Origin of the sequence: Rhodopila sp. (genome assembly GCF_965277165.1) — a bacterium.
Taxonomy (GTDB): Bacteria; Pseudomonadota; Alphaproteobacteria; order Acetobacterales; family Acetobacteraceae; genus Rhodopila.
Map to the genome: position 1 here is coordinate 503,645 of NZ_CBDICE010000005.1, position 112,727 is coordinate 616,371.

The 112,727-nt window shown below is 63.7% G+C and carries 106 protein-coding genes and 5 pseudogenes (2 of these 111 running past the window's edge); 39 read left to right on the plus strand and 72 right to left on the minus strand.

Going from position 1 to position 112,727, the window contains the following annotated elements; translation table 11 throughout:
* From ACQY4Y_RS02955 to ACQY4Y_RS02965, 3 genes are all read right to left on the minus strand, one after another.
* Positions 1-2,072: the 5' portion of a glycoside hydrolase family 65 protein gene (locus ACQY4Y_RS02955; RefSeq protein ID WP_428489067.1), read on the minus strand. Its footprint begins 370 nt before the window's first position; only the first 2,072 of its 2,442 coding nucleotides appear in the window; the start codon lies at positions 2,070-2,072; the stop codon falls past the left edge of the window.
* The gene (locus ACQY4Y_RS02960; RefSeq protein ID WP_428489068.1) at positions 2,072-2,341 is read right to left on the minus strand and encodes a hypothetical protein; all 270 of its coding nucleotides are present in this window, start codon (positions 2,339-2,341) and stop codon (positions 2,072-2,074) included. Before ACQY4Y_RS02960 ends, ACQY4Y_RS02955 begins: the two co-directional genes overlap by 1 nt.
* 206 nt (positions 2,342-2,547) lie before the next feature.
* The gene (locus tag ACQY4Y_RS02965) at positions 2,548-3,144 is read right to left on the minus strand and encodes a glycosyltransferase (RefSeq protein WP_428489069.1); all 597 of its coding nucleotides are present in this window, start codon (positions 3,142-3,144) and stop codon (positions 2,548-2,550) included.
* A 53-nt stretch (positions 3,145-3,197) separates the two neighbouring features.
* Between ACQY4Y_RS02965 and istA (ACQY4Y_RS02970) the strand changes: the two genes are divergently transcribed.
* On the plus strand, positions 3,198-4,235 hold the full coding sequence (istA, locus tag ACQY4Y_RS02970) for an IS21 family transposase (protein WP_428489070.1): 1,038 nt from the start codon (positions 3,198-3,200) through the stop codon (positions 4,233-4,235).
* Positions 4,232-5,017 (plus strand): IS21-like element helper ATPase IstB, encoded by a 786-nt coding sequence (gene istB, locus ACQY4Y_RS02975; protein ID WP_428489071.1) that lies wholly within the window; start codon positions 4,232-4,234, stop codon positions 5,015-5,017. Before istA (ACQY4Y_RS02970) ends, istB (ACQY4Y_RS02975) begins: the two co-directional genes overlap by 4 nt.
* A gap of 71 nt (positions 5,018-5,088) precedes the next feature.
* Here istB (ACQY4Y_RS02975) and ACQY4Y_RS02980 read toward each other — a convergent pair.
* The 8 genes and pseudogenes from ACQY4Y_RS02980 to ACQY4Y_RS03015 all read right to left on the minus strand — a co-directional run.
* Positions 5,089-5,757: pseudogene (locus ACQY4Y_RS02980) on the minus strand (glycosyltransferase); the annotation flags it as partial.
* Positions 5,758-5,905: 148 nt separating this feature from the next.
* Positions 5,906-6,667 carry an IS21-like element helper ATPase IstB gene (istB, locus tag ACQY4Y_RS02985; RefSeq protein ID WP_428489072.1) on the minus strand — a complete coding sequence of 254 codons (762 nt, stop codon included), beginning with the start codon at positions 6,665-6,667 and terminating at the stop codon, positions 5,906-5,908.
* Positions 6,667-8,190 (minus strand): IS21 family transposase, encoded by a 1,524-nt coding sequence (gene istA, locus ACQY4Y_RS02990; RefSeq protein WP_428489073.1) that lies wholly within the window; start codon positions 8,188-8,190, stop codon positions 6,667-6,669. Before istA (ACQY4Y_RS02990) ends, istB (ACQY4Y_RS02985) begins: the two co-directional genes overlap by 1 nt.
* Positions 8,191-8,510: 320 nt before the next feature.
* Positions 8,511-9,119, minus strand: coding sequence for a histidine phosphatase family protein (locus ACQY4Y_RS02995; RefSeq protein WP_428489074.1), 609 nt, complete (start codon positions 9,117-9,119; stop codon positions 8,511-8,513).
* 22 nt (positions 9,120-9,141) lie between these two features.
* Positions 9,142-10,184 (minus strand): annotated as a pseudogene (locus ACQY4Y_RS03000) (class I fructose-bisphosphate aldolase).
* On the minus strand, positions 10,181-12,604 hold the full coding sequence (locus ACQY4Y_RS03005; protein WP_428489075.1) for a phosphoketolase family protein: 2,424 nt from the start codon (positions 12,602-12,604) through the stop codon (positions 10,181-10,183). Before ACQY4Y_RS03005 ends, ACQY4Y_RS03000 begins: the two are co-directional and overlap by 4 nt.
* 327 nt (positions 12,605-12,931) lie before the next feature.
* A complete protein-coding gene (locus ACQY4Y_RS03010) occupies positions 12,932-13,753 on the minus strand; it encodes a universal stress protein (protein WP_428489076.1) in 822 nt (273 codons plus the stop codon).
* 54 nt (positions 13,754-13,807) lie between these two features.
* On the minus strand, positions 13,808-14,458 hold the full coding sequence (locus ACQY4Y_RS03015; RefSeq protein ID WP_428489077.1) for a BON domain-containing protein: 651 nt from the start codon (positions 14,456-14,458) through the stop codon (positions 13,808-13,810).
* Between the two features lie 316 nt (positions 14,459-14,774).
* Between ACQY4Y_RS03015 and ACQY4Y_RS03020 the strand changes: the two genes are divergently transcribed.
* Positions 14,775-16,073, plus strand: a complete 1,299-nt coding sequence (locus tag ACQY4Y_RS03020) for an NRAMP family divalent metal transporter (protein ID WP_428489078.1) — start codon at positions 14,775-14,777, stop codon at positions 16,071-16,073.
* Between the two features lie 50 nt (positions 16,074-16,123).
* On the opposite strand, the gene ACQY4Y_RS03025 is transcribed toward ACQY4Y_RS03020, so the two are convergent.
* Together ACQY4Y_RS03025 and ACQY4Y_RS03030 are read right to left on the minus strand one after the other, a co-directional pair.
* The gene (locus ACQY4Y_RS03025) at positions 16,124-17,320 is read right to left on the minus strand and encodes an acetate/propionate family kinase (protein WP_428489079.1); all 1,197 of its coding nucleotides are present in this window, start codon (positions 17,318-17,320) and stop codon (positions 16,124-16,126) included.
* A 19-nt stretch (positions 17,321-17,339) separates the two neighbouring features.
* Positions 17,340-17,798, minus strand: coding sequence for a response regulator (locus ACQY4Y_RS03030; protein ID WP_428490724.1), 459 nt, complete (start codon positions 17,796-17,798; stop codon positions 17,340-17,342).
* Positions 17,799-18,136: 338 nt separating this feature from the next.
* Between ACQY4Y_RS03030 and ACQY4Y_RS03035 the strand changes: the two genes are divergently transcribed.
* Positions 18,137-22,495, plus strand: coding sequence for a chemotaxis protein CheB (locus ACQY4Y_RS03035; protein WP_428489080.1), 4,359 nt, complete (start codon positions 18,137-18,139; stop codon positions 22,493-22,495).
* Between the two features lie 248 nt (positions 22,496-22,743).
* Here ACQY4Y_RS03035 and ACQY4Y_RS03040 read toward each other — a convergent pair whose 3' ends face one another.
* From ACQY4Y_RS03040 to ACQY4Y_RS03080, 9 genes are all read right to left on the minus strand, one after another.
* Positions 22,744-22,938 carry a hypothetical protein gene (locus tag ACQY4Y_RS03040; protein WP_428489081.1) on the minus strand — a complete coding sequence of 65 codons (195 nt, stop codon included), beginning with the start codon at positions 22,936-22,938 and terminating at the stop codon, positions 22,744-22,746.
* A gap of 56 nt (positions 22,939-22,994) precedes the next feature.
* Positions 22,995-23,459, minus strand: a complete 465-nt coding sequence (locus ACQY4Y_RS03045; protein ID WP_428489082.1) for a glycosyl hydrolase family 65 protein — start codon at positions 23,457-23,459, stop codon at positions 22,995-22,997.
* A gap of 75 nt (positions 23,460-23,534) precedes the next feature.
* Positions 23,535-24,320 carry an IS21-like element helper ATPase IstB gene (gene istB, locus ACQY4Y_RS03050; protein ID WP_428489071.1) on the minus strand — a complete coding sequence of 262 codons (786 nt, stop codon included), beginning with the start codon at positions 24,318-24,320 and terminating at the stop codon, positions 23,535-23,537.
* Positions 24,317-25,354, minus strand: coding sequence for an IS21 family transposase (gene istA / locus ACQY4Y_RS03055; protein ID WP_428489070.1), 1,038 nt, complete (start codon positions 25,352-25,354; stop codon positions 24,317-24,319). Before istA (ACQY4Y_RS03055) ends, istB (ACQY4Y_RS03050) begins: the two co-directional genes overlap by 4 nt.
* A 46-nt stretch (positions 25,355-25,400) precedes the next feature.
* Positions 25,401-27,344, minus strand: a complete 1,944-nt coding sequence (locus ACQY4Y_RS03060) for a hypothetical protein (RefSeq protein ID WP_428489083.1) — start codon at positions 27,342-27,344, stop codon at positions 25,401-25,403.
* Positions 27,345-27,346: 2 nt separating this feature from the next.
* Complete coding sequence (locus tag ACQY4Y_RS03065; protein WP_428489084.1) at positions 27,347-28,051, minus strand: HAD family hydrolase; 705 nt, start codon at positions 28,049-28,051, stop codon at positions 27,347-27,349.
* A 419-nt stretch (positions 28,052-28,470) separates the two neighbouring features.
* On the minus strand, positions 28,471-31,338 hold the full coding sequence (locus tag ACQY4Y_RS03070; protein WP_428489085.1) for a plasma-membrane proton-efflux P-type ATPase: 2,868 nt from the start codon (positions 31,336-31,338) through the stop codon (positions 28,471-28,473).
* Between the two features lie 16 nt (positions 31,339-31,354).
* Positions 31,355-31,594 (minus strand): triose-phosphate isomerase, encoded by a 240-nt coding sequence (locus ACQY4Y_RS03075; RefSeq protein ID WP_428489086.1) that lies wholly within the window; start codon positions 31,592-31,594, stop codon positions 31,355-31,357.
* Complete coding sequence (locus ACQY4Y_RS03080; RefSeq protein ID WP_428489087.1) at positions 31,591-32,184, minus strand: triose-phosphate isomerase family protein; 594 nt, start codon at positions 32,182-32,184, stop codon at positions 31,591-31,593. Before ACQY4Y_RS03080 ends, ACQY4Y_RS03075 begins: the two co-directional genes overlap by 4 nt.
* A gap of 460 nt (positions 32,185-32,644) precedes the next feature.
* Between ACQY4Y_RS03080 and ACQY4Y_RS03085 the strand changes: the two genes are divergently transcribed.
* Together ACQY4Y_RS03085 and ACQY4Y_RS03090 are read left to right on the plus strand one after the other, a co-directional pair.
* Positions 32,645-33,232, plus strand: coding sequence for an MFS transporter (locus ACQY4Y_RS03085; RefSeq protein ID WP_428489088.1), 588 nt, complete (start codon positions 32,645-32,647; stop codon positions 33,230-33,232).
* A gap of 220 nt (positions 33,233-33,452) precedes the next feature.
* Entirely contained in the window at positions 33,453-33,758 is a 306-nt protein-coding gene (locus ACQY4Y_RS03090) for a class I SAM-dependent methyltransferase (protein ID WP_428489089.1), read from the plus strand.
* Positions 33,759-34,585: 827 nt separating this feature from the next.
* Here the strand turns inward: ACQY4Y_RS03090 and ACQY4Y_RS03095 are convergent.
* Positions 34,586-35,113: a hypothetical protein gene (locus ACQY4Y_RS03095; protein ID WP_428489090.1), complete on the minus strand. Its 528-nt coding sequence runs from the start codon at positions 35,111-35,113 to the stop codon at positions 34,586-34,588.
* A 44-nt stretch (positions 35,114-35,157) separates the two neighbouring features.
* A pseudogene (locus ACQY4Y_RS03100) lies at positions 35,158-36,227 on the minus strand (IS630 family transposase).
* An 11-nt stretch (positions 36,228-36,238) separates the two neighbouring features.
* Here ACQY4Y_RS03100 and ACQY4Y_RS03105 point away from each other — a divergent pair.
* Complete coding sequence (locus ACQY4Y_RS03105) at positions 36,239-37,036, plus strand: phage tail fiber protein (protein WP_428489091.1); 798 nt, start codon at positions 36,239-36,241, stop codon at positions 37,034-37,036.
* Positions 37,037-37,197: 161 nt separating this feature from the next.
* Here the strand turns inward: ACQY4Y_RS03105 and istB (ACQY4Y_RS03110) are convergent.
* Positions 37,198-37,960 (minus strand): annotated as a pseudogene (gene istB / locus ACQY4Y_RS03110) (IS21-like element helper ATPase IstB).
* An 18-nt stretch (positions 37,961-37,978) separates the two neighbouring features.
* Positions 37,979-39,491, minus strand: a pseudogene (gene istA / locus ACQY4Y_RS03115) (IS21 family transposase); the annotation flags it as partial.
* A gap of 207 nt (positions 39,492-39,698) precedes the next feature.
* On the opposite strand from istA (ACQY4Y_RS03115), the gene ACQY4Y_RS03120 reads away from it, so the two are divergent.
* Both ACQY4Y_RS03120 and ACQY4Y_RS03125 read left to right on the plus strand, forming a co-directional pair.
* Positions 39,699-39,830, plus strand: coding sequence for a hypothetical protein (locus ACQY4Y_RS03120; RefSeq protein ID WP_428489092.1), 132 nt, complete (start codon positions 39,699-39,701; stop codon positions 39,828-39,830).
* On the plus strand, positions 39,830-40,009 hold the full coding sequence (locus ACQY4Y_RS03125; protein ID WP_428489093.1) for a DUF3309 family protein: 180 nt from the start codon (positions 39,830-39,832) through the stop codon (positions 40,007-40,009). The genes ACQY4Y_RS03120 and ACQY4Y_RS03125 overlap by 1 nt, the downstream gene beginning before the upstream one ends.
* A gap of 219 nt (positions 40,010-40,228) precedes the next feature.
* Here ACQY4Y_RS03125 and ACQY4Y_RS03130 read toward each other — a convergent pair whose 3' ends face one another.
* The 10 genes from ACQY4Y_RS03130 to ACQY4Y_RS03175 form a co-directional block, all read right to left on the minus strand.
* The gene (locus ACQY4Y_RS03130) at positions 40,229-41,152 is read right to left on the minus strand and encodes a ParB/RepB/Spo0J family partition protein (protein ID WP_428489094.1); all 924 of its coding nucleotides are present in this window, start codon (positions 41,150-41,152) and stop codon (positions 40,229-40,231) included.
* Positions 41,149-41,877 (minus strand): DUF7168 domain-containing protein, encoded by a 729-nt coding sequence (locus ACQY4Y_RS03135; RefSeq protein ID WP_428489095.1) that lies wholly within the window; start codon positions 41,875-41,877, stop codon positions 41,149-41,151. The genes ACQY4Y_RS03130 and ACQY4Y_RS03135 overlap by 4 nt, the downstream gene beginning before the upstream one ends.
* 33 nt (positions 41,878-41,910) lie before the next feature.
* Positions 41,911-42,255 (minus strand): hypothetical protein, encoded by a 345-nt coding sequence (locus ACQY4Y_RS03140; protein WP_428489096.1) that lies wholly within the window; start codon positions 42,253-42,255, stop codon positions 41,911-41,913.
* Positions 42,256-42,362: 107 nt separating this feature from the next.
* Positions 42,363-42,824, minus strand: coding sequence for a DUF3846 domain-containing protein (locus ACQY4Y_RS03145; protein WP_428489097.1), 462 nt, complete (start codon positions 42,822-42,824; stop codon positions 42,363-42,365).
* Complete coding sequence (locus tag ACQY4Y_RS03150) at positions 42,821-43,237, minus strand: hypothetical protein (RefSeq protein ID WP_428489098.1); 417 nt, start codon at positions 43,235-43,237, stop codon at positions 42,821-42,823. Before ACQY4Y_RS03150 ends, ACQY4Y_RS03145 begins: the two co-directional genes overlap by 4 nt.
* The gene (locus ACQY4Y_RS03155; RefSeq protein ID WP_428489099.1) at positions 43,234-43,368 is read right to left on the minus strand and encodes a hypothetical protein; all 135 of its coding nucleotides are present in this window, start codon (positions 43,366-43,368) and stop codon (positions 43,234-43,236) included. Before ACQY4Y_RS03155 ends, ACQY4Y_RS03150 begins: the two co-directional genes overlap by 4 nt.
* Entirely contained in the window at positions 43,365-43,586 is a 222-nt protein-coding gene (locus ACQY4Y_RS03160; RefSeq protein ID WP_428489100.1) for a hypothetical protein, read from the minus strand. Before ACQY4Y_RS03160 ends, ACQY4Y_RS03155 begins: the two co-directional genes overlap by 4 nt.
* On the minus strand, positions 43,586-43,822 hold the full coding sequence (locus ACQY4Y_RS03165) for a hypothetical protein (RefSeq protein WP_428489101.1): 237 nt from the start codon (positions 43,820-43,822) through the stop codon (positions 43,586-43,588). The genes ACQY4Y_RS03160 and ACQY4Y_RS03165 overlap by 1 nt, the downstream gene beginning before the upstream one ends.
* 2 nt (positions 43,823-43,824) lie before the next feature.
* Positions 43,825-44,241: a hypothetical protein gene (locus ACQY4Y_RS03170; protein ID WP_428489102.1), complete on the minus strand. Its 417-nt coding sequence runs from the start codon at positions 44,239-44,241 to the stop codon at positions 43,825-43,827.
* 186 nt (positions 44,242-44,427) lie between these two features.
* The gene (locus ACQY4Y_RS03175) at positions 44,428-45,027 is read right to left on the minus strand and encodes a hypothetical protein (protein ID WP_428489103.1); all 600 of its coding nucleotides are present in this window, start codon (positions 45,025-45,027) and stop codon (positions 44,428-44,430) included.
* A gap of 223 nt (positions 45,028-45,250) precedes the next feature.
* On the opposite strand from ACQY4Y_RS03175, the gene ACQY4Y_RS03180 reads away from it, so the two are divergent.
* Both ACQY4Y_RS03180 and ACQY4Y_RS03185 read left to right on the plus strand, forming a co-directional pair.
* A complete protein-coding gene (locus ACQY4Y_RS03180) occupies positions 45,251-46,291 on the plus strand; it encodes a hypothetical protein (protein WP_428489104.1) in 1,041 nt (346 codons plus the stop codon).
* 859 nt (positions 46,292-47,150) lie between these two features.
* Complete coding sequence (locus tag ACQY4Y_RS03185) at positions 47,151-47,744, plus strand: sce7726 family protein (RefSeq protein ID WP_428489105.1); 594 nt, start codon at positions 47,151-47,153, stop codon at positions 47,742-47,744.
* Here ACQY4Y_RS03185 and ACQY4Y_RS03190 read toward each other — a convergent pair.
* From ACQY4Y_RS03190 to ACQY4Y_RS03220, 7 genes are all read right to left on the minus strand, one after another.
* Complete coding sequence (locus tag ACQY4Y_RS03190) at positions 47,701-48,783, minus strand: beta family protein (protein WP_428489106.1); 1,083 nt, start codon at positions 48,781-48,783, stop codon at positions 47,701-47,703. The two genes, ACQY4Y_RS03185 and ACQY4Y_RS03190, sit on opposite strands and share 44 nt — an antisense overlap.
* 13 nt (positions 48,784-48,796) lie before the next feature.
* Positions 48,797-50,062 (minus strand): XRE family transcriptional regulator, encoded by a 1,266-nt coding sequence (locus ACQY4Y_RS03195; RefSeq protein WP_428489107.1) that lies wholly within the window; start codon positions 50,060-50,062, stop codon positions 48,797-48,799.
* Positions 50,059-50,628 carry a DUF6932 family protein gene (locus tag ACQY4Y_RS03200; protein WP_428489108.1) on the minus strand — a complete coding sequence of 190 codons (570 nt, stop codon included), beginning with the start codon at positions 50,626-50,628 and terminating at the stop codon, positions 50,059-50,061. The genes ACQY4Y_RS03195 and ACQY4Y_RS03200 overlap by 4 nt, the downstream gene beginning before the upstream one ends.
* A gap of 420 nt (positions 50,629-51,048) precedes the next feature.
* The gene (locus ACQY4Y_RS03205; RefSeq protein ID WP_428489109.1) at positions 51,049-51,492 is read right to left on the minus strand and encodes a hypothetical protein; all 444 of its coding nucleotides are present in this window, start codon (positions 51,490-51,492) and stop codon (positions 51,049-51,051) included.
* A gap of 161 nt (positions 51,493-51,653) precedes the next feature.
* Positions 51,654-53,771: an AAA family ATPase gene (locus ACQY4Y_RS03210; RefSeq protein WP_428489110.1), complete on the minus strand. Its 2,118-nt coding sequence runs from the start codon at positions 53,769-53,771 to the stop codon at positions 51,654-51,656.
* Positions 53,768-54,598: a hypothetical protein gene (locus ACQY4Y_RS03215; RefSeq protein ID WP_428489111.1), complete on the minus strand. Its 831-nt coding sequence runs from the start codon at positions 54,596-54,598 to the stop codon at positions 53,768-53,770. The genes ACQY4Y_RS03210 and ACQY4Y_RS03215 overlap by 4 nt, the downstream gene beginning before the upstream one ends.
* Before the next feature lie 59 nt (positions 54,599-54,657).
* The gene (locus ACQY4Y_RS03220; RefSeq protein WP_428489112.1) at positions 54,658-54,900 is read right to left on the minus strand and encodes a hypothetical protein; all 243 of its coding nucleotides are present in this window, start codon (positions 54,898-54,900) and stop codon (positions 54,658-54,660) included.
* Positions 54,901-54,966: 66 nt separating this feature from the next.
* Between ACQY4Y_RS03220 and ACQY4Y_RS03225 the strand changes: the two genes are divergently transcribed.
* Positions 54,967-55,137 (plus strand): hypothetical protein, encoded by a 171-nt coding sequence (locus tag ACQY4Y_RS03225; RefSeq protein WP_428489113.1) that lies wholly within the window; start codon positions 54,967-54,969, stop codon positions 55,135-55,137.
* A 280-nt stretch (positions 55,138-55,417) separates the two neighbouring features.
* Here the strand turns inward: ACQY4Y_RS03225 and ACQY4Y_RS03230 are convergent, their stop codons facing one another.
* From ACQY4Y_RS03230 to ACQY4Y_RS03240, 3 genes are all read right to left on the minus strand, one after another.
* Positions 55,418-56,296 (minus strand): hypothetical protein, encoded by an 879-nt coding sequence (locus tag ACQY4Y_RS03230; RefSeq protein WP_428489114.1) that lies wholly within the window; start codon positions 56,294-56,296, stop codon positions 55,418-55,420.
* Positions 56,297-56,364: 68 nt separating this feature from the next.
* Positions 56,365-57,621: a tyrosine-type recombinase/integrase gene (locus tag ACQY4Y_RS03235; protein WP_428489115.1), complete on the minus strand. Its 1,257-nt coding sequence runs from the start codon at positions 57,619-57,621 to the stop codon at positions 56,365-56,367.
* A 1,088-nt stretch (positions 57,622-58,709) separates the two neighbouring features.
* Positions 58,710-59,210, minus strand: coding sequence for a nuclear transport factor 2 family protein (locus tag ACQY4Y_RS03240; RefSeq protein ID WP_428489116.1), 501 nt, complete (start codon positions 59,208-59,210; stop codon positions 58,710-58,712).
* Between the two features lie 63 nt (positions 59,211-59,273).
* On the opposite strand from ACQY4Y_RS03240, the gene ACQY4Y_RS03245 reads away from it, so the two are divergent.
* Entirely contained in the window at positions 59,274-59,660 is a 387-nt protein-coding gene (locus ACQY4Y_RS03245) for a MerR family transcriptional regulator (RefSeq protein ID WP_428489117.1), read from the plus strand.
* A gap of 101 nt (positions 59,661-59,761) precedes the next feature.
* Here ACQY4Y_RS03245 and ACQY4Y_RS03250 read toward each other — a convergent pair whose 3' ends face one another.
* From ACQY4Y_RS03250 to ACQY4Y_RS03265, 4 genes are all read right to left on the minus strand, one after another.
* Complete coding sequence (locus ACQY4Y_RS03250) at positions 59,762-60,244, minus strand: hypothetical protein (RefSeq protein WP_428489118.1); 483 nt, start codon at positions 60,242-60,244, stop codon at positions 59,762-59,764.
* A gap of 385 nt (positions 60,245-60,629) precedes the next feature.
* Positions 60,630-60,830: a hypothetical protein gene (locus tag ACQY4Y_RS03255; protein ID WP_428489119.1), complete on the minus strand. Its 201-nt coding sequence runs from the start codon at positions 60,828-60,830 to the stop codon at positions 60,630-60,632.
* 18 nt (positions 60,831-60,848) lie between these two features.
* Positions 60,849-61,307, minus strand: a complete 459-nt coding sequence (locus ACQY4Y_RS03260; RefSeq protein ID WP_428489120.1) for a hypothetical protein — start codon at positions 61,305-61,307, stop codon at positions 60,849-60,851.
* A gap of 69 nt (positions 61,308-61,376) precedes the next feature.
* Complete coding sequence (locus tag ACQY4Y_RS03265; RefSeq protein WP_428489121.1) at positions 61,377-61,835, minus strand: DUF3429 domain-containing protein; 459 nt, start codon at positions 61,833-61,835, stop codon at positions 61,377-61,379.
* 200 nt (positions 61,836-62,035) lie between these two features.
* Between ACQY4Y_RS03265 and ACQY4Y_RS03270 the strand changes: the two genes are divergently transcribed.
* Together ACQY4Y_RS03270 and ACQY4Y_RS03275 are read left to right on the plus strand one after the other, a co-directional pair.
* Positions 62,036-63,334, plus strand: coding sequence for a hemolysin family protein (locus ACQY4Y_RS03270; RefSeq protein ID WP_428489122.1), 1,299 nt, complete (start codon positions 62,036-62,038; stop codon positions 63,332-63,334).
* Positions 63,335-64,080: 746 nt separating this feature from the next.
* Positions 64,081-65,694 carry a GmrSD restriction endonuclease domain-containing protein gene (locus ACQY4Y_RS03275; RefSeq protein WP_428489123.1) on the plus strand — a complete coding sequence of 538 codons (1,614 nt, stop codon included), beginning with the start codon at positions 64,081-64,083 and terminating at the stop codon, positions 65,692-65,694.
* 237 nt (positions 65,695-65,931) lie between these two features.
* Here the strand turns inward: ACQY4Y_RS03275 and ACQY4Y_RS03280 are convergent, their stop codons facing one another.
* A complete protein-coding gene (locus ACQY4Y_RS03280; RefSeq protein WP_428489124.1) occupies positions 65,932-66,855 on the minus strand; it encodes an IS1595 family transposase in 924 nt (307 codons plus the stop codon).
* A 242-nt stretch (positions 66,856-67,097) separates the two neighbouring features.
* On the opposite strand from ACQY4Y_RS03280, the gene ACQY4Y_RS03285 reads away from it, so the two are divergent.
* Positions 67,098-67,643 carry a YMGG-like glycine zipper-containing protein gene (locus tag ACQY4Y_RS03285; protein WP_428489125.1) on the plus strand — a complete coding sequence of 182 codons (546 nt, stop codon included), beginning with the start codon at positions 67,098-67,100 and terminating at the stop codon, positions 67,641-67,643.
* A gap of 164 nt (positions 67,644-67,807) precedes the next feature.
* Here ACQY4Y_RS03285 and ACQY4Y_RS03290 read toward each other — a convergent pair whose 3' ends face one another.
* From ACQY4Y_RS03290 to ACQY4Y_RS03300, 3 genes are all read right to left on the minus strand, one after another.
* A complete protein-coding gene (locus ACQY4Y_RS03290; protein ID WP_428489126.1) occupies positions 67,808-68,140 on the minus strand; it encodes a hypothetical protein in 333 nt (110 codons plus the stop codon).
* Positions 68,141-68,285: 145 nt separating this feature from the next.
* Complete coding sequence (locus ACQY4Y_RS03295; RefSeq protein WP_428489127.1) at positions 68,286-69,023, minus strand: glutathione S-transferase N-terminal domain-containing protein; 738 nt, start codon at positions 69,021-69,023, stop codon at positions 68,286-68,288.
* Positions 69,020-70,216, minus strand: a complete 1,197-nt coding sequence (locus ACQY4Y_RS03300; protein ID WP_428489128.1) for a CaiB/BaiF CoA transferase family protein — start codon at positions 70,214-70,216, stop codon at positions 69,020-69,022. The genes ACQY4Y_RS03295 and ACQY4Y_RS03300 overlap by 4 nt, the downstream gene beginning before the upstream one ends.
* A gap of 166 nt (positions 70,217-70,382) precedes the next feature.
* Here ACQY4Y_RS03300 and ACQY4Y_RS03305 point away from each other — a divergent pair, with 166 nt between their 5' ends.
* Positions 70,383-70,838, plus strand: coding sequence for a GNAT family N-acetyltransferase (locus ACQY4Y_RS03305; protein WP_428489129.1), 456 nt, complete (start codon positions 70,383-70,385; stop codon positions 70,836-70,838).
* A gap of 58 nt (positions 70,839-70,896) precedes the next feature.
* Here ACQY4Y_RS03305 and ACQY4Y_RS03310 read toward each other — a convergent pair whose 3' ends face one another.
* From ACQY4Y_RS03310 to ACQY4Y_RS03320, 3 genes are all read right to left on the minus strand, one after another.
* Positions 70,897-71,499, minus strand: coding sequence for an NADPH-dependent F420 reductase (locus ACQY4Y_RS03310; protein WP_428489130.1), 603 nt, complete (start codon positions 71,497-71,499; stop codon positions 70,897-70,899).
* Positions 71,500-71,647: 148 nt separating this feature from the next.
* Entirely contained in the window at positions 71,648-72,412 is a 765-nt protein-coding gene (locus ACQY4Y_RS03315) for an SDR family NAD(P)-dependent oxidoreductase (RefSeq protein ID WP_428489131.1), read from the minus strand.
* Between the two features lie 496 nt (positions 72,413-72,908).
* Positions 72,909-73,478: a TetR/AcrR family transcriptional regulator gene (locus ACQY4Y_RS03320; RefSeq protein ID WP_428489132.1), complete on the minus strand. Its 570-nt coding sequence runs from the start codon at positions 73,476-73,478 to the stop codon at positions 72,909-72,911.
* Between the two features lie 104 nt (positions 73,479-73,582).
* On the opposite strand from ACQY4Y_RS03320, the gene ACQY4Y_RS03325 reads away from it, so the two are divergent.
* Positions 73,583-74,503 (plus strand): SDR family oxidoreductase, encoded by a 921-nt coding sequence (locus tag ACQY4Y_RS03325; protein ID WP_428489133.1) that lies wholly within the window; start codon positions 73,583-73,585, stop codon positions 74,501-74,503.
* A 271-nt stretch (positions 74,504-74,774) separates the two neighbouring features.
* On the opposite strand, the gene ACQY4Y_RS03330 is transcribed toward ACQY4Y_RS03325, so the two are convergent.
* From ACQY4Y_RS03330 to ACQY4Y_RS03345, 4 genes are read right to left on the minus strand one after another with little or no spacing between them, the layout of a single operon-like run.
* On the minus strand, positions 74,775-75,494 hold the full coding sequence (locus ACQY4Y_RS03330) for an ABC transporter ATP-binding protein (RefSeq protein WP_428489134.1): 720 nt from the start codon (positions 75,492-75,494) through the stop codon (positions 74,775-74,777).
* Positions 75,481-77,331, minus strand: coding sequence for an ABC transporter permease subunit (locus ACQY4Y_RS03335; RefSeq protein WP_428489135.1), 1,851 nt, complete (start codon positions 77,329-77,331; stop codon positions 75,481-75,483). The genes ACQY4Y_RS03330 and ACQY4Y_RS03335 overlap by 14 nt, the downstream gene beginning before the upstream one ends.
* Positions 77,328-78,206, minus strand: coding sequence for a branched-chain amino acid ABC transporter permease (locus ACQY4Y_RS03340; RefSeq protein WP_428489136.1), 879 nt, complete (start codon positions 78,204-78,206; stop codon positions 77,328-77,330). The genes ACQY4Y_RS03335 and ACQY4Y_RS03340 overlap by 4 nt, the downstream gene beginning before the upstream one ends.
* A 48-nt stretch (positions 78,207-78,254) precedes the next feature.
* A complete protein-coding gene (locus ACQY4Y_RS03345) occupies positions 78,255-79,619 on the minus strand; it encodes an ABC transporter substrate-binding protein (RefSeq protein WP_428489137.1) in 1,365 nt (454 codons plus the stop codon).
* Between the two features lie 564 nt (positions 79,620-80,183).
* Between ACQY4Y_RS03345 and ACQY4Y_RS03350 the strand changes: the two genes are divergently transcribed.
* The 3 genes from ACQY4Y_RS03350 (at position 80,184) to ACQY4Y_RS03360 (ending at position 83,083) form a co-directional block, all read left to right on the plus strand.
* Positions 80,184-81,080: a LysR family transcriptional regulator gene (locus tag ACQY4Y_RS03350; RefSeq protein ID WP_428489138.1), complete on the plus strand. Its 897-nt coding sequence runs from the start codon at positions 80,184-80,186 to the stop codon at positions 81,078-81,080.
* A 214-nt stretch (positions 81,081-81,294) separates the two neighbouring features.
* Positions 81,295-82,266 (plus strand): hypothetical protein, encoded by a 972-nt coding sequence (locus ACQY4Y_RS03355; RefSeq protein ID WP_428489139.1) that lies wholly within the window; start codon positions 81,295-81,297, stop codon positions 82,264-82,266.
* 133 nt (positions 82,267-82,399) lie between these two features.
* Positions 82,400-83,083: an SOUL family heme-binding protein gene (locus tag ACQY4Y_RS03360; RefSeq protein WP_428489140.1), complete on the plus strand. Its 684-nt coding sequence runs from the start codon at positions 82,400-82,402 to the stop codon at positions 83,081-83,083.
* A 116-nt stretch (positions 83,084-83,199) separates the two neighbouring features.
* On the opposite strand, the gene ACQY4Y_RS03365 is transcribed toward ACQY4Y_RS03360, so the two are convergent.
* From ACQY4Y_RS03365 to ACQY4Y_RS03385, 5 genes are all read right to left on the minus strand, one after another.
* Positions 83,200-83,724 (minus strand): methylated-DNA--[protein]-cysteine S-methyltransferase, encoded by a 525-nt coding sequence (locus ACQY4Y_RS03365; protein WP_428489141.1) that lies wholly within the window; start codon positions 83,722-83,724, stop codon positions 83,200-83,202.
* The gene (locus tag ACQY4Y_RS03370) at positions 83,721-85,517 is read right to left on the minus strand and encodes an AlkA N-terminal domain-containing protein (RefSeq protein ID WP_428489142.1); all 1,797 of its coding nucleotides are present in this window, start codon (positions 85,515-85,517) and stop codon (positions 83,721-83,723) included. Before ACQY4Y_RS03370 ends, ACQY4Y_RS03365 begins: the two co-directional genes overlap by 4 nt.
* Before the next feature lie 101 nt (positions 85,518-85,618).
* Positions 85,619-86,590: an SDR family oxidoreductase gene (locus ACQY4Y_RS03375; RefSeq protein ID WP_428489143.1), complete on the minus strand. Its 972-nt coding sequence runs from the start codon at positions 86,588-86,590 to the stop codon at positions 85,619-85,621.
* 249 nt (positions 86,591-86,839) lie between these two features.
* Positions 86,840-87,268 carry a hypothetical protein gene (locus tag ACQY4Y_RS03380; RefSeq protein ID WP_428489144.1) on the minus strand — a complete coding sequence of 143 codons (429 nt, stop codon included), beginning with the start codon at positions 87,266-87,268 and terminating at the stop codon, positions 86,840-86,842.
* A gap of 162 nt (positions 87,269-87,430) precedes the next feature.
* Complete coding sequence (locus ACQY4Y_RS03385; protein WP_428489145.1) at positions 87,431-88,060, minus strand: lipocalin family protein; 630 nt, start codon at positions 88,058-88,060, stop codon at positions 87,431-87,433.
* A 235-nt stretch (positions 88,061-88,295) separates the two neighbouring features.
* On the opposite strand from ACQY4Y_RS03385, the gene ACQY4Y_RS03390 reads away from it, so the two are divergent.
* The 6 genes from ACQY4Y_RS03390 (at position 88,296) to ACQY4Y_RS03415 (ending at position 95,835) form a co-directional block, all read left to right on the plus strand.
* Positions 88,296-89,171, plus strand: a complete 876-nt coding sequence (locus ACQY4Y_RS03390; protein WP_428489146.1) for a glycine--tRNA ligase subunit alpha — start codon at positions 88,296-88,298, stop codon at positions 89,169-89,171.
* A gap of 90 nt (positions 89,172-89,261) precedes the next feature.
* Positions 89,262-89,525, plus strand: coding sequence for a type II toxin-antitoxin system VapB family antitoxin (locus ACQY4Y_RS03395; RefSeq protein WP_428489147.1), 264 nt, complete (start codon positions 89,262-89,264; stop codon positions 89,523-89,525).
* Entirely contained in the window at positions 89,503-89,931 is a 429-nt protein-coding gene (locus ACQY4Y_RS03400) for a type II toxin-antitoxin system VapC family toxin (RefSeq protein ID WP_428489148.1), read from the plus strand. The genes ACQY4Y_RS03395 and ACQY4Y_RS03400 overlap by 23 nt, the downstream gene beginning before the upstream one ends.
* A 2-nt stretch (positions 89,932-89,933) precedes the next feature.
* Complete coding sequence (gene glyS / locus ACQY4Y_RS03405) at positions 89,934-92,114, plus strand: glycine--tRNA ligase subunit beta (RefSeq protein ID WP_428489149.1); 2,181 nt, start codon at positions 89,934-89,936, stop codon at positions 92,112-92,114.
* Positions 92,115-92,125: 11 nt separating this feature from the next.
* Positions 92,126-94,795, plus strand: a complete 2,670-nt coding sequence (gene ppdK / locus ACQY4Y_RS03410) for a pyruvate, phosphate dikinase (RefSeq protein ID WP_428489150.1) — start codon at positions 92,126-92,128, stop codon at positions 94,793-94,795.
* Positions 94,796-94,890: 95 nt separating this feature from the next.
* The gene (locus ACQY4Y_RS03415; protein WP_428489151.1) at positions 94,891-95,835 is read left to right on the plus strand and encodes an isopenicillin N synthase family dioxygenase; all 945 of its coding nucleotides are present in this window, start codon (positions 94,891-94,893) and stop codon (positions 95,833-95,835) included.
* 65 nt (positions 95,836-95,900) lie between these two features.
* On the opposite strand, the gene ACQY4Y_RS03420 is transcribed toward ACQY4Y_RS03415, so the two are convergent.
* Complete coding sequence (locus ACQY4Y_RS03420; RefSeq protein WP_428489152.1) at positions 95,901-96,782, minus strand: dienelactone hydrolase family protein; 882 nt, start codon at positions 96,780-96,782, stop codon at positions 95,901-95,903.
* Between the two features lie 52 nt (positions 96,783-96,834).
* The gene (locus ACQY4Y_RS03425) at positions 96,835-98,052 is read right to left on the minus strand and encodes an NADP-dependent isocitrate dehydrogenase (protein WP_428489153.1); all 1,218 of its coding nucleotides are present in this window, start codon (positions 98,050-98,052) and stop codon (positions 96,835-96,837) included.
* Positions 98,053-98,341: 289 nt separating this feature from the next.
* On the opposite strand from ACQY4Y_RS03425, the gene ACQY4Y_RS03430 reads away from it, so the two are divergent.
* From ACQY4Y_RS03430 to ACQY4Y_RS03450, 5 genes are all read left to right on the plus strand, one after another.
* Positions 98,342-98,638, plus strand: a complete 297-nt coding sequence (locus tag ACQY4Y_RS03430) for a hypothetical protein (protein WP_428489154.1) — start codon at positions 98,342-98,344, stop codon at positions 98,636-98,638.
* A gap of 210 nt (positions 98,639-98,848) precedes the next feature.
* Entirely contained in the window at positions 98,849-99,427 is a 579-nt protein-coding gene (locus ACQY4Y_RS03435; protein WP_428489155.1) for an NUDIX domain-containing protein, read from the plus strand.
* Positions 99,424-99,777: a hypothetical protein gene (locus tag ACQY4Y_RS03440; RefSeq protein ID WP_428489156.1), complete on the plus strand. Its 354-nt coding sequence runs from the start codon at positions 99,424-99,426 to the stop codon at positions 99,775-99,777. Before ACQY4Y_RS03435 ends, ACQY4Y_RS03440 begins: the two co-directional genes overlap by 4 nt.
* 333 nt (positions 99,778-100,110) lie before the next feature.
* Entirely contained in the window at positions 100,111-100,425 is a 315-nt protein-coding gene (locus tag ACQY4Y_RS03445) for a hypothetical protein (RefSeq protein ID WP_428489157.1), read from the plus strand.
* A 283-nt stretch (positions 100,426-100,708) separates the two neighbouring features.
* A complete protein-coding gene (locus ACQY4Y_RS03450) occupies positions 100,709-103,138 on the plus strand; it encodes a response regulator (protein ID WP_428489158.1) in 2,430 nt (809 codons plus the stop codon).
* A 236-nt stretch (positions 103,139-103,374) separates the two neighbouring features.
* Here the strand turns inward: ACQY4Y_RS03450 and ACQY4Y_RS03455 are convergent, their stop codons facing one another.
* Together ACQY4Y_RS03455 and ACQY4Y_RS03460 are read right to left on the minus strand one after the other, a co-directional pair.
* Positions 103,375-104,241 carry a TIGR01459 family HAD-type hydrolase gene (locus ACQY4Y_RS03455; protein ID WP_428489159.1) on the minus strand — a complete coding sequence of 289 codons (867 nt, stop codon included), beginning with the start codon at positions 104,239-104,241 and terminating at the stop codon, positions 103,375-103,377.
* Positions 104,241-105,305, minus strand: a complete 1,065-nt coding sequence (locus tag ACQY4Y_RS03460; RefSeq protein WP_428489160.1) for a quinone-dependent dihydroorotate dehydrogenase — start codon at positions 105,303-105,305, stop codon at positions 104,241-104,243. Before ACQY4Y_RS03460 ends, ACQY4Y_RS03455 begins: the two co-directional genes overlap by 1 nt.
* 165 nt (positions 105,306-105,470) lie before the next feature.
* Between ACQY4Y_RS03460 and ACQY4Y_RS03465 the strand changes: the two genes are divergently transcribed.
* On the plus strand, positions 105,471-105,704 hold the full coding sequence (locus ACQY4Y_RS03465) for a hypothetical protein (protein ID WP_428489161.1): 234 nt from the start codon (positions 105,471-105,473) through the stop codon (positions 105,702-105,704).
* A 70-nt stretch (positions 105,705-105,774) separates the two neighbouring features.
* Here the strand turns inward: ACQY4Y_RS03465 and ACQY4Y_RS03470 are convergent, their stop codons facing one another.
* The gene (locus ACQY4Y_RS03470; protein ID WP_428489162.1) at positions 105,775-106,011 is read right to left on the minus strand and encodes a hypothetical protein; all 237 of its coding nucleotides are present in this window, start codon (positions 106,009-106,011) and stop codon (positions 105,775-105,777) included.
* A gap of 157 nt (positions 106,012-106,168) precedes the next feature.
* Complete coding sequence (locus tag ACQY4Y_RS03475) at positions 106,169-106,558, minus strand: hypothetical protein (RefSeq protein WP_428489163.1); 390 nt, start codon at positions 106,556-106,558, stop codon at positions 106,169-106,171.
* A gap of 190 nt (positions 106,559-106,748) precedes the next feature.
* On the opposite strand from ACQY4Y_RS03475, the gene ACQY4Y_RS03480 reads away from it, so the two are divergent.
* The 6 genes from ACQY4Y_RS03480 to pgsA form a co-directional block, all read left to right on the plus strand.
* Positions 106,749-107,399 (plus strand): S24 family peptidase, encoded by a 651-nt coding sequence (locus ACQY4Y_RS03480; RefSeq protein WP_428489164.1) that lies wholly within the window; start codon positions 106,749-106,751, stop codon positions 107,397-107,399.
* A 139-nt stretch (positions 107,400-107,538) separates the two neighbouring features.
* On the plus strand, positions 107,539-108,285 hold the full coding sequence (locus tag ACQY4Y_RS03485) for a DUF1194 domain-containing protein (RefSeq protein WP_428489165.1): 747 nt from the start codon (positions 107,539-107,541) through the stop codon (positions 108,283-108,285).
* Between the two features lie 117 nt (positions 108,286-108,402).
* A complete protein-coding gene (locus ACQY4Y_RS03490) occupies positions 108,403-109,398 on the plus strand; it encodes a glutathione S-transferase family protein (RefSeq protein ID WP_428489166.1) in 996 nt (331 codons plus the stop codon).
* A 91-nt stretch (positions 109,399-109,489) separates the two neighbouring features.
* A complete protein-coding gene (locus ACQY4Y_RS03495) occupies positions 109,490-110,434 on the plus strand; it encodes an aldo/keto reductase (RefSeq protein WP_428489167.1) in 945 nt (314 codons plus the stop codon).
* 192 nt (positions 110,435-110,626) lie between these two features.
* Complete coding sequence (uvrC, locus tag ACQY4Y_RS03500; protein WP_428489168.1) at positions 110,627-112,498, plus strand: excinuclease ABC subunit UvrC; 1,872 nt, start codon at positions 110,627-110,629, stop codon at positions 112,496-112,498.
* 65 nt (positions 112,499-112,563) lie between these two features.
* Positions 112,564-112,727, plus strand: partial view of a CDP-diacylglycerol--glycerol-3-phosphate 3-phosphatidyltransferase gene (gene pgsA / locus ACQY4Y_RS03505; RefSeq protein ID WP_428489169.1) — the 5' end (the start) only. Its footprint extends 508 nt past the window's final position; only the first 164 of its 672 coding nucleotides appear in the window; it begins with the start codon at positions 112,564-112,566; its stop codon lies off the right edge, out of view.

Sequence of the window (112,727 nt, forward strand, 5' to 3'; positions counted from 1 at the left end):
TCCGAACGCGCCAGAACCCAGGCAAATACGACACGGCACAATGTAGAGCCCTGGGATGTCCGTGCGGCATAATATGTGACGCTTTTCGGGATGCTGTCATAGCTGAACGGGTAGTCCAACCGCGTGAGCAGCTCCGCGAGTTCCTCGGCGGAAAACAGGTAGAACAACATCAATACGTCGGCCTGCTTCGACAGCTTATAGCGATTGGGACTGTCATTCTCCGATTCGAGAATCAGGTCGAGACGCTGTATATTGCTGTAGCGGGTCCGATAGTCGTCCCAGTCGAGTTCGCGCAGAGTATTATAGCCGTCGAACTGGCTGATGACCCCGTCATCGTGAAACGGCACATACATCCGGCGGCTGATGTCGTCCCATCGGGCGACCTCTTCCGGTGATATGCAGAGGCGCTCTGTCAGTTCACCGCAACGCACGGCGGAGAGCAGATCAAGCACCTCTTTTGCCCGGCACAGCACCCAAACCGCCATCACGTTGGTATAGGCATTGTTGTTGATGCCAGGCATCGCCGCATCAGCGTAGCCATCGTGGAATTCGTCAGGACCCATTACGCCGCGGATCTCGTAGCGCCCGCGGTGCTCATTGAAGCTTGCCATGCTCGACCAGAAGCGGGCGATCTCAAGGATCAGCTCGGCGCCGTAGAATTGGAGGAATTCAATATCTTCCGTGACCTGGAAATACTGCCACACGTTGTATGCGATGGCGCTTCCAACGTGGCGCTGGAGATGGGAATTATCTGGCACCCAGCGTTGCGAACGAGGGTTCATGTTGAGCGGCTCGGTTTCCTCTGTTCCATCGCTGCCGCTCTGCCAGGGAAACATGGCACCGTTGTAGCCGGCGCTTTTGGCCGCGGCGCGCGCTTCGCCGAGCCGCCGGAAACGGTATGTCAGCAGTGCCCGGGTGATTTCGGGAACGCGATGGTTGAAAAATGGAAAAATGAAGAGCTTATCCCAGAAAATATGGCCCTGGTAAGCCTCGCCGGTCCAACCGCGCGCCGGGATGCCGATATCGAGACCGATGGAATGCACCGATACAGTCTGGAGCAAATGAAACATGTTCAAGTGAAGCAACATCGGGACGTTCAGCGTGAACCCGGGGTCAGCAGGTTGGATGCCCACGTCGAAGCGCTGCCATAAATTTGCCCAGCTTGCCACGTGGTTTGCCTTCGTCGCTTCAAAGCGCTCGGCAAGCGCCATGGCTCGGTGCGCCGCAAACCCACATTCAGAGATCCCATAGTCGCGTGATGTATAAAGATAGGCCAGCTTCTCCAACGACAATTCCTGTCCCTGGATAAGGTCGACTTCCAGCTCTTGGCCGACATAGCTGGTTTCTTTCGTGACGGCGCGCCGGCTTTCGAGAAGCTTGCCGTCGAGGAAGGCTTGCATTCGCACCACCTGCGCAATCCGAATATCGGACTGGCAGGTGCGCACCAGCATGTAAATGGCATCGTTGCCGACGACCTCGCCGGCCATTGGCTCCAGGTGCTTGCCATTGAATTCCCGGTAGAGCTTCGCCCCCGCATTGACCACCCGCCCATCGATGGCGGACCGGACGGTAACCCGGCCGGACCAATTCTCGGCCGTCAACGTCATCTCCAGAGCACCCAGGTGCATGTCGGCCATTGAGACGAGCCGTTGCTCCTTTAACAGCGTCCGCCGGCCTTGCGTATCTCCGAAACGGACGGTCCGCAGCAACAGACCGCGCCGCAAATCCAGTTCCTGGCGATAGGACAGCAGCGTCGCTGTCTTCTCGTCAAACCAGTCCTGATCGGCGATCCGAAAGCTTAGTGCGAGCCAGTTGGGGAGGTTGACGAGTTCCTCGTTTTCGACAGTCCGTCCCGCGATATCGGTCCGTAGCCGGTTATAACCGCCGGCAAGATAGGTGCCGGGATAGTGGGTGCCGTCGGCCGTGGCCCAAACCGCGGCCGCGCGGGTTGCAAAATATCCGTTGCCCAGGGTGCAGAGCGCTTCGCGAATACCCTCGCGCGACGGGTCGTAGCCATCGAAGACGAGCGACCAAGGCCCCTCTGTCACCCCCAACTGTGCAAGTTGTTTCATCACAACTCCGGCGCCGGTTTGATGAAGCGCATTTGCGTCAGACTCGGCGCGCACGGGTCGCCGCCTCGCCAGCCGCGAGTTCGATGATTTTGGCCGTGATCTCCTCCTTCGATCTGATTCCGCGCTGCCGCCATCGCTTCCATGCGGGCCTCATTTTCCGCCGCAAAGCTGCTGAGGGCCGCTTCGCAAAGCAATGCGTGCAGGTAATCCGCCGTGAGCGTGCGCAGGAGTGCGGCAGGCCTCAGGTTTAGCAGTAGCTCATCCAGCACGATCTAGCCGTCGGCGATGGAGATGAGGTTGGTCGGAATGTAGGCGCTTAGGTTACCCGCCTCGGTCTCGGCGATAGGCAGGGCCGTCACGGGCCGCCACCCGTGTCTTTCGAAAGCTTCGCCGCGTGTTCCAGCAGCCGATAGCGTTAGTGCCCGATACCTCTTTCGTGCGGCCGTGCGCCCGCGAGTAATTACGTCAGATGCGTTCATCGTGCATTGCTCGTCACGCTGATTGCCATCGCTATTAAGTCGCCCGACATACTCTCCGAGATGCTCTGCCTCGCGCTCACCCCGACGCTCGGCGCGGGTTGCGCAGTTGTCTGCTTCCGAGGGGCGCGCGTCGGTTGCCCCGAGCCGTATTCGTGCGTGATCTGCGACCGCAGCGGCCGACGGGCCGGGGGCGCAATGGCACGTTCGGCGGTGAGTTCGCGGTAGATCCCGACATAATCGCTGGCCATTCGGCGCGCCGAGAAGCGCTGTTTGAATCGGGTTCGGACGAGCGCCCGAGAGAGCTGCCCCAGTTGGCCGACGGCTGCGATGGCCTCGCTCTCGTTGTCAACGATGAATCCTGTCAGACCTTCGTCGACGAGCTCGGGTGCGGAACCGCGATTGAAGGCGATCACCGGAGTGCCACATGCCATGGCTTCGATCATCGCCAGACCAAACGGCTCTGGCCAGTCGATCGGCATGAGAAGGCCGATCGCAGCTGACAGGAAAGCGGGCTTCTCCGCGTCCGAGATCTCGCCGACCATCTCGACACCGCCCTGCGCTGTCGCCACCGCTGCAAAACTGAGCCATTCCACCGGTTGAAAACTGAGCCACCTGTTTAGTGTAGCTCGCTTTGCCGGAGGGGACCGTGGTTCTGGCGGAGGGCGCGATGGAGATAAGGATATTGCATCGACAGGGCTTAAGTGTGCGGGCGATATCGCGGCGCACCGGCCATGCGCGCAACACGGTCGAACGTCACCTCAGGTGTGAAGGCGTTCCGGCCTATGGGGTCCGTCCGGGGGTGCCAAGCAAGCTAGATGCTTACAAGGGATTTGTTGTGGAGCGAGTGACGGCGGCCCAGCCTCAACGGCTGCCTGGGACAGTTCTGCTGGGTGAGTTACGTTCCCGAGGCTACACCGGCGGTATCACCATTTTACGCGAGCATCTGGCGACCCTGCGCCCGGCGGTCGCGGCCGAGCCAATTGTGCGGTTCGAGACCAAGCCGGGCCGACAGATGCAGGTGGATTGGGCGGTGATCCGGCGCGGTGCGGATTCACTTTCGGTGTTTGTCGCCGTGCTGGGCCACAGCCGGATGGCCTACGCCCAGTTCGCCACCGACGAGCGGCTGGAGACGTTGATGTCCTGTCACGAGGCAGCGTTCGCGTTCTTCGGCGGCACACCACTGGAGGTGCTCTACGACAACATGCGCACCGTGGTGATTGGTCGGGACGCCTACGGACCGGGCCAGCATCGGCTTCAACCCGGGTTCCGCGACTTCGCCCACCATCATGGTTTCATCCCGCGACTGTGCCGCCCCTACAGGGCCCAGACCAAAGGCAAGGTCGAACGCTTCATTCATTATCTGCGTCATAGTTTCTGGGTGCCGTTGGACAGCCGATTGCGCCCGCTTGGTCTCCAGGTGGATGTGGCGACGGCGAATGTGGAAGTGCGCAAATGGCTGCGCGATACGGCCAATACGCGGCTGCATGGCACAACGGAGCGTGTTCCGGCAGAATTGCTTGTTGAGGACCAGCGCGGATTTTTGCCGTTGGCGGGTATTTGGCAAGGCGAGGTGCAGCGTGTTGCGTCTGGCGTCAACACACTCAAGCCGCATCCGGCTGTGCCGACCATCCAACACCCGTTGAGCGTCTACGAAAGCTTGCTGGTGCCGCAGGCGGTGCAATGAACCTGCAACATGAGCGACTATCGCATCTCTGCCTGGAGCTTCGACTGAGCGGTGTCGCAGCGGACTATCCGGCTGCTGCGGAGAAAGCTGCCAAGAGCGAGGCGACTTTCACGGACTTCCTGGAGACGGTGCTGCGCAGTGAATGGGACACGCGGCGTGCGCGGGCTCGTACCATGCTGTCGCGTGTGGCAGGCTTCCCGGCGATCAAGACGCTCGACCAGTTCGACTTCGAATTTGCCGTTGGTGCACCGAAACAGCAGATCCAGCAGCTCGCCGGGCTGAGCTTCATCGAGCGTGCGGAGAACGTGATCCTGCTGGGGCCGTCGGGTGTGGGAAAGACCCATATCGCCATCAGCCTGGGGTATCTTGCAACACAGGCTGGAATCAAGACGCGGTTCGTGACGGCGGCTGACCTGGTGTTGGTGCTGGAAACCGCGCAGCGCCAAGGCCGGTTGAAAGAGGCGCTGCACCGGGCAGTCTCGATGTATCGGCTGCTCGTCATCGATGAGATCGGCTACCTGCCGTTGTCGCGGGATCAGGCAAATCTGCTGTTCCAGGTGGTTGCCAAACGCTATGAGCGCGGATCAATTGTGCTGACCTCGAACCTGACGTTTGGCAGTTGGGATCAGGCGCTGGCCGGTGATGCCGTGCTGACCGCGGCGATGCTCGACAGATTGATGCACCATGCCACCGTCGTGCAGATCGGTGGCGACAGCTACCGGCTGCGAGACAAGAGAAAGGGCGGCGTGATGCCGAAAGCGAACCCCGCCCCTTCAGCGTAACACACTGGCTCAGTTTCCCCTCGGTGCTTCACGCCAAAGGTGGCTCAGTTTTCGACCGGCGTTGACAGCGCAATCATTGGGAGAATGACTGTGTCGAAGTAGAGCTGGTCAGCCTTGCTAACCTTTGCCGCGATCTTGAGTGGGATACCAGCCGCACGGGCGATGCGGATTGCGCGATCGGGACCCTTATCGGGAGCGATCCGACCTAGGAAGGCCAGGTAAGCGGGCTTGATGTGCAGCTGGGGGGTCAGCAGGTCGGTCGGCAGTCCATGATGCACAGTCCGCGTGTAGTGCGCCCGGGGCAGTCCGCGGCGTTGGCTATCGGAGATGCTCACGACGGGCACATCCGGGAAGCGATCAAAGATTATCTGGATTTCCGGAAGATCGAGCCGGCCGTGCAGGGTTGTCAGAAACGGCGTGCTCTGTCGGGTGAAGACGCTGAATGGCCAATAGTCCATATGGAAGTGAATGACATCGAACTCGATGGCACGTTGCCGGACCCGCTCCATCAACAGCATAGGAGGCGCGGTTGTATCGCGGATAGTCGGGTCAAGTCGCAAGCCGCGCGGCCATACCGGAACAAGGTCCGCGGTGGTCTCGGAATCACCACTGGCGAACAGCGTCACCTGATGCCCAAGTGCCACCAGTTCTTCGGTTAGGAAGGATACGACCCGCTCGGTGCCGCCATAGAGCTTCGGTGGAACAGCCTCGTAAAGCGGCGCAACTTGGGTAATAAGCATTAAGCCGCCTTCCGTGTCGTGGGTGGCCGTGACAATGAATATTGGCCCACTTGTGCTGACGAATTTTGGCCCACCCCCGGTGTCTTCGACCTGCTGAGCCGGGCCGAGGCCCGGCTATCAGGTCGGCGTCATTTCTCGCTCCTTCCCATCATGATTTGGCGGCCTTGCGTTGTGCCGAGGTGCGGCGGAACCGGTAGGAGTCGGCGCCAGTGGGGATGATGTGCGCCTGGTCCGTCAGCCGATCGATCAACGCCTTGCACAGCCGCGGATTGGGAATGACCTGCGACCACTCGGAGAACGGCAGGTTGGTGGTCACGATCACCGCCGCCTTTTCTGCTCGGTCGGCGATCACCTGGAACATCAGCTCGCACGCGGTCTCGGCCAGTGGCACGTAACCCAGTTCGTCGATGCAGATCAGGTCGAGCCGTTCCCACCGACCCAGCGCGCGGCTGAGTTGGCTGGCGTGCGCCGCCTCGGCCAGTTCGTTGATCAGCGCCGTCGCGGTGGTGAACCGCACGCGTCGCCGCTGGCGGCACGCCGCCACGCACAACCCGGTCGCCAGATGGGTTTTTCCGGTACCGGCCTCGCCGACCAGCAAGATCGGCTCCGCCTTGGTCACGTAATCGCCCTCAGCCAGCGTGCGCAGTTGCGCGGCCGAGACGCCGGAGCGGTCGAACTCGAACCCATCCAGCGTCTTCATCCGCGGCAGCTTCGCCTCATGCAACAGCCGGGCGATAGAGCGGCTCTCGCGCTCCTCCATCTCGGCCGCCAGCAACGCCTCAAGGTAGCCCAGATGGGATTGTCCCTCGCGGATGGCGGCATCTGCCAGGCGAGAGAACTGTGTGCCGATTGTCGGCATCCGCAGCGCCTTGCAGTGCTGCCGGATGGCCTGTTCCTGAAGCTCGGCCATCATGCGGTCCCCGCGCACCGAGCCGACAGCAGCGTGTCGTAGTCAGCGAGATTAGGCAGCGGCCGGTCGTAACGGGCCAACGCACCGACATCGATCGGCTCGGGCTTGGCCTTGTGCAGCCCTGCTTCGGTCAGCAGATACCGCACCGCCGCCACGTCACAGGCCCCCAGTGACACCGTGACGGCGACTGCCGTGCGCAGCCGGTCGTGGCCAAACTCTTGGCCCAGCGCCAGCACAGCCACCATGGCGCGGGTGCCGTTTTGCTTGCCGTGCCGCCCTTGCAGACGGGTCCAGAGCTCGTCATAGCAGCCAGGCCAGCGACCCGCCTCGCGCCATTGCGCCAACGGTTTCGATCCCGCCAACGCGCCCGGCTTGTGGCTCAGCACGTCGAGGTAATGCTCAAGGTCAAGGACATGCTGGCGGCGGCTGTGACAGCGTTCATGACGGGCAATCAGGCGCCCAGCGTGCCAAATCTCGACATGCAGCGGACGGATGCGTGCTTCCACACGGGTCCCTGCGCGGACCGGCACCGAGTAGAAGTTGGTCTTCACCGTCACGCAGCCTTGCTTGTCGGTAAGCGGGAACACGATCTCGGCGAGGTCGAGGCCTTCGGTTGCGCACAACAGCAGATGGCCACGCTCGACCGCCATTGCCGCACCGATCGTCTCGCTGCGCCCGGTGAGAACCCGAGCCTCGTCGGCACGACAGGCCGCCACCAGCATGGTGTTGAGCGCATCGAGATCGGCGACATGCGGCACCGGCACCAGATGGTTACGCCGGAAATAACCACCTTCCCCTTCAATGCCGCCCTTTTCGTGGCCTTCACCAGGCGTGCAGAATTCGGCAGCGAACCGCCAATGCGAGCGGAATGCCATGAACCGCACCGTCTCCTCTCGCCGGTAGCCGCGCAGGATCTTGCGCACCGCGCTGGCTAGGTTGTCGTAGCGCAGCAAAGGAAAAACGCCGCCGAAATAAGCGAAGGCGTGCTCATGTGCTTCCAGGAACGCCTGCTGGGTCGCATGCAGGTAGGCCCGGTGAAACGCCGCCCCGCTGGCCATCGAGCGCATGGCAAACACCTGGACCTTGGTCCGCTGATCGCCGAGATCGACCCAGGCTTCATACCAGTCGACCTGAGCTTCCTGAGCCCAACTGTAATTTTGCGGCACGAACGTCTCCCACCGCAGCAATCCGATCTGGTGTTTGCGCTCGCGGACATGGTTGCGCACCGTCGACTCAGCGACCGTGGCGTCCGGGAATTCCGTCAGGATCCGGCGATAAAGCCGCCGCGCCGTGTGACGCTGCTTGCGCGGCGCGTGGCGATCCTCGTCCAGCACCTTGTCGATGAAGGCCGCCACCGCACCAAGCTTCGGCTTGGTCCTGGATGGGTAGTGATGCTTCGGCGGCAGCGCGCTGCCGATCGCCTGGCGCACAACGCGCCGATGCACACCGAACTTCGCGGCAACACCCGCGATCGTGCCGATCCCAAACTCATGCTCGCGACGAAGCTGTTCGAACAAATCCACTTTGGCTCTCCGGTCCACTCCAGGTCCCCCGATCCAATCGGGGCGACCCTAGGTTGAGGGGCCGGGGGTGGGCCAAAATTCGCCAGCACTGCTGGGCCAGAATTCGATAGCAGAGCCAGGCTGGCGGCGGCGTTGGACGCGCCCTGTGACGCCTGCATGGCGAGTCAGCCTTCAGGGAAGCCAAGATCGACCACTGCTCTCCACTTGCACGAAATGACCGCGATACAGCAGGTTCGGAAACTACTTAGCTTGTTTTGGATGCTGTCTCGCGTTGCCCAAATAAGCGAGCAGCGGAACGTGGCACCGCTGTAATCGCCAGATTACGGCGACGAGTTCCAGTGAGCGATGACCGGCACCCCGGGGTGGCTCGGATTGAACGCAAGAACGCTGAATGACGCCGTACCGAGCTGAAAGTGTTGACCGTTGACCACCGGAAGTCCGATCCAGCGGACCGCTAGGCTGCAGCAAAACTGCCCGTGAGAGAACACCACGATGTTGCCGCTGAGCGAGCGAAGCCGCGTGATGAGGCGATCGGCACGGCTCGAAACATCGTCGGCGGTCTCGCCGCCGGGGCAACCATCGCGATACACCGTCCAGCCGGGCCGTTCCTTGCGGATATCCACGGAGAGCCGGCCCTCATAGTCGCCGTAGTCCCATTCGGCTAGGTCAGGTTCGATCTCGGCCGCCTGTCCTAGCCCGGCCAGCGTGCAGGTCTGCCGGGCACGCTGTGCCGGGCTGGTAAGTACGTGATCTAATCGAATGGCCCGTAGCGCCGGCTCGAGCGACCGCGCCTCATCCTCGCCGCGGGCGGTCAAGGCAACGTCAGTGCGCCCGGTGTGCTGCCCGGACAGAGACCATTCTGTCTCGCCATGTCGAACAAGATAGATCTTGGCGTGACTGGGGTTGGCCGGTTGCTGAACGTGCGTCATCTGCGCTCCGGCATTTTTTGGTCTACGAGGCCTTTTGGAAGGCCAAATCTTCTTCCATTGAATCGCAATATTCACCGCGAAGCGCCGCACAGTTGCAACAGGCGCGGTACTGCAGGGCATGCTGCGCCGCAGTGAAGTTGGCTTCCTGCCCGCGCCAGACGTCCAAAGCCGGCTGCTGGAGGGCCCGGGCGAAGGAGAACACCAGCGGCCAAGGAACGCGCTCAGGCGTAGCCCCGACGTTGATGGCGTTCAGCCGCGCCGATGCCAGTCTGGCCGACTGACCACCTGACAGGAAAGCGATGCCCGCGACAGCGGCGGCAACGCTCCGCTTGAGGCACTCCACGGTCGCCTCGGCTACCTCCTGCACGGTCTCCTGCTTGGAACACTCGAAACCGGGGAGTATCATGTTCGGCTTCAGAACCACTGCTTCCAGCGCGACGTTCTGATGGTGCAGCGCGTCGAACACGATCCGGAGCACGTCATCGGTGACCACCGTTGTATCGTGTGGTCGCCCTCCATCACCACCTCCGGCTCGACAAGTGGCACCAATCCGGCTTCCTGGCACAATGCTGCGTACCGGGCCAGCGCATCCGCGTTCGCCGCGATGCATCCCCGGCTGGGTTGGCCGCCGCTCAGACCGATCACGGCGCGCCACTTCGCGAAGCGCGCACCCATGCTGGAATACTCCTGCAGACGGCCGCGCAATCCGTCTAGACCCTCGGTTACTTTTTCGCCCGGATGCAGCGCCAGGTGCTTCGCCCCGAGGTCAACCTTGATCCCGGGGATGATGCCAGCGTCTACGAGCCGCTTGACGAAAAGCGTTCCCCGGCGATCACACTGGCGGATCGTTTCGTCGTACAGGATGACGCCGCTTACGCAATTGCCGAGTCCAAAAGTCGTGACGAGCAACTCGCGGTAGGTGTGTGCCGTGCCTCGACGGTTTGGGGAATTCCTACCTCGGCAAACCGCCTGTCGCAGGTCGGTATGCTTTCGTCCATCGCGAGCAGGCCCTTGCACGGTGGCGACGAGCGCCTGCGCGGTCGCGATGAGATCGTCTGAGTTCATGGCGACTCCCCCCACATCCAATTACGGATTTCGGGCAGATCCTCGCCGTGCTTATCGATGTAGTGCTTGTGCTCGATGAGCTTGTCCTGCATCAGTTGCTTCAGGTAGGCCGCCTTGGTACCAAGGCCGGGCAGGCAGTCAACGACATCCTGAACTAGATGAAACCGGTCGAGATCGTTCTGCACCCGCATGTCGAACGCGGTCGTAATCGTTCCCTCTTCCTTGTAGCCGTGGACGTGCAGGTTGCGGTTCGTCCGCTGGTAGGTCAGGCGGTGGACCAGCCCAGGATAGCCGTGGAAGCCGAAGATGATGTGCTTGTCCGTCGTGAACAGCGCGTCGTAATCGGTCTCACTCAGGCCGTGCGGGTGCTCGCATTCCGGCTGCAGCCGCATGAGATCGACGACATTGATCACCCGGATCTTGAGCGCCGGGAGATGTTTCCTAAGGATCGAAACGGCCGCCAGGACCTCCAGCGTCGGCGTGTCGCCGCAGCAGGCCATGACAACATCCGGTTCCTCGTTCTGGTCGTTGCTCGCCCACTGCCAGATCCCAAGCCCTTCGGTGCAGTGGATGACGGCTGCTTCCATCGTTAGCCATTGCGGCAGCGCGTGTTTGCCGGCAACCACCACATTGACGTAGTGCCGGCTTCGCAAGCAATGGTCGAATACCGATAGCAGGCAGTTGGCATCCGGCGGCAGATAGACGCGGACGACGTCGGCCTTCTTGTTGACTACATGGTCGAGGAAACCAGGGTCCTGGTGCGTGAACCCGTTATGATCCTGCTGCCAGACGTGAGAGGCGAGCAGGTAGTTCAGCGACGCGATGTTCCGCCGCCAGGGCAGCTCCGACGTCACCTTCAGCCACTTGGCGTGCTGGCTGAACATCGAATCGACGATACGGATGAAGGCCTCGTAGCTGTTGAACAGCCCGTGCCGGCCGGTCAGAAGATAACCTTCCAGAAAGCCTTCGCACTGGTGCTCGCTTAGCATCGAGTCGACGACCCGACCGTCGGCGGCGAGGAATTCGTCGTCGCTGGCCTCGCGTGCGTCCCACTGCCGATTGGTGACTTCGAATACCGCGCCGATCAGGTTGGATAGCGTTTCGTCAGGCCCGAAGATGCGAAAGTTTCGTTGCTCCTGGTTTTCCGTGACGACGTCGCGAAGGAACTTGCCCAGTACCGTCGTATCTCCCGCGAACACGGCGCCCGGAGAGGTTACGTCGACGGCATGGACACGGAAGTCTGGCATCCGCAGGTCACGCAGCAACAGGCCGCCATTGGCGTGCGGGTTGGCTCCCATCCGCCGGTCGCCCTTGGGCGCCAGCTCGGCTAACTCGGGGATGAGGCGACCCTGGCTGTCGAACAGTTCCTCCGCCTTGTAGCTTCTCATCCAGCTTTCGAGCTCGGCGACATGACTGGGGTGGGCGGCATCGACAAGGATTGGCACCTGGTGCGCGCGGAACGTGCCCTCCACTTTCAATCCGTCGACCACCTTCGGACCGGTCCATCCCTTGGGCGACCGCAGCACGATCATCGGCCAGTGGGGCCGGACCCGGTTCTCTCCTGACCGGGCGGTTTGCTGGATCGCCTTAATGTCCCGAATGACCCGCTCCAGTGTGTCGGCCATCGAGCGGTGCATCACCTCCGGATCATCACCTTCCACGAAATAGGGCGTCCAGCCGCATCCGCGGAAGAACTGATCCAACTCCTCGGGCTCGATGCGGGAAAGTACGGTCGGGTTGCTAATCTTGAACCCATTGAGGTGCAGGATCGGGAGCACAGCGCCATCGGTGGCAGGGTTGAGCAGCTTGTTGGACTGCCAGGCCGTCGCAAGCGGACCAGCCTCCGCCTCGCCGTCCCCGACAATGCAGGCGACGATAAGCCCGGGATTGTCGAATGCGGCGCCAAAGGCGTGACTGAGCGAATATCCGAGCTCGCCGCCCTCATGAATCGAGCCAGGTGTCGTCGGGGCGACATGGCTGGAAATGCCGCCAGGGAACGAGAATTGGGTGAAAAGCTTCTTCAGCCCGGCTTCATCCTGACTGACGTTCGGATAGATTTCGCTGTAACTACCCTCGAGATAGGTGTTCGCCACCAATGCCGGACCACCGTGGCCAGGGCCGGCGATGTAAAACATGTCGAGGTCGTATTTCTTTATCACCCGGTTCAAGTGGACATAGATGAAGTTCTGGCCCGGCGTCGTGCCCCAGTGCCCAACCACCAGCGGCTTCACGTGGGCAAGCGTCAGAGGCTCCCGCAAAAAGGGATTGTCATACAAATAGATTTGGCCAACCGACAAATAGTTGGCGGCTCGCCAGTAGCTGTCCATCAGGCGTAATTCTTCGGAAGAGATTACTATCTTCCCGCCGGTATCTGAACTCTTCTGCTCCAAAATCTCTACCGTTGGCGTGGCTGTGTCCATTTTGTGACCCCCTGGTCAATGTTGAACTTTACGCGTTGCCGCATGCCGTTGATGCCAAGTCGAGACGGCATGGGTCCTCGGTGAGAACCTCAAAGCGGAACGCAACGAGGTCGCTACGCAATAAGCCGATGGTAGACGATGGGCGGGGGTCCGCGGCAGGGTCGGAAATTACTCATTCCGCCGGGGAGTCAGGCACCCGGGCTATCAGGCTACCCAGGCAGTCTGGCGATTTCTGGCCAATGGGTAATTGTCGCGATCTCGCTGTTAGGCCGCCTGGCCTTGCTCAGCCGCGCCCTTGGGGAACGGCACTTGCCAACCGTGGCCGATTCAGTGTGACAGCAGTGTGCAACAGTCCGCCCGAAGCAAAAGGTCTCGCGTGACACCGCCTAGCGCCCATTCGCGCAGGCGGCTGTGGCCGTACGCGCCAGCGACAATGAGATCGGCACCCTCCGCGTGGGCAAGAGCGTTGAGTTGATGAGCGTCGTCGTCCGTCGACCGGGAAGCAAGGGTCTCGGCAGCGATGCCGTGACCGTTCAACCAGTGTGCCACATCCGTCAGGCGCTCGCGTGCCTCGGCCAGGTCCTCATCGGCGGCGATCTCGATGACGGTCACGTGCTTGGCTCGCTTCATCAACGGTACGGCGTCCAGCGCTGCTCGGCGAGTCTCGCGGGTGTCCTTCCAGCCCAACACGACGCGCTCCAACGAAGCGCGAACCGGAGCCTTGGGTGCCACCAGCACCGGGCGGCCCGATTGCATAACGAGTTCACTCGCAGTCAGGCGCGTCGAGTCCGCCCGGTTGCGCGACGGCATACCGGTCAGCAGCAGGTCGGCACGGCGCGCCTGTTTCACGACGTAATCGGAGGGCGGTTCGAACGACACGCGGGAACGCCACTGGATATTGGGCACATTGACGGAGTCGCGAAACTCCGCCTCCGCAAGCCCCAATTCCTTGTCGATCTCTTCGCGTTCGTCGTCGATGAGCTCTGGCGAGACATAGCAGCCGTCGGCGTAAACGATCTGCATCGGCTGGCGCGCGGCGATGCCGATCACCGCAGCGCCGAATCGTTTCGCAAGCTCGTTGGTTACTCCAAGCAGGCCCGAGTTGGACTGTCCGAGCTCCAGGTTTACCATCAATGTCGAGTAGGTCACTCTGCCTCTCCTGATCGAAATGCTCAGCCACCACCCAATCTGGCAGCTGATGGTTCAGGCGATGGCGATGTCGTTTTCCACAGCCGTGACGCCAGGCGCGGCCCATGCAGTGCCCGCCGCTGTCTGCCGGTTATGCGGCGAATGAACCGTTCCGGTCAGGTGTACATGGCCGCCCTCGGCGCTAACCCTCACGTTGTTTTCGTCGAAGAACCATGAACGGTGAAGGGCATGCGTGATGTCGTCGCTGAGGTTCGAGGTGTTTACTTTCGGCCTGACCATGATCTGGTTGGACAGACCTATGGCGCCGAGCAGGTGGCGGACATCCTGCCCCGCGGCATCTTTCTGGAAGTACCAGTCCGTCTTCCCGGTCAGTGTGAGCCATCCTTTTTCGACCTTGACCGCGACGCTGTCACGCGGGATCGAGGTGTTCCAGACGAGACGTTCGACCGCCGCCGCCGCGATATCGTCGTCGCCCCGTTTGCGGTCGAACGGGAGACGAACCTCGAACTCCTCCGCCACGGCCTTGACGCCCCGGACTCGTCCTGCCGCCACCACGGCGACATGCTTCTCCGAGAAGCTCTCGACTTGTCCCGTGAGTGTGACCACGCCGGCGTTTGCCGTGACACCGATATGCGCCGCGGTGACGCTGGGCTCCCAACCCAGTTCTGCGAGAACGGCTTGCTGCAGGTGATTGTCCTGTGACATTGAACTCTCCAATAGCCGAGGACGGGCGGATGCGCCGCCCGACCCATCCAGCAATTGGTAGTTTACATCCTTTGCCGTTCCCTGAAGGCAGCTTCGGAAACTACGCATGGGTCGATTTCGCGGCTGATTGACACATCGGGCTGAGTAGTTTCCGAGACTGTCACCCGCCCGATGCATTTTGCACCGGTATAGTCGAAACTGTGCTGGCTGCATGGGTCCGGCATCTCTCGATGCCGGTCCCGCGGCAGTCGGACCTCGCGCTGATCGCGACACGACCGCGGCAGGAGATAACCAATGCCACCCCGGAAGACGTAACGTGGCAGTGGAGCAACCCAGCGCGGAGCAGGCAGGCTATCCGCTGTTGACCGTGCCGCCGCCATCCGGCCTGCTCCGGCGGCTCGGTCCCGGCTTGATCACGGGGGCGGCTGACGACGACCCCAGCGGCATCGCCACCTACAGCCAGGTCGGGGCGCAGTTCGGCTATGGGCTGGCCTGGACGATGCTGTTCAGCCTGCCGTTCATGATCGTCATCCAGGAGATCAGCGGCCGCATTGGCGCCGTGACTGGCCGAGGCATCGCCGATAACCTGCGGCGGCACTACCGCCCCTGGCTTGTCCGCTCGATCGTGGCGCTGCTGCTCGTTGCGAACACCATCAACCTGGGCGCCGACCTCGGTGCGATGGGTGCCGCGGTGACATTGCTGCTGGGCGGCAATCCCAGGCTCTATACCATCGGTTTCGGGATCCTCTGCGTCGTGGCAGAGATCTTCCTGAGCTATGCGCTTTACGCGGGTTTCCTGAAGTGGCTGACTGTTTCCCTGTTTGCCTACGTGGCGGTGGTGCTCACGGCGCATGTGCCGTGGAGCCAGGCTCTTTTCGCAACGATCGTGCCCCACCTCTCGTTCGGGGCCGGGCAGGCGATGGCGCTGGTCGCCGTGCTTGGCACGACCATCAGTCCATATCTGTTTTTCTGGCAGTCGGCGCTGGAGGTGGAGGATCGACTGAAGCGCAAGGCACTCCCGTTGTGCCTGAAACCCGGCGCAGCCAAGTCGCAACTCGCGCGCATTCGGACCGACACGGCGATCGGTATGGTCGTTTCCAACCTGGTCGCCATCTTCATCATCTACGCAACCGCGGCCACGCTGAACGCAACCGGCGTCACCGACATCCAGACGTCCTCGCAGGCGGCGGAAGCGCTACGGCCAATCGCGGGAGAGTTCACCTTCGCGGTGTTCGCCGCGGGCATTGTCGGGACCGGGCTGCTCGCGGTACCAGTGCTGGCCGGGTCGGGCGCTTATGCGCTGTCGGAGGCATTCCGTTGGCGTGAGGGACTGGACCGGCGCTTGCTTCAAGCGAAGTCATTCTATGCAACGATCGCCGTCTCGACGATGGCAGGTGTCGGCTTGAACTTCACACGGTTGGACCCGGTCAAAGCGTTGTATTGGAGTGCGGTGGTCAATGGCGTGCTGGCCGCCCCGGTTATGGCCGTGATCATGTTGATCGCCGCGAACGGCCGCATCATGGGGCGCCTCACGCTGCCGGCGCCGATGCTGATCGCCGGCTGGATCGCGACGATGATCATGGCGGCCGCCAGCGTCGGGTTCTTCGTGCTGTAGGTAGCATGGGGGCAGCAGCATGGGTGAGGAAATCAAACACAAAAAGACGATCAGGCGACCTGTCCGTCAACGATCGTTCGTGTGTGACGGGCAATGACCGCTTCCTCGTCGGTCGCAATAACCAGTACGTCGATGGAGCTGTCCGACGTGCTGATGCGGTCGGCGCTGGCGGCGTTGGCGCCGGCGTCCAGACGTATGCCAAGCCAGGCAAGGCGCGCGCACACAGCCGCACGGAGGTCTGGCGCATGCTGTCCGATGCCAGCAGTGAACACCAACCCGTCCAACCCCCCAAGTGCGCTGACCAGCGCGCCTGCCTCCGTGGCGATACGGTAAGTAAACAGTTCGATCGCCTCACGCGCACAAGCGTGTTCGCTGGCAAGCAGCGTGCGTATGTCACCGCTGATGCCAGAGACACCCAGTAATCCGGAGCGATGATAGAGCATATCTTCGATTTCGGCGAAGCTGCGCCCCTGGCGACCAAGGTAAAGCAGGACGCCTGGATCGAGACTGCCGCAGCGCGTCGCCATCACCAAACCGTCAAGCGTGCTAAAGCCCATGGTCGTCGCGATGCTGCGCCCGTTCTGAAGTGCGCACAGGCTGGCGCCGGAGCCGAGGTGCGCCACGATGACCCGGCCCTTTGCCAGAGCGGGCGAGTTCTGTGCCAACCGGCCCGCGACGTACTCGTATGACAGGCCGTGGAAGCCGTAGCGGCGAATGCCAGCCGCTTCCAGTTCCCGAGGCAGACCGAACCAACGGGCAACCGAGGGGAGGGTATGGTGGAATGCGGTGTCGAAGCAGGCGACCTGCAGAAGCGCCGGTCTCGCGGCAGCCAGGACGTGAACGGGCGCAATACTGCGCGGCATATGCAGCGGATCAAGCGGGGTTAGGGCCTTGAGATCCGCCAACAGGGCGGCAGTCACCTGCGCGGGCGCAATGTGCTGGGAGCCCCCATGTACGATGCGGTGGCCAACCGCCTTCAGGCCGCCTCGTCCGAGATGACTGTCGGCAAAGACGAACAGGAATTCCAGAACGGTTGCAAAGACATCAGGGAGCCCGGCAGGCCAATGCTGGTCTTTCAGCACGTTTCCGGCGTCGTCCTGGGCCAGGAGGTGCGGCTCGTTGTCCCAACCGACGATCTCACCCCGAGCGGCGACCCGCATCCCGTCCTCGTCGGGATTGTCGACGTCAAACAGGGCGAACTTGAGGCTGGAGGAACCAGAATTGAGGATTAGGATCGAGCCTGGCACCTGCGCTAGACCTGCGTTTTCATTTCCGTATCACGATGTTTCGTCTGGCTGGCGCCATCGCTTCCGCCGGGTTCGGACCGCTGCCAGCCGGGCTATCGCCCTGGTGGGACGCCATTACTTCCTGAGGTGCCTCGAACGTGAGCTTCAAAGCGCGGACCAACTCATTCTCGCCGAACGGCTTCCGCAGAACCAATATGTTTGCAGGCATGCTTGGCGACGCCGCGCCGGTTATAAAGAAATGCCGCATTGCGGTGGTCCTGAGGATGGTCCGTATGGCGGACACGCCGCTTCCGTTAGCGAGCTGCGCGTCCACGACCATCAAATCCGGGCGATGCCGTGCCGCGGCAGCGACGGAATCGGCTTCGGTGGCCGCGGTCCCGCAGACGTCGTAACCAAGTCCAATCAGCATCTCGGCAAGCAACAGGCCGATGACCGCATCATCCTCGACCAACAGGATTCGCGGCCGCTCACAGGTCATGATCGCCACCCTGGCAGACCCGTCGGTTCGGCCGACGACGTCGTTGTTCTTCCGGCATTGATAACACTGAACATCACTCTCGCTCAGGCAGAACGCGTTCGTGACTGTGACGCTACGGTGAACAAGGAAACCGCATAAGGGTCGGAAACTACTCAGGCGATTGAGGGTAATTTTCGCGCCCGCGCCGTACCGCGGGCCCTGGACACCATGGCTCGCACGATCATGCTATCATGACCGGGCGCTCCACCACGGAGCACTTTGAAGATGAGGACGGTGTTATGCCCGCCCGCCGACCCCAACGCGCGAGCGCTTTGTCCGCACCACCTGAGCGGCAACCCATGACCGGACAGGTGACCATCGTCGGCATCGGTGCCTCGGCCGGCGGGCTGGATGCGACGTCCAGGCTGCTGGAGGCACTGCCCTCGGGCGGTGGGATGGCCTTCATCCTCGTTCAGCACCTCGATCCAGGCCACGAGAGCATGATGGTCGAGCTGCTGGCCCGGAACACCGCGATGACCGTCTGCCAGGCGACGGAGGGCATGCGGATTGAGCCCGAGCACCTGTATGTCATTCCACCTGGGACCTACCTCTCGGTCAGCAATGACGCGCTGCACCTGTCGGCGCCCCCTGCCCGGCGCGGCGCGCGCCTGCCGTTCGACTATCTGCTGCGCTCGATGGCCGATTGTTATGGCGAGCGGGCAGCGTGCGTGATCTTGTCCGGCACGGGTTCGGATGGCAGCGCCGGCTTGCTGGCGATCAAGACCGAAGGCGGCTTCGTCGTGGCGCAGGACCCGGCGGAGGCCGGCTATGAGGGCATGCCGCGTAGCGCGATCCGGACGGGCGGCGTGAACTTCGTGCTGCCGGTCGCCGATATACCCGCTGCCCTCATCGCACATCGCGCCCCAGCAAGCGGCGTGCCGGGCCGGGGCCAGGACCCACGGTCCGGCAGACACGCGGAGCGGGCGGATGCGGTGAATGACCAATTGCTGACAACGATCATCGAGCTGCTGCGGACGCAGACGATCCACGATTTCTCCTTGTACAAATCTGGTACCGTCCAGCGCCGAGTCGAACGCCGGATGGCAATGGCCGCGGTCAGGCCCGACGACATGGCGGCCTACTTGGACGTGCTGCGAGGCGATAGCGGAGAAATCGATCTCTTAGCCAAGGACCTCCTTATCAATGTGACAGGCTTTTTCCGGGACGCCATCGTCTTTGATCGCTTGGCCGAGACCATCATCCCCGACCTTGTCAAAGGGCATGATCCGGATCGGCCGCTTCGCGTTTGGGTGGCGGGTTGCAGCACCGGGGAGGAGGCTTACTCCCTCGCCATGCTGTTCATGGAGCAGATCAGCGCGGCGAAGCGCCCAATCAAACTACAGATGTTCGCGACCGACATTGACGTAGACGCAGTCGCGGCTGCCCGGGACGGCCTTTATGCGAACACGATCGAGGATTGCGTCACGCCGGAGCGGCTGAAACGCTTTTTCACGCCGGAGGAAGCGGGCTGGCGGGCAGCCCCGGACTTGCGTTCCGCGATCGTGTTCACCGTCCATGACGTGCTGACCGATCCGCCGTTTTCCCGGCTTGATCTGGTATCCTGCCGCAATTTGCTGATCTATCTGCAATCGGCCGCGCAAGCGAAAGTCATGGAGGTGTTTCACTTCGCGTTGCGGGAAGATGGCTTTCTGCTGCTTGGAAATGCCGAGACTGTCGTTGCTGCCGAAGGCCGATTTGAGGTCGCGGCCAAACACGAACGGATCTATCGCCGGATCGGGCGAAGCCAATTGATCAAATCGGGCCATTCACCCGGCTCCGGTCTCGACCGGTCAGAAGATAGCGTTCGCCACCAGGCTGTTCCGAAATCAGGTCGACTCTCGTCCCGCCCGGCTGCGGTGGCAGAGATCGGACGGCGGATGGTGATTGAGACCTACGCGCCAGCTTCGGTGCTGATCAACGCAGCCAACGAAACCGTGTTCTCCCTCGGTCCAACCGATCGCTACCTGCGGCTTTCGCCGGGCCATGCCACGCTCGAACTCCTGGCCATGGCGCGCCCGGGCCTGCGCGCGAAGCTGCGCTCGGCCGTCCAGACAGCGAGGGAGACCCGGGCCAAGGTCAGAGTCAGCGGCCGCATCAGCGGCGACGCTCAGGGTTCGTTCAACATCGAAGTGCATCCTATCCTGGAGGCGGACCAGGAGATGCTGCTCGTCTGCTTCGTCGATGCACCGCGATCAGAACTGAAGGCCGACCGGCCGTTGCCCGCCAGGCAACTTCCGCGCATTGCCGAGCTGGAGCGCGATCTCGAGGCAACCCGGACAGAATTGCAGGAGACGATACGAGCCCTCGAGCTGTCGAGTGAGGAGCAGAAGGCGACAAACGAAGAGGCATTGTCGGTCAACGAGGAGTATCAATCCACCAACGAGGAACTACTCACCTCAAAGGAAGAACTTCAATCGCTGAACGAAGAACTGACGGCGCTGAACAGCCAGTTGCAAGAGACGCTGGAACAGCAACGCACATCGGCAGACGATCTGCAGAATGTGCTTTATAGCACGAACGTCGCCACGCTGTTTCTGGATCGCGAGCTTCGCATCCGCTTCTTTACCCCCGCGACCAAAGCGCTGTTCGCTGTCATCGCAAACGATGTCGGCCGGCCCTTGGCGGACCTCGCCGCGCTCACTCACGACACTTCGCTCAACGCCGACGCTCAGACCGTCCTGGACGCGCCGGAGCCGCTGGAGCGGGAAATCGAGGCGAGGAACGGCGTTTGGTTCCGCCGCCGCATCCTGCCTTACCGCGCCCATGGCGACCGGGTCGAGGGCGTGGTGATCACGTTCACGGACATCACCGGGCGCAAGAACGTCGCCGATGCGCTGGAGGCGGCCAAGAAGCAGGCCGAGATCGCCAACGTAGCGAAGTCGCGCTTCCTTGCCGCAGCCAGTCACGACCTGCGCCAGCCGCTGCAAACCTTGGCTCTGCTTCAAGCTCTGCTGGCCAAAATCGTCGACGGAGCAAGGGCCGAGGGATTGGTCGCCCGCATGGATGATACACTCGGCGCCATGACGGCCATGCTCAACGCACTGCTCGACATCAACAAGATCGAAGCGGGCGCGGTTCAACCGGAGTTGTCGTCCTTCAAGATCAGCAGCCTATTCGATCGATTGCGTGACGAGTTCACCTACCACGCCCAGGCGAAAGGCTTGACGTTGCGTGTGTCTCCTTGCAACGCCCATGTGACGAGCGACCCGCGGCTGCTGGAGCAGATGATCCGCAACCTGCTCTCGAACGCGCTGAAATACACCGCCGAGGGCCGCATCCTGCTCGGCTGTCGTCGCCGTGGCCCTGATATCAGCGTGGAAGTCTGGGACACGGGTATTGGCATTCCGCAAGCGGAACTCGACACCATTTTTGAGGAATACCACCAGATCGGCAACGCCGCGCGGGAGAGAAGCCGCGGCTTGGGTTTAGGGCTCTCGATCGTGAAGCGGCTGGGTGAACTGCTGGACCATCGCGTCCGTGTCCGCTCGCGCCCTGGCAAGGGCTCGGGCTTTACGATCGAGGTGCCTCTGTCTGACGGCAGCAGCGCAATAGACACAATTCCGGCGCCGGCAGCCGCCGATGAGCCCCGAACCAGCAGCGGGGCGATGATCCTGGTCGTCGAAGACGATCCCGATCTGCGGGAGCTTCTGGGGCAGTTGCTGACAGGGGAGGGCCATCAGGTAACAAGCGCGCCTGATGGCCCGGCGGCGCTCGATTGCTTGGCGCGCTGCACACCCGATCTGTTGCTTGCCGATTACAACCTCCCGAATGGACCGAACGGCCTCGAACTGGTCGGTAGCATCCGGCAAGCACTTGGCCAGGACGTACCGGTGATAATTTTGACGGGCGACGTATCAATCGAGAAGTCCAGCGCTGTCGCGGGTGATAGCTGCGCTCAGCTGAACAAACCGGTTAAGCCGGCGGAACTGATGAGCGCCATCGACCACCTGCTCTCTGCAATCAGTCCGGTGGTACAGCCGATCATCCCAACCTTGGTTCCGCTCGGACGTTCGACTGTCTTCGTAGTCGATGACGACGACAACGTACGTGACGCGATCATCGCGATCCTGGAAGACGATGGCAGGGCAGCCGTGGGGTATCCGAGCAGCGAAGCATTTTTGCAGGCCTACCATCCCGGCGGCGCGGCCTGCTTGCTGATCGACGCCTATCTGCCTGGGATGGATGGCATCGGTCTGGTCGAACGGCTCCGCGCGTCCGGTGATCGCTTGCCGGCGATCATGATTACTGGCCAAAGCGACGTGCCGATGGCGGTGCGCGCCATGAAGGTGGGGGCCTCCGACTTCATCGAGAAGCCTGTCAGCCGCAGCAGCTTGCTGGCCAGCATCCGCCGGGCACTGGAGCAGTCGCGTGACGCAACGAAGCTCAGCGGCTGGCGACAGGAAGCGGCGGACCATGTGGCCGCGCTCACGTCGCGTCAGCGCCAGATCATGGCCTTGGTGCTCGCTGGCCATCCGAGCAAGAACATCGCCGCCGATCTGGGCATCAGCCAACGCACGGTGGAGAATCATCGCGCAGCGATCATGCACAAGACTGGCGCCGCCTCGCTTCCCGCTCTGGCGCGGCTGGCCATAGCAGCGGCCCCAGAGAAGGTCAGTGCTATGACCGATTTGCCGAAAGTGACAGGCTTGCCAATGTGACCTCAACGAGCGGCTGCGGAACCTGCTTGTTTGAGGGTGCGCCTCACCTGGATGCGCCTTGTGCTGACTGCAGCGTCGCCACGGCCCGCTGGATCAGGGTGTCGGGTGTTGCTCCTGGGCCGCCCGACCGCGCTGCAGCCCTTGCCTGCTGAACGAGTGCATCACCGGTCACGAGGTCCTGCAGCTGCATCACCCCTGCGGTCGGAGCCGCTGCGGCCTGACTCGTCGGTGTGTCTGCGGATCCGCTGCTATCTGTTGAGACAGTCGACGAAGCCGGCGACCCAGTTGCTCCGCTTGCATTGATAAGTGGCGGTCTCGTGTTGCATGACGCTATACTTTGGGATGCCGATGCTGTCGATCGCCACGCCGACCGCGCTCAGGCCGCCCACAACGACGGCGCCTTCCACAGCGGAGATCGCGGCGGTGGCAAGGTAGCCGAGCACCCAGCCCGCCGAAGAACCGGCCCCACATGCCGCCCAGGCAAACTGGGCGGCATGTTCTACAAATGGAGTTGCTCCGGTCCGTTGTGCCACTGAGGCGTGGCGCGACGATGCAACCCGTCCACTGCGGGCAGTTGCGCCATGCGCTTTGCGACGAACGGGATGGTGAGTGGAGCCTCTCGTGCCAGCGGGTGCTGCTCTCCGTCTATGGTCATCGCCATCTGCTCGCCAGAGGTGAGCGTCATTTTGATCGTTTTCCAGTCCCCGTCTACGCTTATCGAAATATGGCGGCCTCGCCACTGAACGCTGAACGCCAGGCTCCGCCAACCATCCGGCAGGTGTGGATCAAGGCCCAGCCCCGAATCATCCATCGTCAACCCGGCAAAGCCGAGCACCGCCATCATCCACATGCCGCCCAGGGCGGCTATATGCACGCCGCCGTCGAGGGTGGCGTGGGTATCGGCCAGATCTGCCGCCGAAGTCTGGCGGAAGAATCGCATCGCCATCTCGTCCTGGCCCAGCATGGCCGCGGTGTCAACGCCGGTCGAAAACTGAGCCACCTTTGGCGTGAAGCACCGAGGGGAAACTGAGCCAGTGTGTTACGCTGAAGGGGCGGGGTTCGCTTTCGGCATCACGCCGCCCTTTCTCTTGTCTCGCAGCCGGTAGCTGTCGCCACCGATCTGCACGACGGTGGCATGGTGCATCAATCTGTCGAGCATCGCCGCGGTCAGCACGGCATCACCGGCCAGCGCCTGATCCCAACTGCCAAACGTCAGGTTCGAGGTCAGCACAATTGATCCGCGCTCATAGCGTTTGGCAACCACCTGGAACAGCAGATTTGCCTGATCCCGCGACAACGGCAGGTAGCCGATCTCATCGATGACGAGCAGCCGATACATCGAGACTGCCCGGTGCAGCGCCTCTTTCAACCGGCCTTGGCGCTGCGCGGTTTCCAGCACCAACACCAGGTCAGCCGCCGTCACGAACCGCGTCTTGATTCCAGCCTGTGTTGCAAGATACCCCAGGCTGATGGCGATATGGGTCTTTCCCACACCCGACGGCCCCAGCAGGATCACGTTCTCCGCACGCTCGATGAAGCTCAGCCCGGCGAGCTGCTGGATCTGCTGTTTCGGTGCACCAACGGCAAATTCGAAGTCGAACTGGTCGAGCGTCTTGATCGCCGGGAAGCCTGCCACACGCGACAGCATGGTACGAGCCCGCGCACGCCGCGTGTCCCATTCACTGCGCAGCACCGTCTCCAGGAAGTCCGTGAAAGTCGCCTCGCTCTTGGCAGCTTTCTCCGCAGCAGCCGGATAGTCCGCTGCGACACCGCTCAGTCGAAGCTCCAGGCAGAGATGCGATAGTCGCTCATGTTGCAGGTTCATTGCACCGCCTGCGGCACCAGCAAGCTTTCGTAGACGCTCAACGGGTGTTGGATGGTCGGCACAGCCGGATGCGGCTTGAGTGTGTTGACGCCAGACGCAACACGCTGCACCTCGCCTTGCCAAATACCCGCCAACGGCAAAAATCCGCGCTGGTCCTCAACAAGCAATTCTGCCGGAACACGCTCCGTTGTGCCATGCAGCCGCGTATTGGCCGTATCGCGCAGCCATTTGCGCACTTCCACATTCGCCGTCGCCACATCCACCTGGAGACCAAGCGGGCGCAATCGGCTGTCCAACGGCACCCAGAAACTATGACGCAGATAATGAATGAAGCGTTCGACCTTGCCTTTGGTCTGGGCCCTGTAGGGGCGGCACAGTCGCGGGATGAAACCATGATGGTGGGCGAAGTCGCGGAACCCGGGTTGAAGCCGATGCTGGCCCGGTCCGTAGGCGTCCCGACCAATCACCACGGTGCGCATGTTGTCGTAGAGCACCTCCAGTGGTGTGCCGCCGAAGAACGCGAACGCTGCCTCGTGACAGGACATCAACGTCTCCAGCCGCTCGTCGGTGGCGAACTGGGCGTAGGCCATCCGGCTGTGGCCCAGCACGGCGACAAACACCGAAAGTGAATCCGCACCGCGCCGGATCACCGCCCAATCCACCTGCATCTGTCGGCCCGGCTTGGTCTCGAACCGCACAATTGGCTCGGCCGCGACCGCCGGGCGCAGGGTCGCCAGATGCTCGCGTAAAATGGTGATACCGCCGGTGTAGCCTCGGGAACGTAACTCACCCAGCAGAACTGTCCCAGGCAGCCGTTGAGGCTGGGCCGCCGTCACTCGCTCCACAACAAATCCCTTGTAAGCATCTAGCTTGCTTGGCACCCCCGGACGGACCCCATAGGCCGGAACGCCTTCACACCTGAGGTGACGTTCGACCGTGTTGCGCGCATGGCCGGTGCGCCGCGATATCGCCCGCACACTTAAGCCCTGTCGATGCAATATCCTTATCTCCATCGCGCCCTCCGCCAGAACCACGGTCCCCTCCGGCAAAGCGAGCTACACTAAACAGGTGGCTCAGTTTTCAACCGGTGGAATGGCTCAGTTTTGCAGCGGTGGCGACAGCGGCCACCCCGTGCAGGGCGGCGCTCAGTGAGCTGCCATGGCTGCAACGCGGTTCGTAGTAGCCAAAGTTCTTGGCCGCCGTCGCTTCGCCGAACTCCTCCGGCAGCAGAACCATAAGCGCCACGACATCGGCCTGTTTGATGACCTGCGCGGTCTGCGTCCGCTCGCGTCCGAGCACCACGTCCATCGGCACGGAGCGTCCAGCGTAGCTCGCCAGGTCGATGGTTTCCAACTTGAAGAATCCGGCGAACTGCTCGAACAGCCCCGTTTGCGGATCGAGTCCATCAGCCATGGTGCTGGCGACGCTGGCCCATCGGCCCATTTCCGCCTCATCCAGGCCAATCTCGCGAGATAGAGTTGCCCAACGCTCGGGCCAGCGCTGCCGGAGCAAGGCTGCGACGGCGAGCCCGCGCCGAATGTTCCAACGCGCCATAACGTTGGTGAATGCGTTATCGTCGATCGTCTCATGGTACTCGTCCGGCCCGATCACGCCCCGTATGTGGTGCCTCCCATCGGCTTCGGGTTGCGCGCGGCTGGACCAGAAGCGCGCCGTTTCCAGCAGAATCTCCGCGCCCGCCTCGCGTAGGAAGGCCTCGTCCCCGGTCGCCTGCCAGTAGTGCCAGACGGCATAGGCCACGTCCGCGCTGATGTGCAGTTCCTGCGTGCCACAGAGAATGTCCACGATCCGGCGGTCAGGGCCGATCGCGTGCTCCGGGCATGTCTCCGCTCCGGTGCTGGCGGACTCCCAGGCGTACATGGCGCCGCGCCACCCCATGCGCTTGGCCTTGGAGCGGGCGCCATCGAGGGTGCGGAAACGATAGATCAGCAGCGCGCGGGCCGCCTCGGGCCAGGTCAGCGTGTAGAGAGGGAGCAGGAAGATCTCGGTGTCCCAGAAGACGTGGCCATGGTAGTCGGGACCGGTCAGCGCCCGGGCGGCGATCGACACCCGCTCATCGCCGGGATTTGCGGCACCGTTCAAGTGATAGAGGGCAAATCGCAAGGCCTGCTGGGCCGCAGGATCGCCCTCGATCAGGACATCGCACGCCTGCCAGCGGGCAGCCCAGCTTGCCTCATGCTCGTCGAGGACACCGCGCCAGCCGACCGCGGTTGCAGACCCGAGTTGGCCCTGGGCCGCATGACCCGGGTTTTCGGCCGGGGCATCCGCCCGCGTGATGGCGACCATCCGCTCGAAGCACACGGCCTGTCCGGGGCTTGTCGCCCAGGTCCATGCCCACTTGAACGGCCCAAGCGCCTTCGGCGCTACCGCGCGGCCATCGACCCACAGGGTCGCGGCAACAGCCATGGCCAACCGCTTGCCGGACGAATTGGTGCGCCACACGCCGAGGCCCTGCTCGAGCTGCTCGGCAACAAGGCCGAATTCGACCCCCTCGAACGAGGCCACAAGCGTGGCCTCCACCGCTCCGGCATTGACATCCAACTGAACAAGTTGCAGTCCCAGAGCGCGGCAGTGCAGCGAGACGAGGCGCAGGACCCGCAAGCGAACCGCCAGGCCCGGCAAGCGCGTGATGCGGCTTTCGGTCAGCAGCGCACCGCGCCTGAAGTCGAGCGTACGATGATGGAACGAGACATCGTCGACAGTGATAGTCGAGTCCCGTGCGGAAAAAGAGATGTCGAGCTTCAGCCAATCCGGCGCGCGGACCAGCGCCGAGATCGGCTGGTCGGGGCCGAACACATCGAACAGGCCGGCGACGTAAGTCCGGGGTGCCACGGGCGTATGCGGCAGGCGGTTGATCGTCCGCCCGCCCCGGACGCCCAGGAAGCCGTTACTGACCGCAAAGCGTGACTCGCGGCTGCTGTCGCGAAGCGGGTCGGAGCCGTGCTGCCCAAGCACCCAGGCAGGGTCTGCGGTCGGCTCCAGCGCCTGTTGCGCCGTCCGTTGCATGCTCATGACGGACGCCGGCACAGGCATCCGCCCGCCAATGCGCTGATCTCGACCTCATCAAGGGTCGCCACGACAACGCCGGCGTGTGCCGCCTGCAGGCCGGCCTCGTCGTGCAGCCGGGCGACGCCGAGTGCGGCCATGCCGCCCGCCCGCGCAGCCTGGATGCCGGCGGGCGCGTCCTCCGCTACGAAGCAATGGTCCGGTTCCACGTGCAGCTCCTCGGCGGCGAGCTCGAAGATTTCCGGGTCAGGCTTGCCGTGCCGCAGGTCTCGCCCGCAGACGTGGACGCTGAACGCATCATGCAGGGTGCTGCCATCAGTGAGGCGGATCAGCTGCAGCATGGCGTTGGCGTTCTTCGACGAAGATGCAACCGCCATCGGCCAGCCGAGCCTGCGGATCGCCTCGACGAAGCGAAGCGCGTCGGGGAAAGCCTTGACGTGCCCACCCTTGATGAGCTCTTCCAGTCGCGCCTGCTTCCGTTCTGCGTAGGCGGTGACATGCTGACCCGCATTTGGCACACCCAGCGCCTCAAGCGCCGCCAGGGCGCCGTCGAGGCGTGGCTTGCCGGCGACGCAGGCCTGATACATGGCCGTGGTGAAGCGGGCCGGGTCGGCAAGGCCCACCAGCGCATCGTGCCAGGCCTGCTCATGCGGCGACGCCAGCAAGACGCCGTCGACGTCGAAGATGGCGGCGGTCAGCGGTCCCATTTTCATGCTGTCAATACCTTGCAAATTCACAAGGGGCACCGCTCACTGAGTGATCGCCTCGCGCAATCTTATTCCGCTCTTGCTTCGTTTGCGGACTACCAGCCCGCATCGCGACGACAGCCCCCGTGCAGGACGTCGCATCCCGCAGTAACATCCTGATTCCGACTCTCGCTTCTGCGCACAATGCAGCAGGGGTGTCAGGCTCGGAAACTACTCACGAGCCAGTTACGAATGTGGACTGACTGTGTTCGACGTTCGTCCGAACAGCTGGCCAGACGTTCCACTGCGCGATAACAGGCAGCCCTGTCAATCGGCACGCAAAAGAACCACTCCAGTTCAGCTTGGATCGGCTTGCTGTGGCAGGTGAGGCTTCCGCGTCGGTGCTTTGGCGATGAGATGCCCCGCCTCACCCGGACGCCTCAGGACAGCCTCGACGAGGACGCCCCGAGCTTCCTGTCGAGCAGCGCGGTGACTTTGGCTGGGGTGGCCGGGTAACCCGCAATTGCCGGAGCTGTGTCGGGACTTGGCGCCGGCGGCGTAGCCGGCTTAGAAGCCTTCCCCGGTTTCGATACGGGATCGAAGTTGGCTGCCTCCTTGGATATTTCCTTGGACGTCGACGCAGCAGGCGGCTTCTGCGAGTCCTCAGGGAGCTGTGCAGTTTTCACGTCGGCCTTGTCGTCCTTGGGCAGAGGCGCGGCCGCCGGCACTGGCTTGGGCAGTGCATTCCCCTTACTCGACCCGGCGGGGGAAGCTTTGGAGACGGCGGCAACATCGGCCGGTGGCTTGCTTTCCACGGTGGCCGCTGCGCTGGCGCCGAAATGGTCCAGCACTCGATACGCCAGCAGTTTCAAGGGATCAGTGAGAAGGAACCAGGCGATGGCATATCCCCAGACGAGCCCCGCCATTTCCCAGCCGAGCGGCGTTATGATCCAGGCGCCGTAGACAGCGATCAGCGTCGCAAGAATTTGCGTACCGAACACTGCGATCAGCAGGATCCTGGCCGGACGAGTCGACCACCAGGGGCCCCGAGTGCGCGTCTGGAAGATGGTTAGATGGCCCGCGACCGACAGCATCAGGTACATCATCGTCTGCAGTTCCGGATGCTTCAGGCCGATGACTTTGTCCCCGATGTAGAACAAGCCGAAGGCGGCCATCGGGCCGACAAGCCCCAGCACCGTGGCCACTCCCAGGACCAGGCGCATGTTCCAGTCTTCGGGCTGGTCCCGGTAGTTTACGTTATCGTAGGCGATCGACAGGATCGCGCCGTCATTGAGTAATGCGAGTATCACAATCATCACAGCGGTTAGCGGATAGAAGTTGAACACGGCGATGGCCAGCGTCATGAACAGGAGCACTCGCAGCGTCTCCGCGATGCGATAGATCGCGTAGCTGTTCATCCGCTGGAAGATTTTTCGGCTTTCCTTGATCGCGTCGATGATGACCGACAGGCCCGGCGTCATCAGCACGATTGCCGCCGCCGCCCGCGCCGCGTCGGTCGCGCCTGAGACGGCGATACCGCAATCGGCCTGTTTCAGCGCCGGGGCGTCGTTCACCCCGTCACCTGTCATGCCAACGATGTGACCGCGCTTCTGCAGCACGTCGACGATGTGGAACTTGTGCTCCGGGAAAACCTGGGCGAAGCCGTCCGCATCCTCGATGGACTTGGCTACCTCAGCTGTCTCTTCGTGCTTGGAATCGCCCAGGCTTGCACCATCCAGGATGTTGGATCCCATATTCAGGGCCTTGGCGGTCTCGCGCGCGATCGCAAGCGCATCGCCCGTCACCATCTTGAGCTGCACGCCCATTCGCCGCGCCGTCGCGACGGTGGTCTTCGCGTCCACGCGCGGCGGATCGAAAAGGGGCAGCACGCCGATCAATTGGAAGCTGCCGTCACCGTCCGCTCGCGCCACGCCGAGTGCCCGGAAACCCCGGGCGGCAAAGTCGTCGACGACCTTGTCGACCGCGTCCTTCATCGCGACGGCATTAGCCGAGAGGGCCAGAATAACCTGGGGCGCGCCCTTGGTCACCTTAAACGCCGCCCCGTCCTTGCCCTTCACAGTCGCTTCCGTGCGCTTGTGCACGGGATCGAACGGCTGGAAGTGCTGGACGTCGTAGGCTGGCAATGCGGTTGAGTCCTTCACACCACCCAGGACGGCCAGGTCGATGACGTCGTTGTCTTCCGCGCGCGAAGCCAATGCGCCGGCAAGGATGACGTCGTCCGGCTTGACGTCGCCGATGCAGAACGGATCGCCCAATGTCAGCTTATTCTGCGTGAGCGTGCCGGTCTTATCGGCGCAAAGCACGTCCACGCCCGCCAGCTCCTCGATGGCGACGAGCTTGCTGACGATCGCCTGCTTCTTGGCCAGCAGGCGGGCGCCCACCGCCATTGTCACGGAAAGCACGGTGGGCATTGCCACAGGTATCGCTGCCACGGTCAGCACGAGCGCGAACTGCAGTGTGGTGAGGATAGGTTCGCCGCGATAGATGCCGAGCGCGATGATGACCACGACCAGTGCCACGGCCAGGGCGATCAGGTAGTTGCCGATACGCAACACTGCCTTCTGGAAGTGGCTGACGACATGCGCGCTCTGCACCAGTTCGGCCGTCCTGCCGAAGTAGGTCTTCTCGCCGGTGGCATAGACCAGGGCGCCGACCTCGCCGCGCCGGATGATCGAACCGGAAAACACGGCATCGCCGGATTTCTTGCTGGCCGGCAGCGACTCCCCGGTCAGCGCTGCTTGATCGACGGACACCTCGTCGCCATCCAGGAGACGAGCATCGGCAGGAACGATGTCGCCTAGGCGCAGACGGATTACGTCGCCCGGTACAAGGTCCTTGGCGGGCGGAGTGCTCCACGTCCCGTCCCGTCTGACCCGGGCCGTGATGGCGAGTTTGGCCTTCAAAGCCTCGATCGCATTGCCCGCCTGACGCTCCTCCCAAAACCCGACCAGGGCATTGGCGAGGAGCAACAACAGGATGATGAAGAAGTCTGGCCAATGTCGGACGATGCCCGACAGGACGACCGCAACCTCGATCATCCAGGGGATCGGCCCCCAGAAATACATCAGGAATTTGAGGAGAGGATTAGTCTTCTTCTCCACGATCTCATTCGGGCCGTATTTCGTCAGCCTCGTCGCGGCTTCGGCTTGGGTTAGGCCGTCGGGCGAGGAACCCAGGCGCTTTTCGACCTCCGCCATCGGCAGTGTCTTGAGATCGTCCTTAGCATCCACCGGCGCGGCGTGCTTCGCACCTTGCGGCTTGGGTTGGGCGGCAATCGCGGTCACCATGTTGGCCCCCTTGTGTTCAACCGCTCATCGCGGACAGTTGCGGTAGACGGCCGGGACGGCCGACTGCTTCGCGATCATTCGGCAACCCTGGCGCCCGTGGCCCTGACGAGGTCGCGAACGACCAGAGCACCGCGTCGAAGTCCGCCGCTGTGAGGCTTGCGCCGCCGATCAGGACGCCCCCGACGTCGGGGATCCCAAGAATGTCATGGGCGTTCGACGGCTTTACCGACCCCCGTAGAGGATGCGCACAGTTCACCCGTCTTCACCGAAGCGCGCCACCAGGCAGGAGCGGATGTGCGCACGGATTTCCGCGATGTCCCCGGCGGTCGGCATGTGACCGGAACTGATCGCCCAGAGCGGCTCATAGGCGACAGACGTCTCGCAACCAGTCGCCAGGTCGTGAAGGCTTGACGCCAACTGAGTGCTGCAGACCGCGACCGCCTCGCCGGCGCTTCGCTGCTTCTGTGTCTCGCCAATGCACACGATCGTCGATAGCCCGGCAGCCCACGCGGCCGTCACCTCGGCGGCGACCTTCGCGTCCGTCTCCTGGTGTGACCGCCTGCGCTCGGAATGGCCGATCACGGCCGTGGCGCCCGCATCCCGGAGCATGTCGGCATCGACATCCCCGGTGAGGGCTGCGGCCTGCTCAGCGCTGCAATCTTCCCCACCGATCGCGAGGCGCCCCGAGCTGGCCTGGGCGGCGCGATTGATTAGGGTCGAAGGAACGCCAATGAGCACGTCGGCCTGAAGCGGCAGGGATTTTACCGATGCCGCGACGGCCTGGATCTGCTCCAACTGGGCCGCCAGCCCATGCATCTTCCAATTTCCGGCGATGGACGGCCGCAAAGCCTCCTCCTTCGAATAGGGAAATCCAGGCTGCCCATCCTTCGTTCTGGCCGGTAGGATCGGAAAACACTCAGGCCGCTCGGCCCGCGTTCAGCGGTCGAAGGCCATGGGGCGGCTGCCCGCCAGTTCGCGGACCCGCATAGGTAGTTTCCGATCCTACCTTCGACGTCCGGATAATTGAGAGTGTACCTGTCCACGCCGCTGGCCTTGCGCGCCGTCACGGGTGTTGAACTGGGCCGCGTTTACGATCCGTCTTCGTCGTTGCTGGTTCGGATCGCGTGTCGCCTTTTGCCTACGGCGTGCCCCCTGACGGCCGCCCTGGGAGGCCTGTTGTTCGGCTATGACACCGGCGTCATCTCGGGTGCGTTGCTCTTCCTCAATACAGCATTCCATCTCTCCCCCTTCATGATGGGCGTCGTCACCAGCACCGCGTTGGCGGGGGCCGCGGGCGGCGCGGCCGTTGCGGCTCGCGGACCGGTTCGGACGCCGACCGATCCTGCTGGCGACGGCAGTCATCTTCGTTTCAGGCGCCATCATCTCCTCTTTCGCCGGCGATCTCGGTTTCCTTCTGGCCGGGCGCTTGGTCATCGGCATCGGCATCGGCGGCGCATCCATGCTGACGCCGCTCTACTTTGCCGAGATCGCGCCCGATAAACTCCGCGGTGCGCTGGTGTCGTTCAACCAGCTCGCCGTCACGTTGGGGATCCTCGGTGCCTACCTGGTCGGATACGCCCTTGCCGCCGACGGCGCCTGGCGCTGGATGCTCGGCCTGAGCGAAGTACCCAGCGTGGTGCTTGCGGCTGGGATGTTCTTCCTGCCCGAAACAACCCGCTGGCTTGCCGGGCGCGGTCGCGGCAAGGCCACCGACGTCAAGGTAGAGCTGGCGCAGCTACGCGACGATCTCACCGCGCCTGCCAAGCCACGCCCGCAAAACCGGATCAGCCATGCGAGCAACCGCCTGCAGCTGATCGTGGGCATCGGGCTCGCGATCTTTCAGCAGGTGACCGGCATCAATACGGTGATCTACTTCGCGCCGACGATCTTCTAGGCGTCCGGCCTGTTCCGGGGGGCGGGGGTCCTGTAGCAACAGAACCGAAAGTTTGATTCAGACTGTCTAGGCCTCCTGCCGCCAAATTCGGCCCAGGCTGACATTCCAAGCGTCAGCGGTCATGCTCCCATGACCACCTGGGGGACGGGAAATATGGAGTCTGATCGACCAAGCGGCACAGAAGGGTATGACGACGAGGCAGAAGCGCTTGTGAAGCAATATGAAAGCATTCGCCGACCTTCATCGGCAGTTCGTCCACTTGGTTTCAAATGCTCCGAGTCGGGTTCTGGATATCGGGTCAGGCACTGGCCGGGATGCGGCGGGATCCGCCGCGATGGGACACAAGGTGACAGCTGCAGAGCCAACCGCGGAACTGCTTAGGGCGGCAGCTCTACATCCCTCACCCAACATCGAGCGGTTGGACGATAGTTTGCCGGAGTTGGCGTCGTTGACCAAGCGAGGCGAGAAATTCGATGTGGTCATGCTCACAGCAGTTTTGGATACATATGGACGAGGAACAACGTAAGCGGGCGATGCCGCAAGTTGCCAGGTCGGTGCTGCAAGTGGGGGAATGATCCTGTCGCTTCGTCATGGACCGATTCCGCCAGGTCGCCGCTTGTTCAATGTTACCGGAGACGAGACAATTGAGCTCGCAAATCTCGAGGGCTTCCGGTAGGTGCTGACACTTGAAGATCAGGCCGGTCTTCTTGGACGCCCGGGCGTGAGTTGGACGCGAATGGCATTCGCGCAATCGAGAGAGGCGCACAATTAGAAGGTCCATTCTTCAGCAAGTCGGCGGTTGGATGCAGAAAGCCACCGTTTAAGGTACTGGGCTGCCGGGCTGCGGACAAGCTGAGCGGAGCCACCGGGGATTTTGGCCATGGCCGGCAGTCATAGGGACGACCCGACGCGGTACAGAACCTCCTGGAATATGCAATGCGATGCGATGCGCTTTGGCACTGAAGGAGGTGTGATTTGACAAGCAAAACAGCACGGTTTCGATGCTTGCGGTCGTTGAATTCATGGATGGTGGGCGAAATGCCACATGTCGAGACACTGGGAAAGATCAACGGGCCTGTTGAGGGATATGTTACGGTCATCGTGCGGGCGCAGGCGTCAGGCGGCGACTTGGTAGGCCGGCATACGTATCCCGGAATCGAATCAACCTCCATTCTGGAGGGCGGGGAACTTGCTCGGCGACTGCTGCGTGTTTTGCTCCTCCGGCACCGTGCCATGTCTCCCAATTCAGGGGTCCGGAGGGAAGAAATGCTGTTGACGGCATTCGGCGGCTAGGCGCTGCTCACCGAAGTCGGACTACCTTCAGAAATCAAAAAAGTTCGCACCGCGCTCATGTCAGGCATTGGCCGGCTCAGGCAGACGCAGGCCCCTCCTCGGTTGGCCAAACCATCTCGGCGCGGCCTGAGCAGCTTCCTCGTGGTTCGGGGCACCGTCACCGGCCCAGGCGACGAAGCCATCGGGGCGCACGAGCACAGCGCTCAAGGCCAGCCGATCCTTGGCATCGCTTGCAATATACGTGATCCGACCACTCCAGGGGCTTGCGAGCGCCTGAAGCAATGGACGCGCGTCAAAGTCTAGGAACAAACCTTTCCCGTTCCTGAGAAGATCGCCGAGCTTCGTCCCGTCGACCAGTTGGAAGTCGGGAGCGCTGCGGCCCGCCAGCGGGTGGGCGTCCCCGCGATCGTAGTGGAGAGAAACACCCCACACGCGCTCGGCGAAGAATGGCGCGACGTCGCGCGTGTCGATGAGATCGCGGATAATGGCTTCGAGTGAGCGTGAACTCCGGGTCGGGCCGCTAATTAGGCCGAAGGACGGATCACCCCAGCGGCCGAGCCTCATCATATCCGGAAGATTGCCGACCATCCGGATTCGGTTCGCACCCACCCCAGCGAATAATACCAATCGCCCTAAACATTGACCGTTGCCCACTCCCTGGTGCCGATGGTCCGGATTCGATCTGGATCATTGACCAGCCAGTTCCAGGCCTCCGCGCACGCTTCGACGATCGCCTCGTATCCGTCCCAGACGCAGCCGGAGAGTTTGGTGGCACGAAGGTAGTCCCAGACATTCTCCATCGGGTTGAGTTCCGGGGGCGTAGGGCTGCAGCGGCAACAGCACGATATTGCCGGGCAGCCTGATCGCGCCGCCGCGCTGATGCCACCCGGCGCCGTCACAGATCACCACCGCGATCGAGCCAGGCGTGACCTGGGTGCTGATCTCGGCGAGGTGGAGGTTCATGCATTCCAAGTTGGCCGCCGGCGCGATAATCGCCGCGCCAACCCCGCGTGCGAGACAGATCGCGCCAAAGATGGTGACAGTGTCGTGGCGGTTGTCGCGTATCATCGGCGGACGCGATCCAACCGGAGCCCAGACATAACTGAGCGAGCCCTTCTGGCCGACCCTGGCCTCGTCCTGAAACCAGATCTCCACCGGCGTGGCCGCAGTCGTGCCTAGCAAAGCTTCTTTCAGGCCGGCATTGAAGTTTTTTTTAAAGCCTGCTGTGCCGGCGCATCCTTCTTCGGATGATACGGCAGCGGCTGCAATTGGGTCATCCGCAGCTTGCGCAGCCATTTGCCGATGGTGCGTTCCGGCACGGTGACCGAGAACCGCCGGCTCACCTCGGCGCGCAGATCGACGCAGCGCCAACGGACGACCTTATGGATCTTCGGATCAGGGCCGGCGATCACCCACTCGCGCAGGTCCGCCATCTGCGCCTCGCTCAGCTTGGGGCTGGCCCCCGGTGGCTTGCGCGACAGCAGGCCATAAACCCGGCGGCGTTATAACGATGCACCCAATCGCGCAGGGTCTGGCGGTCCATCCCCGCCTGGCGCGCGGCGTCGAGCCGTGAGGCGCCATCGTGGATCATCGCGATCGCCAACAGCCGCCGGGCTTGGGCCGCGTCGGCGTTCTTTGCCGCCAGCGTCCGAAACGCTGCCGGCGCATGGTCCAGACGAGTAATTTTGATCGCCGCGCTCATCGCGTCCTCCAATGTGGCGACTCGCCGCTGCAGAGGAAGCGAATCGTGCTTTCGCAGTCTTGGGAATGCAGCGGGGGTTTGGCGAGTCGGGGAGAGTCGTCTTCACCAGCGGTTGGTATAACAACGAACCCACCATGAAGCGCAGTCTGGTTGGCCTTGCTGCGGTGGCACTGCTGAGCTTGGCAAGTGCTGTTCCGGCACATGCGCTGTTCATCAGCGGGTTTTTGGCGCAGTGCACGGCGGTCGCAACCGGCTCGTGCACCGAGCAGACGGCGTCGGGGTATGCTCGTCAGCCGATTGTCTTCAGCGCGATCTCGAACGCCACCAACAGCACGACCACGGCCAGCGTCAGCCAGGCGATGCCGTATTCGTTTGCCCAAACCGTTGGTGGCTCGATTGCCGGGCACGCGATTTACGACGCCCCGACCGGGGGCAACCTGCTGGCGGTGTTGCCCTATGCCGCGAGCACTACGATCCCGAGCATCGGCGACCGCGGCGATGTGGGCTCGCTTGGCTTCACGGTTCCGACCGCCGTCGGCTACCCGGCGGCCGGGCTGAACACGATCTATCAGGCGGGCGCGACGATCGGCGCCACACCGGACGGCTCGGTTGTATCAACCGGCGTTGCGTTCAAGGTCAAGCACGGCGACGGATATCCGTTCTACGGCTCGACCGATCCGACAACGCGGCAGGTCACTGAGACGACCGGCTTCTCCTACACCGTGCCGCCCGGTGTGTCGGCTTTGAACATTAAGGGGGGGTGCCACGCTGGCAACCGGCGCGATCGCGCTGCCCATCCCGGAGGCTGATGGCACGATCTTCCGGCTGTCGTGCTCGATTGTCTGGGCATTCCGACGATTGCAGCCATCGATTCCGATTGAAACCAGCCACCTGTTCCGATCGAAGCCAGCCGGGGATTCCGATGATCCCAGCCGGGTAGCATTGCGTGTCGCGAGCGGGGACAGTTGGGCTACTGGACGGCGGCTTTGTCAAGCTTGGCTTTGGCAGCCCGCAGCTTTCGCATGCTCTCTCCCTTCAGCTCCAACCGGTGAGCACCGCGCACGAGCCGATCCAGCACGGCGTCGGCGATGGTGGGATTGCCGATGTGCTCATGCCAGAGCTCGACCGGCACCTGGCTGGTCACGATGGTCGATGCCCGGTCATTGCCGATCGTCGACAATTTCCATCAGGTCGCGCCGTTGCTCGGCCGTCAGTGGCGCGATGGCCCAATCGTCGAGGATCAGTAGCTGCACCCGCGCTATGCTTTTCAGCATGCGGTCGTAACGTCCGTCGCCGCGAGCGATGCCGAGCGCCTCCAGCAATCGCGGCACCCGCTGATACAGCACTGAGCGGTTGTCACGGCAGGCGCGGTGTCCAAGGGCGCAAGACAACCACGTTTTGCCGGTACCGGTCGGCCCGGTGACCAGCAGATCCTGGTGGCGCTCGATCCACTCGCCGCTGGTCAGCTTCTGGAACAGTGCGCGATCCAGACCACGGGCGGCGCGGTGATCGACATCCTCCGGGGTTGCCTGCTGACGCAGGCCGGCGAACTTCAGCCGGGTCGCCAGCCGTTTGGTGTCGCGCTCGAGCGCCTCACGCTCGACCAGCATGGTCAGCCGGTCCTCGAAGCCGAGATCGGCAGTATCGAGATGCCGCCGCTGCTCCTCGAGCGCTCGGGCCATGCCGGCGAGGCCAAGTTCGCGCAGGCGGTCTGTGGTGGGATGGGTCAGCATGGGGGTGCTCCTCACTGAATAGTAGCCGCTGCCGCGGATGTTCTCGTGCTGGAGGGGCAGCTCGTCGGGCACGAGTTTGGGGCGGTAGGCCCTGTCGAGGTCGTTGCGCAGGATTGACTGCACCGATCCGTAGGTGCGGGGCGCCGATATCCATACCGCGCTGGCAGGCCGCCTCCAGCCGCTCGGGCCCGTAGCTGCCGACGAGGCGCAGGATGCCGAGGCAGGCGCGAAAGCCCTGCTCGGGGTGCGGCTTGGTGGTGAGAAGTCGCTCGACCAGCGCGATGTTGGACGGGCCGATCGCCTCGGCTTCGCGCAGCAACCGGGTCGGCGTCCATTCGGCGTAGCGGCGATGCGAACTCGGCACATGCTCGGGGATCGTGGTGTGCCGGTGCTGCCGCGGATTGCGGACGTGGCAGGCGACGCGCTCGTTGTTGTGGAACAGCTCGATCGTCTGGTCGGTGATGCGGGCGTCGATCACCTCGCGCATCAGGCGATAGGGCACGGAGTAGAAATGGCCGCAGACCTCGACGTGGTAGTCCAGCCCGGCGCGGCATCGTCGCCACTCGGAGTAGGCATACGGCTCGGCGGGTAGTTTCAGCAGGGCGTCGCGCTCGATCGACTCGAACAGCGCGCGCCGGGTCGTGCCGAGATGGCGCATCGGCCGGTCGTTCAGATCGGCGATCAGCTCGCGGATCGCGCCGTTCAACTCCGCCAGGGAGAAGAACCGCCGATTGCGCAGCCGCGCCAAGACCCAACGCTGCACGACCTGGACGGCGACTTCGGCCTTGGCCTTGTCGCGCGGGCGACGCACCCGCGCCGGCAGGATTGCCGTGCCGTAATGGGTTGCCAAGTCCTGATAGGTGCGGCTGATCCCCGGCTCATACCGGCTAGCGGCGGTGACGCCGGCTTTGAGATTGTCGCAGACGATCTGTCGCGCGACACCGCCGAAACTGGCGTACGCGCCGACGTGGCAACCGATCCAGTCGGGCAGCGACTGCGTCCAGCGAGCCTCCGCGTAGGTGAAGTTGGACGCGCCCAGAACGGCGACGAACACCTGCGTCCGCCTGATCTCGCCCGTGGCGCCGTCGATCACGTCGACCGTTTGTCCGGCATAGTCGACGAACATCCGCTCTCCAGCCGGATGGGTCTGGCGCATGGTTGGAGACAGGCGGCCGCGCCAAGCCGCGTGCAGGTCGCAGAACCGGCTGTAGCCATATCCATCCGGTTGCCCGGCCCGGTATTCCTCCCAAAGCAGCAGCAAAGTGACGTTCGGCTTGCGCAGCTCGGCGTGGATCCGACCCCAATCCGGCTGCAGCCGCGACGGCTCGGACGTGAACGGCGGAGTGAACAGTTTGCGCTCGAGCGCCACATCGTCGAGCGCGGCCGGCACTGGCCAGGTGATGCCGACCACGGCAGCCCGGCGCAGGTATTCCGCCACCGTGTAGCGGCTGACCCCGACCATGGCGGCGATCTGGTGTCCGCTGTGGCCGCAGACGTATTTGAGGCGGAGGACTTCTCGAACTTGACGCATTGGCAGTCTGGCCTGGTATGGCGCTCCCCAAGATCACTGGGGAGCCACCGTGCCGTCGGTGGATGACTGCTCGCGAACCGCGCCGCTGGCCGCCCCCCAGGGGTGGCTGGAATTCGTCGGAATCAGCGGCTGGCTTCCGTCGGAATCACCGGCTGGAATGGATCGGGATCGCCGGCTGCTTTGCGTCGGAATACGCAGATTGTCACCGTGACCGCGCTGACCGTCACGGCGGGCACCGGGTCAACGATCACCGGCACCGCGCCGACAACCTGCGGCGCCAATGCCTCGCATGAGCTGCAATACTACGCTGGCGATACCACCTGGCACCTGCTGTTCTGATGAGCCCGCTTGCAATCATCCTGATCATTGTCGCGCCGCTGCTGTTCACCGGCGGCCTCGGCACTCACTTCAACCACTGGGGCGGTCCGGCTTATCGGTCGTATGGCTACGGTGGCTTCGGCCTCGGTGGCCTGCTGCTGATCGTGCTGGTCGTGCTGCTGCTGACGGGACGGATCTGACCGCCGCGCAGCCATGCCCCCACCAAGCCATTCGCCCGTCTGTCATGCGTTTACTGCAGGGGTAGGGGGGGTGCAATTTGCCAGGGTCTTCGAGCGGGGACCGTGCCCCAATGATTCTCGTTGAGTCGCGGAATTGGGTAGGGGGGGGTCGGCGGGAAAAACCCGCCTCGTCAGCCGGATTTTTCAGCCGTTAGGAAAATTTGGCCCGGGTCAGGATCGCTACTTCCCGAGGAAGCTGGCCTGGATCGCCGCGCCGCGAAAGGCGACCTCGATCCGCCGCAGATCCTTCTGCATGAGGGCCAGCATGTCGGCCACGTGTTCGGCGCGGTTCGGGTCGATCTTGCGGACCGCGACGACCTGGTTGTCGCGGATGCCGCAATTGATCAACGACACGATGCGTTCAAGCTGGCGCTCGAAGGTCCGGGCGTTGTCGCGGTCCTGTGGGGTTGGGCCGGCCGGTTCGTCGCCGATCAGGTCCATCTGGCTTTCGGCATCGGCGATCGCAGTGGCTGCCACGCGAAGGTCAGCGGCGGTTCTGCAGGCGCCCGACCGGATCGCCTTGAACAGCGCCTTTTGGCCGCGTGGGGACAGCGTGGCCAGCTCGTAGGCTTCGGTGGGTGAGAGGTTGCCGCTGTCGAGTAAGCCTTGGTAGTCCGGTTGAAGTCGCAGGAGGACGGTCCTTTCGGTGATCCGGTAGGCAGCCTTGCCGATCTGCTGGCCGAGCTCCTCGATGGTCCAGCCCATTTCGTCCATCAGGGCCTGATAGGAGCGGGCCTGTTCGAGGGGTGTTACGTCAACCCGCTGGTCGTTTTCGATGATCTGCTTGACCCGGATGTCGCCGATGGTGATCCCGGCGGTGACAATGGCGCGGATGGTCGCGGCACCGATTGCCTGGGACGCCCGGAACCGGCGCTCGCCGGCGATGATCATGTAGGTGCCGGGGCCGACCTGGCGGACGGTGATCGGCTGTAGCAGGCCGTTGGCCTGGATCGAGGCGCCGAGGTCGCGCAGACCGGCGCGGTCGAAGATTTTGCGTGGCTGGCCCGGATCGGCGGTGATCTGCTCAAGCGGGATCTGCAAGACGACGGTCTCGGCCTCCGGTGTCAGGGTGTCTTCCGGGTTCGTAACGGTCGGGTCGGTCATACCAGCCGCCCTCCCTGACGAGCGGCTCGACCGGCGACGCCCTGGTTGATCGAGACGTTCTGAGCGGCGGACTGGCCGGCATTGAAGGCCACGCGGTTGCGGGGTGCCGATTGGCGCCCGGCGTTTCCGAGGAGGATGCCGAGCGCTGCCATCGCGGCGTCCACCGCGGGTTTCTTCATCATCACCAGGTTGCGGCCGGTGCTTTGTTGCTGGGTGAAGTCCCGCTTGGACTTGAGTGCGGACAGCCGCTCGCCGAGCCGGACGCCCATGCCGATGCCAAACGAGCGCAGCAGCTCGGTCTTCTCGGCTTTGCTGGCCTGCTCCCAGGCGGGATTGAACAGGATGTAGGTTGCGCCCTCGCGGTCGATGGCGCGTTTGAACAGCAGGGTGAGGTATTCGGCGATCTCGGTGTCGACCTGGAAGCCGAGATAGATGATGTCGATCTTGCCGCGCAGCCAAGCGTTGCAGTCGGTGAAGCGAGCGATCGCGCGGGCGGCATATTGCACGGCATGCTGGGCCGCTTTTGGCACGGTGACCGGGATGATCTCCTGCTGGCGCATGGCGACCTCGTCGAGGTCGATTTCGTAGAGCGCCATCAGTTCGTCGACCTTGCGGGCGGCTTCCGCCGCTTCCGCTTCGGTGCAGCCGTTCTCGCGGGTTTTGGCCATCAGGGCGCGGATGCGCCCAAGGGTGCCCGCGCGCCGGGCGGTTTCAGGACGGGTCATGGGGAGCCTCTGTGGTAGGAGGGTGGTTGAGGCTTAGCGGTCCTGAAGGCTCATGAACTCTTTGCAGTAATCCCGATTACTAAAGAGCGCGATTTCGGCCTTGTCGCCCGTGTTGGCCACCGCGTGAAGGACAACCACGCCGTCCGGGAGGCTTTCCGGCGTAACGATAAACCCCGTTGCACTTAGGAGCTGGCGGAAGTCTTCTGGCGTTCGCATCGAGCCCGCTCCGTAATAGAGGCGCTCGAAGTTTGGGCCGATGTTGGAGAGCGGAACGCAGGCGTCGCCGGCCAGATGCGCCGCATACCAGATCGGACTTGCTGCCATCGCGTGGCTGGCGACCGAACCAATGAAGGCCGCGGTCAGAAGTAACTTTTTCATCTTGAGCTCCTGTGGTAGGAAGTAATCAACAAAGTAAAACTATGACAATACTATGAATGATGCAACTATATTGTGCATCATCCACAGTATTGTTGTTGATATTTACTTTACTGTTCTGATTTCCGGTCGGTCTTCTTTGCCGGCGGACCGCTGTCGAACAAGTCGCTGACACGGCTGATGACGGTCGGTTCCTCGCCTGGTGTGTAGAACGTGATGGCGGGTTCGCTGCTGTTGCCCTTCGCCCAAGCGGCCACCTGGTCGGGGGTGATGAAAGTAACCTCGGCCTGCAGAGCGGACAGCGGGAACGTCGGCGGCTCGGTGTTTCCGTCGTCGTCCTCGGGTCCGACGACCACGCCATTGCCGCAGATCGGGTTATTGGTTCCTGGGATGCGGAACCAGGTCGTGCCGCCTTTCATCAGGCCCTCCTCGTCGACGAACATCACGTCGCCGTTCGGCCAGTATTTGGCGATCTCGATGTAGCCGCCGACCATGCGCTGCAGGTCCGCCAGGCCCCCGCTGTCGACTTCGGTCACGGTTCGCTCGGTCGCGTTGATCCAATAGGCTTTCATGTCGGTTTCCCTTCGCTAATCGCCACATGATCGGCGTCGGCGTCATGGTCGATCGTGTTCGGCGAACCATCGCCCCGATGATGCGCGATGCCTTCCTCGGTGATGAACATTGCCTCGCCGCACTCGCTGCAGGTCGGCTCCTCGCTCATGTCGCATTCGACCCAGGTCCAGGTCTGAATGAAAAACCCATCGTTTCCTTCGGAGACGCAGGCGCCGGCGTCATCAATCTCCAGCTCGTCGCTGGTCGCCACCAAGGCGATCTGCTCGGGTGTGGCCAGGCTGTTGCGCCAGGCCTCAAGCGCGTTCAAGGCCAAAGCTTGGTAAGGGCTAGTGGGGTCGTTCGCGATCTTGGCGAGCAGATCGACCGCAAGTTGAGCCGGACTGAAAGTGATGGGAAAGGGTTCGACGGTCATTGCCCGACCTCCATCGCGACCGGCGCGTATTCGGTCACCGAGACCAGCCAGCCGCTGAACAGGCTGAGGGCGAAGAAGCAGAGCATGAACAGCGCGCAGATCTGTGGCGTTAGCTCGACGATCGCGATCATTGCACCCGCCCCATGATAATGAGCTCTTCGGCGCCGTAGACCTGGAGCTCGTGGCACTCCTCGCACTCGTATTCGCGGGCGTCGGGTTCGCAGCAGTCGCGCATATTGCCGCAGGCGAGGCAGTAGCCGGCCTGCAGTTCCGACGCCTCTGCGACCTGCTGCATGGTGAACATGCGATAGGCCGGGGGACGCGGTTTCTTGTGGTAGGAGGTCGTCATCAGGTCCTCTCGGGGTAAAGCTGCTTGAGCGCCGCAATGCCGGCGGCGACGGCGGCTTCTGGATCGCGACCAAGGCCGCGGTAGAAGTTCGGGTGGACCCGGCAGTCATGTGCCAGGCGGATGGTGTTGCGGTGCGGGCCGAGCCAGCGGAAGCCGTTGGCCAGGCTGAGCGCGCGGTTCCAGTCGCCGGCGCGCATCAGCTCGATGAGCTGTTGGGTCTTGCTGATCGGTTCCACGCTCAGGTCTTCGACTTGCGGTCGGTGGGAGACGGCGCGAATGGGATTCGGCGGCCGTGGTTCGCGCCGCCCTTGAACCGATTAGGCAGGCCGAGTTCGATCGCGGCGCGATGGGTGACGAAATAGAGCTGGCCGCTGGTGCCGACCGGGACCAGGAAGCCCTTGGTCACGCAATACTTGATGCAGGACGGCGGGCAGCGGTCGAGCAGCTCGCCGGGCTCAACGGCCACCCGGTTGGACAGCGCGACGGCCAGGTCTTCGTTGGTGTAGGAAGAATGCTCGCTGGCCTTCCAGCGGCGCACCACGTGGCCGTTGTCGTCTTCGTAGAACTCGGGCTTGGCGCCGAACATCGCATTGGCGAGGATTTTGCTGCTGCGGGCATCCATGCCGGTGCGGGCTGAATATGATTTGCGGGCCATGATCTGTATTCCGTGGTAGGAAGTAGTCTATACAGAATACATAGTATATTGGCGCGCTTTAGACAAAGTAATTCGTTGCGACGTCGAGTATTATTTGCGTGACGACTTCGGCTTGCTTGCGGCGACCTTAAGAGGACTGGTGGGTTCCACCCATCGGGCGGGTGCAGTTCCCGAAGCCGCTCCAGTTTAGACCGGCTTGAAATGTCGGGTCAGGGTGTCGATGCCGGCCGGGAAACTGCGGTTGCCGGCTTTGACGATGGCGCGCCTGGGGTCGTTGGGATCCACCGCGATAACCTGATGGGCCTCGCCGTCGATCGTGGCCGAGCGGCCGACGAACCGGGCGAGGTCGGGAACTTCGCCGGCCTTGGTCGGGCGTTTCAGCTCCGGTGGCATGAGCGGGTGATCGGCTTGCGCCAATACCTCAAAGCCGAGTTCGGGAATCGGGCGGTCCAGCGCCTCGGCCAGCCACAACGCCGCCATCGCGCGGTGACACCAGTCGCCTTGAACCATTGGGCGTTCGTAGCAGACCATCACCGGGATGCCGCCGCGGGCGAGGTCGATCAACTGCGTTGCGACGACGCGCGGATCCAGCCGGTCGAGTACGTCGACCTTGTAGAGGCGGTCGTATTCCTCGGGGGTGACGCTGTGAAACCAAGGCCCCGGAGCCAGCGTGCGATACACCCGATAGCCGGCGGCCACGGTGCGCGGGATGCCACGCGAAATGCCGACCTTGACATGGCCTTCCGGCATCTTGGTGAACCACGAGGCGGTCTTGATGTCCGTCACAGTATTTACTCTCTTTATCAAGTAGTCTGATAGACAATGGCACATAATACATACTGTAGCTATTGAATAATCTGCGGTTGAAAGTGCCGCGGGTCGCGGGCATGATGTGGCCGTTTCTGTGGTAGGAAACAGTGTCCTTCGGGATGCCCTTGGCGGTGCGGTTGGTGCCATCTGGCCGTGCCGCCTCTGGGCCTCGATCGACGCAACTTCGGAGCGGACCGCAATGTTCTATGGCGCGGTCCCCCGCCAGGCGATCGAACAGGTCACCCGCGCCGTGCCGTTCACCGAGTGGCGCGATGTGTTCGTCGGCTGCTCCGGGTCGTTCCGGTTCGACCATGCGGTACACGACGTTCATCCGACGGTGCGGGTGCACTCGAACGATGTGTCACTGCTGAGCTGCTCGCTCGGCGCGCTGGCGATCGGTGAGCCGATCCCACTGACCTTCAAGGGCCGGCTGGGGTTCATCGAGGCGGCAGTAGCGTCCAAGGGCTTCATCGCCAAGGTTGCCGCCGTTCAGGTGGCCCAGGAGATGGCCAAGTATCGCGGTGCCAACGCCTATGCCGAGGCGCACTTCGCGCACTACCGCGAGCGGTTTGCCGACTTCCTGGACCCGGCTATCGCCCGGCTCGAAGCGTTCCTGCCGCGGTTGCAGGTGACGAGTTTCCTTGCCGGCGACTTCCGCCACCAGGCGCATCGCGCGCTCGAGGCCGGCGGCGGGGTGGCGGCGTTTCCGCCGACCTACAAGAACGACTACGAGCGGCTGTTCCGCTTCGTCGATCAGAACGTCGACTGGCAGCGGCCGGACTACAGCCTGTGGGACCCGAACGCGGTCGAGGACTGGATCGACGAGCTGATCGCCATGCGCGTGCGCTACTGCGTGCTGGTCGAACACAAGCTGGCTCGCCACGACCCGGCGACGGTGTTCTACGGTCAGCTCAAGCCGGTCTATACCTACACCGACAAGGGCGGGACCTCGGTTCGCCGGCTGCCGCGCCCGGCTCAGGCGTTCCGCTACACGCGCCTTGATGCCGACACGCTGACGCCGCGCTCGCGGGTGGATATCATCCCCGCCACCGCCCAACAGATGAACTTCCTCAAGGACTCGTTTCTGGCCAAGGAGATCCAGCACACCACCGGGATCGCCAACCACCTGGTGCTGATTGACGGTCACCTGGCCGGGGGGTTCATTTTCGTCCGCAACAAGTTCGGCCGTGGCGGCTCGTTTGAGGTCATAACGACTGCGGTGGTTTTTGAACTCCGTTGATCAGACTGATCCGCGCCAATTGTCGCGGCCGGTTCTCGTCAGCAGCTTTGCCGCTAAGGCTCCGGTTAGCACGCGGGCCAGCCTCTGTTTTTGACCTGCGGCGCCACGGTCGCCTCGACGAGGGAGGGATCAAGTACGGAAGCCATTATAGAACTCGCCGCTGGCTTGGACGTGCATCAAGCCACGGTTGTTGCAAGCGTGCTGATTGGTAAGGCGGGCAGCAAACCCCACAAAGAAGTGCGCACGTTCAGCACCATGACGCACGATCTGGAGGCCCTTCGCGATTGGCTGGGTGGGTTCGGCGTTATTCATGTCGGGATAGAAAGTTACCGGGGTATCCTGGATGCCTGTCTACACCATCCTCACGGGGCATTTCACGCTGATTGTCGGTAACGCCCATCACATCAAGAAATGTATCGGGACGGAAGACTGACGTGAAAGACGCCTAATGGATTGCGGACTTGGTTCAACACGGATTGATCCGGGCGAGCTTCGTGCCCTCGGTGCAGCTTCGAGAATTGCGCAACCTGCCGCGGTTTAGGCGATCGCTGGCCCAGATGGTTGTCACCGAGCGGAACCGCGCCCTCAAATTGCTCGAGACGGCCAATATCAAGCTGGCCGACGTCGCTACAGACGTGTTTGGGGTGTCCGGCATGGCGATGTTGGCTGCGCTCGCGGAAGGTGTTGTCAAACCCGCCGCAATGGCGGGTTTGGCCAGGGCAAGTTACGAACGAAGCGCGACGCACTGCGCGAGCGCTGGATGGCCGACTGACCGAGCACCATCGGTTCGTGCTGGTGTTGCATCTGCGGCGGTCGCAAACCATTTGCTCGGCACGATATGCCGCGCTATGCAGGCCTTATGGGGGACAAGATACGAGATGCCGAGGTGCGCCGCGCGGCTCATGGCAAACTGTTGCGGAATGCGCATATATGTCCCGACACGTTGGTCATCGACGAGCTTGGCCTCGGCCACGGTGTCTGTCGCGTGGATATCGCTGTTATCAACGGGCATATCCGTGGCCTTGAAATCAAGGCCGAGGCTGATATTCTCGATCGCCTACCGCATCAGGTTAAGGCGTATGGCGAAGTCGTCGACCGGGCAACGTTGATTGTTGCGCCACGCCATCTCTCTACGGCACTCGAAATCGTGCCGAAGTGGTGGGGAGTGATAGCCGTCGACCGTGTCCTGAGCGGAGGCATCGTCTTTCGCAAGATTCGCGAAGAGCGAGCGAATCGTCATGTCAATCCGATGATGCTGGCTCGGCTGCTCTGGCATCCAGAGGCGGCCACCATTCTGCGCGAACACGGCCAGCCTGAGCACTCGCTGCGCCAGCCGCGCGAAGCGCTGTATCGCGAGCTTGTCGCCTTGCTTTCCCGCCGCGACCTCGCGCATGGTGTGAGAGACGCTCTCAGGAACCGGGCAACCTGGCGAGATCGTCCAGAACCTTTGTAATGTGATGATTGGTTGCGACCCACTTCCAGACAGTCGGATTGCCTCGCGTGGTGGCGCCAGTACGACACCCTTCGATATAGGCGCTTCCTGCCGAATAACCGGAGCCATGATAGCTGCCTGAGCCAATGATCAGCTTGCACAGGCCAGGATAGGCATGATTGCTGGAGCCGGGCGTGCGCTTCGCTTTGGCGACGAGCCATGCATCGTCGATGGCGTATCGGATATTGGGCGATCCGCGCATGTAGCGCATGTCGCCCTGCGCGAACTTGAGTGCCGCGACACCATAGTCCCCGAACGCGGGCCGACGCACAGTGTCCGGCAGAGCCGCAACGACCGCCTTATAAAGGCTCCACTCACGGCGCGGCACTTGCTGGATTGAGAGCTTCAGCGCCGTCATCGTTTCGGGAAAGGATGTCGCAAGAAGCGTGACGCTGCGGGAATGGCCGAAAACTTTTGCGCTGGTGAGCGCGGCTACAATGACAGCGACCAAGTCGTCATGGGGATCAAAGGCCGGTGTTTCGAGATCGAGGAGGATATCAAGCGAATCCGCCCCGATCTCGAGACGGGCGAGCAGATCTTCGACCTGGTCATCAAAGTCCGGATCAAGCGCCTCGGCCAAGGTGCACCGGAGTGCCGCGCCGCGCAGGTCCACCGCGTTGATCATGCGGACGGCTTGCTGATAGGCCGCATCGCGTTCAATCGTCGTGACGGGGGTCCCGGTGGTGCCCAATACGCGCGCTTCGTCGAAGATAAAGGTAATCGGATGACGACCATCCGCCACGCGCACCATCGGCTCGAGCCTCCCTGCGTCGAGCAACGCTGAGCGCGCATCCCACTTCTTCTTCAGCTTGTCACCGAAGGATTTAAGATGTTCGTCGATGTCCTTTTTCGGCTTGCGCAGCTCGAAATCGTAGTCGGGAGGCAGGATCTCTAAGAGCGGCACAGTCGCCTTCTTCTGGGCTTCGCCCAGCTTCTCGAGCGCCTGATACTCGCCCATTCGCCAGCGAAGCAGGGGAATATAATGTTTCGAGGTGACCATGATATTCGCCCCGTCACCACTCGAACTGTCGACGCACGTTGCCCGCGCCGACGAGCCCGCGCAACAACGTGTAGTCATGGGCCTCGCGGCGAACCCGACCGGCAATAACAGCTGGCCCCACGCGGAAGCGCTTGGCATCAATGAGCACAGCCTTCTCGTTGCGCGTGAAGCGCGCAGCGCCGACGTTCCATTTGACGGCGGGAAGCAGCGCCTCCTGTGCGAATAGATCTGCCTCCTCCTCCAGCGCAGTCGCGGCCGGCGTTTCCGTGTCGTCAAAGATCGCGGCATAGTCGTGACCGACATGAAGCTTTAGATGGCCAAGCTCGTGGAACAGCGTGAACCAGAAATTGTCGAGCCGGTCATGTCGCAGGGTCAGGGCGATGATCGCGTATCCATCGAACGTCGAAAGCGCAGCGCCGTCGAGCAGCGTTCCCGGCAGATGCTTCTCGACGATCAAGGCGACACCAATGGCACGGAGATAATTCATCGTCTTCGCCGGACCATCGGGGTCCAACGTCAATTTAACCAATCCGGCAAGCCAATCTTCGGAAATCAGTAAAGGATCGAACGTCTCCCCTCGTGGATCGCGGTCCGCGAGATGGCGCACGCGCGCTTCCCACGCTGCGATCCCTGCTTCGTGGACTTGTCCGCTCGAGCGGACCGACTTTCTGTGCAGGGCCTGTGGCGCATAACGGGCCTGAGCGCCGCGGAGGAAGGCAGGGAGGAGGTCGGGTGCAGCCTTGCGCGCATCGGCCATCGAGCCCGAAAAATCCTCGAACCAACCCCGCTTATACATCTCCGCGACCGGAAAAGCCTTCCACGCCGCCGGATCGACGGATTCAAAATGACCATTGCCAACAAGTTCCGCGCGCTTGCTGATTTGGACGCCGAGCGCGTCCGAGATTTCCATCAAACGATCGAGACTCGCCGAGCGATAGCGTTCAGCTTCGTATCGCTGGATCTGCTGCTCCTTCAAACCGAGGAAGGCTGCCAAGTCCTTCTGGCTCATGCCGCGCGCGATTCGCGCCTGGATCAGAATGTCAGGCAGTTCATCCAGACCCTCCGCTTCGAAATGGGTGATCTGACCCGAGCGAAGACGATCGTATAGCACCGCCTCCGCTTCCAGCTCTGCGATCTGGCTTTCAAGTGCATCGCGCTGCGCTTTCACCAGCACTGCCGGTAAGCTTGGGTCCGAGCTGACGCCGAGAGCCGCAAGCGCCCGCCGGAATTTGTCCACCTGCAGCCGCGTGGAGCGGTACTGCTTCTCATTGGTAATCATGGCGTAGCTCCATTCAGAACCGCGAGTGAAACTCGCAGAATGCCTTTGGGCAGTCCGGAGAATTTCTCGATCTGAAAAAAATCGAGAAATGTCCCGCTCGTTCCGTTAAGCGTGAGGGCTGGAAACATTTCCCCCTGATATTTGCGTTTCTGTTCTTCGCGCTTCCGGGTGAAATTTAAGAGCACCGGATCAAGTCGCGCAAAATCTATGCTGTTGTGATCCCAGCAACCATCGTAGTAGTCAGGGTGGGGCTTTCCCGTTGTAAAGCTCCCGTCGAGGTAGGCGGTTCGGCAGCCAGCTGTTTTCAGCGCCGCCGCCATACGCAAGAACCCTGCGAACAGCCATCTACGGTGCGGGGTCGTCGCGAAGGCCATCTCGATCTCGCTCAGAGACGCTTCGTATATGCCCGGCGGTAGCACCGGCCACGGTGAGGGCGAACCAAGATCGATCAACCCGGGTATCATCAACACAACAATATCATTGTGTCCATCGAATGTCCAGGGCTCCTGTGCATTTTTAAAAAAATAGCTGGTCCTCGAGCGGACTGCCGTCAGAAGAAGCTCCATTTCTGTGGGATGATCTGCGAGGCGCTGGATGTCTGCGTCCGCTTTCCGGGATCGAGCGGTGGCCGCCCAATGTCGTGCAAAGGCGCCAAACGGACCTCGCCGGCCACCTGCCAGCGGATCAGCAGCCCAAACCTCAGGGGACTGTTGCGTCATGTAGACGCGCGAGCGTCATGCTGTGGGAGAGATGAAGGAGGACCCTTCGGATCCGCTCTGTCGGGGGAGGCTTCAAACCGCCATGAGCTGCTCCGGGCAAAATTCGCGGTGGTGAACGTCATGGTTAAAAGGCGTGTGTTAGGATCAAGTCAGGTATGGATTAGAGAGACGAGCGCAAGCAAACCTCTGATGAAGCATCGAAACACGTCAGGTGACATCAAAACCGGGATCTTAGTCCAGTTCCGGGAGAGTGTGGCGGGAACCTACCTACTGGCCAAACGGTGTCCGGTGTATAGGGGACGTGACTCTCATTCGGGCTTTCGTACGGAACTTGAGAACCTGGCCGACGATGCCAAGGGAAAAGGCGCAAGCGGCTGAAACCGCGAGGCCGAAAGTACTGATGCGTCGGTCAGGGGCGGACTGCTCCGTAGTAGTGATGAAGCGGGGTAATGCCGTGGAGCAAAGGGAGCAGGTCATCGACGCTGAGGGCGAGCCAACTGGCAACAGGATGACGTCAAATTCCCGGCGGAAGGCGGCAGCCTTCGTTTCGGTGCCACGAGCCGGATGACGCGAGAGTGTCAAGTCCGGATCTGTAAGCAGCGGCTCGGCTTTAGGTTGATCCTCGGCGTCGCCGGGATGATGGGCGAGCAGATCGTATAGCTCGCCGATTATCTTGTGCGCTCGGGTCTTGTCCCGGTCCGTCATATCCATCTAGGTCGCCTTCCAGATCGTGGTGAACCGACTGGGTGCAGCGATCCGGACACCTGCTTTTGCTTTTTGCTTTCCCCTCTAAAGAGGGGGAAAAGCAGAAAAGCAAAAAGCAAGCTTTGCGGGTTACGAAAAGTAATGAAAAGCGGTGAAAAGCAGCGCGGTCATTTTTGCCATACCACGAGCCGATTGAACCCTACAAGATCGCGTCTTTTCAGAGAGTTAAGGCCGTTCGTCTCGGCCGTGTAGCCCGCACGGGTCAATGTTGGTTTTGGAAAAGCAGGCGAAAGCAGAGGGTCCGGCGCGGGAGCGGCATCAGCTTTCGTTTCAGAACCCCTGCAAAGCAGATGGTCTGGAAACCAACCGGCTTGAATGAGGCGGTCTCGAACGGTTGACCGAGCCACCGCGAGCACCTGATCTTCACCGATTTCTTGCTTGCGGCCGCGTTCTTGCAGGGCATTTCGGATACCCATCAACATTAGCGCCGGCTTGTCTGGTAGGTGTTCCTCTCTGCTGACAGCACGGGGTGCGATCGCGGGCTCACCCGTCCACCGGTCATTGATTAGCCGGATGATGATCGGCTCGAAGTCCTGCCAGTTGTCTGGGGTGCGGCGGCGCGCTTTTCCGGGCGAGTCGAATGACAGCTGAAAAGCAACATGGTCAGATGGCCGGTCGGCGTCCGCGAGCGGTGTCATGATGCCGACGCAGTCAAAGCGCCAAGACTTGACGCTGCTGCCATATTGGCGGCCCGCATTATGCCCGGTGTGGTCACACCAAAGCTGCGCAATCCCGACCCGGCTGAGACTTTCCACGAGCGGGATGCAACCGCCCCATACTTCCTCATCCTTCTGATCGCCAGGAGCAAGGCTCATGACGTTGTCAAAGATGACACCTTCGACGCCACCGATCGCGGCGATGAGAGATCGCACGAAGGTATGGCCTGCTTCGGTATTCAGGGGTGGGAGGTTCCCAAGGTTGGGAAAGCTCTTGGCGAATTCCTCTGCCCGATCGCGGCTGTAGATCATGACGCCGTGGGGGGGCACTGCTACCCCGCCGGCCCGCCGGATCAGGTCCGCCGCGCGCGCTTTCACGAGCGCCGAAGGCATCTCACCGTCAATGATCAGCCATTTCGAAGGGCGACTACATGTCCAGTGCAGAAAGCCAGTCCCGGTGGCCATGCCGCCAGCCATCCCATACGCAAGCAAAGTCTTTCCGAGACCGGTGGATCCGACTAGGAAGGCGCGCGTGCTTGAAGTGATGAAGTCGCCGAGCATGCGAACCTCGGGCTTGATGTCCATGCTGGCCCAGGTGATGACTGACAGCGCGTCGGCGATTGCAGGATCCGCGTCGGCTGCTTCCGCCCATCCGTCGGTCCCTTCATCAGATTGCTGATGGGGTCGCGGGTCCGCTTCTTCCGGTGGCTCGGCCGCCGCCGCCACCAAGGCCACTAGGGTCACGCGGGTGCCGCCAGCGTCGACCCAATCGGCAATGTCGCCTTTTTCTGGCAGGTCGGGCAGCATGAAGACCCGCACCTGTGCAGCGACCCCTCGCAGGTTCTTGGCGACTTCTGCAGCGTGATCCTGTCCCGGCGTTACCGGGCGGCCGTCCGGGTGCCAGCGGGGCGTGCCATCGGGGTCCATGGCTTGCGGATCATTGTCACTGAGCACTACTACGCGGGCGTCGGCCAGGAACTCGCCGTACTCGCGCTTCCACTTCCCCGCTCCACCCGGCGAACAGGTCCCGATCAAGCCAATGGATTCGAGGGAATGGACACCCTTCTCGCCCTCAGCCACGAAAATAGTTTGCCCCGCGGCGACGGCAGCAATGACCTCGGGAAGGCGATAAAGCACCTTCTTGACCCGGCCAGTCTTCCAGACCCAACCGCCGGTCCCGTCCGGAGCGCGTTGGAGAAAGTCTTTCGGCTCATAGCGCACGACCTGGAACAGCAGCGCGCCGCTGGCATCCATGTAATCGTAGGTCTCGACTATCCTCCGGCTGCCGTTGGTCTTGGCTGGAGGCAGATGCTTTTGCTCGCGCAGCCAATGCAGGGCGTCCGGCTTGTCCAGACCCTTCATGACTCTCAGCAGGTCGAGGACGCCGCCTCCGCGGTCGCCGTCTGTATGGTCGACCCATGTGCCCTTGACCCGGTTGACGCAAAGGCCCCCTCGGCTTCCCCACCGCATCTCAGTCTTATTAGACAGGGCAGGATTGGGTTCGCCGAGAACCTCTATCGCAACTGGCTCCATCAGCCGGGCGAGTTCGGTCGATGGCGATGCGCTCATGGCATCCTCGGCGAGGAGCCCTCGCCAGCTTTCTGAACCCAGGACGACAATATATCCCGCTCACTCTGCTCGGCGATCTGAAGTTTCTCCAACTGGTCGGCAGGCAGATGGATCTCGACGCTTGCACGAACTAACTCGCGCAGCGCATCGGGCGGAATTGCGTCAAGTTCGACGGAGGTTTCGCTAAAGCCTTTAGCGCGGCTGTCACTTTGCTTCGTTGGCCGCGACGGGAGGGCCCAGCCCTTGATCTGCTCCTGGGTTACAGCGATGCGCTGGAATGAGATGTTAGCTCGGGGCGCAAATTCCCGCAGCGTCTCCTCAATCTTCTCGCCGGCATTAACCCCGGAAGGGTCATAGTCACCGAGGTGATAGATGAAGGTCGGCGCATCCAGCGAGCCGATGTATTCGGCGGCACTATGCAGAAATGACAGACTCGCGTAACCGCGGGAAACCATCAAAGGCACATCGTATTGAGAGGTGATCGGAAACACGACCCCGGACAGCGCGTCCTTCTCCAGCCAGATCTCTACGTAGGCAGCAGCGCCGGCCCACAATGCTTTTCGGTAGAACTTCGCCGTCTGCTCCAGCGCCTGCTGAATACTGACGAACGTCTCTGGCTTTCGCTGCCACCTGGTGTTGTCCGCCAGCCACCCGTAAGGTAAGTTTCCGACCCGTCGCATGGTCACGAGGTCAGTCTGCACCTTGCTGTAGCCAGCTTCGGACTTATCCACCACGCCGGCTACAGTGGCCTGGTAAAACACCTGCCGCACGGTCATCGGCTTCATGCTCTGCACGATTCGATACAGGGAGCGATGCCGCTCTTCCATCTCGAGTTTGCTCGCGCGCTTCCGCTTTATCGGGCTAGCCTGATAACCGGGCGATGCGCTCACGTCCCGGCCAACCGGCACAACTTTGCCTCGCATCTTAAAGCATCGGCCATGGTCGCGAATTCTGACGAAATGACCGCGCCGGCTTCCAGCGCGGCCGCCATCAACCCGATGCTCCAGCTGTCCAGCCGATCGATCCCGGCATCAAACGTGAGCGCGACAGTGACGTGCCGTGGCGGAAGATAATTTCGATCGGCGCTGCCAGCCGGCATCGTGCGATGAGGATCGTCCTTGCGCGACAAACGCCGGAAACCCGGATTTCACATCCAGCTAGTCGTTTCGGATCGAGCATTTCGTTGGTCTTTCTCATGACCGCCGCGGCGCTTGTTTTGGAAGAACCGAGCCGCTATTTCATCGGCGTCCGTCGAAGTTTCGCCTTCTCGATCCCGGCATCGCCGCGCGCGGGGCTTCATTTACGCGACGATCGTGTTCAGCTTGGCGGCGCGACGACGGGCCTCCTTCTGTTGCCACGGCAATGATCGGGTCTTCTCAAGGGCGCTTCTGAGCTCTGATAAGCGCCAGCGGGGTGCCCGGCTCGCAGGATATACAGGCGCGGGCAAGCGGCCAGCCTGGACGGCTCTCCAAAACCCGACCCGTGACAGAACGACTTCCGCAGCCGCTTGTCCCGCCGTCAGGAGTGGGTCGGTCGAAATGTAATTCAAGGTGTGCCTCCAGCGGCTTTAGTTGACGCCAGGGAACTTGGGTCAACGAGCAACCGGTTCGGAAGCGACTTCACCGGTGAAGTGGATACTTCACCGGTTAGGCCGAGTGGTCTTCGCGTTGAAGGACGTTCCAGACATAAGTGCCATCCCTGCCACTTGACGCGGCCAGGAAGCCCTTCGGCGAGATGGCGCACTCACCCAATGGCGGCTCCTGTTCCGGCATATCAAACCTGAGTTCAACAGCTTCACCGCCTGGGATTAGCGGCTCGGAGCCATGCTTCGGTGTGAAAGTGGTTCCAAATGTTCGGAACCACTGCGCCCAACCCATTACCTGAAACCGCCGATTTTGATCGAACATCGCCTCCCAGGCGGCTGCTTGCGGTGGAACGCCGGAGAGTTGGCATTGCAAGACAAATGCCGCCCAAACGGGCGAAATCCCACGCCATTCCTTCCACCATTCCTTGAGCGTTCGGTGCGTCGGCACCGTCGAGCCGCCAACCTTGCTTCCCTCTTCTTGCAGCATCGCCATGGCCCGACCCAGTGAAGGATCTAGGCTGGGATAGGACGCGCGTATGACCGCGACGAGCAGCAGCAGAAATCCTGTATGCATAGCGCCGCCTCCGCTGGCGCGACTGAACTCCTGTACCACAGCCGCCGTCCCTGGCGCGTCGGCAACGGATTTATAACCACCTCCCGGAACCCACATGTCACGATGGACGGCGCGAGCGACCTCATGCGGTCTATCGATAATTGCTGCAATCTGCGCCGTGGTGCTCGGCATGAACGGGAGATGGTCATGATCAATCCCGACACGCGAAACGAACGCGGAAAACGCTGCCTGTTGTCCAAATCGCGAGATGAGTGGCGCGTTCTCCTCCATGGATCCCACCATGTCGGCAGCAAAAGTGGCCAGAACCTGCCGCTGACATCTCGAACTCTTTGGCCAGGCCATCAACGCCAACAGCTGGGCACCCATGAAGTCATGGGCACATTTAATATTCGCGATTCCTGCACCGGCCGGTGTGCTCTTTCTGACGGACCTTTTCATCGAGCACCCACGCGCCGCAGCGGCACGGCCACCTCTGCCGGCAATTCGGTGATCAGTGCGGTGACGTAGGCCTGCCACCGTCCAAGGGCCGCCATCACCTCCTCGGCAAAGTCGTGACGATCATAGATCCGCTCCAAAGCGCTGCGGCCGGAAACGTGGTTCAGCGCTGCCTCCGCGTGGTCGCGTGGTACACCGAGCCTTGACATCCCAGTACGAGCTGAACGACGCACGTCGTGCCATCGCCAACCGGTGACGCCCGAGAGTGCATCGACCGTCGATTTGACCTTGGAAAAACCGCGGATACCATTGCCGGCCACATCACCTAGCAGTCGCCAGGCCGACCCCGCAGCATGCTTTGGCCACAACGGTAGAAGCTCGGCCAAGGCGAGAGCGGGGAGGGGAATCGTGATAGCGCGCCCGTTCTTTGCCCGCTTGGCCGGAATTGTCCACGTGTTGCTCGATCGATCGATTTCGCCTACCGCGATGTCCGCTACTTCGAGTTCTCGGGTAGCCGTCAGGATTAGCAGACGGACGAATCCCCTCGGCTTGGGATTCAGGTCACCGGCAGCAATCCAAACTGCTCGCAACTCCGCGTCGGTCAGAATGCGCGCCCGGGCCTTGGAGGGTGGCGCGAGACTCGCCAATCCTTTGCGCGGTAGTAGCGGGGCTGCGATCCATCCATTCGCCTCGGCGTGTCCTAGAAAGGCGGCGCAGACGCGATAGAGCAGGGAAGCCATCGCTGGTGCTGTCTTGCGCTTTGTCGCGATCAGGGCGGTCCAGTCCGACCGGGTAGTTTCGGCGAGAGGGCGTTTGCCGAGCGCCGGCGTGATATCGCGAAGGCCAATGCGCCGCACCTCCTTGGCATGTCTGACTGACCAGGGCTTTGCCTTGTCTTCCGTTTTAGCCGCCTGCCACTCGGCGAACCGCTGGGTTACGGTTGGCAGGGCGCTTCGGGCGACGCGATCGGCCCGTGCCGCCCGCCGCTCAGCAACCGGATCGCCGCCATCCTGTATCGCCGCCGTCGCTCTGAGGGCTCGCTTGCGTGCCTCTGCAATGCCTACGGCCGGCCAGGTGCCGAGTTTGGCGCGGGTCCGTTTGCCGCCCGTCGTGCGCCCGCGCACCGCCCAGGTGGCGGTGCCCGACGGCGTGATCCTAAGCACCAGGCCGATCGCGCGGGTGTCCCAAAGCTCCAGGCGACCGCTTGTCGGTGGCTTCACGGCGCGTAGCCAAGTGTCGACCAATTCTCGGCGCATCCGCGCTCTCCTGCCCGCGCCGGGGTCACCCGCCGGGGGTCCAAAGGGGGTCCAGAATCGGCGCGCTTCCAGTATACCGCCAGAGACTACCGGACGCTACGGGGAACGGAAAGTACTTGACATACAATCAGTTTGGCTCTGGATGTGGCCACCGACCGCAGTGGAGTTGCTGATTCGTAATCAGTAGGTCCACAGTTCGATTCTGTGCGCCGGCATCATGATAATTTATTGATAAAATTTAGAGAACTGCAATCTCCGCTCCCTGTCCCTTGCGCCCCGATATTACCCTGACAGGACATTGACAGGACAGAGGGGCGGGAAAGTCATATCGGGCGGGTTAACGGCCGGACGTTCATTGCCGGGATCGCCCGCCAGCCCCACGGGCACTGATTGATCAAGCCCGGCCGAACGATGCTGCCAGCACGTTGCGCCTCGGGCCGGGTGCTGCGCTCGGCGCAATATGATCCTGTTCGTGAGACGGCTCGCTGTCGCAGTGTAGACCGGGGCGGATGCCGGAGAGGCCAGCGGGAGCGGCGGCTCGTGAAGGAACTGGACGCCGGCCCCCTGTGCGGCGCGCGATCAGCGAGGCGAATGGAAACGTCATGGATCAAGACCAGGCTCGCAGTGGTGGATGCCCTTTCACGGCGGTAACACGGGTTCGAATCCCGTACGGGACGCGACCAAAATCAATGTGTTAGAGACGGCGCAACGGTTAACCGGCCCTCGTCTGTCCCGGCGAGGACCGGGCAAGGCGCCCCCGCCTCAGTTTGCGGGGGGTTGGTCCGGGTCAGGCCAGCACGGTGATCAGAGTGATCGATACTGTGACACTAAGATCGGCCTCGACGAGTTCCCGCAGCCGGAGTGAGCTGCTAATGGATGCCTCTATCGGACCAACACCCGTTATCAGGGGATCAATTCGGCTCTTCAAATCTCGACCACGCTCCTGTTGAGTCGCCATTACAAACAGGACAGAGTCCGCATGGGGCATTCTATCAAGGAGCACAGGAGGCATCACCCACCCAGCAGCCCTGCGGATGACCGCGTGGTGAGGCGTGGTTCGACGGCGATGCTGAGCTCGTAAGTCGTCATTAGTCTATCGCGGAAGCTCTCGTTATCTCACTGCCTTTGACTGCTTGAACAAGAGCAATCGGGTTCCAGTAATCCTTGTAATGAACGATGTTTCCATCGCGCATGCGGATCACCGAGATGTAGCGTTGGTTGTAAGCTTCCTTGGTAAGAAGACCCTCTCCATGACCGGAAAACTCAAGTACAACCATGTCCGGATCACTAACCTCTATCTCGGAGACGTCGGCGACTCCGTCGATCCGAAATAGCGTCCTGATCCTCTCGAAATTCGCGATGATGGCATCCCGACCTGCAATCGGCGTGCTCAGTCCGGGCGGCGCAAAGGGATACTCCAAAACACCATCCACGGCGAACATGTCTGGAAACGTCTCGGCATCGGGTTTGAGGCAATTTCCCAGCACGCGACGCAACATAGCTGGGAAGCTCTCAACGGCATCAGTTTCGGACATCTTGATCTCCATCATGGGCAGGGCCGGATGGGGGCGGCTGATGACCGAGGCCATTGTCGCCCCCGGTTGGTCGGTATAACTATGGTCCATGGTCCATAGTCAATGGCTTCGTCCGCAATGATGATCGCTGCCTTTGCCCGGGAAAGTAGGCTGTCGGTTGATGCAGTGCGGCTTTACGTCCGCCGGGGCTTGCTCCATCCGGAGATCGGGACGAAGGGAGGGTTGCGCCCCTACCAGATTTTCTCAGCCCTCGATCTTGAAAAGGCTCGCATTATCCGTGCCGGCCAAGCACTGGGATTGCCGCTCAAAGAGATCGGCGTGTTCATTAACAAACGAGCTTTCGACGGCGAGGAAGACGATGTGGTAATCGCCTTCCTAGAGGAACAACGCAATCGGGTTACAGGAAGAATTTCCGAGCTGGAAAGACTTGTCTCGTTCGTCGATGCCAAAATAGCTTGGCTGAAAGACCCGAGCATCGGCGCTTCGCCGCCGTATCCACAGTAATTGCAACATGACGGGATCGCCGCCAGCAACCAGCCGCTCAGCGGTGACGCTCGGTTCCTCCGCCAGTCCAGTTTATCACCGTTCGGGCCGCCGCTCCGCTGTCAGGCGACGGTTACAGCCGCGTGGTCATTGAGGTTGCCAATGACCAGCGTCGATCCAGGTCCCGACCCGAATTGGAAGGTGATTCCGTAATTGCCGCCTACGATGTTTACCTGGCCGCCGGTCGCTGTCGTCAGGGTTGTCCCGGCGGGATGATGAGTGATACTCGTCAGGTCCTTGGCCATGATATCGACGGTGCCGTTCGGGTCGTAGCCATAATCAAGGATGGTGGTAACCCCAGACACGCCGCCGGCCTGCAGATCCACGTTCGGCGAAGAGTTCCTCGTCAGATCGACGATGGTCTCATTCTTGTCGGTCGGATTGAGCATGAGGCCTACCTCCGTGTTGGCGGCCGTCATAAAGGTGAGGCTCGACGAATTGTCATTGAGCGTCAGGCCGACGTTGCCGCTGAGCACGAAGATGCTGTGGTCCTCAGCGGTTTCGCTGGCGAATCCAGGCCCAGGAAAGTCCTTGATCTCAGCCAATTTTTCCTCCGAATGGGTTGATGCGCGGCCAGCCTATAGCTTGGCTCTCGCCGCAAAGCGACCTTCGGCTCCGCCACCGGCAGAGTCGGCTCCACCGCGTCGCACTCGTACAACAGTTTTGGCGCTCCACCCGAAAGCGGAGGTGAATGCCACCCCTCTAAACCCAGCACCCGCCTCACCTGCTCGGCCCGAGGGATCGGCCCCAACCGCGCCCTACCCGGTGCCTTTCAACGCCGCCGCCACGCTGGCATAGCGCGCCGCCGCCAAAGGCTGATCCACGGTCATGATACGTGCAAGAAACGATCCGCGGAATGCCCGCCGCTTTGGCGTCCACCTTCGCCAAAAGGTACGGCGCGATCCGAACCCGGGCATCGGCGGTCGCCAGTTACCACCCAGCCTCGCCCATCTTCGGCAGCACCAGCTTCGATCCCGGTCGAAGGTAGAAATCCGGCATCGCGTCGGGATTGGTCAGCCCGGTCAGCGTGCGCACATCCTCATCGCCCGGGAACGCATGGTCGGAATGCGCCGTCGCCGCGGCCGGCTCGGGCTTGACGCCGGTTACCCCGACGCAAGCACAATCAGCCATTGAACGGAGTAGCGACCGCTAATCCCCGGTCGCCGCCACGCCGTCGGCCAAGGTTTCCAGCGAACGGGCATTGTCGCCCAGCTTCGAGACGCTGTCATTCAACTTGTCCAGATTGACCCGATAGCGCTGCAGGCTTTCGGAAAGACGGGCGGTCGTGGTCCTCAGCGTCACCAGCCCATCACGCCACGCCGCGACCGCCGACCGCTGCTCGGCCAAGGCGACGTTCAGCGACGACAGGGCGCGGTTCAGCCGCTGTTCCGGGCTGGGATCCGCCGCCGCCACCCTGACGTCGGCAGCAGCCGGCGAACACCAGTCCGGCGCGATCACCCGACTATTCTGCACGGTGACGGCGCCGGCCGCGCGACGCGGCAAACGCTGCGGGCGAGACCCCGCCCGCTTCGCCCGGACCGGGAACGGAATCACCAGCGCCGAGGCAGCAGCGGCCGCCGGCGAGTCGGACAAATCGGAAGGAATCACGGCAGCGCTCCGGTCAGGAAACAGGCAGTGATTAATCAATCATGAACACCGCGATCGAGCTAGAAATTATTAGAATACAACGGTCTGACCGAGGCCGCGCAGGACCAGGACCATCGCCATCATGATCACCGCAACCACCGAAAAACCCAAGCGAATCCACACATATCGCGCCGGCACCAGCAGCCGTCGGGCAGCCCGGTGCTCGGTCAACACAGTTGCGAGATAGCCGATGATCAGAACGATCAGGGCAATCGAAGGTGCCACCAGTTGCGCCAGCACCAGGCCGACCCAAGCCGCGATCATCGGCAGCACGCCGGCCATGAAACGCAGCGACGGGCGCACCGCCTCGGGCAGCAAGGCCAGCCCCCAATGCACCCCGCCGGCGAACGCCAGCACCAGCGCCGCGTAGTCGATCAATGCCACCAGCATCCGCTCCGCCGTCTCGGGGATGTGGCCGACCGCACCGCCGGCGAACACGATCAGCGGCACCAGTCCCAGCACGGTCAAGGTAATGGCGATGGTCGGCATGGCGGCTCCTCGGATCGGGGCGACCTTGTTCCCCTCATGACCACGGCCGACATATGCTAGAGCATGATCGCGGCTGGGGCGGGACGTTCGTCGTCCGAAGGACGCGCTGTTCGCGCGAGGCGCGTGAATCATGCGACAAAACAAAGAGCTAGACCGCTACAATTCACCTTGATCGTGAGTTTCATTCACCTGGGCTGAACATGACCATCGGTTCCGAGATTGTCGTCATCCTGCTGCTGATCCTGCTCAACGGGCTGTTCTCGTTAAGCGAACTGGCGTTGGTTTCGGTGCGCCGGGCGCGGCTCGCGGTGCTGGAGCGCAAGGGTGTCAGGGGCGCCGGCGCGGCGCGCGAGTTGTCGGACGATCCGCAGCGCTTCCTGCCCACGGTGCAGGTCGGTATCACCCTGGTCAGCGTGTTCACCGGGGTGTTCGGCGGCGCCCGCATCGCCGCGCACGTGCAGGCCTTGCTGGCACCGATCCCGCGCATCGGCGCGTTCTCCGAAAGCCTGGCGCTGGCCATCGTTGTCATCGTTACCACCTACCTGACGCTGGTGCTGGGCGAGCTCGTACCCAAGCAACTGGCGCTGCGCACGCCGGAGCTGATGGCGATCCGCGTCGCTCGTCCGATCGCCGTGCTGTCGCGCCTGGTCGGCCCGGCGGTCTGGCTGCTGGGCAAATCATCCAACGCCATCCTGCGGCTGTTCGGCCTGCACCGAGCCTCTCGCCAGTCGGTCACCGAAGAGGAACTGAAAGCCCTGCTGGCCGAGGGCACCCAGGTCGGCGTGCTGGAAATGGAAGAGCGCGACATGATCGAGCGCGTGCTGCGGCTGGCCGACAAGCCAGTGCGCGCGATCATGACCCCGCGCACCGAACTAGCCTGGATCGACCGCAGCCATCCGGCCAAGTCGATCACCGCGGCGTTGAAGGCGGCGCCGCACTCGCGCTTCGTGGTGTGCGACAAGTCGATCGACAACGTGGTCGGCGTGGTGCAGGCCAAGGACCTGCTGGATCGCATCCTGGGCGGCGGCGAACTGTCGGTCAGCGCCAGCCTGCGCCAGCCGATGATCGTGCCCGACACGATCAGCGCTCTGGATGCGCTGGAGCGGCTAAAGTCCGACACCCTCGGGCTGTCGCTGGTGATGGATGAATACGGCAGCTTTGAAGGCGTCGTCACCGCCGCCGACGTGCTGGCCGCGATCGTCGGCGAGGCGCCCGGCCCGGAACACCAGGAAGGCGTGCCCGGGCCCGAGGGCGAGACCACCATGACGCTCGACGGCATGACCCCGGTGGACGAGCTGAAGGTTCGGTTGAACCTGCCGGACCTGCCCAGCGAGGGCAGTTACCACACCCTGGCCGGGCTGCTGCTGGCGCTGCTGCGCCGGGTTCCCAGGCTGGGCGATCGCATCGTGTTCGGCGGCTGGCGCTTCGAGGTCATGGCGATGGACGGCCGCCGCGTGGACAAGGTCCTCGCCGGGCACGAACCGGCCGCCGAGAGCTGACCGGCCACCGAGGGCTGACCGGCCGCGCTAGGTCGATGGCGCGCCGCCACCGGCCCATGCCGGCGCGGTCGTTCGACGTCGGGCCGGGACCCGCGCGGATGGTCTGGACGGCTGTCGTCAACAGAGCATGCGGCGGCATTTCCTCGACCCGGCGATCTCGATCGATGCCGGTTAACAGAATCTTAAGCCCAAGCGGCGATCCTGCCGGCAACTGTCGGGGTCAATGCCATGTCGCGGTCGTGCTGCTGGTTTGTGCTGCTCTCGGCCACACTGGCGCTGGCCCCCATCGGATGGCCTCGGAGCGTATGGCCCGAAACTGCCTTGGCCCAAAGTGCATGGTCCCAAGGCACACACGCCGAGACCGCCGTGTACGACGATGCCCCCAGCTTCGAAAAGCACCGCGCCAATTCTCACCATTCCGACCCCGATCGCAACGATTGGCGCCACCATCGGCGCCCCCACACCCACGCCCTGACCCTGGGCGCCATCGACCCGTCGCGTCTCGGCCCGGCACCGGGCGGATTCTGGTATCGGTGTGATTCGCCCGCCGGGTATTATCCCTATATTCCGGCGTGCCAGACACCATGGCGGCTGGTGCCGTCGATGCCGCCCAGATAACGACCATGCCGCTAGTGTCCTGCCCGGGAAGTTCGCCGCACTTCGCGGCAGACGAATGGGATCAGCAGGCCACTGAAAACAAGGCGATTATGCATTTGACATAGCCCGGTTAGGGGAGCACTCTCCCCATGCTTAAGATGCCGTCTGACATCGACGTACGGGCGCATCTTGGGGAGGGGGATAGCAACATGCCAGCACGCGTAACTCTCGATGCGATGATTCCACGTGAGGATTTCGCCTGGGAGGGTCAAGAATTCGTGCTCGACTTGTTCCCTGGTCTACCCATTGAAAGCCTCTCGAACGAGGCTCCAATTTTGAAACTTCTGCGCAAACCAGACTTTCAGCGAGAGACAAATCATTGGTCTGCTGAGCAGATCGCCATATTTGTCGCCAGTTTCCTTGATAATGAGGTAATACCATCGCTTATCCTATGGAAATCACCCAGTTTCATTTTTGTGATAGACGGAGGACACCGTCTTAGTGCGCTTCGCGCATGGATGTTGAATGATTATGGTGATGATAGGGTCTCCCAGAATTTCTATAACGGTGAAATTTCCGATTTACAAAAACGCGTTGCCAAGCGCGCTCGTAAGGTAATCGAGGACAGGGTGGGTAGATTTAACACGTTAAAGGATTTTGTTGGAACCAAGCTCGGAAGCGAGGAACAACGACGCCGCGCAAATTTGCTTTTCACCCGAGCGCTCCCAGTACAGTGGATTCAGGGTAATGCAGCTTTCGCAGAGACATCGTTCTTTAAGATAAATTCTCAGGGAACGCCATTGGATGAAACGGAGACTATGTTAATCACGAATCGCCGAAAGCCAGTGGCTATCAGTGCTCGGGCTATCTTGAGGGCCGGGGCAGGCCATAAGTATTGGTCTGGTTTTTTACAGGACAATGTCTCTAGTATTGAAAGTCTAGCCGCTGATTTCCATCGTGTTTTGTTTTCGCCCGAAGTGACGCACCCACTAAGAACGCTGGATGTTCCAGTCGGAGGGTCGGTTTCTCCAGTCGATGCTCTCGCGTTGCTAATTGAATTCCTTGTAATTGCAGGCACGCGTGACCAGAGGGGAATGGTGATAACTGCCTATCCGGATGACGAAACAGGAGCCGGAACCGTTTCCGTGCTCAGAAATTCGTTGGAAATTATCAATAGGATCACCGGAATTTCAAGCGGTAGCCTGGGGCTTCATCCGGCAGTATATTTTTATAATGATAAGGGAAGATTTAACCGTTTTCTTTTCCTGGGTATGAGCCTTACTATTACAGAAAAAATGCGCAACAATGATTCCGGATTCTTTCGTAAATTCACGCACGCAAGGGAGAAACTTGAAAAGTTCTTAATGGAAAACAAGTCGTTGATATCCGCTCTATTGCAGAATATGGCAAAATCTCAGCGCGTTCCAAAGATGCGTGATTTATTGGTGTTTTTGATGACCACGATAAATGCCGATGAGGCGGTAACTCCCGAGGCGCTTATCAGATCGCTCGGGTTGCAGGGGCGTATTATTGACGTCGTGGCCGCCACAACTAGCGTTGATTTTTCTGATGATACGAAAGCTATGATATTCGTGCGGCAGGCTCTTTCTGCTGCGCTTATATGTCCGCTCTGCCGGGGTAAATTGGACCCGAATAAGTCTGTTTCATATGATCACATTGTCCGAGTTAGGGACAACGGAAAAGGAGACGTCGGAAACGGCGATCTAGTGCACCCATATTGCAATAGCGCCATGAAAAACTGAGGAGATAGAAAATATGGCAAACATCGATTCTACCGTAAACAACGCAGATTACCCCCCGGCCGAAGTCGCGCGACGGCGTGATACCGCCATTCTTCGTGCTCTAACAACTCCTGCACGAGAACAGAAAGCCGAGACGCCTGCACAAAGCACCAAAGCCGATGCCCAACGCAAACGAAGGGAACGAGAAAAGAGCACTGCTATAGCTACTTCTTCTCGTCGCTCTCCCAAGGCTTCCGATCAAGAAGTAGGTTGTTGATACATGAGCCGCTTCCCCTTCGCGCCACGGATCGCCCGGAAGGTGCGTTCGGTATCGTCCACACCAAGCTTGACCCGATTATTATACCGAAAATCAAACTCAGCCACGTAGCGGTGAAGGTGCTGTTCCCCACAATGCTGATAGACGCCCTGCATACCCCGCTTGAACACGCTGTAAAAGCCTTCGGCAGTGTTGGTATGGATGTAGCCATCCCGGACATATTCACCCTTGCTGTGAGTGGTGTAATCATCCCCAGCGAAGTGCTTGCCGAGGTTGGCATACTGTCCAGCTTCGTCGGTCATGATGTGCGACCCGCTGTTCACATGCGCTTTGATGATCGGCAGCAGATCGGCAGCGGCAGTGCCAGCAACATGGAACGAACGAGACCGCCCACCATCGGCGCGACGTTCAATCAACGTCATCACAGCGTGCTTGTGGGCATATCCGCGCTTTGCTTCGAAGCCTTCTTTCTTACCGATGAATGTTTCATCGATCTCGACAATCCCGCCGGGACCGCCCATCGGGGTCGTATCCTTTATGTGGTCCATGCATTCGCGGATGCGGTGTTCCATGAACCAGGCCGTCCGATAGTTGACCTTAAGCATCCGATGAAGCTGGTGAGCCGAAATACCTTTCTTGCTGGACGCCATCAGATGAAACGCTAGCGCCCACTTACACAGAGGCACATGGCTGCGCTCCATGATCGAACCATTCGTAACCGTAAAGTGGCCCCGGCAGGCATTGCACTGAAACAGGCCGGGACGATGGCTCTTGCCCTGCAACCGCGTCAGCCCCTTCGTGGCACGGCAATGCGGGCACACCGGCCCGTGCGGCCAAAGAACGCTCTCAAAGTGAGCGCGGGCCGTATCGTCATCGTTGAACATCGGGTCGGTAAGGTCGGTCATGGCTTATCTCCTGATGCAAACCATACCGGACCTACTGCGCTATGTCAAATGCATAATAGCCGAAAACAAAGACCGAGTGTCGCGAGACTGATGCTCGCCCGATACGGCGAACTTCGGACGCGGGACACCAGCGAGCGATCGCTTCTGGTGGCATCACCAAAAGCGCGAATCGCTCGATAAAACAATGACTCGCGGGGCATTATCGGGTCAACAAGACACGATAATGCCCTAAGGACCATGCCATGCCACCATTGACCCGCCCGGCCGCGCTTCTGCTACCCCTGCTGCTGCTGAACGCCTGCGCCTCGGAACCGATGGGCCCGACGGTTGCCGTGATGCCTGCCCCCGGCAAGCCGTTCGACGTGTTCCAGGGCGATCAGGCGCTGTGCAAGCAGTTCGCCACCAACGAAACCCAGGGCGGGGCACAATCGGCCAACAACCGCCAGGTCGGCACCGCGGTGATCGGCACGTTGCTGGGGGCCGGCCTCGGCGCGGCGATCGGCGGAGGACGCGGCGCGGCGATCGGCGCCGGTGCCGGCGCGCTGGGCGGCACCGCCGTCGGCGCCGGGCCGGCCGGGCAGGCCCAGGGCAGCCTGCAGCAGCGCTACAACCTGGCCTATTCGCAGTGCATGTATTCACGCGGCAACCAGGTTCCCGGATTCGCACCGGCCGGATCGCCACCCCCGTTGCCGCCGGGCTACGCCCCGCCACCTCCGCCGCGCGGCTACCCGCCGCCGCCCAGCTACCCGCCCGGCTACCCACCACCCCCGCCGCCCGGCTATCGTTGAGCGGACCCGAAACGCCGCGACCGGAAAGCCTCACTCGGGTCGGTTGCCTGCCGCTCTATCCAGGCGTTGCCTGTCGCTCCATTCAGGCTCTGACCGCCTGACCCGGACCGGCGTGTGGAAAGCCGGTGCAGCAACTCATCGAGCAGCGCAGCCTTCCCCCACCGTCAAATCGGCGGCCGGCCCAACGTTGCCGCCGCGGCCTGTCGGTCGAACCGCGCGGCGGGCGCGTCAAGTGCGATCGCGGCCAGCACCGCCTCCCGAGTCGCGATCGACAACTCGCCGCCCTTGCGCGCCCCGGCGGCGGCAAGCGTCAGCACCAAGCCGACGCAACAGGCGTGCATCATCGCGGCCCCGCGTTCCTCGCTGGTCCGCAATCGGCCCGCCTCGGCGATGGCGCGGATGCGCTGCGACAGAACGCGCAGTCCCTTGGCCGCCCACTGCGGTCGCCACAGCTCGCGTCGTGGTGGCCTGCGAATCGCTCTTGCGTGCCAGGGCAAGGGCCGCATCCAGGATACGCAGGCGGCCGGCGCGAACGGTGTCGCACGGGTCGTCTGCGGTCGCGGTCACGTCCCGCGAACCCTGCGGCAGGGACCTGCCCAAAGACCACAGAAACCCGTCAATCCCGCTGCCGGCCTCCCCTGCTCACCCACCGCCCAGCGAACCCGCGGTCTGCCCGAACAGGATCTTCCGCGATTGCTCGCTGTGCTGGCCGCCGCGCCGCAGGTCCTTGGCCAGATCGACCCCGCGCTGCACCGCCGGGCGCGCCTTGATCAGCTCGCGCCAGCGCGAGACGTTGGGAAACTCCTCCAGCGACTGCCCCAGCGGCTTGGCGATCAGCACCCAGGGCCAGGAAATGATATCGGCGATCGAATACTCGTCCAGGATGAACTCGCGCCCCTGCAGCCGCCGCTCCAGCACGCCCAGGCAGCGATTGTATTCCCCCGCGTAGCGCTGATGCGCATACAGGTGATCGCCCGCCTGCACGCTCTTGGCATAGTTGACGAAGTGACTCAGTTGCCCGGCCATCGGACCCAGGTTGCCGACCTGCCAGAACAGCCACTCCAGGCACTCCTTGCGACCCTTCGCCGTGGTCGGCATCAACCGGCCCGACTTTTCCGCCAGATGGATCAGGATGGCGCCGGATTCAAAGATCGGCAGCGACCCCTCCCCAGTATCGTGATCGCCAGTATCGTGATCGCCAGTATCGTGATCCACGATCGCCGGCATCCGTGCGTTCGGGCTGATCGCCATGAAGTCCGGCTTGAACTGGTCGCCGGCACCGATATTCACCGGCTTCAGGGTGTACGCCAGCCCGGTCTCCTCCAGCATGATGGAGACTTTCCAGCCGTTCGGAGTGGGCCAGTAATAGAAGTCGATCATGCCGCCTGCTCCCGTGCCGCCAGCGCCGCGATCTGCTCGCCCGAGTAGCCCAGTTCCGCCAGCACCTCGACGGTGTGCTCGCCCAGCGCCGCGCCGCCCCGAGCCGACCCGGCCCGGCTGACGGAAAACCGAGCCGCCGGACGCGCCTGGCGCAGCTGCCCGGCGGTCGGGTGCTCGGTCTCCTCGATGATGCCGTTGGCGATGACCTGCGGATCGCTCAGCATCGCCGAACGGGTCAGCACCGGCGCGCAGGGCACCCCTGCTTGCGTCAGCCGGTCCAGCCAATACTCGGCCGAGCGGGCGCGCAACGCCTCCTGGGTCAGCATCAGTCGTTCATCGATGTGGCGCTGGCGCAGTGCCGGCGTCTTGAAGCGCGGGTCATCCAGCCATTCCGGCTTATCCAGCGCGCCGGTCAGGGCGACCCATTCGCGGTTGGTCTGCACCGCGGCGCTGATCGGGCTGGTCGCGGTTTCATAGATCAGGTCGATGAAGCTGGCCGCCTGCTGCTGCGGGATCTGCTCACCGACAAAGGTCTGGCTGCCCATGTCGGAGGCCCACAGGAAGGCGATCACCGCATCCAGCATCGACAGCCGGATGTGCTGGCCCTTGGGCTCCCCAGGGCCGGTCCGTTCGCGCGCCAGCAGCGCCGCGGTGATCGCCTGGGCGGCGTTGTAGGCGGTCAGCTTGTCGGGAATGATGGTCCGCACCAGCCGCGGCCGCTCGCCGTCCGATCCGGCCTGGATCGTGGCCAGCCCCGACACCGCCTGAACCAGCGGATCATACACCGGCTTCTGCGCATACGGCCCGGTCTCGCCGAAGCCGCTGATCGAAACATAGACGATCGCCGGCGCCACCGCGCGCACTGCGTCCTCGCCCAGCCCCATTCGCTCGACCACGCCGGGCCTGAAATTCTGCACCAGCACGTCCGCGGTCGCCAGCAGCCGCAACAGCGCCTCGCGCGCCGCTGGGTTCTTCAGGTCCAGCGCCACCGAACGCTTGTTGCGGTTGTTATTGAGGAACGAAGCCGAGAAGCCGTTGCGGCGGTTATTGGCGGCGCGGGTATGGTCCCCGCCATCGGGGTTTTCCACCTTGATCACGTCGGCCCCCTGGTCGGCCAGGATCATGGTCGCCAACGGACCCGAGATCATCGAGGTCAGGTCAACGATCCGGAAGCCGTGCAGCGGGCCGGGCATGGCGTGTCCTTGCGATGGTTCAGCGCAGAATATGGGTCGCTGACAGGCCGCGCAAATCCGCCGGCACGCCCGCCGGCCGGATCGCCCCTGTCCGGATCGCCACCAATGAAGATGCATGAACGCCCGCCGGCGCGCATACTGCAACCGCCAAGAGGTATGCATCGCGATGTCGATCTCGGTCACAACCACCCCCGACCTGGTACCCCTGGTGGCGCGCTGGCTGTGGGATGCGTTCTGGCGCCACACCGACAAGTCGCCCGACCGGCTGCTCGACGCGGTCAGGCGATCGGTCAGCGAACGGCCGATGCCCAGGACCTTCATCCTGCTCGTCGGCAGCGAGCCAGTCGGCACCGCAAGCCTGGTCGCGCACGATCTGGACGACCGACCCGAACTGACTCCGTGGCTCGCCGGCGTGTTCGTCGTCCGCCATGCAAGGGGTCAGGGTCATGCCGCCCGTCTGGTCACCGAGGTGGAAGCCCATGCCCGGTCGGTATCGATTGCGACGCTCTGGCTTTACACCAACACCGCGGAGCGTCTCTACGCGCGGCTCGGGTGGCGCACCGCCGAGACGATCCGACACAACGGCAAACCTTTCGCCTTGATGCGGCGTGAACTGTCTTAACGGCTGACAGCAGGTTTCATACCCACCCACCAGACTACCCCGTCGCCTTTCGGCCAACCTACATCGGGTATTTGATGAGATTCTGAAACACCAGGGGCGCCCGCGCCTGGATCAGGCGGCCGCCGTCGGCAATCTTGCCGACTTCGATCGCTGCAAAGCCAAGGCTCTCCGCAAGAGCCGCGACGGTCGCACTCGCATCCTCATGGTCGCTCGAGACGAACACCACTCGTCGACCGACATCATCGGGCAACGGGCTGGCGAGAATCTTGACCGGCAGTTGATTGAACGCCTTGACAAGCTTGGCCCCCGGAACACGGTCCGCGTTGACCTCGGATGTGAGCCGTCCTTGGTATTCGGCCTGCTGCACCTCCGGCGACAGCATGAAGCCGTTCGTCACGTCGACGACGATCTTGCCCGACCAGTTCGGCCGCATCGCACCGACATCCTTGAAAGCGACCGCTCCGACCGTGACGAGGATGGTATCGGCTTCGACAGCTTCCTCGACCGTGACCGCCCTGACGCTCGCACCGAGTTCGGCGGTGAGTTCGCCGAGGCTTTCGGGGCCGCGCGAATTGGCGATCAGCACGGGAATGTCCTTCGCGGCAAAGCAGCGGGCAAGCGTCGCGCCCACCGGTCCGGCGCCTATGATGGCGTATGTCATTTTGATCTCCGTATCGATTGTTGCAGCAAACTCAGTTCGGGACCGCGACCAACGCGGCACCGATCCGCGCCGTGATCTCCGCGGCAAGGCGTCGGTGCTGGACGGCCGACGCCGTCGGCCCCGGATCACTCGGCCCGGATCACCTTCGTCAGACGTTGGACACGCCGCCGTCGACGACCATGTCGGCGCCGGTCATGAACGAGCTCTCGTCCGAGGCAAGGAACAGCGCCGCCGCGGCCATCTCGTCGGGATGCCCAAGTCTGCCCATCGGCGTATAAGCGATGTAACCCTTGCGAATTTCGTCGGCATGCTCGGGCGAGCTCGCCTGATCGTCGAGCATCGGCGTGTCGATCACGCCTGGGCTCAAGGTGTTGGCGCGGATGCCGCTGTCCTTGAACTCGGCCGCCCAGGTCCGGACATACGAACGCAGCGCCGCCTTGGTGGCAGCGTACGCCGAGTGGTTCGCCAGGCCCATGGTATGCATCGCCGAGGACACCAGAATGATCGATCCTCCGCCACCCATCATCGGCAGCAAGTTCCGCACCAGGAACAGCGGCGCCCTGGCGTTCAAGGCGAACACGCGGTCGTAGTGTTCCGGCGTGACCTCGCGCAGCTTAACCTGCTCGGTCACGCCGGCGCTGGACACCACCACGTCCACCTTCCCCTTCACGCTCCGGACCACGTCAGCGACCCGGTCGAGGTCCTCAAGTTTGGACGCGTCCGCCTGAATGGCGGTGACGTTGTCGTTTATTCGCGGCACGCCGATGAGCTTCACCGCCTCGTCGAGCGCGGTCCGGCGTCGACCGAAGATGAACACGTGGGCGCCCTCCTTCACGAACCGCCGCGCGATGGCGAGCCCGATGCCGCTGCTCCCGCCGCTGATCACCGCGACCTTGCCTTGCAATCTCGACATGACTCTTCTTTCCGTTTGCGGCGCCGGATCGCTCGGGCCTGGCGGGGTGCCCGACAACGCTTTCCAGCCGAGGACCTGCGGATCAGTTGGATCGCGACGAACCTGTCGTTCAGTCTGCAAAATTCGTCATCGGTGGTGCGTTTTCCGACCGGTTCCGGCGGGACGTTACAGCCCCCGCGATCGACGACCTCTCCAGTTGAGAAAGTGGTTCCTGCTCCGCACTGATCCGCACTGCTAAAGCATGATCGCGGTGGGCGGTCATGCTGAAAATGATCTATCGCCCGGCAGGGTGGGTCCCCTTCGAGCAGCCGCCTGGCGTCAATCCCCGCGGTGTGCCTCCGGTCACGGGATCGCCCGTCAACGCCTTTCGAACGACCCCATAAACTTCATCGCTTTGCGCGAACGTCCGCGTGGGCCACTCGCCGCACGTGCGCCAGGCTGATCGGCGGACCTTTGAACCAGCCAACCCGCCGCGGACGGCAGTCCGACCAACGGATCAGTGCTCGCTTTCGGCCAAAAGCGCTTTCAGCTCGCGAAAGCCGAGATCGAGACGCTCGCCGAGACCTTGCCCAGGATCGTCGAGCCAGGAGACCGTCGCCTGCACGAACAAAGCCATTCCGGTCCGCGCCGCAAGAACGGCTCGCAGCTCCGCGACACCTCGCGCCTGCAACGCGGCGGCAAGCGCATCGGCCAGCGCGGCCGTTTTCGCCAACTCACGCTCGTAAAGTGCGGGCGTGGCGGAGATGACCTCGTGTCGCGGCCTCGAGAATGGCCGGTTGGCTTCAAGCACCGGCTGGAGCGAGCGAAATGCCCGCAACAGCGTGTCGAGCGGTCCGAGCCCGGCGGGCGCGTCACCTATCGAGGCCGTCAGCGCCGCTCGCAACTTGGCCTCGCCATCGAACAGGACCTCCCGCTTGTCCGGGAACTGGCGAAAGAAGGTCCGCTCCGTCACGCCGACCCGTGCCGCGATCTCGGCGGCCGTGGTTCGGTCGTAGCCGCGCTCGCGGAACAACTCCAACGCCGCCGCTTGCAGGCGAACGCGTACCTCGTCCTCGCCTTTCGCCACCGACCCGCCAGCTCCCTATTGTCAGTTACTGACATACCCCCATGTCAGTAACTGACGTTGTGGCGAAATCAAGTTTTCGCCCGCCATGGTCAAGGAGCTTTAGCATGCGCGTGTTTCTGACGGGAGCGACCGGCTGGATCGGGTCGGCGATAGTTCGTGAACTAATCGATGCGGGCCATTCCGTCGTCGGCCTGGTGCGCTCGAAGCAGAACAGAGAGGCGCTTGCCGCCTGTGGCGGCACGCCGCTATCAGGCTCGTTGCGCGATCTGGACGTGCTACGGCAAGCCGCCGGCGATGCCGACGGCGTCATTCACACGGCATTCGGTCTCGACCTCGCGAAAATCGTCGAACTGAGCAAGGAGGACCGCGAGGCGATCGAGACCTTTGGGGAGGTGTTCGCCGGTTCGGACCGGCCGATCGTCGTGACCGGCGGCTTCGGCCTGCTGCCACGCGGAAAGACGTTCACGGAAGACGCCAGGCCGCCCGTCATCGCTGAATTTCCACGCGCGTCGGAGCAGACCGCGTTCGCGCTTGCCGAGCGCGGGCTGCGGGCATCCGTGGTCCGCCTTCCGCGCTCGGCCCACGGCGTTGGCGAACGCCATGGCTTCGTCCCCATGCTTGCCGCCATAGCCCGCGACAAGGGCGTTTCCGCCTATGTCGAGGACGGACAAAACCTCTGGCCAGCGGTGCACCGGCTGGATGCCGCGCGCGTCTTCCGCCTTGCCCTTGAACGGGGCGGCCGGAACGAGGCATTCCATGCCGTTGCCGAGGGCGTGCCGTTCAGGCTGATCGCCGAGGCGATCGGCCGGCAGTTCGGCCTGCCCGCTGAGTCGCTGACGCCTGAACAAGCCGCGACGCATTTCGGCGGCTTGGCGATGTGGGTAGCGGGCAATGGTCCCGCCTCCAGCGCGGAGACCAGGGCGGTTCTCGGATGGGAGCCAGGCGAGATGGGAATCATCTCGGATATCGACCGCTCGGAATATTACCGGACAGGCTTGTTCAGCTCGGTATCTCCAGCGACCTGAACGGTCAATGGCTGCTTGCAGAACTGAGGTTCTGCCGCGCAAGTGACTGTTTTTGGTAGCAACCGGCTGTTCCACGCCGAACCCTGCCCCGGCTGGGCCGTCCATGCCGGGGAGGAGATTCTCCAATTCGCGGAGCAGATGGAAGCGTCGTCGAACCACCTGCAGACGCGCGCGTCTTCGGTCGCGACCAGAGCGTGCGCGGGCTTCTGCGGGTGGCGCTGGCTCGATGCCGGGTGCGTTCCAGATTTGCCGATGCGCCTCCCAGCCGATCCTACGGCTCCTCGGTCTCGAGGCCGATACCGAGATAGCGGCTGGTGATCTCCGGGTCGGCCAGCAGCTCGTCGCGCGTTCCCTCGAAGGCGACGTGACCATTGTTGAGCACATACACCCGGCGCGCCAGCATCAGCGCCGCGCGCACGTCTTGCTCTACAATGACGATCGTGGAGCCAGCCTCAGCAAGCCGGCCGCACAGCGCCACGAGTTCCTCCACGATGACCGGCGCCAAACCTTCGAACGGCTCATCGAGCAGCATCAGCTGCGGCGAGCGGATCAGCGCGCGGGCGATCGCCAGCATCTGCTGCTCGCCGCCGGAAAGTGTGCCGCCTGTGGCACGACGCCGCTCGCGCAGGCGCGGGAAAATGTCGAAGATTTCCTCGATTGGCCTGGGTTTTGCCGCGTTCAGCGCCGCAAGCCGCAGGTTTTCCTCGACCGTCAGCGTGATGAAGATGCGCCGCTCCTCCGGCACAAGCTGCAGACCACGGCGCGCGATGAGATGGCTTGTCAGCCCGTGAATCGGCGTGCCGGCCAAGCGGATCGAGCCCGAGCGGGGACTGAGCACCCCGGCGATCGTCTTCAGCGTCGTGGTCTTCCCGGCGCCATTGCGTCCCAGCAGCGCCACGACCTCGTGCTCTGCAACCTCCAGGCTGATATCGAACAACACGTGCGAATCGCCGTAGAAGCTGTTGATCGCTTCGACCTCAAGCATGGACATGCGCTGCCATCCCTCCCAGGTAGGCGCGGCGTACATGCGGGTCCTGGCGGACTTCCGACGGCGTGCCCTCGGCGAGCGGGCGGCCTTCGTGCATGACCATGATGCGCGCCGCCAGCGCAAAGACCGCGTCCATGTCGTGCTCGACCAGCACGATCGTGCGGCCCTTGGCGAGACTCCGAATCAGCCGAATGACATCCTGCCGCTCGCCCGGCGAAAGACCGGCGAGCGGCTCGTCGAGCAACAGCACCGAGGGCAGCGTCGCCAGGGCAAGCCCCAGTTCGATGCGGCGCTTTTCGCCATAGGCCAGCGTCGCCACCGGCCGGTCGATACTTGCCGCGAGCCCGAGTTCATCGGCCAGCTCGGCGATCGACTGCTCGACCGCGGGAATGCTGTCGGCGGCGCGGAACACGTCGAAGCGCAACCTACCGCGATGGCGCCCAAGCGCCGCGATGCGCAGGTTCTCGCGGCCCGTCTGATCGTTGAACAACTGGTTGATCTGGTAGCTCTTGGCCATCCCCGCCTGATTGATCGCGGTGACGTCGCGGCCGGTGATGTCCTGCCCACGCAGCAGGATGTGGCCGCTGGTCGGCGCCATTTCACCCGCCAGGATGCGCAGGAACGTGGTCTTGCCGGCGCCGTTGGGACCGATCACGGCGTAGATTTCGCCCGCCGGCACCGCCAGCGACACGTCGGACACGGCCCGAATACCGCCGAAATTCTTGCTGACCGACCGCGCCTCCAACGCCGGCGCTGCCGCGGCGCCGGCCGCCGAGGGCGGCGTCGAGGGCACCATGACCGGATGCGGTCGGATGACGGCCCTCGGGCGTGGTTCCGGCTCCGGCGCCGGCACCGCAAGCCGCGACTGCCACCAGGCGACAAGCGTGCCGTAGAGCCCTTTGCGCAACAGCGTCACCAGCAGAACGAATATGGCGCCCAGGATGAACATCCACAGCGATCCGACCCCGGGAATCTGCTGCAGCTCGGCGCGCAGAAAGAGCCACACCGCGGCGCCAATCGTAGGACCGAGCAAGGTCCCGACACCGCCGATCACGGTCTGGAACACGACCTGGCCCGACGTGTCGATGGAAAACGCACCGGGTGGCATGTAGCTTTGAAAGATGCCCAGCAATGTCCCAGCGAGGCCGGCATAGGCAGCGGCCAGCACGAACGCCGAGAGCTTGTAGCCGGGAACCGAATGGCCGAGCGCGGCTGTGCGGTCCGCGTTCTGGCGAATGCCGGTCAACACCGCGCCGACCGGCGAGCGCACGATGGAGCGTGCCAATACATAACCGAGGAAGAACAGCGTGGCGATCAACAGGTAGATCCGCCAGCCCTCGTCGAACGAAAACACGAACGACCCAAGATGAATGGTTGGGGGCGGGATGCCGGGAAGGCCGTTCTCGCCGCCACTCCACCGTGCCAGCGGGGAATTTTCCACAAAGAACGACAATTGGGCGAAGGCGAGCGTGATCATCGCAAAGTAAAGGCCGACACGCCGCAGCGCGAAATACCCGACAAGAAGGCCGAACAGCGCCGCCGCCACGACCCCGGCAAGCATCCCCAACCAGACACTGGTCAGCGTGTGGCTGGTCAGCAGATACGCGGTCACGAAGCCGCCGGTGCCGTAGAACGCTGCCTGGCCAAACGACAACAGCCCGCTGTAGCCAAACAGCAGGTCGAAGCCGATGCCGAACAGGCCCCACACCAGGATGCGGCTTAGCAGATCGACCGAAGAGAATGCGGAGAAAAAACCAAACGGTAAGACCATCAGCAGAAGCGCAACGATGATCTCGGGAAGCCAGCGCCTGCCGCGCCGCACGTCAACGCTTGCGCTCATATCCGCCCCACCGCCCCAAACAGACCGCGGGGTCGCAGCACCAGGACCAGTGCCATGACGAGATAGATCGACACCTGGGCATAGTCCGGAGCGAACGCCGTCGTGAGGCTGAGCAGCTCGCCGACGACGATGCCGCCGACGATGGCGCCGCCGAATGATCCAAGGCCGCCGATGACGACCACGACGAAGGCCTGGATCAGGAACGGCGTGCCCATGTCGGGGATCACCGCGGACAGCGGCGAGAAGATCACGCCGGCGACGCCGGCCGCCATCGCTCCGATCGCAAACACGACCAGGAACATCCGGCGCACGTCGATGCCAAGCAGGCCGACCATCACCCGATCTTCGATGCCCGCCCGAACCATCAGCCCCAGCGAGGTATGGTACAGCAGCAGATAGAGTGCGAGCAGGAACACCGCGGCGATGCCGATGACCTCGACACGGTAGAGCGGATAGTAGAACAAATTCCAAAAGTTCACGATCCCGTCGCCCCAGGCCGGTTGCGAGACCCGCTGGCTGTCGCTGCCAAAGAAATATCGTATGGCCTCGATCAGCATCACCGAGAGGCCGAATGTCACCAGCAGTTGGTCCTCCGGCGGCCGTGTGTAAAAGAAGCGCAGCAGCCCGCGTTCGAGCACGACGGCGACGACCATCAGGACCAGGGCGCCGGCCGCCAGTGCCAGGATGTACGAATGCGTGTGGGCCAACACGACGAACGCCGTGTAGGCCCCAAGCATGAACATCGCGCCGTGAGCGAAATTGACAAACCCGAGCGTGCCGAAAATGATCGTCAACCCGCTGCTCATCAGCGCCAACAGGGTGCCGAACGCAAACCCGCTGAAGGCTTGCGAAACGAGTAATGCAACCGGCGGCATCAGTTTTGCACCCAGCCTGCCTGTTGAGAACGAAGCGACACGATCGGATCAGGCCGCCGTGACCGCTGGCATGTGACAGCCGTTGTCCTCAAGAGGCTGCATTATTTTCTCGCCCGGTACGACTTCGACCAACTTGTAGTTGTCGGCTTCTCCTTTTATTTCCGACTTGTGGTTGCCTTGTAAGATAAAGGCTGGGCTAACGCCCTGGTGGTCCGCACCGCGGAACCATACCTTCCCGGCGATCGTGTCCACCTTGAAGCCGGATTCGAGCGCCGAAATCACCTCGGGCGCGTAGAACGTGCCCGCGCGCTCCGCCGCGTCCGCCCACATGATCATGCTGCTGTAGCACATGGCCGCGCAGTAGCGTGGTATGTAATTGAACTTCTTATGGAAATCCGCGACGAAGGCTTTGGCCAGCGGATTTTGCTCCTGAAAGCCCCAATACCACGGCACCTCGCCATACATCCCGCCCAGGACCTCCGGACCCAGCGGCTTCTCAATGAAGGGACTCATGCCCGGAATGACGAACTTCATCTTCTTCATGATGCCGAATTGGACGGCCTGCTCCGTCGAGGTGACCTCGTCGGCGCCGACCATTACGTTGAACATCACGTCCGCCCCGCTGCTGGCGATGTTCAGCAGGTAGCTGGTGAAGTCGGTGGTGCCGATCGGCGCCAGTTGTTCGGTGGCGGTCGTCCAGCCGAATTTGCCGAAGGCCTCGGTCAATGAGCTGTACATGCTCGTCCCGTAGGTGTAATCCGGCACCAGATAGGCCGCCTTGAGGTTGCGGCCGAGAGCCTTGGAAAGGACCGGCGCCAGAGCCTCGCACGCCATATAGGCGTCCGGCATCAGCCGAAAGCCGAACTTCTGGCAGTTCTTGCCGGTTGTCGCGTTGGAGGCGGTGACGTCCCCCATGTAGATGACCTTTTTGCGCTGCCCCAACTCCTCCAGCGCGACGGCGATGGCGCTGCTGATGGCGCCGGTCATCACCATCGCCTTGTTCTCCTCGATGAACCGCGAGGCCGCCTGAACCGCGGGGTTGGAGTGGGTCTGGCTGTCGGCGATACCGGATTCGAGTTTCTTGCCCAACAGGCCGCCGCCCTTTTTCAGCGAGGCGATCGCCTCGGTGACCGGGCTGCCGTTGTTCAGATGGTCGATGGCAAGCTGGAAGCCAAGCTTCTCGTCATTCCCTAACGACGCGTAGGGTCCGGTCAGTGGGAACAGGCCGGCGGCAAAGACGGTCTTGCCCTCTACTCCCGCCGGGTAGGTGCCCATGCTGGGATAGGTCTTGGCCCAGACGTGCGGTGTCGCTAACGGAACTAACAGTCCGGCCGCACCAACGCCGATGCCGGTCTTGAGTATGCCGCGCCGCGTAACAATGCGGGATCCGCCGCCCTTGACGGTTCTGTCCATGATTGCTCTCCCTGTTTTTATTTATCCACCAAAGGCGGGACTTTATTCGTTACGCACCCTCTCCCCGGCGCCAAGTCGAGGCGCCGGGGAGAGGGTAGAAGCACTTTGATCGTCACGGCCGCGCAAGTAGCAACGTCAGTGTTGCACTATAGCCTCTGGATTCCGCGCCAGCATTGAGGTTTCCAGTCCGTGAGATAACTTCTTGGTGAGACGTGCGCAGTGTGAAACGGCGCATGATGGCCTCGGTCGCTCCGGCCGCCGCGCGCTACGGCCGGCGCGACTGCTGGTGCGCCGGGTCTGCGCTCAACAACGGTCATATCGCGTCTTCGAGCGGAAACGGGCTGGCACCGCATGTGCCGAACGTCCTCCACTCGGAACGCCTGACGGGCCGACATAGGCCTGACCTCGATCGGAACCGGCTGTTCCGCGCCAAACCCCCCGGCCCGGGGCGACCCGGGGTAGCTCAAAAGCCCAATGTGCAGAGACACGCCATGGCGTGGTGCTGTTCGATGGCTGGACCCGGGCTTTTTAGAAAGCGCACCTCGCGGTGCAGGATCGCACCACATGATCGACTGGGACGACATCCGATACTTTCTCGCCGTCGCGCGCAGCGGCTCGGTCCGGGCCGCCGCCGAGCGCCTCGGGGTGACCCACTCCACCGTGCTGCGACGCATCGCCCAACTGGAGGAACGCCTCGGGGCGCACACCTTCGAGAAGCTGCCTTCGGGCTACCGTCTGACCGATGCCGGAGAGGAGATTCTCGAATTTGCGGAGCAGATGGAAGCGTCGTCGAACCAGTTGCAGACGCGCGTCTTTGGCCGCGACCAGAGCGTGCGCGGGCTTCTGCGGGTGACGCTGGCGCCGGTCCTCGCGACCCACCTGCTCATGCCGGACTTCGCCGACTTCGCGCGGCTTCACCCCGAGATCGAGATGGAGATCCTGTCCCTGGACCAGCCGGTCAATCTGACCAACCGGCAGGCCGACGTCGCGATCCGCGTCGTCTACGACCGCAACACCCTGCCGCTCAATATTCACGGCCTGAAGGGACCCGAGCTGTTCGGCGCTGTCTACATCGCCCACGACCTGCTTGCCGCGTGGCGCGCCCCGGCGGCTGATCGCATCCGGTGGATCGTCAGGAATGATCACGGCGTCTCGGACTGGGCGCGGACGGCCGAGGTTGCCACCACCGACGTTCCGTTCAGGACCACGGACGCCGGGGCGCAGATCGCCGCGGTCCGGCAGGGGGTCGGGATGACGACGCTGCCTTGCTTCGTCGGCGACCTCGACCCGTCGCTGGTGAGGGCGCCAGGCACTGCCCTGCGCCTGTTCGGAACGCTCTGGCTCCTCACCCAGGGCGAGACGCGCAAGACGAAGCGCGTGCGGCTTTTCACCGAGTTCGTATCCCGCAGGCTTGCCGCGCACGCGCCGCTTCTCGCGGGACTGTCCTATGTCCGCGACTGATGGCGGCAGGTCGACGACGAGGCTCGCCGCTACACCGCTTGGATGGCGAACCTCGACCTGGCAAATCCCTCCCGAACGCCGACGACCATGAGGCGACCCCGCAAGGTCATCGCGCGGTCAAGCCGGATCCAACCCGATACGGCCCGCGCTAGGAAATGTTCCTTGACAAAACCCGATAATATAAGGTAAATAAACCTAATAACTCCTCAAGAGCGTGCCGGCATGTCAGCAACCATCACCCCCCACCGAAGCCGGTGGCGAACCGCTCGGGTTCGATCCCGCCGACATCCTGTTGAACTACGTCGTCAGCCTTCTGATGCCGCTGTTCATCACCGCCGCCGGCGGCGAATTGTCTTTCGCCCGCATGGCCGCGCTGGCGACGATCGATTCCTATCGGGGCCGCACCAAGGCCGACCTGCTGACCATTCTGCAGATCATCACCTTCAGCCTCGGCGCCGCCGACTCGGTCTGCCGGTCGATGGCCGACGACCTGTCGCTGCCAATGGTCCTGCGCCTGCGTGGCAGTGCCAACAGCACCGCCCGCACCGCCGAGCGCAACCGCCTGGTGCTGACGGCCACGACGAAAGCCGACCCGGCGCCGCCCGCCAACCCGCCACGGCCCAACCCGCCAAGGCCCAACCCGCCGCACCGCGAGCCGCCGCGCCCCGACCACCGGCCTCCCGCCCCGCCACCCTCCGCGGCGCCGCTCCCCGCCTCGCCAGCCGCTGTCTCGCCAGCCCCTTTTTCGCCACTCGACGCAGCGCCACTCTCCGCCGTGCCACCCGACGCCGCGCCATCCCCCGCCTCGCCATCCCCGGCTCCGGCCGACCTTGGCGCACACGCCCACCGCCCCGCTCGCACCAGCTCCAAGCCCGTCCCGCCCGATACAGAGGACGCCAATCCGCCACCGCCACCCGCCTCGCCCGGCTCGCCACCCGGCTCGCCACTGGCCGCGACCGAATCCGAACCCAGCGCGTCCGAGATCCAGCAGCTCTGGGCCAATGCAATGAGCGTGGTGGCCGCCGAATTTGCCGCCGACCTCGATCACCTGCCCCCGGACGAGCGTCAGACAGCACAAACCCGGATCCGGGCGCTGAACCACTGCGCCGTCGAATTACGCTCAGGCCACCCGCCGCCCCGCCCAAGACCGGGTGACCTCGGCGCCGCAACGCCGAACCCGGCCTGACCCAACAGCCGGCTGCCGCCGACCGATCGGGCGTCCCATCCGCGGCGCCACCGGACGCATCATTCCTGATCCAACGCGATTGCCGATCCGCCACCCGAGACCCACCTCTGGGGCCCATTCAGGAGGCTCGCGGATGTCCGGCTTCTTCTATTACCTGCTGACCTTCGCCGAATCCCTCACCTCGGTGGTCGGGCTTCGCTTCCCCTACGAACAGCCGCACTACGCGGTGGTGCAGACCCTCGGCCACGGCGCCGAAATCCGCCACTACGATCCAAGCCTGGCGGTCCAGGCCACGATCGACGACCCCGACCGAGGCAAGGCCGCCAGCGAAGCCTTCACCCTGCTGTTCCGCTACATCACCGGGGCCAACCAGCGAGACCAGAAGATCGCCATGACCGCCCCAGTGCAGACCCAGGCGCAGACCCAGGCGCAGACCCAGGCGCAGACCCAGGCGCAGACCCAGGCGCAGAGCCGGTCCGAACGCATCGCCATGACCGTGCCGGTGCAGACCACCAGCACGGGCGACCAGGTCGCCATGCGCTTCTTCCTGCCCCACTCCGTGGCCGAGGCCGGCGCCCCGGCACCGCTCGACCCGCGCCTGCACCTGGTGCGGATCCCCGCCACCACCATCGCCGCGCTTCGCTACAGCGGAATCGCCACCCAGGCGACGCGCGACCAGAAAGCCGCGCAACTGAAGCAGATCCTGGCGAAGACCTCCTGGAAGCCGGAAGGCGAGGTGTTCCAGCTCAACTACGACCCGCCGTTCACCATCCCCTTCCTGCGCCGCAACGAGGTCGCGGTCACCGTCGGCAAATAGGCCCGAACGCCGCCATCGCGCCCCGCCAGCCAGCGCCCGCGCCGGGGGCGCGGTTCAAGGCAGCGACTTCGCCGAGGGCCGCGGTTCACAACAGCGACTTCGCCGGGGGCCGCGGTTCACAGCAGGGACTTCGCCATCGCGCCCTCGTGCCGCAGCAGCCAGCGCTTGCGTTCGATGCCGCCGCCATAGCCGGTCAGCGCGGCGTTGGCCCCGATCACCCGATGGCAGGGCACGATCACGCCGATCGGGTTGGCGCCGTTCGCCATCCCCACCGCCCGCATCGCCGCGGGCCGGCCCAGCCGGATCGCCAGCCGGCCATAGGTCGTGGTCTCCCCGACCGGGATGGTGCGCAGCGCCGCCCACACCTCGCGCTGAAACACCGTCCCGGCGGTCTGCACCGCCAGCCACCCGATCGCCCCCAGGTCGCCGGCGAAATACGCCTCCACCGCCCGTCGCGCCGCCGACGCCCCGCGCCGCGGCCGCAGCCCCACCTCGCCATAGTGCAGGCGAAGCAATTGGTGCATGCGCGCCGTGTGATCCTCCCACTCCAAAGATCGCACCTGGTCCGCGTCATCGGTCAACAGCAGCATCGGCCCGGTCGGCGTCGCCACATTCTCGATGTGGAACTGTTCGCCGCTCATGCGCCGCTACCCGCCCGCGCGGGGGCGCCCAACGCGGAGCGTCCAGGACCCCCAGCCGCGGAGCGGCCAGAATCCAGAGCCGCGGAGCGGCCAGAATCCAGAGCCGCGGAGCGGCCAGAATCCAGAGCCGGGGAGCGGCCAGAATCCGGAGCCGCGGAGCGTCCAGAATCCAGGGCCGCGGAGCGTCCGGGATCCGGCGCGTGAACCGCGGATTCGAGCACACCCCGACCCATCGTGCTTCCCTGACGAGCGCCTCCAGCCCACAAATGCTGCGCCGCATAAGCCCGCCACGGCCGCCACCCCTCCGCTCGGGCCAGCAGCGCACGCGCCGTCGGCCGCACACCATCGGAGTCTGCCATCGCCCGCAGCAGCCCGATATCGGCCGCCGGAAACGCGTCCGGCTCACGCAACTGGCGCATCGCGATATACTGCGCGGTCCACTCGCCAATGCCTGGCAGCGCCCGCAGTTGCGCCACCGCCTGCTCCAGGCCGCGCCCGGCGGCGAAGATCTGCGGGTCGGCCACCACCGCCGCCGCCACCGCCAGCAACGCCGCTCCGCGGCTGCGCGGCATGCCCATCGCCGCGGGATCGGCCCCCGCCAGCATCGCCGGATCGGGAAACACGTGGGTCAACGCCCGGTCCGGAGGCTCCAGCCGCGCGCCGAACCGCTGCACCAGCCCAGCCGCCAGCCGGATCGCCCCAGAAACGGTGATCTGCTGTCCCAGCACCGCCCGCACCGCCAGCTCGAACCCGTCCCAGGCGCCCGGCACCCGCAACCCGGGCCTTGCGGCGATCAGCGGCGCCAAGCTCGGGTCCTTCACCAGTTGCTCAGCGATCGCATCCGGATCGGCCGCCAGGTCGAACACCCGGCGCAGCCGGGCGATGATCCCAGGCAGCGCCGACAGAACGGGAAACCGCACCGTCGCGCGCAGCGCGTTGCCGCCGGCCGGACGCACCGAGACGGTGCCCTGCTGCGCGCCCAGCCCGATGGTGCGGCGATAGACATCTCCGTCCACGCTCTCCACCCCGCTTATCGCCCGCGCCCGCAGGAAATCCAGCATGGCCGGCCAGTCGTACGGCGGCCGATAGCGCAGCAACAAGCTGATCTCGCCCTCCGGGCCAGCCGAGACATCCGATCCGGCGCAGTGCCGCAGCGCCGTCGGCGGGCGCTTGAACAGCGCCTGGAAGGTGTCGTTGAACCGGCGCAGGCTGCCGAATCCGGCGGCCAGCGCGACCTCGGTCATTGGCAGCCTGGTCTCGTGGATCAACTGCTTCGCCAGCAGCACCCGCCGGCTCTGCGCCACCGCGACCGGCGAGGCGCCCAGATGCTGCTGGAACAGCCGACGCAACTGCCGCTCACCCACCCCGACGCGGCCAGCCAGGGCATCCACCGAGGCCTCGTCCAGCGCCCCCGCCTCGACCAGCGCCAGCGCCCGCGACACCGTGTTGGACGCGCCGCGCCAGGCACCGAGGTCGGGCGAGGTCTCCGGCCGGCAGCGCAGGCAGGGCCGAAACCCGGCCTCGTGCGCCGCCGCCGCGGTGGGGAAGAACACCACATTCTCCGACCGAGGGGTGCGCGCCGGACAGATCGGCCGGCAATAGATCCCGGTGGTCTTCACCCCGATGAACAGCCGCCCGTCGAAGCGGGCGTCGCGCACCGCGATGGCGCGATAGCAGGCGTCGTGATCGAGATCGAGCCGCCCCGCGTGGATCGTCGCCTCGATCCCCGGCTCGCTCGCCGCCTCGATCCCGGGGCAGGCCTGCTCCGGTGTGCCGTTTGCTGGCTGGGTCACGTTCACGCCCTCCGATTTGTGCCTGGTTCTGGCACGCGTCGGTGGACGCGTCTGGCCGTTTTCGGACCTGATTGATTGCCGCCGGGTTCCGGCGGGAGCACTCACGTCCCCAGGCGCCAGCCGATCTCGGCCGCCGTCTGCTCGAAGAAATCGATGTCGTAGGCGCGTTCCGGCGATTGCCGGACGCGTTGGTCCAGCGTGTGGGCATCCTCACCCACCAGGATCCGCCAGCGGTCGGCCTTGACCCCGTCCAGGATCACCGTTGCCGCCGCCGCCGCGGTCATCGGCGCGTCCTCGATGAAGCGGCGAGACCGTTCCGTCATCATGGCGCGGACATCGTCGTCCGACATCGACGCCGCGTCCGGCCTCGCCGAGGCCATGCGGGCCCGCGCCGTGTCGATCTCGGCCGGGCTGATCTCGTCGGAATCGTGGCCGCCCTGTACCTTGCGCGAGTTGGCGACGATCGAGGTGCCGATATGGCCCGGCATCACCACCGAGCAGCTGATATGCGGCGCATTCATCCGCAGGTCGGTGATCAGCGCCTCGGTGAAGCCCTTGACCGCGAATTTCGCCGCGGCATAGGCGGTGTGCGGCACCTTCGGCCCGATCGAGGCCCAGAACCCGTTGACGCTGCTGGTGTTGACGATGTGGCCCGCCTCGGCGGCCTGCAGCATGGGCAGGAACGCGCGGGTGCCGTGATAGACCCCGCCCCAGCAGACGTTGAAGGTCTTCTCCCATTCCTCGCGGCTGTTGCTGAACAGGCTGCCGCCGCCGCCGATGCCGGCGTTGTTGAACAGCAGGTGAATCTTGTCGGTTTCCTGCCGATCCGCCACCTCGGCGGCAAACCGCCGCACCTGCGCATCGTCGGAGACATCGGCGACATGGCTGCTCAGCCGCAGCCCTTGCGGCAGCCCGGCGGCTTGGCACAGCCGCGTGGTTTCAGCCATCGCCCGGGCCGAGACGTCGCACATCGCGACGTTGCAGCCCTCGGCAACAAGTTGGCGCACCAGTTCGCGGCCCATTCCGGTGCCGCCGCCGGTCACAACCGCGATCCTGCCGGCGAAATCCTTCATCTGGTGACCTCCTGACGGCTCTGGCCAACGGCCGGGGCAGCGGCACGGGCTTGCGGTCTGAACGCAGCGCTGTCATTCGTCAATCGGCCAGGGCGTGATCACGCTCGGCGGAACAATCACGGCGCATGAATCAGCGTATCAAACCCAGCGTCAGGGCATTTTCAGCATGCCCAATCACGGCGCGGCCAGGATCACTGCGCGGTCCGGATCACTGCGCGGCCACGCCGAAAATGCTTGCCGCCGCCCCGTTCAGCCCTGCTTTGCCGTCACCGTCACCGCGGTGCGGATGCTGGCCCCGCCCGGGATCAGCTTGACCGCGAAGCTATCGCTGCCGGTGAAACCGCGATCCGGCGTGTAATCGATCCGGGTCTCGGCCCCGACCTCGTGGATCAGCACGTTGCCGTGGTCCGGGCGGCGCGTCAGCAACCCGGCCTCGAACGGCTTGGGGCCTTCCTGATGCACGCTGATGGCGCACCAGCCGCCGTCATTGGCCAGTTTCATCGCCGTCTCGGACCCGGCGCCGGCGATCGGGGTGACCTTGCCCACCTCGCAGGCCTTCGCCGCGCCGACCAGGTCGGCGGCGTAGACCCGTGGGCCGGACGCCTGACCGGCGTTCTGCAAGCAGCCGCCCAGCGTCAGGACGCTGATCAAAAGTGCGGTCGTCGAAAGCACGGTCATGCACCGCATGGTACCCGGCCCGTGCCGCTTGTCGCCCGCACCAGGGGCTACCCGCTTATCGGTCATATCGCCTGCGCCTCGTCCTAACCTGTCGAACCGTGACCGATCACGACCGAGTCGTGCCAGCGCTCCGGCGCGGCGCACATAGACCGCTTGGGGTGTCTATTGGAAGCCAGGATTGCCGATTTGCGCGGCAATCTGCGGAACCCGGCGGAATTGGCTGATATCGTAACCTTTATCCCGCATCCGGCCGAGCAGGGACTGGTAGGTCGCATCGTCGATCACCGGCTTGCGGGCGAACACCCAGCCGTAGCCTCGGCCCGGGTAGCCGACCAGGGCGGTCTGGTAGTCCGGATCGACATACAGGATCAGGTAGGACAAGTACAACGGCCAGAATGGGCTTTCCCGCCACCGGGCATTGCCGGTGCCGGGCACCACGTAGCCCTTCAAGGTGTAGGATTTGGTCGCCGCGTCGAAGCTCTTCGGATGCGCGGTGTAAACGTCGGTCAGCTTGTCGCCGGCCTGGAAGCTGATGTCGAAGTAGCTGCCGACGTTACCCTTCTCGGCGAAATAGGGAATGTTGGCGATCACGTACCAACGCCCGGCGTAGCGGTCCAGGTCCACTTTCGGTGCCAGCGTCAGCGGCGGCGAGTTGCTGCCGCAGGCGGCCAGGGCGGACACCCCGAGCACCGCGATCGCTAGCACGGCCAGTTTGCGCGCCGTCGGGTGGCGCAGGGTCATTTTACCTTTGGCCAGGGTTGGTTTGGCCAGCGTTCGTCTGTTGGATGACATGTGACCTTCGTTACGGACCGGCCAGCGGTTCGGATCATAAACCAATGGCCCGGGCGCCGGTTGCACGCCCGGCTTGCCGCGGATCGGTGGGGATGCTTAATGCGGCCTCGCTGACCGCCATTGCCGCCTGCGTGCCCGACCCCTGCGACCCGACCCCTGCGACCCGACCCCTGCGAGCTGACCGGCGGCGGGACAGCGGCAGCCCGCCGGTCAGCACCACGCCGCGGGGACCACGATGACCGCCATCACCAACGCCGCCGGCCCCAGCTTCCAGGACCTGATCCTGCGCCTGCACCGGTTCTGGGCAGCGCAGGACTGCGTCATCCTGCAGCCCTATGATGTCGAGATGGGCGCCGGCACCTTCCACCCGGCAACCACCTTGCGCGCCCTTGGCCCAAAGCCGTGGCGTGCCGCCTACGTGCAGCCCAGCCGCCGACCGACCGATGGCCGCTACGGCGAGAACCCCAACCGGCTGCAGCATTACTACCAGTACCAGGTGATCATGAAGCCGAGCCCAGCCGACGCGCAGGAACTGCTATTGGCGTCGTACCGCGAGATCGGCCTCGATCCGCTGCTGCACGATTTCCGCTTCGTCGAGGACGATTGGGAAAGCCCGACGCTCGGGGCCTGGGGCCTGGGCTGGGAGGTCTGGTGCGACGGCATGGAGGTCGGCCAGTTCACCTACTTCCAGCAGGTCGGCGGCATCCCGGTCGCCCTGCCCAGCTTCGAGATGACCTACGGGCTGGAACGCCTGGCGATGTACGTGCAGGACAAGGACAACATCTTCGACCTGGATTTCAATGCCGCCGGGGTGTCCTACGGCGACGTTTTTCTGCGCGCCGAACGCGAGTACAGCGCCTACAATTTCGAGTTCGCCGATACCGCCGTGCTGTCCCGCCACTTCGCCGACGCCGAGGCGGAGTGCGCCGCCCTATTGCGGCACGAGTTGGCGCTGCCGGCGTACGACCAGTGCATCAAGGCCAGCCATCTGTTCAACCTGCTCGACGCCCGAGGCGTGATCAGCGTCACCGAACGGGCCAGCTATATCGGCCGGGTGCGGGCGCTGGCCAAAGGCTGCTGCGAGGCCTGGGTGGCTGGCGAGGTGGCATAAACCGGCGAAACCGGCTGAGCGGCACATGACATTCCCAAGCCGATGTTCTAATTCTACCGCTCACGGGGCTTATTCTACCAAGGCGACACCATGGGCACACAGCTGAACATCAAAAGCGAGGACGCCTATTACCTTGCGTCCCGCCTGTCTGAACTGACCGGCGAAAGCCTGACCACGGTGGTGACCGAGGCTTTGCGTGAACGGCTGGACCGGCAACTGCAAACCCAAAGCCGCGACGAGCGGATTCGGCGGATCAGGGCGATCACCGCCGATATGCGGGCCGCGATGGGTGGTGAGCTGCCGTCCTCCGATCACAGCTGGCTGTATGACGATGAGACGGGTCTTCCCCGGTGAGCATGGCCCGATGATCGTGGACAGTTCTGCGTTGCTTGCGATCATCTTCGATGAGCCGGAAGAGCCGCGTATCCTCGCCGCCATGGTCGGTGCGCCCGTGTTGCGGATGTCGGTTGCCAACTGGGTCGAGGCAGCCATGGTTGTCGACTCCCGCCAGAATCCCCGGGCCAAGGCTCGGTTTGAGGATTTGATCGAGGAATTGCGCATCCAGCTCGTGCCGGTGTCGGTTGAAATGGCCTATCGATGCCGCGTCGCGCATGCCGATTACGGCCGCGGCGTCCATCCCGCCAGGCTGAACTACGGCGACTGCTTCGCCTACGCGCTGGCCAAGGAAAGCCGCGAGCCACTGCTGTTCAAGGGCGACGACTTCGCCCAGACCGACATCGAGCCGGCGCTGAAAGACTGACCATGCCCGAACTGTTCGTGGAACTGTTCAGCGAGGAAATCCCCGCCCGCATGCAGCGCGGCGCCGCGGCCGAACTGGAACGGGCGATGAGCGCCGCGTTTGCCGCCATCACCCCCGGCAACATCGTCAGCTGGTTCGGCCCGCGCCGCATCGCACTCCGCGCCGACGTCGCCGCCGCGGTCGCCTCGGCCGCCTCGACCGAACGCGGCCCGCGGGCCAGCGCCCCCGAACAGGCGCTGACCGGGTTCCTGCGCAAGCACAACGCCCGTCGCGATCAGCTTCGTCAGGACGGCGACTACTGGGTGCTGGACAGATCCGCCGCCGCGGTGTCCGCCGCCGAGTTGATCGCCCGGGCGATGCCGGGCCTTCTACGCCGCTTTGCCTGGCCGAAATCGATGCGCTGGGGCGCCGGCAGCGGCTTCGTCTGGGTGCGCCCGCTGCGCCGCATCATCTGTCTGCTGGATGGCGCGGTCGTGCCATTCGATCTGCGCGACGGCGCCGACGACGGCCACGGCCTGGCCAGCGCCGCGCTGACCGAGGGTCACCGCTTCCACGCGCCCGGCGCCTTCGCCGTGTCCTCCGCGGCCGACTGGCGCGACAAGCTGGCGGACCATCGCGTGCTGGTGGATGCCGCCGACCGCAAGCGGGTGATCGCCGAACGGCTCGCCGGACTGGCGGCGGAACAGCAAATGGCGGTGGTGGCGGATGCCGGCCTGCTGGATGAGGTCGCCGGGCTGGTGGAATGGCCGGTGCCGCATCTGGGCCGCATCGCCGAGGCGCACATGGACCTGCCGCCCGAGGTGATGCAGGTCTCGATGCGGGTGAACCAGCGCTATTTCGCGCTGCGCGGCGCGGATGGCGCCGCCGCGCCGTGGTTCGGCTTCGTCGCCAACATCCAGGCCGAGGACAACGGCGCCGCGATCATCGCCGGCAACGAACGGGTGCTGCGTGCCCGCTTCGCCGATGCCAGGCATTTCTGGGACCTTGACCGCGCCTCAAGGCTGGACCAGCGGATCGCGACGCTGGACAAGGTGACGTTCCACGCCAAGCTGGGCACCCAGGGCGAGCGGGTGCGTCGGCTGAGGACGCTTGCCGCGGCGATCGCGCCGCTGGTCGGTGCCGATCCGGCGATCGCCGCACGGGCCGCGGAGCTGGCGAAAGCCGACCTGGTGTCGGGCATGGTGGGCGAGTTCCCCGAACTGCAGGGCGTGATGGGGCGCTACTACGCGCTACACGACGGCGAACCGGCCCCGGTTGCTGACGCCATCCGCGATCATTACGCGCCGCGCGGACCCAGCGAACCGGCGCCCACCGCGCCGGTGTCGATCGCCGTGGCGCTGGCCGACAAGCTGGATCAATTGGTCGGGCTGTTCGCGATCGGCGAGAAACCGACCGGCTCCGGAGATCCGTACGCGTTGCGGCGCGCCGCGCTGGGCGTGATCCGCATCATTCGCGAGAACGGCCTTCGCCTCCGATTGCTGGATCTATGTGAGAGTGCGGTTGTTTCGATATACGAGAGTATCCGCATCCAGGAACGACGGGAGTCAGACCTAGCTCGGGAACAAGCGAGGCGGAGCGGTCTTAGCGGAGGTTCGACTGCGCAGGGAGTTTCGCCAGACCAAGCGATGGTGCCCGGGTCGGACCTCCGAGCCGACCGAGTTGCGCTCGAAATCGTAGCGTTCCTGCAGGAACGCCTAAGGGTGCAACTTCGATCTGACGGGCTGCGCCATGACGTCTTGGAGGCAGTTGTCTCCGCTCATTGGGATGACGATCTTGTTCGGAGTATGTCTCGGGCCGACGCGGTAACTGCATTGCTTCAGGGCGAGGACGGCGCCAACCTGCTCATCGCTTACCGCCGCGCCGCAAATATTCTGCGGATCGAAGCGCGCAAGGATGGGCCATTCGACGATCCGCCGCGGCCGGCGCTTTACCGCGAAGCCGCCGAAATTGACCTGGATCGAGCCCTGACGGCTTGCCATGTAGCGGTGGGCCTGCTGGAGCAGGAGGCGTACGGCGCGGCCATGAGCACAATGGCGGGGCTGCGCGGGCCGTTGGACGCATTCTTTGAAAAAGTCACGGTGAACGCCGCTGAAGCGGAATTGCGCGGCAACCGTTTGCGCTTGCTCAATCAGGTCCGATCTATCATGGATCAGATCGCTGATTTCTCTCGAATTGAAGGCTAGGTGAGGTCCGCATGACCAAGTGGGTTTACAGCTTCGGCGCCGGTCACAAGGAAGGCCGAGCGGATATGCGCGACCTGCTAGGGGGCAAGGGAGCCAATCTGGCGGAAATGGCCTCGATCGGGCTGCCGGTGCCGCCGGGCTTCACCATCTCGACCGAGGTCTGCACCGCGTTCTACGACAACAAGAAGCAGTATCCCGACGACCTCAAGGGCCAGGTCGAAGCCGCGTTGAAGGTGATTGAAAAGGCGGTCGGGCTGAAATTTGACGACAAATCACATCCGCTGCTGGTCTCGGTGCGCTCCGGTGCCCGGGTGTCGATGCCGGGGATGATGGACACCGTGCTGAACCTCGGGCTGAACGACGCCACGGTGGAGGGGCTGGGCAAGGCCGCCGACGATCCGCGCTTCGCCTGGGATTCCTATCGCCGCTTCATCCAGATGTATGGCTCCGTGGTGCTGGGGGTCGATCATCATCGGTTCGAGGAGCTGATCGAGCACACCAAGCTGGACGCCGGCGTGATCGAGGACACCGCGCTGACCGAGACGCACTGGCGCCAGGTGGTCGAGGGCTACAAGGACCTGGTGCATCAGGAGACGGGCAAGCCGTTCCCGCAGCAGCCGCACGAACAGCTCTGGGGCGCGATCGGGGCGGTGTTCGGATCGTGGATGAACCCGCGCGCCATCACCTATCGCCGATTGCACGACATTCCGGCCGAGTGGGGCACCGCGGTCAACGTGCAGGCGATGGTGTTCGGCAACATGGGCGATGACTGCGCCACCGGCGTCTGCTTCACCCGCGACCCGTCGACCGGGGAGAACATGTTCTACGGCGAATACCTGGTGAATGCCCAGGGCGAGGACGTGGTCGCCGGCATCCGCACGCCGCAGCCGCTGTCGTCGTCAGTCGCCAAGCCGGGCGAGATCCCACTGGAGCAGGCGATGCCGGAAGCCTATCGCGAACTGATGGCGGTGCGCGGCAAGCTCGAGACCCACTACAAGGACATGCAGGACATCGAGTTCACCGTGCAGCAGAACAAGCTGTATATGTTGCAAACCAGAAACGGCAAGCGCACCGCCGCGGCGTCGTTGCGCATGGCGGTGGAAATGGCCCGCGACGGGCTGATCGACGAGGCCGAGGCGGTGATGCGGGTCAACCCGTCCTCGCTGGACCAGTTGCTGCACCCGATGCTGGACCCGAAGGCACCGCGCACACTGCTGGGCAAGGGCCTGCCGGCCAGCCCCGGTGCTGCCTCCGGTGTCGTGGTGTTCAGCTCCGACGAGGCCGAGAGCCGCACCGCCAAGGGCGAGTCGGTGATCCTGGTGCGGATCGAGACCAGCCCCGAGGATATCCACGGTATGCACGCCGCGCAGGGTATCCTGACCACGCGCGGCGGCATGACCAGCCACGCCGCGGTGGTGGCGCGCGGCATGGGCCGACCGTGCGTCGCTGGCGCCGGCGGCATCAGCGTCGACTACAACACTCAGGTGCTGGCGGCCGGCGGCAAGCAGGTGCGAGCCGGCGAGGTGATCACCCTGGACGGCGCCACCGGTGAGGTGTTCGTCGGTTCGGTGGCGATGATCGAGCCGGCGGTTTCGGGCGATTTCGGCACGCTGATGGCCTGGGCCGACAAGCACCGCCGGATGGGGGTGCGGGCCAACGCGGAAACCCCGATGGACGCCGAGACCGCGCGCAAGTTCGGCGCCGAGGGCATCGGGCTGTGCCGCACCGAACATATGTTCTTCGACCCGGAACGCATCCTGGCGGTGCGCCAGATGATCATCTCGGACAGCGAATCCGGTCGCCGCACCGCGCTGAGCCGGCTGCTGCCGTTCCAGCGCGAGGATTTCCGCCAGTTGTTCACCATCATGGCCGGGCTGCCGGTGACCATCCGGCTGCTGGACCCACCGCTGCACGAATTCCTGCCGCACGCCGACCAGGAAATGCAGGAGGTGGCGGACAGCCTGGGCACCGACATCGCCACCATCCGCCAGCGCGCCGACGAACTGGCCGAGGCCAACCCGATGCTGGGCCATCGCGGTTGCCGCCTGGGGGTTTCGTATCCGGAAATCTATGAGATGCAGGCCCGCGCGATCTTTGAAGGCGCGATCGCGGTCGCCAAGGAGATGGGCAAGGCGCCGCACCCGGAAATCATGATCCCGCTGGTCGGCATGAAGAAGGAACTGGAGATCACCCGCGCCCAGGTGGACAAGATCGCCGCCGAGGTGTTCGCCGAGGCCGGCAGCAAGATCGAATACAGCGTCGGGACGATGATCGAACTGCCCAGGGCGGTTCTGTTGGCCGATCAGATCGCCGGCGCGGCGGACTTTTTCAGCTTTGGCACCAACGATCTGACGCAGACGGTGTTTGGCCTGTCGCGCGACGATGCGGGGAAGTTCCTGCCGCATTATGTCGAGGCCGGAATCCTGCCGAAGGACCCGTTCGTTTCGATCGACGTGGACGGCGTGGGCGCGATGGTGCGGATCGGAGTGGAGAAAGGGCGGGCGGCGAAGAACGATCTGAAGCTGGGGATCTGCGGCGAGCATGGCGGCGATCCGGCCTCGATCCTGTTCTGTGAGCAGGTCGGGCTGGACTATGTGTCGTGTAGTCCGTTCCGGGTGCCGGTGGCGCGGCTGGCGGCGGCGCAGGCGGCTTTGGGGGCGGCGGCGGATCGGACGGCTTGAAAGTAAGCCAGCACTGTCGCGCAACCGCTGCCACGATCGACAGCACCATCCGGCCGGCGTAAACCAAAGGTTCCGCAAACGAAGGGCGGGACGCAATGTCCGACCAGACCCTGCCGGTGATCCGGTTCGGAAGCAACGCCGATGCGAGGCTTGCGTGTCAATTGGACGCGGCGTTCTCTGGCATCGGTTTCTGCTACCTGAGCGACATCGGTGTGGATCCGCCGATCGTGGAAGCGGTGTTCGAAGCGTCACGCCGGTTTCACGCGCTGCCGCGGGAGGCCAAAGAGGCGATCGCCATGAACCGCTTTCACCGCGGCTACATGGCGCTGAAAACCTCCACCATCGAAACCTCCACCGTCGCAAAAGTCACCCAGCCAAACGACAGCGAATCCTTCATGTTGATGCATGAGGTTGCGCCGGACGATCCACGCCATGGCCGTCCGCTCGACGGTCCGAACCAGTGGCCCGAGCTTGAGGATTTCCGTGCCCCGGTCGAAGCCTATGATCGGGCCATGGGCGATTTCTGCCGCCGCTTTCTTCCGGTGCTTGCGGTCGCCCTGAACCTCCAGCGGGATTGGTTTGCCGGCTTCTTCCAGCAGCCCACAACCTTTCTACGGTTGTTACACTATCCGCCGCGGCAGCCAGACGACGCGTTCGGCTCAGCCCCCCACACCGACTACGGATTCATAACCATCCTGGCGCAGGACGATCGGGGCGGTTTGGAGGTGCGCGGGCGCGACGGCTGCTGGCTGAAGGCGCCTCCGATCGCGGGGACATGGGTGGTCAACGTCGCCGACATGCTCGCCCGTTGGACCAACGGCCGCTGGCAATCGACACCGCACCGGGTGAGGAACATTTCTGGCGGCGATCGGTATTCTTGCCCATACTTCTTCGACATGTCGATGGACAGCATCGTCGCGGTGCTGCCCACCTGCCAAGACCGCGACAACCCGCCGAGGTTTCCCGCGGTCCGATACGGCGACTACCTGATGGAACGGCTCGACCGCAACTACGCCTATCGCAAGCAGCCGACTATTTGATCCCGGCGGGCAGGCTCGACGTCGGCCAGCGCGAGGTCGGCCAGCGGGATGAGGGGAGCACCAGGTCAGCCCGGCATCACCCCGAAGCGATGGAACCAGGCGATCGCGCGCTTCCAGGCGTCCTCGGCGTCGGCTTGGCGGTAGCTTGGCCGATAATCGGCGTGGAAGCCGTGCGGCGCGTCCGGATAGATGACGATGTCGATGGTCTTGTGCGCCGCCTTGGCCTTGGCTTCGGCCTCGCGCACCGCGGAGAGCGGAATCGAGGGGTCCTGGCCGCCGTAGAGACCCAGCAGCGGGCACTTGATATCCGCCGCCAGGTCCAGCGCCGATCGCGGCTGGATTGGGGTCGGGGTGCCGAGCAGCGGACCGTAGAACGCGACGGCGGCCTTCAGATGCGGGCTGTGAGCGGCGTACAACCAGGTCTGGCGGCCGCCTCGGCAGAACCCCATGACGCCGACCCTTGTCGAACTGCCGCCGTTCGCCAGCGCCCAGGCGGCGGTCGAATCCAGGTCGGACATGTATTGCGCGTCCGGCGTCTTGGCGATCACATCGGTGACGATCTGGTGCACGTCGGTCATTTTCGACAGATCGCCGATGCGGGCGTAATACTCGGTCGCTACCGCCAGGTAACCCAGCTTGGCCCAGCGCCGGCAGACGTCCTTGATGTATTCGTGGACGCCGAAGATTTCCTCGTTCACCAGGATTACCGGGAACGGGCCATGGCGAGCGGGCTTGGCGTAATACGCCGGCAGCTTGCCGTCGGTGGTGGGGATCTGCGTCGCTCCGGCGTCGAGCCCGGTGCTGTCGGTGTGGATCGCCTGCGCCTCGACCCTTTGGGTGGCCAGGGTGAAGCCGCTGATCAGCCCGGTCATCAAAACGCCGCGGCGAGCCAGAGGGTAGTCCATAAGGCCGTCGCATTCGGTCATGTCGTCCGTGTTCGTCTCCATCGGGTGAATATTCCACTCGGGCACTCCACCCGGGCGTCGGCGGGTTTGGTAGTTACTTCATCGCCTGGCGCAGATTGTCATCGAGTTGGCCGAGGAACGCCTGGGTGGTCATCCAGGGCTGGTCTGGGCCGATCAGGGTCGACAGGTCGCGGGTCATGTGGCCGCTTTCCACGGTTTCGATGCACACCTTCTCCAGCGTTTCGGCGAACGCGGTGACGTCGGGGGTGTTGTCGAAGCGGCCGCGATAGATCAGCCCGCGGGTCCAGGCGAAGATCGAGGCGATCGGGTTGGTCGAGGTCTGCTTGCCCTGCTGATGCTGGCGGAAATGGCGGGTGACGGTGCCGTGCGCCGCCTCGGCCTCGACCTTGGTGCCGTCCGGGGACAGCAGCACCGAGGTCATCAGGCCCAGCGAGCCGAAGCCTTGCGCCACGGTGTCGGACTGGACGTCGCCGTCGTAGTTCTTGCAGGCCCAGACATAGGCGCCGTTCCACTTCAGCGCGCAGGCCACCATGTCGTCGATCAGGCGATGTTCGTAGGTCAGGCCGCGCTGGTCGAACTGCGGCTTGAACTCGGTCTGGTAGATCGTGGCGAAGATATCCATGAAGTAGCCGTCATACGACTTCAGGATGGTGTTCTTGGTGGAGAAGTACAATGGCCAGCCGCGCATCAGCGCGTAGTTGAAGCTGGCTCGGGCGAAGCCCTCGATCGAGGCGCGGGTGTTGTGCATCGCCATCGACACGCCGCCGCCGTCCTTGAAGTCGTGCACCTCCAGGGCCTCGGCGGGGCCGCCGCCTGCCGGCTGGTAGGTCAGGGTGACGGTGCCGGGGCCGGGGATCTTCATTTCGGTGGCACGGTAGATGTCGCCGTAGGCGTGGCGGCCGATGACGATCGGCTGGGTCCAGTGCGGCACCAGGCGGGGCACGTTCTGGCAGATGATCGGCTCACGGAAGATGGTGCCGTCGAGGATGTTGCGCAGCGTGCCGTTCGGGCTGCGGTACATCCGCTTCAGGCCGAATTCGCTGACCCGAGCCTCGTCGGGGGTGATGGTGGCGCATTTCACGCCGACGCCGTAGCGGGCAATGGCGTGGGCGGCGTCGACAGTGACCTGATCGTCGGTCTGGTCGCGATATTCGATGCCAAGGTCGTAGTATTTCAGGTCGATGTCGAGATAGGGGAGGATCAGCTTGTCCTTGATGAAACCCCAGATGATGCGGGTCATCTCATCCCCGTCCAGCTCCGCGACCGGGGTTTTGACCTTGATTTTTGCCATCCTATCCTCTCGACCCGAACAGACTGGGAAGCGGCCTTAAGGGCTTCCCGAAACAGCCGGACCATTGCACCGCGCGGCTCTGTGGGCAAGCCGGCGGGGCGTGGCAAGCCGGCGGAGCGTGGCAAGCCGGCGGGGCCCGGATGGACCCGTGGCGGGACCGCGGTAGCCGGCGCTGGCGGTGGCGGTTTCGAGGCGGGTGACCGAAATCACTGCCCAGACGTCATTGCCCGGACGTCATTGCGCCCCGATGTTAACGGTTCGTTCACTGTTGCGGGTTAGTCTTGCGGGCATGTTGTCACCCGCGACCTTCATCGGTATTGCCAAGGCCGTCGGCCAGCCCGCCCCGGCTGCCGCCCCGGGGCGTTCGGCCCGTCCTGCCGCACCCGCCCAGGCTGGGCCCCCCGCGGGCGTGCAGCCGGTGCGAATTCTGACCACGCCGCCGGTTGCGGCGCCGATGGCGCCGCTGGCTCCGCCGAGGGTGGGGGCGCCGGCCGCGGCGGCGTCAGGCGCGGTGGGGGCGCCCGGCACGACGGCAACGCCGCCGCGCAACCTGCCGCGTGGATCGTTGCTGGACCTTAGCGTATAGTCTGAGCCGGGCACGCAGGGACGGGCCGTGTCCTGGCCGCCGTGCGACGCGGATGGCGGGACCCTGAGGCCGATAGCGCGGCTTGTACTGGCGAACAAACGGTGTCGGGGGCGGGTTTTGGCCCGGTTTTGGGTGGTGGCAGGCCGCTCACTCGGGCGGTTGACCGTTTCAGGCTTGATCCCGACCGGCGGACACGTCACGTTCGATGCTATGTCCTCGTTCATCCGGCAGGTCCCTGAAGGAGACAACCGCGAGCGCGCGGTGTGCTCCGATTGCGGCTATGTTGCCTATGAGAACCCGAAGGTCGTCGTCGGGTCGGTCGTGTTGGCCGATGGCGGCGTGCTGATGTGTCGTCGCGCCATCGAACCGCGCAAGGGCTTCTGGACGCTGCCAGCCGGCTATTTGGAGCTCGGCGAAACCCTGGAAGAGGGCGCGGCGCGTGAGGCGCTCGAGGAGGCCGAAGCGGTGATCACCATCGAGGGCATCCTGGGGGTATTCAGCATCGCCCGGATCGGCCAGGTGCAGGTAATTTTCCGGGCGCGTTTCAGCGACGCCGGACCGCCGGTATTTGCCGCCGGCCCGGAAAGTCTCGAGGTCCAGCTGTTCGCGGCGGACCAGATACCGTGGGACCAGATCGCATTTCCATCGGTGCATTGGGCGCTGAATGCCTGGCGGGAGGCCGGGGCCGGTCCGCTGGGCAGGCCGGCCGGCAATCCACGTGAAGACCAGCGGGGCATGCAGCGGATGGCTTCGCCATCGGCCAGCCTGCCTGGCGAGGCGGCGCGATGACACGGATTCTGCTGACGACAGCCTTGGTAATCGGTCCGGTCATGCTGGGGATCGGCATCGCGCCCCATTCCAGTGTTGCGTTGGCCGCTCAGGTCAACGCGAAGGATTTCCCGGTGCCCCCGATTCCGCCGGATCATCCGTCGCTTGCCGAGACCGCCCCGGTCCCCAACGCCGACGCGCAGGCGCCGGCGGCCCCGCAGTCGACGTCGCCCAGTGTCGACGTCAAGCTGTATCGCATCCGGCCGTATGATCCGGGCTATGGGTTCGCGCCCGGGTCGCGCTACCAGGACAATGAGGAGCGCAAGCCGATTCAGACCCCAGGTCTGATGATCAGTGTGCCAATCCAATAGCTGGGGCGAATAGTTCGGGCGCATGGGCCGGGCTCGTGGATCGGGCGCACGGATTGCGCGCACTGATCCGGCGCAGGATTGCGCGCACGGATCGGGCGCACGGATTGAGCAACGCACAGATGGCTTCGAGGCAACCGCGCCGGTAACCGGCAGTTCATCTCCAGCGTTGTAGAAGAGAGCCTCGTTTGCGGCGCGTTGCGGCGGCGCGGGCGACAGACAGGCCACTGATACACCGCACCGGTGTCGCGGGATCAGGGTTCGCCGTTCGTGGCGAATTTTGGGGTTCGGGACATCAGATGACGCTGGAGCGCGATCCAGATCTTGGAGACCGGGATGAAAAAAGTCAGCAGCACACGATCCGCCCGGGTGAAACGCAGCATTGTCGATGGCGATCTGCGCAATACCCGGCCGTTGCGAGTCCCGGGGGCGACGATCACCGCCTGGCCGCAAGTGGTCGACGCCGATCCGGCCAGCCTGGCCGCCGAACCGGTGACTGGCCCCACCGTGGCGGGCGGCCGGTCCACGGTTGGGTCGGGCGTCGGGCCGGGCGAAGAAAATCCGGTGGCGGAACCCCGGCCACGGGCGGTTTTGTTGTCTGATGGCACTAGAATTACATTCGATACAACGAAACAGTTCGATAACGATTGAATTATGGTTTTGTCCCCGACAAGGTGCGATTTTTCACGATAGTATCGTCCGGCACGGAATGATCGCTGAATCGTGAACGTCTGGAGGCGCGGAACGCGCTCGCTTTTGAGCACAAAACCGTGTTCTTACGCGGCGTGGACTTAGCAACGCGCACGCAGGCCAGACGGCGGTTCGCCAACTCGCGAGCGACAAGCAGCGCGTTGAATTGGTTGCGACTAGCGGCGATCGCATCGAAACGACCAATTTCGATCGGTCCAGACACAGCGGATCGGAGCTTGCGTAGATGAAGCTTTCGACGCACCTCGTGCTGCTGATCCTTGGGTGTCTGCTGCCGATTCTGACGGCGCAGGTTTACTCGCAGGTCAACCTTTATGCCGAACGGCATGAGCAACTGAGCGGCTTGGTCTTGCGCCAGGCGGAACTGGCGAATGCCGATATGTCCAGCATTATCGACAATGTGCGCCAGCTTGGCGCCATGGCTGGGCAGCTTCCCTCGGTGCGAAGCCCGTCGGTGCGAACCTCTGGGCAGGATTGCACGAGCCGGCTGACTTCGCTGCGCCAAAGCCTGACACAATACCGCTTCCTGGCGCTGTACTCGCCGATCGACGGAACATTGCTGTGCGCCTCGGATGGCACGCCTCCGGAACTTGCCGGGGCGCAGGCTGCCTGGCTGCCTGACCTGTTGAATTCGACCGACCTGCGGGTCGGACAACTGGTTTCCGATCCCACTCAGCGGAGCGGGTTCCTGCCGGTCGCGGTGCATATGCCGGGTATCGGCGCGGGCGACGAACCCCGAGTGCTGGTGGCGGCGATCAATGCCGATTGGATGCAGAAACATCTGGAATCCGCCAGGATCGACCGCTCGCCGGCGATGGCCCACGCGACCATGATCGTCACCGACCGGGACGGTGATATTATCGGACGGGTTCCCGACGTCCACCGCTCGGCCGAGCGGCTCGCTCCGGACTGGATGCGCGGGTTGATCAATCATGACAGCCCCGGGGTCGAGACCATTACTGGTCCGAAAGGGCGCACCATCGTTGCGGCCTATGTACCGAGCTCGATGCCGCCGGCCGGAATGACGGTGATCAATGCCCTGGTGCTGCCCGAGCTGACCGCGGATATCGATCAGGCAACGTACCAGGACCTGCTGGTGATCGGCGGCGCGGCGATCGTGGCTTTGATTCTCGCCTGGGTCGCCGGCCGGCGGTTCATCTATCAGCCGACCGAGGCCCTGTTGCAGGCCGCCCGCCGCTGGCGCGAGGGCGACTTGAGCGCGCGCGCCCGGCTGACCGACGCCGGGTCGGAATTTGCCGCGCTCGCTCAGTCGTTTAACGCGATGGCGGCCGGGCTGCAGGCGCGGGAGATGGAGCGGCGCATGCAATCCAGCTTCCTGGAGGCCCAGGTCGCCGAACGCACCCGCGAACTGTCGGAAAGCAACAACCGGCTGCAGGTTGAGATCGCCGGCCGCGAGAAGACCGAGGCGGCTTTGCACCAGGCGCAGAAGCTGCAGGCCGTGGGCCAGCTTGCCGGTGGCATCGCGCATGATTTCAATAACATGCTGGCCACCGTCCTGGGTAATCTGGAGCTGATGGAGCGCCGGGTGTCGCAGGCCGGCGAGGACTGGGCCGGCGCCGACACCGATCGACTGTTGCGGCTGATCGAGCGCGCCACCGGGGCGGTGACCAGGGGCGGGCAACTGACCTCTCGGCTGCTGGCGTTCTCCCGCCGGCAGCGCCTTGCCGCGCGGGCGACCGATGTCAACGCGCTGCTGCGCGAGTTGATCACGTTGGCCACCAGCACGCTTGGGCGGCGCGTCCAGGTGGTGTCCGAACTGGCCGATGAACTGTGGCCGGCGATGGTCGATCCGAGCCAGGTCGAGGCGGCGATCCTCAATCTGTGTCTGAACGCCAGGGACGCGATGCCGGAAGGCGGCAAGTTGACGATCCGTACGACCAATGTGCTGATCGAGCCGGGCAGCCGCCGCCATGCCGAAAACGAGGTGACGCCGGGCGGCTATGTGCAGGTGTGCATTTCCGACACCGGCGTCGGCATGACGCCCGAGGTCAAGGCACGCGCGTTCGACCCGTTCTTCACCACCAAGGGTCCGAGCGCCGGTTCGGGGCTGGGGCTGAGTCAGGTCTATGGCATGGCGCGCCAGTCCGGCGGCAGCGTGGCGATCGCCAGCACGCTGAACGAAGGCACAAGGGTGACGCTGTGTCTGCCGCGGGCGATGAATGTCGGGGCCACCGAGACAGCGCCGGCGGCCGAATTGCCCGAACTGCCGGGCCCAGGCGTGCAGAACGAATTGATCCTGGTGGTCGACGACGACCATGCGGTGCGCCAGGTGACCGTCGAGATGGCACGCGACCTGGGCTGCGAGGTGGCGCAGGCGGCGGGCGGCGAGCAGGCACTGGCGCTGGTCGAAAAGCTGACGCCGGCGCCGAAGCTGATCCTGCTGGACTACGCGATGCCTGGCATGAACGGCTTGCAGCTTGCCCGCGCGCTGCGCGAGCGCGGGATAGGCGCGCCGATCGCCCTGGTCACCGGCTACGCCGAACTGTCCGAGGCCGATGTCGCGGCCGGGCAGCTTGCCGGCCTGCTGCGCAAACCGTTCACCATCCGCGAATTGCAGGGCTTGCTGACCCAGCTTCGGGCCGCCGCCGAGACCGGCACCCTGCCCTGCCTGGAATCGGGCCTGGCGGATCGCTGACCGTCGGCTGTGGTTGTCTTGTCGCAGGGTTCGCGCGGCTTGCGCCCGACGCGATGATACTTTGGCTGCAGTGCGGGATCGTGGCCATCGGCGGGACGCCGGGCGTGCGGCGTTACCAGCCGGCGGCATTCCTGACCCTTGCGGGTCCGGAATGCCGGCTGGGATCTTATTGATTTTGCGCGCGGCCGCCCCACCAACCCCGCGCGCATACCGGTCGGCCCATCGGGCCGCCGGTATTACCAGACGAAACGCGGCAACGTGGCGACCGGGCGAATGCCGGCCTGGCGGGCCGCGGCTTCCCCCGCCGCCGGGTCGATCAGGCCTGTCGCGTCGCACAATTCGGCGGCGTGGACGCCATCCATCACCCAGCAGGCGGCAAGGCCGACGCCGATCGCCCCGGCGATGTCGGTGCGCAGCGAATCTCCGACCGCCAGAACCTGGTCGGGCGGCAGCGCAAGCTGCTCGAGCACCGGCCGATAGATCGCCGGATCGGGTTTTCCCAGCGAGCGGACGTCACCGCCGAGTTGCTGATAGCGCACCGCGAGCGCGCCGGCGCACAGCACGCGAACGCCGCCGCGGATGACCTCCAGATCGGGATTGGCGCAGATCATCTTCAGCCGGTGGCGGGCGCAGTCGGCCAGTACTGGCTCGAATTCCGCCATGTTGCTGGGATTGCGATGATCGTCGGGGCCGGTGTTGAGCACGAAGTCGGCCTGGGCGGGATGATCGGCGACGACCAGCGGCAGCCCGTGCAGGACCGGGCGGTCGCGATCCGGGCCGAGGTGGAAGACGCGGGTTCCGAGCTGGCTCCACCATGGATCGGGTGGATGTTGCAGCGCGCGGCGCACCGCCTCGCCGCTGGTGAGGATGCCGGTGTAGAGCGCATCCTCGATCCCCATCCGGCGCATCATCGTGCGCACCGCATCGTTCGGGCGCGGCACGTTCGACAGCAGCAGGGTCCGCTTGCCCGCCGCGCGCAGCTGTTTTAGGGTTTCGACCGCATGGGGGAAGGCGTTGATACCGTCGTGGATCACCCCCCAAAGGTCGAGGATGAAGCCGCTGTAGCGCTCCGCCAACGGGGCGAATCGGGTGTAATGCTGCATCAGGCCTGCTCCGCCAGTTCCGCCGCGCGGGTGCCGATCGCCTCGGCCAGGGTGGCTAGCCGGGCGTCGCGCAGGGCGGCGAGCAGTTCCGCCTTCAGCCTGGGGATCAGCGCCGGACCGTGGAACGCGAAGCTGGTATAGAGCTGCACCAGCGAGGCGCCGGCCTGGATCTTGGTCAGCGCATCGGCGCCGCTGAAAATTCCGCCGGTACCGATCAGGACCAGCCGGCCGCGCGCCAGAAGATAGGCTCGCGCCAGCATCATGGTGGCGAGCTGCAGCAACGGCCGGCCGGACAGGCCGCCGGCCTCGCTGGCATGGGCCGATTGCAGGCCGGCGGGACGCGAGATCGTGGAGTTGCCGAGGATCAGGCCGGCGACGCCCTGCTCGACGCAGGTCTCGACCACTGCGGCGAGGCCGTCGGGGGATAGGTCGGGGGCCAGCTTCACCAGGATCGGCGGTCGCCGGTCGACCGTGGCGACGGCTTGCAGGATCGAGCGAAGCTGGGCCTCGGACTGCAGGTCGCGCAGCCCGGGCGTGTTCGGCGAGGAGACGTTGATCACCGCGTAGTCGACCAGCGCGCGGACCGCCTCGACCAGGGCCTTGTAGTCGCGCACCGGGTCGGCGCCTTGCTTGTTGATGCCGAGATTGGCCCCGAGCGGGATGGGACGGTGCGACAGTCGCGCCAGGTTGCGGGTGTAGGTCGCAAGGCCGAGATTATTAAAGCCCAGCCGGTTGACGATGGCCTGGTCCTGGGTCAGCCGGAACACGCGCGGCTTGGGGTTGCCCGATTGCGGCCTGGGGGTGACCGATCCGGTCTCGACAAAGCCGAAGCCCAGCCGCAGCAGGGCGGGACCGGCGGCGGCGTTCTTGTCGAAGCCGGCGGCGAGTCCGATCGGGTTGGCGAATCGGTGTCCGAGGCAATCGAGTGCGAGTGCCGGGTGGTCGGGTTCGCGGGTTGGCGGCGCCAGACCCCAGGACAGCGCCCGAAGGGCGACACCGTGGGCGCGTTCGGGGTCGAGCAGGCGCAGCGCCGGAAGCGCGGCTGATGCCAAGGATAGGAGCATGCGGTTGCGCTTATGCCGGTAACCGCCGTTGGCCGGAAGGGTAAACCCGGGTCGGGTGCCGGTCGCGGGCGCTCTGGTGGGCATCGTCGGGCTTTGTTATGCGTGCGGTGGGGTTATGCGTGCGGCGAGGTTATACCTGCGGCGAGTCTGGCGAAGCGTGAGGTGATGTGGTCCGAACCGTATCTTGAGACGTGCTGTCGCTCCGCGCTGCACCGGCTTTATCTATGTGACTCGACCGGCCGGCCGGCCGGTCAAAAGGATGATCCGTGCCTGCGCAGGCTGATGGATGGCGGCCTGTGCGCCGAACGACAGGATGGGCGCTTCGTGGCTACGGCGGCGGGGCGGCGACGCCACGCCACGGACGTGTTGCGATTGCCTGCCGCGCCCAGCGATTGCTGACCCCGATGGTTGCGCGGCCCGTTGCTGGGTGGGCCGTTGCTGGGTGGCCCGTTGCCGGGGGGAGGGGGCGTCAGGACAGCGGCGCGGTGATCACCGTCTCCAGGTCGGCCAATGTGACACAGACGATCCGCGCGCCATCGGCCGCGGTCAGCATGACCAGGTCGCCGGCGGTCAGCATGTCGCTGGCGTCGGCCAGGTAGTTTCCGCCGCTGACGGTATCCAGCGTGTCCTTGCCGGTCTTGTAGTGCCACAGCGTGAAACCGTTGGCGTAAGCGAGCACCGAGAGGTTGCGGATGGCGAAGGCCATGGCGGGGTTGCTTCCATAAAAAAACCGCTGCCCCGAGGGACAGCGGTTACAGGTTGGGAGGAGGAGAGATCATCGACGGGCGCACCTCGCCCGTTGATGTGCGAACATTAAGGGAAAATGGGCAACGGTGTCAACGATAATTTTCCTAGTTTTCGTACTAAGCAACGATTCCTTTGACCCGCAATGGCCACTCCAGTCTTTCCAGCGCCTCGATCCACGCGCGATGGTCGTTACGCTCGGCGGCAACGGCCAGGCTGGGCGCCATTTGCCGCTCGCCCCAGACGCGCAGAACCCGGGCATGGCCGAGATCGATCCGTCGCTGGCGGAACAATGCGTCGAGGCATTTGACCACGTCGTCGGGATCGCACGGCCGACGCAGCAGACCCTTGCCGGCGGTGTAGCGTGCGCCTTCCCGACGAGCGCTGAGTGCCGCCATGGTCCAGAGCCAGGCTTCCTCGGCGCTGCCGAACGGCTGCAGCGCGGGATCGTGACGGACCGGGAATCGATTGGCCCTGGCGATGATGGTGGCGGTGGCGGCAGTCGGCATTTTCTGGTTCCCGGTGCGGTCTGAGGCGAAGGGTCGTGGAGAGGCGAAATATGAACTGTCTTTTCTATCATAGGTTGCATACGGGTGCAAGTAAATATGGCTCATTTTCCTATTTCATTTGGCAGCCATTCCTAGGATAATGATCCAGAACCGATTCGCCTTGGCGCGTCGCGCAACAGGAGCGAGCTGAATGAAACACGAGGATGTCTGGCGCGCCATCGATACATTGGCGGCGGAAAACGGATGGTCGGCCTCCGGCCTGGCGAAACGCTCCGGGCTTGATGCGACCACGTTCAATCCTTCGAAACGGCGGATGCCGGACGGTCGGGCGCGCTGGCCCAGCACGGAAAGCGTTGCCAAGGTGCTGGACGCGACCGGGGCGTCGTTGGAAAGCTTCACCTCCCTGGTGTCGGGGGCGCGCGCCCTGGCGAGCAGCGCCGGCAGCCGTTCACTGTCGCGACGGGTGCCGTTGATCGGCCTGGCGCAGGCCGGCGGCGAGGGTTACTTCGACGACGGCGGCTATCCGGTCGGTGGCAGTTGGGACGAGGTCAGCCTGCCGGAGATCGCCGATGCCAATGCCTACGCGCTGGAGATCAGCGGCGAATCGATGGAACCGGTATTTCGCGACGGTGACCAGGTGATCGTCTCGCCGTCGGCGCCGATCAGGCGCGGCGACCGGGTGGTGGTGCGCACCATGGCCGGGGAGGTGATGGCCAAACAGTTGGCCCGCCGTTCGGCCCGGCGGGTGGATTTGAAGAGCTTGAACCCGGAGCACTCCGACTACAGTTTCGATCTGACCGAAGTAGCCTGGATGCACCGCATCGTCTGGGCCAGCCAGTAGGCTGGGCTGGTCGCGGGCCGGACAGCTGGTTTTGCTTTGACGCGAAGACCCGAGGCGTTTGATATTGGCGGCGCGACGCCGGATGGGGGCGGCGCCGGGCGGCTGGATCGAGGCAGATTGATCGCGGGAGGCTTGCTGCATGGTTCGCATCGCCCTGGTTCCGATGGCTAGCCTGTCGCTGCTGATCCTGGTGGCGGCGCAACCGGCCCGAGCCGATGACGTCGATGTGGCCCTGGTGCTGGTGACCGATGTGTCTCGCAGCATCGATGACAGCGAATTCAAGCTGGAGAAGGACGGCTACACCAGCGCCTTCACCGCCCAGAAGGTGCTGGACGCGATCAGGGGCGGCCCGAACGGCAAGATCGCCGTGTCCTATCTGGAGTTCGCCGGCAGCCTGGAAGTTCGCACGGTGCTGGATTGGACGGTGATCAGCAACAAGGCGTCGGCCCAGGCCTTCGCCGACAAGCTCGCGACGGCGCCGCGGTCGTTCTGGGGTCGCACCGCGATCAGTGCCGGGGTGGATCGGGCGGTGCAGCTTCTCGGCGAGAGTGGGATGAACGCCCCTCGTCACGTCATCGATGTCTGCGGCGACGGCACCAACAACGCCGGGCGGGAGGTTTCCGACGCGCGCGACGACGCGATCAAGGCCGGCATCACCATCAACGGGCTGGCGATCATCAACGACCATCCGGTGTCGTGGACCTTCGCCCATGTCCAGCCGCCCGGCGGGCTGGCGAACTATTACCGCGCCAACGTGACCGGAGGGCCGGGCAGTTTCGTGCTGGAAGTGCACGATTTCTCCAGTTTCGGTGAGGCGATGACCAGGAAGCTGGTGGATGAGATCGCCACGCGACCATCGAAGTCGAAATTTGCCGCTGGCCACTAGACCTTTTCCTGCGTGGCGGGCCATGCTGAATAATCCGGCTGGAGATTTGGATCCTGGGATCGACGCGCGGCGGAGGTTCGGCGTGGACCATCAAGGTCGCATACCAGGGGGGGCCCGATGGGATTGCTGAGCAACGGTGTGTGGCACGAGCAGGAGCCGCCCGCCACCAAGGACGGTCATTTCGAGCGCGGCGACAGCGCGTTCCGCAACTGGATCACCCCGGACGGGCGCCCGGGCCCGACCGGGCAGGATGGCTTCCGCGCGATGGCGGGGCGGTATCAGCTTTATGTCTCGCTCGCCTGTCCGTGGGCGCACCGGACGCTGATCATGCGGGCGTTGAAGGGGCTGCAGGCGATCATTCCGGTGTCGGTGACGCATTGGCTGATGGCGGAGCACGGCTGGAGCTTCGCGGCGGGCGACGGCGTGGTGGCGGATCCGCTTTACAACAGCCGCTATGTCTATGAACTTTATGCCCGTGCCGATGACGACTATACGGGGCGGGCGACAGTGCCGATCTTGTGGGACCAGCACACCCAGACCATCGTCAACAACGAATCGGCCGATATCATCCGCATGTTGGGCTCGGCGTTCGACCAGGTGGGCGCGGCGCCGGGCGACTACTACCCGAAGGCGTTGCGGGGCGAGATCGATGTCGTCAACCGCCGGGTCCATGACACGCTAAACAACGGCGTCTATCGGGCCGGCTTCGCCTCGACCCAGGCGGCGTATGAAGCCGCGGTGATGCCGCTGTTCGAGACATTGGACTGGCTGGAAAGCCGCCTCGCGCAGTCACGCTTTCTGTGTGGGGACGCATTGACCGAGGCCGACATCCGGCTGTTCACCACGCTGGTTCGATTCGATTGCGTTTATCATGGTCATTTCAAGTGCAACATCCGGCGGATCGTGGACTACAATAACCTGTGGGCGTACACCCGCGATATCTTCCAGATTCCCGGCATCGCCGAGACGGTGGATTTCGGTCACATCAAGCGGCACTACTACATGAGCCACCGGCGGATCAATCCGAGCGGGATCGTGCCTGTCGGGCCCGGCCTGGAGTTTGACGCGCCGTCCGATCGCGGCCGCGGCGTGGATAAGTTGATCGTGTTCTGATTGACCGGCGTGGTCGCCGGCGGGGCTCGGTTTGACCATCCCCCGTTGCGGGGGCAAAGCTGGCAGCGAACATCGTCGGGACGCTGCATCCATGGAAATCCGCAATCTCGGCCAGTCTGGCCTTCGGGTGTCGTCGATCGGCCTGGGCTGCAACAATTTCGGCGGCCGGATCGATGAGGCGGCGACCAGGGCGGTGATCCACAAGGCGCTCGACCTTGGGATAACACTGTTTGACACCGCCGACGTCTATGGCGAGCGCGGCGGGTCGGAAACGGTGATGGGTCGCGTGCTGGGCGACGACCGCAAGCGCATCGTGCTGGCGACGAAGTTCGCCGCGCCGATGGACGACAGCGGGGAAATGGTCGGTGGATCGCGGCACTACATCATGGCGGCGGTCGAGCACAGCCTGCGCCGGCTGAAGACCGACTGGATCGATCTCTATCAGATGCATCGCGTCGACCCGCGCACGCCGATCGAGGAAACCCTGCGTGCGCTGGACGACCTGATCCGCCAGGGCAAGGTGCGCTATATTGGTTGCTCCAACTTCGCTGCCTGGCAGATGACCGAGGCGGCGTGGACCGCGCGCACCGTCGGGCTTGCCGGCTTTGTCAGTTGCCAGGATGAATATTCGCTGGTGCATCGCGCGGCGGAGGCGGAACTGCTACCGGCGGCGCGAAAGCTTGGGTTTGGGCTGCTGCCGTATTTCCCGTTGGCGAGCGGGCTGCTGACCGGCAAGTATCGCCGCAACACGCCGCTACCGGCCGGCTCAAGACTGGCCGCAACGCAGCGCCTGGCAGATCGTTACTTGACAGAGCAGAATTGGCGGATCTCGGAGCGGCTGGCGGATTTCGTGGAATCGCGTGACCGCACGATGCTGCAGTTGGCGTTCTCTTGGTTGCTGGCACAAAGCCCGGTCGCCAGCGTGATCGCCGGGGCGACGCGGCCCGACCAGCTTGAGCAGAACGTCAAGGCGGGCGATTGGGTGTTGAGCGCGGACGAGATGGCGGAGATCGACCGGATTGCCGAGCCGGGCTGAGCGTGCTCGCGGTTCGAGGATGAGATCGGCCGCATACGCGACGTCGGCCAGCGAATCCTTGCCATGCGATGAACAAGATGGGTTCGCGACTGGAAGCCGCCGGTTGGCCAATCTATTATCATTAGGCGTGTAGATGGGCGTGCCAGAGGGCCACCCAGCCTGGGAAAAGGTCCCGTAACCGGTCCTGATGAGATGAATGCGAACAGCGATAAAGGCGCCACCGTAATCGAGGCCGCACTGGAGACCATGCCCTCGGTCCCCGGCGTCTATCGGATGATCGACGCCAAGGGCGAGGCGGTTTATGTCGGCAAGGCGCGCAACCTGAAGCAGCGCGTCAGGGCCTACGTTCAGGATCGACGGCTGTCGGAACGCCTGCGTCGCATGGTGTCGGATACCGAGTCGGTGGAAATCGTCACCACTCACACCGAGGCCGAGGCACTTCTGCTTGAAGCCAATCTGATCAAGCGGCTCAAGCCTCGGTACAATATCGTCCTTCGCGATGACAAATCCTTTCCCTGGCTCGTCGTGGGAGAAGATCATCCGTATCCGCAAGTGTCCAAGCACCGCGGCGCGCAGCTCCGCAAGGGTAGCTACTGGGGACCATTTGCATCGGCCTGGGCGGTCAATCAGACCGTCACCGCCATGCAACGCGTGTTTCTTTTGCGATCCTGCGCCGATACGGTTTTCGCCAGCCGCACGCGGCCATGCCTGTTGTTTCAGATCAAGCGTTGTTCTGCCCCGTGCGTCGGCAGGGTTACGCCGGAAGACTATGCCAAGCTGGTGAACCAGGCCAAAAGTTTTCTGGCCGGGAAGTCGGGCGACGTGCAGCAGGAACTCGCGGCGGAAATGGAGGACGCGGCCGGGTCGTTGAACTTCGAACGGGCCGCGGCGGTGCGCGACCGGCTGCGGGGATTGACCTTCGTGCAGGGCAATAGCGTGGTCAATCCGGCCAGCCTGAGCAATGCCGACGTGATCGCCGCCTGGCAGGTCGCGGGTCGGACCTGCGTGCAGGTCTTCTTTGTCCGCGGCGGTCATAACAACGGCAACCGGCCATTCTTTCCGGTCCACACGAAGTCGGAGGAAATACCCGAGGTGCTGGCGGCGTTCATTACTCAGTTCTACGACGACAAACCGCCACCACCACTACTGTTGGTCAACGAAGAGCTCCCTGAGGTGGAATTGATCGCCGAGGCGCTATCGCTGAAGGCGTCGTATAAGGTTGAGATCGGCTGTCCCCAGCGCGGCAAGAAGCGTGACGTCGTGCTGCATGCAGAGATCAATGCGCGCGAGGCGCTGGAGCGCAAGCTGGCGGAATCGACCGCGCAGGCAAAGTTGCTGGAAGGCGTCGCAAAGCTATTCAACCTGGCGGCGTCGCCGGAGCGCATCGAAGTCTATGACAACTCCCACATCATGGGGGCAAATCCTTACGGGGTGATGATCGTCGGTGGCGCCGCCGGGTTCGAGAAGTCGGCGTATCGAAAATTCGGCATCCGTGGACCGATCACGCCGGGCGACGATTTCGCGATGATGCGCGAAGTGCTGCAACGGCGATTCTCGCGGGCGCTGAAGCAGCAGGCCGAAGGCGCGGCGCTGACGGATTGGCCGGACCTTGTGCTGATCGATGGCGGGGCGGGACAACTGACGGCGGCGCGTGATGTCATGGCCGACCTGGGGGTGAACGATGTAAAGCTGGTGGCAATCGCCAAGGGGCCGGATCGCGACGCGGGGCGCGAATGGCTGCACACCGAGGGAGCCGCCGCTTTCCAACTCCCGCCGAACGATCCCGTGCTGTATTTCTTGCAGCGGCTTCGCGATGAAGCGCACCGGTTTGCGATTACCACGCACCGAGCGGGACGGTCGACGGCGATCCGCCGGAGCGAGCTCGACGAAATCCAGGGGATTGGTTCGGCGCGGAAACGCGCGCTGCTCAACCATTTTGGGTCGGCTCGCGGCGTCAAGATGGCGGGCCTGGCCGATCTTGAGGCCACGCCAGGGATCAGTCGGGAGACCGCGCTGCGCGTCTACGCCCATTTTCATCCCGGCGCGCGGCGAGAGAACGCTTGATAATCGGTAGCCGCTTCCGCCAAATGCGATAAGCACCTATGTGGTGATCCTAAATCTGGTTCGGCATGATGACCGATCTTCCCAACCTTCTGACGCTTTCCCGTATCGCGGCGATACCGCTGCTGATCGCGTTGGTCGCGTTAGCCACGCCGGCGGGAGATTTGGCGGCGTGCGTTGTCTTCAGCCTTGCCGCTATCACGGACTATTTCGACGGCAGGCTGGCGCGTTC

Excerpts from the sequence above, each read along its gene's own strand:
- istB (WP_428489071.1), top strand. The coding sequence starts at position 4,232 with ATGAACCTGCAACATGAGCGACTATCGCATCTCTGCCTGGAGCTTCGA.
- istB (WP_428489072.1), bottom strand. The coding sequence starts at position 6,667 with ATGGCCGAGCTTCAGGAACAGGCCATCCGGCAGCACTGCAAGGCGCTG.
- ACQY4Y_RS02995 (WP_428489074.1), bottom strand. The coding sequence starts at position 9,119 with ATGACGCACGTTCAGCAACCGGCCAACCCCAGTCACGCCAAGATCTAT.
- ACQY4Y_RS03005 (WP_428489075.1), bottom strand. The coding sequence starts at position 12,604 with ATGGACACAGCCACGCCAACGGTAGAGATTTTGGAGCAGAAGAGTTCA.
- ACQY4Y_RS03015 (WP_428489077.1), bottom strand. The coding sequence starts at position 14,458 with ATGTCACAGGACAATCACCTGCAGCAAGCCGTTCTCGCAGAACTGGGT.
- ACQY4Y_RS03030 (WP_428490724.1), bottom strand. The coding sequence starts at position 17,798 with ATGACCTGTGAGCGGCCGCGAATCCTGTTGGTCGAGGATGATGCGGTC.
- ACQY4Y_RS03035 (WP_428489080.1), top strand. The coding sequence starts at position 18,137 with ATGACCGGACAGGTGACCATCGTCGGCATCGGTGCCTCGGCCGGCGGG.
- ACQY4Y_RS03045 (WP_428489082.1), bottom strand. The coding sequence starts at position 23,459 with ATGCTGGGCCAGGACGAGATGGCGATGCGATTCTTCCGCCAGACTTCG.
- istB (WP_428489071.1), bottom strand. The coding sequence starts at position 24,320 with ATGAACCTGCAACATGAGCGACTATCGCATCTCTGCCTGGAGCTTCGA.
- ACQY4Y_RS03060 (WP_428489083.1), bottom strand. The coding sequence starts at position 27,344 with ATGCAACGGACGGCGCAACAGGCGCTGGAGCCGACCGCAGACCCTGCC.
- ACQY4Y_RS03065 (WP_428489084.1), bottom strand. The coding sequence starts at position 28,051 with ATGGGACCGCTGACCGCCGCCATCTTCGACGTCGACGGCGTCTTGCTG.
- ACQY4Y_RS03070 (WP_428489085.1), bottom strand. The coding sequence starts at position 31,338 with ATGGTGACCGCGATTGCCGCCCAACCCAAGCCGCAAGGTGCGAAGCAC.
- ACQY4Y_RS03090 (WP_428489089.1), top strand. The coding sequence starts at position 33,453 with ATGAAAGCATTCGCCGACCTTCATCGGCAGTTCGTCCACTTGGTTTCA.
- ACQY4Y_RS03095 (WP_428489090.1), bottom strand. The coding sequence starts at position 35,113 with ATGGTCGGCAATCTTCCGGATATGATGAGGCTCGGCCGCTGGGGTGAT.
- ACQY4Y_RS03105 (WP_428489091.1), top strand. The coding sequence starts at position 36,239 with ATGTGGCGACTCGCCGCTGCAGAGGAAGCGAATCGTGCTTTCGCAGTC.
- ACQY4Y_RS03125 (WP_428489093.1), top strand. The coding sequence starts at position 39,830 with ATGAGCCCGCTTGCAATCATCCTGATCATTGTCGCGCCGCTGCTGTTC.
- ACQY4Y_RS03130 (WP_428489094.1), bottom strand. The coding sequence starts at position 41,152 with ATGACCGACCCGACCGTTACGAACCCGGAAGACACCCTGACACCGGAG.
- ACQY4Y_RS03135 (WP_428489095.1), bottom strand. The coding sequence starts at position 41,877 with ATGACCCGTCCTGAAACCGCCCGGCGCGCGGGCACCCTTGGGCGCATC.
- ACQY4Y_RS03140 (WP_428489096.1), bottom strand. The coding sequence starts at position 42,255 with ATGAAAAAGTTACTTCTGACCGCGGCCTTCATTGGTTCGGTCGCCAGC.
- ACQY4Y_RS03145 (WP_428489097.1), bottom strand. The coding sequence starts at position 42,824 with ATGAAAGCCTATTGGATCAACGCGACCGAGCGAACCGTGACCGAAGTC.
- ACQY4Y_RS03150 (WP_428489098.1), bottom strand. The coding sequence starts at position 43,237 with ATGACCGTCGAACCCTTTCCCATCACTTTCAGTCCGGCTCAACTTGCG.
- ACQY4Y_RS03155 (WP_428489099.1), bottom strand. The coding sequence starts at position 43,368 with ATGATCGCGATCGTCGAGCTAACGCCACAGATCTGCGCGCTGTTCATG.
- ACQY4Y_RS03160 (WP_428489100.1), bottom strand. The coding sequence starts at position 43,586 with ATGACGACCTCCTACCACAAGAAACCGCGTCCCCCGGCCTATCGCATG.
- ACQY4Y_RS03170 (WP_428489102.1), bottom strand. The coding sequence starts at position 44,241 with ATGGCCCGCAAATCATATTCAGCCCGCACCGGCATGGATGCCCGCAGC.
- ACQY4Y_RS03180 (WP_428489104.1), top strand. The coding sequence starts at position 45,251 with ATGTTCTATGGCGCGGTCCCCCGCCAGGCGATCGAACAGGTCACCCGC.
- ACQY4Y_RS03185 (WP_428489105.1), top strand. The coding sequence starts at position 47,151 with ATGGGGGACAAGATACGAGATGCCGAGGTGCGCCGCGCGGCTCATGGC.
- ACQY4Y_RS03190 (WP_428489106.1), bottom strand. The coding sequence starts at position 48,783 with ATGGTCACCTCGAAACATTATATTCCCCTGCTTCGCTGGCGAATGGGC.
- ACQY4Y_RS03195 (WP_428489107.1), bottom strand. The coding sequence starts at position 50,062 with ATGATTACCAATGAGAAGCAGTACCGCTCCACGCGGCTGCAGGTGGAC.
- ACQY4Y_RS03200 (WP_428489108.1), bottom strand. The coding sequence starts at position 50,628 with ATGGAGCTTCTTCTGACGGCAGTCCGCTCGAGGACCAGCTATTTTTTT.
- ACQY4Y_RS03205 (WP_428489109.1), bottom strand. The coding sequence starts at position 51,492 with ATGGATATGACGGACCGGGACAAGACCCGAGCGCACAAGATAATCGGC.
- ACQY4Y_RS03210 (WP_428489110.1), bottom strand. The coding sequence starts at position 53,771 with ATGAGCGCATCGCCATCGACCGAACTCGCCCGGCTGATGGAGCCAGTT.
- ACQY4Y_RS03215 (WP_428489111.1), bottom strand. The coding sequence starts at position 54,598 with ATGGAAGAGCGGCATCGCTCCCTGTATCGAATCGTGCAGAGCATGAAG.
- ACQY4Y_RS03225 (WP_428489113.1), top strand. The coding sequence starts at position 54,967 with ATGACCGCCGCGGCGCTTGTTTTGGAAGAACCGAGCCGCTATTTCATC.
- ACQY4Y_RS03230 (WP_428489114.1), bottom strand. The coding sequence starts at position 56,296 with ATGGGTGCCCAGCTGTTGGCGTTGATGGCCTGGCCAAAGAGTTCGAGA.
- ACQY4Y_RS03235 (WP_428489115.1), bottom strand. The coding sequence starts at position 57,621 with ATGCGCCGAGAATTGGTCGACACTTGGCTACGCGCCGTGAAGCCACCG.
- ACQY4Y_RS03240 (WP_428489116.1), bottom strand. The coding sequence starts at position 59,210 with ATGGCCTCGGTCATCAGCCGCCCCCATCCGGCCCTGCCCATGATGGAG.
- ACQY4Y_RS03245 (WP_428489117.1), top strand. The coding sequence starts at position 59,274 with ATGATGATCGCTGCCTTTGCCCGGGAAAGTAGGCTGTCGGTTGATGCA.
- ACQY4Y_RS03255 (WP_428489119.1), bottom strand. The coding sequence starts at position 60,830 with ATGGCTGATTGTGCTTGCGTCGGGGTAACCGGCGTCAAGCCCGAGCCG.
- ACQY4Y_RS03265 (WP_428489121.1), bottom strand. The coding sequence starts at position 61,835 with ATGCCGACCATCGCCATTACCTTGACCGTGCTGGGACTGGTGCCGCTG.
- ACQY4Y_RS03270 (WP_428489122.1), top strand. The coding sequence starts at position 62,036 with ATGACCATCGGTTCCGAGATTGTCGTCATCCTGCTGCTGATCCTGCTC.
- ACQY4Y_RS03275 (WP_428489123.1), top strand. The coding sequence starts at position 64,081 with ATGCTTAAGATGCCGTCTGACATCGACGTACGGGCGCATCTTGGGGAG.
- ACQY4Y_RS03280 (WP_428489124.1), bottom strand. The coding sequence starts at position 66,855 with ATGACCGACCTTACCGACCCGATGTTCAACGATGACGATACGGCCCGC.
- ACQY4Y_RS03285 (WP_428489125.1), top strand. The coding sequence starts at position 67,098 with ATGCCACCATTGACCCGCCCGGCCGCGCTTCTGCTACCCCTGCTGCTG.
- ACQY4Y_RS03295 (WP_428489127.1), bottom strand. The coding sequence starts at position 69,023 with ATGATCGACTTCTATTACTGGCCCACTCCGAACGGCTGGAAAGTCTCC.
- ACQY4Y_RS03300 (WP_428489128.1), bottom strand. The coding sequence starts at position 70,216 with ATGCCCGGCCCGCTGCACGGCTTCCGGATCGTTGACCTGACCTCGATG.
- ACQY4Y_RS03305 (WP_428489129.1), top strand. The coding sequence starts at position 70,383 with ATGTCGATCTCGGTCACAACCACCCCCGACCTGGTACCCCTGGTGGCG.
- ACQY4Y_RS03310 (WP_428489130.1), bottom strand. The coding sequence starts at position 71,499 with ATGACATACGCCATCATAGGCGCCGGACCGGTGGGCGCGACGCTTGCC.
- ACQY4Y_RS03315 (WP_428489131.1), bottom strand. The coding sequence starts at position 72,412 with ATGTCGAGATTGCAAGGCAAGGTCGCGGTGATCAGCGGCGGGAGCAGC.
- ACQY4Y_RS03325 (WP_428489133.1), top strand. The coding sequence starts at position 73,583 with ATGCGCGTGTTTCTGACGGGAGCGACCGGCTGGATCGGGTCGGCGATA.
- ACQY4Y_RS03330 (WP_428489134.1), bottom strand. The coding sequence starts at position 75,494 with ATGTCCATGCTTGAGGTCGAAGCGATCAACAGCTTCTACGGCGATTCG.
- ACQY4Y_RS03335 (WP_428489135.1), bottom strand. The coding sequence starts at position 77,331 with ATGAGCGCAAGCGTTGACGTGCGGCGCGGCAGGCGCTGGCTTCCCGAG.
- ACQY4Y_RS03340 (WP_428489136.1), bottom strand. The coding sequence starts at position 78,206 with ATGCCGCCGGTTGCATTACTCGTTTCGCAAGCCTTCAGCGGGTTTGCG.
- ACQY4Y_RS03345 (WP_428489137.1), bottom strand. The coding sequence starts at position 79,619 with ATGGACAGAACCGTCAAGGGCGGCGGATCCCGCATTGTTACGCGGCGC.
- ACQY4Y_RS03350 (WP_428489138.1), top strand. The coding sequence starts at position 80,184 with ATGATCGACTGGGACGACATCCGATACTTTCTCGCCGTCGCGCGCAGC.
- ACQY4Y_RS03360 (WP_428489140.1), top strand. The coding sequence starts at position 82,400 with ATGTCCGGCTTCTTCTATTACCTGCTGACCTTCGCCGAATCCCTCACC.
- ACQY4Y_RS03365 (WP_428489141.1), bottom strand. The coding sequence starts at position 83,724 with ATGAGCGGCGAACAGTTCCACATCGAGAATGTGGCGACGCCGACCGGG.
- ACQY4Y_RS03375 (WP_428489143.1), bottom strand. The coding sequence starts at position 86,590 with ATGAAGGATTTCGCCGGCAGGATCGCGGTTGTGACCGGCGGCGGCACC.
- ACQY4Y_RS03380 (WP_428489144.1), bottom strand. The coding sequence starts at position 87,268 with ATGACCGTGCTTTCGACGACCGCACTTTTGATCAGCGTCCTGACGCTG.
- ACQY4Y_RS03385 (WP_428489145.1), bottom strand. The coding sequence starts at position 88,060 with ATGTCATCCAACAGACGAACGCTGGCCAAACCAACCCTGGCCAAAGGT.
- ACQY4Y_RS03390 (WP_428489146.1), top strand. The coding sequence starts at position 88,296 with ATGACCGCCATCACCAACGCCGCCGGCCCCAGCTTCCAGGACCTGATC.
- ACQY4Y_RS03395 (WP_428489147.1), top strand. The coding sequence starts at position 89,262 with ATGGGCACACAGCTGAACATCAAAAGCGAGGACGCCTATTACCTTGCG.
- ACQY4Y_RS03400 (WP_428489148.1), top strand. The coding sequence starts at position 89,503 with ATGAGACGGGTCTTCCCCGGTGAGCATGGCCCGATGATCGTGGACAGT.
- glyS (WP_428489149.1), top strand. The coding sequence starts at position 89,934 with ATGCCCGAACTGTTCGTGGAACTGTTCAGCGAGGAAATCCCCGCCCGC.
- ppdK (WP_428489150.1), top strand. The coding sequence starts at position 92,126 with ATGACCAAGTGGGTTTACAGCTTCGGCGCCGGTCACAAGGAAGGCCGA.
- ACQY4Y_RS03415 (WP_428489151.1), top strand. The coding sequence starts at position 94,891 with ATGTCCGACCAGACCCTGCCGGTGATCCGGTTCGGAAGCAACGCCGAT.
- ACQY4Y_RS03420 (WP_428489152.1), bottom strand. The coding sequence starts at position 96,782 with ATGGAGACGAACACGGACGACATGACCGAATGCGACGGCCTTATGGAC.
- ACQY4Y_RS03425 (WP_428489153.1), bottom strand. The coding sequence starts at position 98,052 with ATGGCAAAAATCAAGGTCAAAACCCCGGTCGCGGAGCTGGACGGGGAT.
- ACQY4Y_RS03430 (WP_428489154.1), top strand. The coding sequence starts at position 98,342 with ATGTTGTCACCCGCGACCTTCATCGGTATTGCCAAGGCCGTCGGCCAG.
- ACQY4Y_RS03435 (WP_428489155.1), top strand. The coding sequence starts at position 98,849 with ATGTCCTCGTTCATCCGGCAGGTCCCTGAAGGAGACAACCGCGAGCGC.
- ACQY4Y_RS03440 (WP_428489156.1), top strand. The coding sequence starts at position 99,424 with ATGACACGGATTCTGCTGACGACAGCCTTGGTAATCGGTCCGGTCATG.
- ACQY4Y_RS03445 (WP_428489157.1), top strand. The coding sequence starts at position 100,111 with ATGAAAAAAGTCAGCAGCACACGATCCGCCCGGGTGAAACGCAGCATT.
- ACQY4Y_RS03450 (WP_428489158.1), top strand. The coding sequence starts at position 100,709 with ATGAAGCTTTCGACGCACCTCGTGCTGCTGATCCTTGGGTGTCTGCTG.
- ACQY4Y_RS03455 (WP_428489159.1), bottom strand. The coding sequence starts at position 104,241 with ATGCAGCATTACACCCGATTCGCCCCGTTGGCGGAGCGCTACAGCGGC.
- ACQY4Y_RS03460 (WP_428489160.1), bottom strand. The coding sequence starts at position 105,305 with ATGCTCCTATCCTTGGCATCAGCCGCGCTTCCGGCGCTGCGCCTGCTC.
- ACQY4Y_RS03465 (WP_428489161.1), top strand. The coding sequence starts at position 105,471 with ATGTGGTCCGAACCGTATCTTGAGACGTGCTGTCGCTCCGCGCTGCAC.
- ACQY4Y_RS03470 (WP_428489162.1), bottom strand. The coding sequence starts at position 106,011 with ATGGCCTTCGCCATCCGCAACCTCTCGGTGCTCGCTTACGCCAACGGT.
- ACQY4Y_RS03475 (WP_428489163.1), bottom strand. The coding sequence starts at position 106,558 with ATGCCGACTGCCGCCACCGCCACCATCATCGCCAGGGCCAATCGATTC.
- ACQY4Y_RS03480 (WP_428489164.1), top strand. The coding sequence starts at position 106,749 with ATGAAACACGAGGATGTCTGGCGCGCCATCGATACATTGGCGGCGGAA.
- ACQY4Y_RS03485 (WP_428489165.1), top strand. The coding sequence starts at position 107,539 with ATGGTTCGCATCGCCCTGGTTCCGATGGCTAGCCTGTCGCTGCTGATC.
- ACQY4Y_RS03490 (WP_428489166.1), top strand. The coding sequence starts at position 108,403 with ATGGGATTGCTGAGCAACGGTGTGTGGCACGAGCAGGAGCCGCCCGCC.
- ACQY4Y_RS03495 (WP_428489167.1), top strand. The coding sequence starts at position 109,490 with ATGGAAATCCGCAATCTCGGCCAGTCTGGCCTTCGGGTGTCGTCGATC.
- uvrC (WP_428489168.1), top strand. The coding sequence starts at position 110,627 with ATGAATGCGAACAGCGATAAAGGCGCCACCGTAATCGAGGCCGCACTG.